This window comes from Streptomyces sp. NPDC007157, from assembly GCF_040634235.1.
Classification (GTDB): Bacteria; Actinomycetota; Actinomycetes; order Streptomycetales; family Streptomycetaceae; genus Streptomyces.
Map to the genome: position 1 here is coordinate 1 of NZ_JBEYFE010000009.1, position 114,179 is coordinate 114,179.

The 114,179-nt window shown below is 70.9% G+C and carries 100 protein-coding genes and 1 riboswitch (1 of these 101 running past the window's edge); of the genes, 68 read left to right on the forward strand and 32 right to left on the reverse strand.

Annotated elements, in window-relative coordinates:
• Together ABZ642_RS18110 and ABZ642_RS18115 are read right to left on the reverse strand one after the other, a co-directional pair.
• A partial coding sequence (locus ABZ642_RS18110; protein ID WP_360484400.1) for a maltotransferase domain-containing protein occupies window positions 1–1,199 on the reverse strand: 1,199 nt, incomplete at its 3' end.
• A gap of 265 nt (window positions 1,200–1,464) precedes the next feature.
• Window positions 1,465–2,667, reverse strand: a complete 1,203-nt coding sequence (locus ABZ642_RS18115) for a S8 family peptidase (RefSeq protein WP_360484404.1) — start codon at window positions 2,665–2,667, stop codon at window positions 1,465–1,467.
• A gap of 217 nt (window positions 2,668–2,884) precedes the next feature.
• Between ABZ642_RS18115 and ABZ642_RS18120 the strand changes: the two genes are divergently transcribed.
• The 4 genes from ABZ642_RS18120 to ABZ642_RS18135 all read left to right on the forward strand — a co-directional run bounded on the left by ABZ642_RS18120 (window position 2,885) and on the right by ABZ642_RS18135 (window position 6,705).
• Window positions 2,885–5,509, forward strand: coding sequence for a glycosyltransferase family 1 protein (locus tag ABZ642_RS18120; protein WP_360484407.1), 2,625 nt, complete (start codon window positions 2,885–2,887; stop codon window positions 5,507–5,509).
• 4 nt (window positions 5,510–5,513) lie between these two features.
• Complete coding sequence (locus tag ABZ642_RS18125; protein ID WP_360484410.1) at window positions 5,514–5,972, forward strand: hypothetical protein; 459 nt, start codon at window positions 5,514–5,516, stop codon at window positions 5,970–5,972.
• The gene (locus ABZ642_RS18130; RefSeq protein ID WP_360484412.1) at window positions 5,956–6,447 is read left to right on the forward strand and encodes a SitI3 family protein; all 492 of its coding nucleotides are present in this window, start codon (window positions 5,956–5,958) and stop codon (window positions 6,445–6,447) included. The genes ABZ642_RS18125 and ABZ642_RS18130 overlap by 17 nt, the downstream gene beginning before the upstream one ends.
• A gap of 87 nt (window positions 6,448–6,534) precedes the next feature.
• Window positions 6,535–6,705 (forward strand): DUF6086 family protein, encoded by a 171-nt coding sequence (locus ABZ642_RS18135; protein WP_360484415.1) that lies wholly within the window; start codon window positions 6,535–6,537, stop codon window positions 6,703–6,705.
• Window positions 6,706–6,708: 3 nt separating this feature from the next.
• On the opposite strand, the gene ABZ642_RS18140 is transcribed toward ABZ642_RS18135, so the two are convergent.
• From ABZ642_RS18140 to ABZ642_RS18170, 7 genes are all read right to left on the reverse strand, one after another.
• On the reverse strand, window positions 6,709–7,224 hold the full coding sequence (locus tag ABZ642_RS18140; protein ID WP_360484418.1) for a DUF1990 domain-containing protein: 516 nt from the start codon (window positions 7,222–7,224) through the stop codon (window positions 6,709–6,711).
• A 71-nt stretch (window positions 7,225–7,295) separates the two neighbouring features.
• A complete protein-coding gene (locus ABZ642_RS18145; RefSeq protein WP_360484421.1) occupies window positions 7,296–8,936 on the reverse strand; it encodes a M4 family metallopeptidase in 1,641 nt (546 codons plus the stop codon).
• A 253-nt stretch (window positions 8,937–9,189) separates the two neighbouring features.
• Window positions 9,190–11,223 (reverse strand): M4 family metallopeptidase, encoded by a 2,034-nt coding sequence (locus tag ABZ642_RS18150; protein WP_360484424.1) that lies wholly within the window; start codon window positions 11,221–11,223, stop codon window positions 9,190–9,192.
• Between the two features lie 290 nt (window positions 11,224–11,513).
• Entirely contained in the window at window positions 11,514–13,256 is a 1,743-nt protein-coding gene (locus tag ABZ642_RS18155; protein WP_360484427.1) for an ABC transporter ATP-binding protein, read from the reverse strand.
• Window positions 13,253–15,151 carry an ABC transporter ATP-binding protein gene (locus tag ABZ642_RS18160; protein ID WP_360484430.1) on the reverse strand — a complete coding sequence of 633 codons (1,899 nt, stop codon included), beginning with the start codon at window positions 15,149–15,151 and terminating at the stop codon, window positions 13,253–13,255. Before ABZ642_RS18160 ends, ABZ642_RS18155 begins: the two co-directional genes overlap by 4 nt.
• Before the next feature lie 22 nt (window positions 15,152–15,173).
• The gene (locus ABZ642_RS18165) at window positions 15,174–17,063 is read right to left on the reverse strand and encodes an ABC transporter ATP-binding protein (RefSeq protein WP_360484433.1); all 1,890 of its coding nucleotides are present in this window, start codon (window positions 17,061–17,063) and stop codon (window positions 15,174–15,176) included.
• Entirely contained in the window at window positions 17,060–19,006 is a 1,947-nt protein-coding gene (locus ABZ642_RS18170; protein ID WP_360484436.1) for an ABC transporter ATP-binding protein, read from the reverse strand. The genes ABZ642_RS18165 and ABZ642_RS18170 overlap by 4 nt, the downstream gene beginning before the upstream one ends.
• 235 nt (window positions 19,007–19,241) lie before the next feature.
• Between ABZ642_RS18170 and ABZ642_RS18175 the strand changes: the two genes are divergently transcribed.
• The 4 genes from ABZ642_RS18175 to ABZ642_RS18190 are packed head-to-tail and all read left to right on the forward strand — an operon-like array spanning window position 19,242 to window position 22,785.
• Entirely contained in the window at window positions 19,242–20,150 is a 909-nt protein-coding gene (locus ABZ642_RS18175) for an ABC transporter ATP-binding protein (protein WP_360484439.1), read from the forward strand.
• Window positions 20,147–20,881, forward strand: a complete 735-nt coding sequence (locus tag ABZ642_RS18180) for an ABC transporter permease (RefSeq protein WP_360484442.1) — start codon at window positions 20,147–20,149, stop codon at window positions 20,879–20,881. Before ABZ642_RS18175 ends, ABZ642_RS18180 begins: the two co-directional genes overlap by 4 nt.
• Window positions 20,882–20,906: 25 nt before the next feature.
• Window positions 20,907–22,151, forward strand: a complete 1,245-nt coding sequence (locus ABZ642_RS18185) for a sensor histidine kinase (protein WP_360484445.1) — start codon at window positions 20,907–20,909, stop codon at window positions 22,149–22,151.
• Complete coding sequence (locus ABZ642_RS18190; RefSeq protein ID WP_360484448.1) at window positions 22,141–22,785, forward strand: response regulator transcription factor; 645 nt, start codon at window positions 22,141–22,143, stop codon at window positions 22,783–22,785. The genes ABZ642_RS18185 and ABZ642_RS18190 overlap by 11 nt, the downstream gene beginning before the upstream one ends.
• 44 nt (window positions 22,786–22,829) lie before the next feature.
• On the opposite strand, the gene glgX is transcribed toward ABZ642_RS18190, so the two are convergent.
• Window positions 22,830–25,061 carry a glycogen debranching protein GlgX gene (glgX, locus tag ABZ642_RS18195; RefSeq protein ID WP_360484451.1) on the reverse strand — a complete coding sequence of 744 codons (2,232 nt, stop codon included), beginning with the start codon at window positions 25,059–25,061 and terminating at the stop codon, window positions 22,830–22,832.
• Between the two features lie 243 nt (window positions 25,062–25,304).
• Here glgX and ABZ642_RS18200 point away from each other — a divergent pair, with 243 nt between their 5' ends.
• The 6 genes from ABZ642_RS18200 to ABZ642_RS18225 all read left to right on the forward strand — a co-directional run bounded on the left by ABZ642_RS18200 (window position 25,305) and on the right by ABZ642_RS18225 (window position 31,607).
• Complete coding sequence (locus tag ABZ642_RS18200; protein ID WP_360484454.1) at window positions 25,305–26,540, forward strand: Ig-like domain-containing protein; 1,236 nt, start codon at window positions 25,305–25,307, stop codon at window positions 26,538–26,540.
• Window positions 26,541–26,718: 178 nt separating this feature from the next.
• Entirely contained in the window at window positions 26,719–27,948 is a 1,230-nt protein-coding gene (locus ABZ642_RS18205) for an Ig-like domain-containing protein (protein ID WP_360484456.1), read from the forward strand.
• A 46-nt stretch (window positions 27,949–27,994) separates the two neighbouring features.
• The gene (locus ABZ642_RS18210) at window positions 27,995–28,762 is read left to right on the forward strand and encodes an enoyl-CoA hydratase-related protein (RefSeq protein WP_360484459.1); all 768 of its coding nucleotides are present in this window, start codon (window positions 27,995–27,997) and stop codon (window positions 28,760–28,762) included.
• Window positions 28,763–29,052: 290 nt separating this feature from the next.
• Window positions 29,053–29,556 carry an ATP-binding protein gene (locus ABZ642_RS18215; RefSeq protein ID WP_360484462.1) on the forward strand — a complete coding sequence of 168 codons (504 nt, stop codon included), beginning with the start codon at window positions 29,053–29,055 and terminating at the stop codon, window positions 29,554–29,556.
• 63 nt (window positions 29,557–29,619) lie between these two features.
• Complete coding sequence (locus ABZ642_RS18220) at window positions 29,620–30,417, forward strand: polysaccharide deacetylase family protein (protein ID WP_360484465.1); 798 nt, start codon at window positions 29,620–29,622, stop codon at window positions 30,415–30,417.
• Window positions 30,417–31,607: a beta-propeller fold lactonase family protein gene (locus tag ABZ642_RS18225; RefSeq protein ID WP_360484467.1), complete on the forward strand. Its 1,191-nt coding sequence runs from the start codon at window positions 30,417–30,419 to the stop codon at window positions 31,605–31,607. Before ABZ642_RS18220 ends, ABZ642_RS18225 begins: the two co-directional genes overlap by 1 nt.
• A gap of 21 nt (window positions 31,608–31,628) precedes the next feature.
• Here the strand turns inward: ABZ642_RS18225 and ABZ642_RS18230 are convergent, their stop codons facing one another.
• Window positions 31,629–32,261, reverse strand: coding sequence for a GNAT family N-acetyltransferase (locus tag ABZ642_RS18230; protein ID WP_360484470.1), 633 nt, complete (start codon window positions 32,259–32,261; stop codon window positions 31,629–31,631).
• Window positions 32,262–32,314: 53 nt separating this feature from the next.
• Between ABZ642_RS18230 and ABZ642_RS18235 the strand changes: the two genes are divergently transcribed.
• The gene (locus ABZ642_RS18235) at window positions 32,315–33,226 is read left to right on the forward strand and encodes a MerR family transcriptional regulator (protein ID WP_360484473.1); all 912 of its coding nucleotides are present in this window, start codon (window positions 32,315–32,317) and stop codon (window positions 33,224–33,226) included.
• A gap of 59 nt (window positions 33,227–33,285) precedes the next feature.
• The gene (locus ABZ642_RS18240) at window positions 33,286–33,498 is read left to right on the forward strand and encodes an EF-hand domain-containing protein (protein WP_351713106.1); all 213 of its coding nucleotides are present in this window, start codon (window positions 33,286–33,288) and stop codon (window positions 33,496–33,498) included.
• A 149-nt stretch (window positions 33,499–33,647) separates the two neighbouring features.
• On the opposite strand, the gene ABZ642_RS18245 is transcribed toward ABZ642_RS18240, so the two are convergent.
• On the reverse strand, window positions 33,648–34,616 hold the full coding sequence (locus ABZ642_RS18245; RefSeq protein ID WP_360484476.1) for an AraC family transcriptional regulator: 969 nt from the start codon (window positions 34,614–34,616) through the stop codon (window positions 33,648–33,650).
• Between the two features lie 101 nt (window positions 34,617–34,717).
• Between ABZ642_RS18245 and ABZ642_RS18250 the strand changes: the two genes are divergently transcribed.
• The gene (locus ABZ642_RS18250) at window positions 34,718–35,719 is read left to right on the forward strand and encodes a zinc-dependent alcohol dehydrogenase family protein (RefSeq protein ID WP_360484479.1); all 1,002 of its coding nucleotides are present in this window, start codon (window positions 34,718–34,720) and stop codon (window positions 35,717–35,719) included.
• A gap of 118 nt (window positions 35,720–35,837) precedes the next feature.
• A complete protein-coding gene (locus ABZ642_RS18255; protein WP_360484482.1) occupies window positions 35,838–36,500 on the forward strand; it encodes an NAD(P)-binding domain-containing protein in 663 nt (220 codons plus the stop codon).
• A gap of 331 nt (window positions 36,501–36,831) precedes the next feature.
• Here the strand turns inward: ABZ642_RS18255 and ABZ642_RS18260 are convergent, their stop codons facing one another.
• Both ABZ642_RS18260 and ABZ642_RS18265 read right to left on the reverse strand, forming a co-directional pair.
• On the reverse strand, window positions 36,832–37,392 hold the full coding sequence (locus ABZ642_RS18260; RefSeq protein ID WP_360484485.1) for a glycoside hydrolase family 25 protein: 561 nt from the start codon (window positions 37,390–37,392) through the stop codon (window positions 36,832–36,834).
• 120 nt (window positions 37,393–37,512) lie between these two features.
• The gene (locus tag ABZ642_RS18265) at window positions 37,513–38,550 is read right to left on the reverse strand and encodes a phosphatidylinositol-specific phospholipase C domain-containing protein (RefSeq protein WP_360484488.1); all 1,038 of its coding nucleotides are present in this window, start codon (window positions 38,548–38,550) and stop codon (window positions 37,513–37,515) included.
• A gap of 245 nt (window positions 38,551–38,795) precedes the next feature.
• Here ABZ642_RS18265 and ABZ642_RS18270 point away from each other — a divergent pair, with 245 nt between their 5' ends.
• From ABZ642_RS18270 to ABZ642_RS18280, 3 genes are read left to right on the forward strand one after another with little or no spacing between them, the layout of a single operon-like run.
• A complete protein-coding gene (locus ABZ642_RS18270; RefSeq protein ID WP_360484491.1) occupies window positions 38,796–39,122 on the forward strand; it encodes a PadR family transcriptional regulator in 327 nt (108 codons plus the stop codon).
• Entirely contained in the window at window positions 39,119–39,475 is a 357-nt protein-coding gene (locus tag ABZ642_RS18275) for a DUF1048 domain-containing protein (RefSeq protein ID WP_360484494.1), read from the forward strand. The genes ABZ642_RS18270 and ABZ642_RS18275 overlap by 4 nt, the downstream gene beginning before the upstream one ends.
• Before the next feature lies 1 nt (window position 39,476).
• On the forward strand, window positions 39,477–39,803 hold the full coding sequence (locus ABZ642_RS18280; protein ID WP_360484497.1) for a DUF1048 domain-containing protein: 327 nt from the start codon (window positions 39,477–39,479) through the stop codon (window positions 39,801–39,803).
• Between the two features lie 102 nt (window positions 39,804–39,905).
• Here the strand turns inward: ABZ642_RS18280 and ABZ642_RS18285 are convergent, their stop codons facing one another.
• The 4 genes from ABZ642_RS18285 to gcvT form a co-directional block, all read right to left on the reverse strand.
• Window positions 39,906–41,273 carry an L-serine ammonia-lyase gene (locus ABZ642_RS18285; RefSeq protein ID WP_360484500.1) on the reverse strand — a complete coding sequence of 456 codons (1,368 nt, stop codon included), beginning with the start codon at window positions 41,271–41,273 and terminating at the stop codon, window positions 39,906–39,908.
• A gap of 56 nt (window positions 41,274–41,329) precedes the next feature.
• Window positions 41,330–42,592, reverse strand: a complete 1,263-nt coding sequence (gene glyA / locus ABZ642_RS18290; RefSeq protein WP_360484503.1) for a serine hydroxymethyltransferase — start codon at window positions 42,590–42,592, stop codon at window positions 41,330–41,332.
• A gap of 16 nt (window positions 42,593–42,608) precedes the next feature.
• Window positions 42,609–42,986 (reverse strand): glycine cleavage system protein GcvH, encoded by a 378-nt coding sequence (gene gcvH, locus ABZ642_RS18295; RefSeq protein WP_360484506.1) that lies wholly within the window; start codon window positions 42,984–42,986, stop codon window positions 42,609–42,611.
• A 131-nt stretch (window positions 42,987–43,117) separates the two neighbouring features.
• Window positions 43,118–44,245 carry a glycine cleavage system aminomethyltransferase GcvT gene (gene gcvT / locus ABZ642_RS18300; RefSeq protein WP_360484508.1) on the reverse strand — a complete coding sequence of 376 codons (1,128 nt, stop codon included), beginning with the start codon at window positions 44,243–44,245 and terminating at the stop codon, window positions 43,118–43,120.
• A 157-nt stretch (window positions 44,246–44,402) separates the two neighbouring features.
• Window positions 44,403–44,500: riboswitch (glycine riboswitch) on the reverse strand.
• Window positions 44,501–44,656: 156 nt separating this feature from the next.
• Between gcvT and ABZ642_RS18305 the strand changes: the two genes are divergently transcribed.
• From ABZ642_RS18305 to ABZ642_RS18350, 10 genes are all read left to right on the forward strand, one after another.
• Window positions 44,657–45,382 carry an AAA family ATPase gene (locus ABZ642_RS18305; RefSeq protein WP_360485174.1) on the forward strand — a complete coding sequence of 242 codons (726 nt, stop codon included), beginning with the start codon at window positions 44,657–44,659 and terminating at the stop codon, window positions 45,380–45,382.
• 102 nt (window positions 45,383–45,484) lie between these two features.
• The gene (locus ABZ642_RS18310) at window positions 45,485–46,276 is read left to right on the forward strand and encodes an enhanced serine sensitivity protein SseB (protein ID WP_360484511.1); all 792 of its coding nucleotides are present in this window, start codon (window positions 45,485–45,487) and stop codon (window positions 46,274–46,276) included.
• A gap of 191 nt (window positions 46,277–46,467) precedes the next feature.
• Entirely contained in the window at window positions 46,468–47,265 is a 798-nt protein-coding gene (locus tag ABZ642_RS18315) for an enhanced serine sensitivity protein SseB C-terminal domain-containing protein (RefSeq protein ID WP_360484514.1), read from the forward strand.
• Window positions 47,266–47,777: 512 nt separating this feature from the next.
• Window positions 47,778–48,785, forward strand: a complete 1,008-nt coding sequence (locus ABZ642_RS18320) for an ABC transporter permease (RefSeq protein ID WP_360484517.1) — start codon at window positions 47,778–47,780, stop codon at window positions 48,783–48,785.
• Window positions 48,786–48,856: 71 nt separating this feature from the next.
• Window positions 48,857–50,653, forward strand: a complete 1,797-nt coding sequence (locus ABZ642_RS18325) for an ABC transporter substrate-binding protein (protein WP_360484520.1) — start codon at window positions 48,857–48,859, stop codon at window positions 50,651–50,653.
• A 111-nt stretch (window positions 50,654–50,764) separates the two neighbouring features.
• Window positions 50,765–51,763 carry an ABC transporter permease gene (locus tag ABZ642_RS18330; RefSeq protein ID WP_360484523.1) on the forward strand — a complete coding sequence of 333 codons (999 nt, stop codon included), beginning with the start codon at window positions 50,765–50,767 and terminating at the stop codon, window positions 51,761–51,763.
• Entirely contained in the window at window positions 51,760–52,857 is a 1,098-nt protein-coding gene (locus tag ABZ642_RS18335; RefSeq protein ID WP_360484525.1) for an ABC transporter ATP-binding protein, read from the forward strand. Before ABZ642_RS18330 ends, ABZ642_RS18335 begins: the two co-directional genes overlap by 4 nt.
• A gap of 14 nt (window positions 52,858–52,871) precedes the next feature.
• Complete coding sequence (locus ABZ642_RS18340) at window positions 52,872–54,203, forward strand: dipeptide ABC transporter ATP-binding protein (RefSeq protein WP_360484528.1); 1,332 nt, start codon at window positions 52,872–52,874, stop codon at window positions 54,201–54,203.
• 183 nt (window positions 54,204–54,386) lie between these two features.
• Window positions 54,387–55,778 carry a M1 family metallopeptidase gene (locus tag ABZ642_RS18345; RefSeq protein ID WP_360484531.1) on the forward strand — a complete coding sequence of 464 codons (1,392 nt, stop codon included), beginning with the start codon at window positions 54,387–54,389 and terminating at the stop codon, window positions 55,776–55,778.
• Window positions 55,779–55,825: 47 nt separating this feature from the next.
• Window positions 55,826–56,485 carry a trimeric intracellular cation channel family protein gene (locus tag ABZ642_RS18350; RefSeq protein ID WP_360484534.1) on the forward strand — a complete coding sequence of 220 codons (660 nt, stop codon included), beginning with the start codon at window positions 55,826–55,828 and terminating at the stop codon, window positions 56,483–56,485.
• On the opposite strand, the gene ABZ642_RS18355 is transcribed toward ABZ642_RS18350, so the two are convergent.
• Entirely contained in the window at window positions 56,394–57,623 is a 1,230-nt protein-coding gene (locus ABZ642_RS18355; protein ID WP_360484537.1) for an alpha/beta hydrolase-fold protein, read from the reverse strand. The two genes, ABZ642_RS18350 and ABZ642_RS18355, sit on opposite strands and share 92 nt — an antisense overlap.
• A 165-nt stretch (window positions 57,624–57,788) precedes the next feature.
• On the opposite strand from ABZ642_RS18355, the gene ABZ642_RS18360 reads away from it, so the two are divergent.
• A complete protein-coding gene (locus ABZ642_RS18360) occupies window positions 57,789–58,640 on the forward strand; it encodes a thioesterase family protein (protein WP_360484540.1) in 852 nt (283 codons plus the stop codon).
• A 206-nt stretch (window positions 58,641–58,846) separates the two neighbouring features.
• The gene (locus tag ABZ642_RS18365) at window positions 58,847–59,230 is read left to right on the forward strand and encodes a hypothetical protein (RefSeq protein WP_360484543.1); all 384 of its coding nucleotides are present in this window, start codon (window positions 58,847–58,849) and stop codon (window positions 59,228–59,230) included.
• A gap of 75 nt (window positions 59,231–59,305) precedes the next feature.
• Here the strand turns inward: ABZ642_RS18365 and ABZ642_RS18370 are convergent, their stop codons facing one another.
• Entirely contained in the window at window positions 59,306–59,935 is a 630-nt protein-coding gene (locus tag ABZ642_RS18370) for a TetR family transcriptional regulator (protein ID WP_360484545.1), read from the reverse strand.
• A 122-nt stretch (window positions 59,936–60,057) separates the two neighbouring features.
• On the opposite strand from ABZ642_RS18370, the gene ABZ642_RS18375 reads away from it, so the two are divergent.
• The 3 genes from ABZ642_RS18375 to ABZ642_RS18385 all read left to right on the forward strand — a co-directional run bounded on the left by ABZ642_RS18375 (window position 60,058) and on the right by ABZ642_RS18385 (window position 61,848).
• Window positions 60,058–60,225, forward strand: coding sequence for a hypothetical protein (locus ABZ642_RS18375; protein ID WP_351323447.1), 168 nt, complete (start codon window positions 60,058–60,060; stop codon window positions 60,223–60,225).
• Window positions 60,226–60,258: 33 nt separating this feature from the next.
• Window positions 60,259–60,531, forward strand: coding sequence for a DUF4190 domain-containing protein (locus tag ABZ642_RS18380; protein WP_360485177.1), 273 nt, complete (start codon window positions 60,259–60,261; stop codon window positions 60,529–60,531).
• Between the two features lie 153 nt (window positions 60,532–60,684).
• Window positions 60,685–61,848 (forward strand): cysteine desulfurase family protein, encoded by a 1,164-nt coding sequence (locus tag ABZ642_RS18385; protein ID WP_360484548.1) that lies wholly within the window; start codon window positions 60,685–60,687, stop codon window positions 61,846–61,848.
• Window positions 61,849–61,929: 81 nt separating this feature from the next.
• Here the strand turns inward: ABZ642_RS18385 and ABZ642_RS18390 are convergent, their stop codons facing one another.
• Together ABZ642_RS18390 and ABZ642_RS18395 are read right to left on the reverse strand one after the other, a co-directional pair.
• Window positions 61,930–63,579: a multicopper oxidase domain-containing protein gene (locus ABZ642_RS18390; protein WP_360484551.1), complete on the reverse strand. Its 1,650-nt coding sequence runs from the start codon at window positions 63,577–63,579 to the stop codon at window positions 61,930–61,932.
• A 222-nt stretch (window positions 63,580–63,801) separates the two neighbouring features.
• On the reverse strand, window positions 63,802–64,455 hold the full coding sequence (locus ABZ642_RS18395) for an N-acetylmuramoyl-L-alanine amidase (protein WP_360484554.1): 654 nt from the start codon (window positions 64,453–64,455) through the stop codon (window positions 63,802–63,804).
• 60 nt (window positions 64,456–64,515) lie between these two features.
• Between ABZ642_RS18395 and mnmA the strand changes: the two genes are divergently transcribed.
• Window positions 64,516–65,655 carry a tRNA 2-thiouridine(34) synthase MnmA gene (gene mnmA / locus ABZ642_RS18400; RefSeq protein WP_360484557.1) on the forward strand — a complete coding sequence of 380 codons (1,140 nt, stop codon included), beginning with the start codon at window positions 64,516–64,518 and terminating at the stop codon, window positions 65,653–65,655.
• On the opposite strand, the gene ABZ642_RS18405 is transcribed toward mnmA, so the two are convergent.
• Window positions 65,645–65,971, reverse strand: a complete 327-nt coding sequence (locus tag ABZ642_RS18405) for a DUF427 domain-containing protein (RefSeq protein ID WP_360484560.1) — start codon at window positions 65,969–65,971, stop codon at window positions 65,645–65,647. The genes mnmA and ABZ642_RS18405 overlap by 11 nt on opposite strands.
• A gap of 131 nt (window positions 65,972–66,102) precedes the next feature.
• Here ABZ642_RS18405 and ABZ642_RS18410 point away from each other — a divergent pair, with 131 nt between their 5' ends.
• The 5 genes from ABZ642_RS18410 to ABZ642_RS18430 all read left to right on the forward strand — a co-directional run bounded on the left by ABZ642_RS18410 (window position 66,103) and on the right by ABZ642_RS18430 (window position 73,128).
• A complete protein-coding gene (locus tag ABZ642_RS18410) occupies window positions 66,103–66,642 on the forward strand; it encodes a TIGR00730 family Rossman fold protein (RefSeq protein ID WP_360484563.1) in 540 nt (179 codons plus the stop codon).
• A gap of 7 nt (window positions 66,643–66,649) precedes the next feature.
• Complete coding sequence (locus ABZ642_RS18415; protein WP_360484566.1) at window positions 66,650–67,348, forward strand: SDR family oxidoreductase; 699 nt, start codon at window positions 66,650–66,652, stop codon at window positions 67,346–67,348.
• A gap of 124 nt (window positions 67,349–67,472) precedes the next feature.
• Complete coding sequence (locus tag ABZ642_RS18420) at window positions 67,473–68,474, forward strand: methionine synthase (protein WP_360484569.1); 1,002 nt, start codon at window positions 67,473–67,475, stop codon at window positions 68,472–68,474.
• Window positions 68,475–68,487: 13 nt separating this feature from the next.
• Window positions 68,488–70,683 carry an NAD-dependent DNA ligase LigA gene (ligA, locus tag ABZ642_RS18425; protein ID WP_360484572.1) on the forward strand — a complete coding sequence of 732 codons (2,196 nt, stop codon included), beginning with the start codon at window positions 68,488–68,490 and terminating at the stop codon, window positions 70,681–70,683.
• A 213-nt stretch (window positions 70,684–70,896) separates the two neighbouring features.
• Window positions 70,897–73,128, forward strand: coding sequence for a bifunctional diguanylate cyclase/phosphodiesterase (locus ABZ642_RS18430; RefSeq protein ID WP_360484575.1), 2,232 nt, complete (start codon window positions 70,897–70,899; stop codon window positions 73,126–73,128).
• 81 nt (window positions 73,129–73,209) lie between these two features.
• Here the strand turns inward: ABZ642_RS18430 and ABZ642_RS18435 are convergent, their stop codons facing one another.
• Window positions 73,210–73,788, reverse strand: a complete 579-nt coding sequence (locus ABZ642_RS18435; protein WP_360484578.1) for a TetR/AcrR family transcriptional regulator — start codon at window positions 73,786–73,788, stop codon at window positions 73,210–73,212.
• Window positions 73,789–73,882: 94 nt separating this feature from the next.
• Here ABZ642_RS18435 and ABZ642_RS18440 point away from each other — a divergent pair, with 94 nt between their 5' ends.
• The 6 genes from ABZ642_RS18440 (at window position 73,883) to gatB (ending at window position 78,479) form a co-directional block, all read left to right on the forward strand.
• The gene (locus tag ABZ642_RS18440; protein WP_360484581.1) at window positions 73,883–74,254 is read left to right on the forward strand and encodes a DUF4267 domain-containing protein; all 372 of its coding nucleotides are present in this window, start codon (window positions 73,883–73,885) and stop codon (window positions 74,252–74,254) included.
• Window positions 74,255–74,310: 56 nt separating this feature from the next.
• On the forward strand, window positions 74,311–74,802 hold the full coding sequence (locus tag ABZ642_RS18445; protein WP_360484584.1) for a cupin domain-containing protein: 492 nt from the start codon (window positions 74,311–74,313) through the stop codon (window positions 74,800–74,802).
• Between the two features lie 111 nt (window positions 74,803–74,913).
• The gene (gene gatC, locus ABZ642_RS18450) at window positions 74,914–75,210 is read left to right on the forward strand and encodes an Asp-tRNA(Asn)/Glu-tRNA(Gln) amidotransferase subunit GatC (RefSeq protein ID WP_018544665.1); all 297 of its coding nucleotides are present in this window, start codon (window positions 74,914–74,916) and stop codon (window positions 75,208–75,210) included.
• Between the two features lie 6 nt (window positions 75,211–75,216).
• Window positions 75,217–76,710 carry an Asp-tRNA(Asn)/Glu-tRNA(Gln) amidotransferase subunit GatA gene (gene gatA / locus ABZ642_RS18455; protein ID WP_360484587.1) on the forward strand — a complete coding sequence of 498 codons (1,494 nt, stop codon included), beginning with the start codon at window positions 75,217–75,219 and terminating at the stop codon, window positions 76,708–76,710.
• Window positions 76,707–76,949 (forward strand): hypothetical protein, encoded by a 243-nt coding sequence (locus tag ABZ642_RS18460; protein WP_351932207.1) that lies wholly within the window; start codon window positions 76,707–76,709, stop codon window positions 76,947–76,949. Before gatA ends, ABZ642_RS18460 begins: the two co-directional genes overlap by 4 nt.
• Window positions 76,950–76,964: 15 nt before the next feature.
• On the forward strand, window positions 76,965–78,479 hold the full coding sequence (gatB, locus tag ABZ642_RS18465; protein WP_360484591.1) for an Asp-tRNA(Asn)/Glu-tRNA(Gln) amidotransferase subunit GatB: 1,515 nt from the start codon (window positions 76,965–76,967) through the stop codon (window positions 78,477–78,479).
• 50 nt (window positions 78,480–78,529) lie between these two features.
• Here gatB and ABZ642_RS18470 read toward each other — a convergent pair whose 3' ends face one another.
• Entirely contained in the window at window positions 78,530–79,327 is a 798-nt protein-coding gene (locus tag ABZ642_RS18470; protein WP_360484594.1) for a methyltransferase domain-containing protein, read from the reverse strand.
• 186 nt (window positions 79,328–79,513) lie between these two features.
• Here ABZ642_RS18470 and ABZ642_RS18475 point away from each other — a divergent pair, with 186 nt between their 5' ends.
• The 5 genes from ABZ642_RS18475 (at window position 79,514) to ABZ642_RS18495 (ending at window position 85,015) form a co-directional block, all read left to right on the forward strand.
• Window positions 79,514–79,879, forward strand: a complete 366-nt coding sequence (locus tag ABZ642_RS18475) for a hypothetical protein (RefSeq protein ID WP_360484597.1) — start codon at window positions 79,514–79,516, stop codon at window positions 79,877–79,879.
• A 144-nt stretch (window positions 79,880–80,023) separates the two neighbouring features.
• Window positions 80,024–80,599, forward strand: a complete 576-nt coding sequence (locus tag ABZ642_RS18480; RefSeq protein ID WP_360484600.1) for a GNAT family protein — start codon at window positions 80,024–80,026, stop codon at window positions 80,597–80,599.
• A 35-nt stretch (window positions 80,600–80,634) separates the two neighbouring features.
• Window positions 80,635–81,261, forward strand: coding sequence for a hypothetical protein (locus tag ABZ642_RS18485; protein ID WP_360484603.1), 627 nt, complete (start codon window positions 80,635–80,637; stop codon window positions 81,259–81,261).
• A gap of 197 nt (window positions 81,262–81,458) precedes the next feature.
• Entirely contained in the window at window positions 81,459–81,650 is a 192-nt protein-coding gene (locus tag ABZ642_RS18490) for a hypothetical protein (protein ID WP_360484606.1), read from the forward strand.
• 293 nt (window positions 81,651–81,943) lie between these two features.
• Window positions 81,944–85,015, forward strand: a complete 3,072-nt coding sequence (locus ABZ642_RS18495) for an AAA family ATPase (RefSeq protein ID WP_360485180.1) — start codon at window positions 81,944–81,946, stop codon at window positions 85,013–85,015.
• On the opposite strand, the gene ABZ642_RS18500 is transcribed toward ABZ642_RS18495, so the two are convergent.
• Together ABZ642_RS18500 and ABZ642_RS18505 are read right to left on the reverse strand one after the other, a co-directional pair.
• Window positions 85,003–86,181: a PQQ-dependent sugar dehydrogenase gene (locus ABZ642_RS18500; RefSeq protein WP_360484609.1), complete on the reverse strand. Its 1,179-nt coding sequence runs from the start codon at window positions 86,179–86,181 to the stop codon at window positions 85,003–85,005. The genes ABZ642_RS18495 and ABZ642_RS18500 overlap by 13 nt on opposite strands.
• Window positions 86,182–86,314: 133 nt before the next feature.
• Window positions 86,315–87,313: an aldo/keto reductase gene (locus ABZ642_RS18505; RefSeq protein ID WP_360484612.1), complete on the reverse strand. Its 999-nt coding sequence runs from the start codon at window positions 87,311–87,313 to the stop codon at window positions 86,315–86,317.
• Between the two features lie 72 nt (window positions 87,314–87,385).
• On the opposite strand from ABZ642_RS18505, the gene ABZ642_RS18510 reads away from it, so the two are divergent.
• The 6 genes from ABZ642_RS18510 to serA all read left to right on the forward strand — a co-directional run bounded on the left by ABZ642_RS18510 (window position 87,386) and on the right by serA (window position 97,344).
• Window positions 87,386–88,336, forward strand: a complete 951-nt coding sequence (locus ABZ642_RS18510; RefSeq protein WP_360484615.1) for a 2-hydroxyacid dehydrogenase — start codon at window positions 87,386–87,388, stop codon at window positions 88,334–88,336.
• Window positions 88,337–88,729: 393 nt separating this feature from the next.
• Window positions 88,730–91,768: an EAL domain-containing protein gene (locus ABZ642_RS18515; protein ID WP_360484618.1), complete on the forward strand. Its 3,039-nt coding sequence runs from the start codon at window positions 88,730–88,732 to the stop codon at window positions 91,766–91,768.
• 243 nt (window positions 91,769–92,011) lie between these two features.
• Window positions 92,012–93,862 (forward strand): acetolactate synthase large subunit, encoded by a 1,851-nt coding sequence (locus ABZ642_RS18520; RefSeq protein ID WP_360484621.1) that lies wholly within the window; start codon window positions 92,012–92,014, stop codon window positions 93,860–93,862.
• Window positions 93,863–93,883: 21 nt separating this feature from the next.
• Window positions 93,884–94,408: an acetolactate synthase small subunit gene (gene ilvN / locus ABZ642_RS18525; protein ID WP_360484624.1), complete on the forward strand. Its 525-nt coding sequence runs from the start codon at window positions 93,884–93,886 to the stop codon at window positions 94,406–94,408.
• Window positions 94,409–94,527: 119 nt separating this feature from the next.
• Window positions 94,528–95,526 (forward strand): ketol-acid reductoisomerase, encoded by a 999-nt coding sequence (gene ilvC, locus ABZ642_RS18530; RefSeq protein WP_360484627.1) that lies wholly within the window; start codon window positions 94,528–94,530, stop codon window positions 95,524–95,526.
• Window positions 95,527–95,754: 228 nt separating this feature from the next.
• Window positions 95,755–97,344: a phosphoglycerate dehydrogenase gene (serA, locus tag ABZ642_RS18535; RefSeq protein WP_360484630.1), complete on the forward strand. Its 1,590-nt coding sequence runs from the start codon at window positions 95,755–95,757 to the stop codon at window positions 97,342–97,344.
• A 106-nt stretch (window positions 97,345–97,450) separates the two neighbouring features.
• Here the strand turns inward: serA and ABZ642_RS18540 are convergent, their stop codons facing one another.
• Window positions 97,451–98,962 (reverse strand): MFS transporter, encoded by a 1,512-nt coding sequence (locus tag ABZ642_RS18540; RefSeq protein ID WP_360484633.1) that lies wholly within the window; start codon window positions 98,960–98,962, stop codon window positions 97,451–97,453.
• A gap of 98 nt (window positions 98,963–99,060) precedes the next feature.
• Here ABZ642_RS18540 and ABZ642_RS18545 point away from each other — a divergent pair, with 98 nt between their 5' ends.
• Window positions 99,061–99,636, forward strand: coding sequence for a TetR/AcrR family transcriptional regulator (locus tag ABZ642_RS18545; protein ID WP_360484636.1), 576 nt, complete (start codon window positions 99,061–99,063; stop codon window positions 99,634–99,636).
• Between the two features lie 40 nt (window positions 99,637–99,676).
• On the opposite strand, the gene ABZ642_RS18550 is transcribed toward ABZ642_RS18545, so the two are convergent.
• Complete coding sequence (locus ABZ642_RS18550) at window positions 99,677–100,927, reverse strand: helix-turn-helix domain-containing protein (RefSeq protein WP_360484639.1); 1,251 nt, start codon at window positions 100,925–100,927, stop codon at window positions 99,677–99,679.
• Window positions 100,928–101,108: 181 nt separating this feature from the next.
• Between ABZ642_RS18550 and ABZ642_RS18555 the strand changes: the two genes are divergently transcribed.
• Together ABZ642_RS18555 and pruA are read left to right on the forward strand one after the other, a co-directional pair.
• The gene (locus ABZ642_RS18555; RefSeq protein WP_360484642.1) at window positions 101,109–102,035 is read left to right on the forward strand and encodes a proline dehydrogenase family protein; all 927 of its coding nucleotides are present in this window, start codon (window positions 101,109–101,111) and stop codon (window positions 102,033–102,035) included.
• 62 nt (window positions 102,036–102,097) lie between these two features.
• The gene (gene pruA / locus ABZ642_RS18560; protein WP_360484645.1) at window positions 102,098–103,729 is read left to right on the forward strand and encodes an L-glutamate gamma-semialdehyde dehydrogenase; all 1,632 of its coding nucleotides are present in this window, start codon (window positions 102,098–102,100) and stop codon (window positions 103,727–103,729) included.
• Window positions 103,730–103,861: 132 nt separating this feature from the next.
• Here the strand turns inward: pruA and ABZ642_RS18565 are convergent, their stop codons facing one another.
• A complete protein-coding gene (locus ABZ642_RS18565) occupies window positions 103,862–104,854 on the reverse strand; it encodes an NADP-dependent oxidoreductase (RefSeq protein ID WP_360484648.1) in 993 nt (330 codons plus the stop codon).
• A gap of 104 nt (window positions 104,855–104,958) precedes the next feature.
• Between ABZ642_RS18565 and ABZ642_RS18570 the strand changes: the two genes are divergently transcribed.
• Together ABZ642_RS18570 and ABZ642_RS18575 are read left to right on the forward strand one after the other, a co-directional pair.
• Entirely contained in the window at window positions 104,959–105,873 is a 915-nt protein-coding gene (locus ABZ642_RS18570; RefSeq protein WP_360484651.1) for a LysR family transcriptional regulator, read from the forward strand.
• 224 nt (window positions 105,874–106,097) lie between these two features.
• A complete protein-coding gene (locus tag ABZ642_RS18575; RefSeq protein ID WP_266772865.1) occupies window positions 106,098–106,229 on the forward strand; it encodes a hypothetical protein in 132 nt (43 codons plus the stop codon).
• 126 nt (window positions 106,230–106,355) lie between these two features.
• On the opposite strand, the gene ABZ642_RS18580 is transcribed toward ABZ642_RS18575, so the two are convergent.
• Complete coding sequence (locus tag ABZ642_RS18580; protein WP_360484654.1) at window positions 106,356–107,915, reverse strand: metallophosphoesterase family protein; 1,560 nt, start codon at window positions 107,913–107,915, stop codon at window positions 106,356–106,358.
• Between the two features lie 132 nt (window positions 107,916–108,047).
• Between ABZ642_RS18580 and ABZ642_RS18585 the strand changes: the two genes are divergently transcribed.
• From ABZ642_RS18585 to ABZ642_RS18600, 4 genes are all read left to right on the forward strand, one after another.
• Window positions 108,048–109,091 (forward strand): 3-isopropylmalate dehydrogenase, encoded by a 1,044-nt coding sequence (locus tag ABZ642_RS18585; RefSeq protein ID WP_360484657.1) that lies wholly within the window; start codon window positions 108,048–108,050, stop codon window positions 109,089–109,091.
• Between the two features lie 290 nt (window positions 109,092–109,381).
• Window positions 109,382–110,470, forward strand: a complete 1,089-nt coding sequence (locus ABZ642_RS18590) for a branched-chain amino acid aminotransferase (RefSeq protein WP_360484660.1) — start codon at window positions 109,382–109,384, stop codon at window positions 110,468–110,470.
• 81 nt (window positions 110,471–110,551) lie between these two features.
• A complete protein-coding gene (locus ABZ642_RS18595) occupies window positions 110,552–111,625 on the forward strand; it encodes a hypothetical protein (protein ID WP_360484663.1) in 1,074 nt (357 codons plus the stop codon).
• A gap of 15 nt (window positions 111,626–111,640) precedes the next feature.
• Window positions 111,641–112,942 (forward strand): lysine 2,3-aminomutase, encoded by a 1,302-nt coding sequence (locus ABZ642_RS18600; protein ID WP_360484666.1) that lies wholly within the window; start codon window positions 111,641–111,643, stop codon window positions 112,940–112,942.
• On the opposite strand, the gene ABZ642_RS18605 is transcribed toward ABZ642_RS18600, so the two are convergent.
• On the reverse strand, window positions 112,890–114,179 hold the 3' portion of the coding sequence (locus ABZ642_RS18605; RefSeq protein WP_360484669.1) for a cytosine permease. It continues 153 nt past the right edge of the window; only the last 1,290 of its 1,443 coding nucleotides appear in the window; its start codon lies off the right edge, out of view; it ends in the stop codon at window positions 112,890–112,892. The two genes, ABZ642_RS18600 and ABZ642_RS18605, sit on opposite strands and share 53 nt — an antisense overlap.

The following is a 114,179-nucleotide window of genomic DNA, read 5'->3' on the forward strand; positions in this document are numbered from 1 at the left end:
ACCCCGCAGTCCATCCAGTGCCGCAGGACCCGCACGGTCTCGGCGGTCAGGCCGGGCATGTCGGTGTCGAAGGCGATGGGGTAGATGTCCTGGTACTTCTTGGGCGGGTTCTCGGCGTAGGCGATGGTCCCGTCGGGCCGGTGGTGGAACCACTCGGGGTGTTTCTCCACCCAGGGGTGGTCGGGGGAGCACTGGAGGGCGAAGTCGAGTGCGATCTCCAGGCCGTGGCGGCCGGCTTCGGCCACGAACCACCGGAAGTCCTCCAGGGTGCCCAGGTCCGGGTGGACGGCGTCGTGCCCGCCTTCGGGGGAGCCGATCGCCCAGGGCACCCCGACGTCCTCCGTTCCGGCGCTCAGGGTGTTGTTGGGGCCTTTGCGGAAGGTGGTGCCGATGGGGTGGATGGGCGGGAGGTAGACGACGTCGAAGCCCATCTCCGCGATCGCCGGCAGCCGGCGGGCCGCTGTCCGGAAGGTGCCGTGCGGCCGCTCGGGGGTGCCCTCGGAGCGTGGGAAGAACTCGTACCAGGAGCCGTACAGGGCCCGCTCGCGCTCGACCAGCAGCGGCAACGGCTCGGAACAGGTGACCAGTTCCCTGAGCGGATACCGGGTGAGGATCTTGTCGATCTCGGGGCTGAGCGCGGCGGCGAGGCGCCAGGGGGCGGGGCGGTCCTCGTCGCGCAGGGCCTGAGCGGCGGCCAGGACGACCTCCCGCTTCTTGCTCTTCGGCACCCCGGCGGCGGCCCGTTCGTAGAGCCGTGCGCCCTCCTCCAGGACCAGACCGGTGTCGATGCCCGCCGGGATCTTGATCTGGGCGTGGTGGCGCCAGGTGGTGACCGGATCTCCCCAGGCCTCGACCTGATAGGTCCAACGGCCCGGTTTCCCCTCGACGGTGACCTCGGCGCCCCAGCGGTCGGTGCCGGGGGCCAGCTCCCGCATCGGGGTCCAGGGACCCCGGCGGCCCTTGGGGTCCTTCAGTACGACATTGGCGGCGACGGCGTCATGGCCCTCGCGGAAGACGGTGGCGGTGACCTCGAACGACTCCCCGGTCACCGCCTTGGCGGGCCGGCGCCCCTGCTGGACCAGAGGGCGGACGTCGAGGACGGGTATGCGGCCGACGGCGGTGGCCTCGTCCGCGGGGGGTGCGGCACGCGATGACGTGCGCTGTGTCGGAGGTGCTGACGACTGGTGCGTGGCGGGCATGACCGCTCCTGTCCGCGGCAACGAGGGTGTGGGCGGATGGATGGTGGCGGGACGGGTCCTGCGGCTGTTTCCGAGGGCGTACTTGAGGGTCTACCTGTACGGGGTATCAGCGCTGTGTCCATGGGGTGTACCGGAGGAGCCTTCCCACCCTATTCGGGTGGGCAATCCGGCACTTTGTTAACTACTCAGCCGTATGTCTACGCACAAGACCGGCCCCGTTCCGTACGAACGGGGCCGGTGGCGTGTTCGCATCGGGGAAAACGCTTTATGTTTTCGGCACCCGGAGGAGCCGGTTCGGTGACCCCGGTCCCGCACCGGTCACCTTCCCGCTCGCGGCCCCCGCAATCAGGGCCTCGGCGACCTGGGCCGGGGAGGCCTTCGGGTGACCGGCGAGGTAGAGCGCGGCGGCGCCCGCCACATGCGGTGACGCCATCGAGGTACCCGAGTAGGTCGCCTTGCCGGTGTCGCTCGCGTACGAGTCCGAGGTGATCGCCACGCCCGGGGCGAACAGGTCGACGGCACCACCGAAGTCGGAGAAGCGCGCGCGGGCGTCGGTGCGGTCGGTGGCGCCGACGGTGAGGGCCTGCGGTACGTCGGCCGGCGAGTAGCGGGCGGCCGGGACGCCGTCGTTGCCGGCCGCGACGGTGTAGGTCACCCCGGACCTGATCGAGTTCCGTACCGCGGCGTCGAGTTGCGCGTTGTGCGCACCGCCCAGGCTGAGGTTGGCCACCGCCGGCTTGCGGGCGTGTGCGGTGACCCAGTCGATACCGGCGATGACCTGGGCGGTGGTGCCCGACCCCGCGTTGTCCATGACCCGTACGGAGACGACCCGCGCCTTCTTGGCGACGCCGTACCGGGTGCCGGCGATGGTGCCGGCGACATGTGTCCCGTGTCCGTTGCCGTCGCCGGCGGATCTGTCGTTCCCGACGAAGTCCCAGCCGTAGCCCGCCCGGCCGCCGAAGTCGCGGTTGCTGATTCGGATGCCGGTGTCGAGCACGTAGACCGTGACGCCCGCGCCTCCCGACCTCGGCCAGGTGTACGCCCTGTCGAGCGGCAGCCCCGCCTGGTCGACGCGGTCCAGGCCCCAGGACGGCGGGTTCGTCTGGGTGCGGTCGAGCCGTATCCGGCTGTCCTGGACGACGGACGCGACCCGCGGGTCCGCGGCGAGCCGCCGGGCCTGTCCAGCGCTTGCCCGGACGGCGTATCCGTTCAGCACACTGCCGTAAGTATGGCTTATTTTCGCCCCATAGCGGGTGGCGACGTCCTTCCCCGCCGCCGACGCCCCCTCGATCCCCTCTTCCAGGGTCACCAGATAGCTTCCGCCGACCGAGCCCGGTCGGCCGACGCCCAGTACGGTCCCCTCCGGTACGGCGTGCGCGGGCAGGGTGGCCGACGACAGCACCGCGGCCGTGACGGCCGCGGTCAAGCCCCCCACCACCCGCGAACGCCGGATGATCGTCCATGACATGGCTGCGAGTTCCCCCTCCTCAGCTCAGGGGGGCAGCCTCTCGTGCGGGACCGGGTCCCACAAGGAGGCGTGGCGCGTCTCGGTCCGTCCACCGGGGGACGAAGCCGGCGTCTGGTGCCGGAGCTCCGACAACGGCCCCCTCGACACCGGTACCGTCTGAGGGACGCCGAGCCGCACACCGCCGTACGGCTCTCACCACGAACGCGTGGAGTGGAATGTGAAGGCGATCCGTCGGTTCACCGTCCGTCCCGTTCTCCCCGACCCTCTCCGCCCTCTCAGCGACCTGGCGCGAAATCTGCGCTGGTCCTGGCATACCGAGACCCGTGACCTCTTCCAGGCCGTCGACCCCGAGCGCTGGGCCGCCTCGGAGGGCGATCCGGTGCGGCTGCTCGGCAGTGTGCCGACGGCCCGGCTCGCCGAGCTGGCCGGTGACCGCCGGTTCCTGCGCCGGCTGACGGCGGCCGCGGACGACCTCAACGACTACGTGACCGGCGACCGCTGGTACCAGTCCCGGCCGCAGGCCGCCGAGCTCCCGGCGGCCGTCGCCTACTTCTCGCCCGAGTTCGGTATCACCGCCGCCCTGCCGCAGTACTCCGGCGGCCTCGGCATCCTGGCCGGCGACCACCTCAAGTCGGCCAGCGACCTCGGTGTACCGCTGATCGGCGTCGGCCTCCTGTACCGGCACGGGTACTTCCGGCAGACCCTGTCCCGGGACGGCTGGCAGCAGGAGCACTATCCCGTCCTCGACCCGAACGAACTTCCGGTGGTGCCGCTGAAGGACGCCGACGGCACCCCGGCGCACGTCTCCCTCGCCCTGCCCGGCGGCCGGCTGCTGCGCGCCCGGATCTGGCTGGCCCAGGTGGGCCGGGTGCCGCTGCTGATGCTGGACTCCGACGTGGAGGAGAACGACCTCGGCGGACGCGGGGTCACCGACCGGCTCTACGGCGGCGGCAGCGAGCACCGCCTGCTCCAGGAGATGCTGCTCGGCATAGGAGGTGTGCGCGCCGTACGGACGTACTGCCGGCTGACCGGCCACCCCGAGCCCGAGGTCTTCCACACCAACGAGGGGCACGCCGGCTTCCTGGGCCTGGAGCGGATCGCCGAGCTCTGCGCCCAGGGGCTGGACTTCGACTCCGCGCTGGAGGCGGTGCGCGCCGGTACCGTCTTCACCACCCACACCCCCGTCCCGGCCGGCATCGACCGCTTCGACCGGGAGCTGGTCGCCCACCACTTCGGCCCCGACGCCGAACTGCCCGGGATCGGGGTGGAGCACATCCTGCGCCTGGGGATGGAGACCTACCCCGGCGGCGAACCCAACCTCTTCAACATGGCCGTGATGGGACTGCGGCTCGCCCAGCGCGCCAACGGGGTCTCGCTGCTCCACGGCAACGTCAGCCGGGAGATGTTCTCCGGACTGTGGCCGGGATTCGACGCCGACGAGGTGCCGATCACCTCCGTGACCAACGGGGTGCACGCCCCCACCTGGGTGGCCCCCGAGGTGGTCCGGCTGGGGGCGCGGCAGCTGGGCGACCGCCGTACCGAGGAGGCGCTGACCGTCGGCGGCACCGAGCGCTGGGACGCGGTCGCCGACGTCTCCGACCAGGAGATCTGGGACCTGCGCCGGAACCTGCGGGAGCAGTTGGTGCTGGAGGTCCGGGACCGGCTGCGCGCCTCCTGGCGGCAACGGGGGGCCGGGACCGCCGAGCTGGGCTGGATCGACCACGCCCTCGACCCGGACGTGCTGACCATCGGATTCGCCCGGCGCGTCCCCTCGTACAAGCGGCTCACGCTCATGCTGCGCGACCGTGACCGGCTGATGGACCTGCTGCTGCACGCCGAGCGGCCGATCCAGGTCGTGGTGGCCGGAAAGGCGCACCCGGCGGACGACGGCGGCAAGCGGCTGGTCCAGGAGCTGGTCCGGTTCGCCGACGACCCGCGGGTCCGGCACCGGATCGTCTTCCTGCCCGACTACGGCATGGCGATGGCGCAGAAGCTGCTGACCGGCTGCGACATCTGGCTCAACAACCCGCTGCGCCCGCTGGAGGCGTGCGGGACCAGCGGGATGAAGTCGGCGCTCAACGGCGGCCTCAACCTCTCGGTCCTGGACGGCTGGTGGGACGAGTGGTTCCAGCCGGACTTCGGCTGGGCGATCCCGACGGCGGACGGCGCCGGCACCGACCCCGAGCGCCGCGACGACATCGAGGCGGACGCCCTCTACGACCTCCTCGAACAACGCGTCACCCCGCGCTTCTACGAGCGCGGGCAGAGCGGGTTCCCGGACCGCTGGATCGAGATGGTCCGCCAGACGCTGACCCTGCTGGGCCCGAAGGTGCTGGCGGGCCGGATGGTCCGGGAGTACGTGGAGCGCCTCTACACCCCGGCGGCGCACGCCCACCGCTCGATGACCACCGACACGGCCCGTGAACTGTCCGCCTGGAAGGGCAGGGTGCGGGGCGCCTGGCACGGGGTGTCGGTCGACCATGTGGCGACCACCGCGGCCACGGCCACCGCCGAACTGGGCACCACCCTCGCGCTGCGCGTCCGGGTCCGGCTGGGCGACCTCACGCCCGACGACGTGGAGGTGCAGGCGGTCTCCGGCCGGGTCGACTCCGAGGACGGCATCACGGACGCGACGACGGTGCCGCTGAAGCCGACCGGAGGCCCGGACCTGGAGGGCCACTGGACCTACGAGGGTCCTTTGTCCCTGGACCGCACGGGCCCCTACGGCTACACGGTCCGCATCCTCCCCTCCCACCGACTCCTCGCCTCAGGCGCCGAACTGGGGCTGATGACGACGCCTTCGGAGGGGGCGGTGGAGGGGGCCGGGGTGCTGATGCGGTGACCACGTGGAACCCGACGCGCCAAGGGTGGGTTGTGCCTGTCCTTGGCGGTCGGATCGCTCCTACGACAACTTCACCAGCCGCACCGATCCGGCCGAGGACTTCTCCGCGGCGGAACTCGGGGACCGGCGCGTAGTCGGCGCCTTCGACGAGTTTCGCCGACAACTCCATGGTCTGCCGAAGGGCATGGCCGACGACGATCCCCAGCGCGTCCGGCTGAACAGGGCGCGGGACCAGGCGGCGGGCGACCTGTCGAACGCCAAGTCGGCCCTCCGGCAGGCCAAGGGCGTCCGCGACGACGCGGCGAACCAGGCCGGGGGTGTCCATGGCGGGTGCCGGACTGACCGGCATCGTCAACGACGCGACTGGGCCCGACCGGGCCGACATGACGTCCGGCGGCTGGCGGCGAGTCCACTTCTATCCGTAGGACGCGAAGGTAGCAAACAGTATGGCAATCGATTTTGACCTTGACGTTGCGACGGAGTCGTCGCCGGTCGAGGTCGCGACCTGGCTTGCTGAAATCGGCAGGGACATCGGCGTGTTCGACGCGTCGTTCACGGCCGAGCGGCTGTTGGACAAGGAGGTGTTTCTCTACACCTCTCGCGGTCTGTGGGTTCGGGTGCTGGAATCGGACCGGCTGTCCCCCTGGGATCCTGTCGTCACCGAACTCGGTTTCACGCCCACTGTCTCCGTGGCCTTCCGTATGGGGAAAGGAGCGGACGTGGGCCTCCAGCAAACCGACATGGTCGGGCTGTTGGCGCGTCTGCTGGAGCGCGTCGAGGGCGACGCGGTTCTGCACTTCCAGTACGAGGTGATCTGGTTGCTTCGCCGGAACGGCGAACTCAGCCTCAACGAACGGGACGACGTCTGGCCACCGCAGCGGCTGGCCCTGATGGCGCAGCCCTACCGGCGGGAAAACCACACCATGGACTCGGAGTGAGTCAGCACACGCGATTCCGGGTTTCACGCGACTGATATGCCGGGGCGCGACATCTGGTGCCCGAATACCGAGGTCGCCCACGCATTCGTGGGAACCGCCGAGGTCTTCTCCAGGCTTTCGGTGTCCCTCGGCTTCCTGGCGACCGCACTGGTTCTCATCGACCGCGCCGGACACCCGGCCCCCGCGATGCCCGGTCCGGATCAGGAACGGGCATGGACGGTGCTGCGGGACCAGCACGCCCGGGCCATGCCGGTCTGACCGTCAGAACTCGGGCTCCGCATCCGCGCACAGCCTCCGCAGCACCGCCCCGCAACGGCGCGCGTACGCCTGCTGCAACCCCCGGGTCGCGGCGCCGCCGGCGCGGGCGTACCACTTGGCGGCCTTGCTGAAGGCCGCGACGGTCAGCCAGACCGTGCCGTCGCCGGTGCGGGTGACCAGGAAGGCCTCCTCGCCGCATTCGGGATGGCCGGTGAGGGTGCCGTAGGCCCAGCCCGCCCGGCGGGACTCCTCCGCCGTCCAGACGACACGACAGGGGGCTTTGATGAGGCCGGCGAGCGTGACCGTGACGTCGACGCCGGGGGCCGCGCGGTCGGCGGCGGCGTCGATGCCCACGCCCAGGGCGCGGTGGAGTTCCCAGGTGAGGACCGTCTCGGCGGCCTTGTGGAAGACCTCCTGGCCCTCGCCTATGCGCGTGCGCACGTGAAGGTGGTGGAAGCCGGGCGGGCAGGCGGCGAGGTCCTCGCGGGTCGCGCCGACAGCCTCGTACGTGAAGGACATGGGAGAGAGCGTAGGGCGGGCCCCCGGGACGTCTTCTCCCCGGGGGCCCGCCCACACCGCTCGTTACGGGGTCAGCTGACGTTGACCGCCGTCCAGGCCGCCGCCACCGCGTTGTACTCGGTGGAGCCGGAGCCGTACAAGGCGGCCGCCGCCGAGAGCGTCCCGGTGCGCGCCGACTTGTAGTTGGTGGTCGACGTGAAGTACGTCGTGAGCGCCTTGTACCAGATCTGCAGTGCCTTGTCCCGGCCGATGCCGGTGACCGCGGAGCCGTTGTACGTCGGCGAGTTGTAGCTCACGCCGTTGATCGTCTTCGCGCCGCTGCCCTCGGACAGCAGGTAGAAGAAGTGGTTGGCGACGCCGGACGAGTAGTGCACGTCGAGGTTGCCGACCGAGGAGGACCAGTAGTTGGCGGAGCCGCCGTCCTTGCTGGGCTGGTCCATGTAGCGCAGCGGGGTGCCGTCGCCGTTGATGTTGATCTTCTCGCCGATGAGGTAGTCGCCGACGTCGGAGGAGTTGGCCGCGTAGAACTCGACACCGGTGCCGAAGATGTCGGAGGTCGCCTCGTTCAGGCCGCCGGACTCGCCCGAGTAGTTGAGACCCGCGGTGTTGGAGGTGACGCCGTGGCTCATCTCGTGGCCGGCCACGTCCAGCGAGGTCAGCGGGTGGGTGTTGCTGGAGCCGTCACCGTAGGTCATGCAGAAGCAGCTGTCGTCCCAGAACGCGTTCACGTACGAGCTGCCGTAGTGGACGCGGGAGTAGGCGCCGACACCGTTGTTCTTGATGCCGCTGCGGCCGAACGTGTTCTTGTAGAAGTCCCACGTCTCCTGGGCGCCGTAGGCGGCGTCCGCGGCGGCGGTCACGTCGGTGGTGGAGCTGGAGGCGGTGCCGGTGCCCCACGTGTTGGTGGTGTTGGTGAACAGGGTGCCGGTGCCGGACGTCCCGTGCTTCAGGTTGTACGTCTTGTGGCTGCCGCGCGAGGCGTCGGTCAGCGAGTACGTCGTGCCCGACAGGCTGGTGGTGAGGCTGACGGTGCCCGAGTACAGGGTCTTGCCGGTGCCGGTGGCGTTCTCGATGCCCTGGTACTCGAAGAGCTTCTTGCCGGTGGCGGCGTCGGTGATGACGTGCAGCTGGTTGGGGGTGCCGTCGTCCTGGAAGCCGCCGACGATCGTCTCGTAGGCGAGGACGGGGGTGCCGTTGCCGGCCCAGATCACCTTGCGGGCGCCGTCGGCCGCCGACTTGCTGGAGCCCAGCGACTTGGCGACGGTGAGCGCCGACTTCTCCGCCTTGGCGGTGCTGATCTGCGGCTTGAGGGAGGCCACCTTGATGGCCGTCTTCGTCGCCTTGGTGACGCCCTCGGTCTTGCCGGCCTTGGAGGTGTGCACGACCAGGTCGCCGCCGAGGACCGGGAGGCCCGCGTAGGTGCGCTCGTAGCGCGTGTGGACGGTGCCGTCGGCGTCCTTCACGACGTCCTTGACGACCAGCTTCTCCTTGGCGCCGAGGCCTATCTGCTGCGCGGTCTCGGTGACGTCCGCCTGCGCCTTCTGGATGAGGGCGGTGCGGGCGGAGTTGGAGAGCAGGGTGGGGGCGGCGGCCAGCTGCTTGTCGGCGGCCGTGGCGTTCGCGGTCATACCCGTGGTGAGCAGGGCGCCGGCGGCGACAGCGGTGGCGATGGCCAGAGTGGTGCGCTTGTGACGCGCGTAGAGGGGGCTCACTCAAGCTCCTTCAGGATGTGGGGAGTCCGGGGCCATGTGGGGTTACCGGCCCGGCTGTGGGGTTGTGAAGTTGCTGTGCTGTGCGACGGGTGAAGGAAGAGTGACATCAAGGTCGCGTACATGTCAGGACCCTGAAGTGATGTTGGCCGAAAAGCAGGTGTTGGGTGAACATTGCGAGCATGTAAAACGGGCGCCGCCCGGGGGGAGTCGAACCCCCGGACGGCGCCCGTCGTTCACGCCCGTGTCCTGCGGTTTACGGGAAGGTCAGCTTCCAGCTGTTGATCTTGCCGACGTCCTGTGCGGCCTGGTCCTGGACCTTCAGCTTCCAGGTTCCATTGGCCGATTCCGACGAGGCGTTCACCGTGTAGGTGTCCGTCACGTTGTCCGCGGAGTCGGACGAGCTGAAGGCCTTCAGGCGGTACGACGTCCCGGACGGACCGACGAGGTCGATCACCAGATCGCCGCGCCAGGTGTGGCTGATATTCGGCGTCACCTGGAGGTTGCTCGGCGCGTTCCCGGTCCGGCCGGAGACCGTGATCGACGAGGTCACCGCGGGCCCGTTGTCCGGGATCGACACCGGAGTGGTGCTCTCGTACGAGGTGCCCGTACCGCCACCGCCGCCGGAGCGAGAGCCGACCGCCACGGCCGCCCAGGCGTCCTGCACCGCCTTGTACTCGGTGCTCGTGGTGCCGTACAGCTCACCCGCCGCCGCGAGGGTGCCCGTGCGGGCGGCCGCGTAGTTGGTGGTCGAGGTGAACTTGGTGGTGAGCGCGCGGTACCAGATCTGGAGCGCCTTGTCCCGGCCGATGCCGGTGACCGGAAGGCCGTCCTTCGTGGGCGAGTTGTAGCTGACGCCGTTGATGACCTTGGCGCCGCTGCCCTCGCTCAGCAGGTAGAAGAAGTGGTTCGCGACGCCGGACGAGTAGTGCACGTCGAGGCCGCCGACCGACGAGGACCAGTAGTCGGCCGAACCGCCGTCCTTGCTCGGCTTGTCCATGTAGCGCAGCGGGGTGCCGTCGCCGTTGATGTCGATCTTCTCGCCGATGAGGTAGTCACCGACGTCGGAGGAGTTGGCCGCGTAGAACTCCACGCCGGTGCCGAAGATGTCCGAGGTCGCCTCGTTCAGGCCGCCGGACTCACCGGTGTAGTTGAGACCCGCGGTGTTGGAGGTGACGCCGTGGCTCATCTCGTGGCCGGCCACGTCGAGGGCGGTCAGCGGGTCCGCGTTGCCGGAGCCGTCACCGTACGTCATGCAGAAGCAGCCGTCGTCCCAGAACGCGTTCACGTACGAGTTGCCGTAGTGGACGCGGGAGTAGGCGCCGACACCGTTGTTCTTGATGCCGCTGCGGCCGAAGGTGTTCTTGTAGAAGTCCCAGGTCTCGGCGGCCCCGTAGTGCGCGTCGGCGCCCGCGGTGGCGGCGTTCGACGTGGTGCCGTTGCCCCAGGTGTTGCTCGACTGCGAGAACAGCGTGCCGGTGCCCGAGGTGCCGTGGTTCAGGTTGTACGTCTTGTGGCCGCCGCGGTCGCCGTCGGTCAGGTTGTACGTCGAGCCCGACTGGGTCGTCGACAGCGACACCGTCCCGCTGTACTGGGTGTTGCCGGTGCCCGTGACGTTCTCGATGCCCTGGTACTCGAAGAGCTTCTTGCCGGTGGCGGCGTCGGTGATGACGTGCAGCTGGTTGGGGGTGCCGTCGTCCTGGAAGCCGCCGACGATCGTCTCGTAGGCGAGGACGGGGGTGCCGTTGCCGGCCCAGATGACCTTGCGGGCGCCGTCGGCCGCCGACTTGGTGGAGCCGAGGGTCTTGGCGCGGGAGACGGCCTGCTTCTCGGCGCTCGCCGCGCTGACGGCCGGGGTGAGGTCGGCGACCTTGAGCGTGGCGTTGTTCGCCTTGACGACACGCTCGGTGGCACCCGACTTGGCGGTGTCGACGATCAGGTCGCCGCCGAGGACCGGGAGGCCCGCGTAGGTGCGCTCGTAGCGGGTGTGGACGGTGCCGTCGGCGTCCTTCACGACGTCCTTGACGACCAGCTTCTCCTTGGCGCCGAGGCCTATCGACCTGGCGGTGGCGGCCTTCTCGGCGGTCGCGTCACGCAGCAGCTCCGCGCGCTGCGAGGGCGAGAGCTTGACGGCGGCGTGCGCGGGGTTGATCCGGCCGGCCTGCGGTGCGGCCGGGGTGGCGCTGGCGGCGCCCGACTGGACGGCAGCGGCGATCAGGGCGGTGACACCCGCGAGGGCCACTACTGCGGTGCGGTGGGGGGTGCGTCTGCGAGAGGAACTGCTTCTCAACACTGACTCCTTCTGCGTGGCCGCGGGTCACACGGCCAGGGGAGATCCGGAGGGCGGGTGGGCCGTCCGGGCAGAACATGCGGAACAGGCGGAACGCGGAACCACGTACGCGTGCAGTGCCGGACCCGGCAGCGACTGGGTGATTCTGTGGGGTTGCTGTGAGTCGGCCGTGGGAAGAGTGGCACCAGAAAACGCGATCTGTCAGGACCGCGTCAGGAATTTGGCCGGAAATCGTTCGTTGACCGGATGTTCATGTTCGGTATGCGGATCGTTCGGTGAGGGGGCGGGTCTCAGGGCACCTTGTCGCCGTGCCAGGTCGCCCAGAGCGCCGCGTACGCCCCGCCCGCGGCCACCAGCTCCTCGTGGGTGCCGAGTTCGGTGACCAGGCCGTCCTCCATCACGGCGACCCGGTCGGCGTCGTGCGCGGTGTGCAGCCGGTGGGCGATGGCGATGACCGTACGGCCCTCCAGGACGGCGGCCAGGGCGCGTTCGGCGTGCCGGGCGGTCGCCGGGTCCAGCAGCGCCGTCGCCTCGTCCAGGATCAGCGTGTGCGGGTCCGCCAGCACCACGCGGGCGAGCGCGAGTTGCTGGGCCTGGGAGCCGTCCGTGGCACGACCGCCCGCGCCGAGCACGGTGTCGAGGCCGCCGGGGAGGCCGCGGACCCAGCCGTCGGCGCCGACGGCCGTCAGCGCCGTCCACAGGTCCGGGTCGCTCGCGGTGGGTTCGGCGATCAGCAGGTTGTCCCGGACCGTGCCGAGGAAGACATGGTGTTCCTGGGTGACCAGGACGACCTGGCGGCGCAGCAGCTCCGGTGCCAGCCCGGCGATCGGCACCCCGCCCACCGTCACGGTGCCCGACCCGGGCGCGTCGACGCCCGCCAGCAGCCGGCTCAGCGTCGTCTTCCCGGCGCCGGACGGCCCGACCACCGCCAGCCGCTCCCCGGGCCGCACCGTGAGATCCACCCCGCGCAGCACCTCGCCGCCGCGCTCGTAGGCGTACCGCACCCCGCGCACATCGATCCGGTCGTCCGCCGGCGTCGGCGACCCGCCGTCCGGCTCCGTCCGCGGAGCCTGCGCCAGCCCCTCCACCCGCGCGAACGAGGCGCCGCTGGACTGGAGTTGCTCCACCCGCATCAGGATCTGGTCGAGGGGCTCCGTGAACTGCCTCAGATACAGCGCCGCCGACACCACCACACCGACCCCGACCTGCAGCAGCCCGCCGATCAGCAGCACCCCGGCCACCGGCACGGAGTACGACACCTCGACCGCCGGGAAGAACACGGTCCGCAGATACAGCGTGTAGAAGCGGGTCTTCCGGTTGGCCTCCAGCGCCTGTCGGCTCGCCGCGATCCGCTGCTCCTGGAGCCGGAACGCCTCCACCGTGCGCGCGCCCGCCACCGTCGCCGTGACGATCTCCGCGACCCCGGAGGTCGTCGCGCCCTCCCCGAGATAGCCGTCCCGGGCCCGGCGCAGATACCAGCGCAGCGCGAGCCAGATCGGGGCCAGCCCGAGCACCCCGAACGCGCCGAGCATCGGGTCCAGTGCGAAGACCGCGGCCATCACGAACAGCGCCTGCACCGAGTTGACCAGCAGCTCGGGCCCGACATCGCGCAGCGTGGTGCCGACGGTGCTCACGTCGGAGGTGCCGCGCGCGGTCAGATCCCCGGTGCCGGCCCGCTCCACGACCGACGCGGGCAGGGCGAGCGCCCGGTCCACGAACTCCTCGCGCACCCGGGCCAGGGTCCGCTCCCCGAACCGGTGGCCCAGGTAGCGGGCGGAGCGGGCGAGCAGCAGCTGGGCGAGCGAGCAGAGCAGGATCCACAGGGCGAGGCGGTCCACGGCGCCGACACCGCGGCCGGCCCGGACCGCGTCCACGATCCGGCCGACCAGCCACGGGCCGACCAGACCGGTGCCGGCGGCGAGCGCGTTCAGCAGCAGGGCGGCCGAGAAGGCCCCGCGGTCGGCCCGCACCAGGCGGAGCACGGCCCGCCGCACGTCGGCCCGTGCGGCGACGGGCAGTTGGCTCGTCGTCACCGTACGGCCTCCTCTTCCTCCGTGTCCCGGGCCACCAGGGCGCGGTAGCCGGGCTCGTACTCCAGCAGGCCCTCGTGGGTGCCGGTCGCCGCGACCTTGCCGTCGACCAGGTAGATCACCTCGTCGGCGCGGGCCAGCATCAGGGGTGAGGTGGTGGTGAGGAGGGTGGTGCGGCCGGCGCGGGCGGTGCGCAGGCGCTCCGCTACGAGGGACTCCGTGTGGGCGTCGAGGGCGGAGGTGGGTTCCACGGCGAGGAGGACCTCGGGGTCGGTGAGGAGGGCGCGGGCCAGGCGGATGCGTTGGCGTTGGCCGCCGGAGAGGTTGCGGGCCTGGGCGGAGATCTCCGAGTCGAGGCCGTTCGGGAGGGCCTGCAGGATGTCGGTGGCTGCGGCTGCGTGGAGGGCGTGGGTGGTTTGCGCGTCAGAAGGTGCGGCCGAGGGTTCAGTGGCGGGTGCGGGCGAGTGGGGGCTTGTCGCGCAGTTCCCCGCGCCCCTGAGGGGCGCGTCGGGGCCGCCGCTTGGATACGGCTCTGCGCTCCTGAGGGGTGCGTCGGGGCCGCCGCTTGGATACGGCTCTGCGCTCCTGAGGGGCGCGTCGCGGTCGCCGCTTGGATACGGCTCTGCGCCCCTGAGGGAGTTGCGCAGGCTGTCGGCGAAGAAGTGGGCATCGTTGTCGGCTACCAGGATGCGCGTCCGTACCTCCGGCAGGGGCACGGCATCCAGGCGTACCCCTCCCCAGGTCACGTTCGACGGGATGTAGCGGCCCAAGCGGTCCACCACCGCTCCCGTTTCCGTCACGCTCGCGCCCACCAGAGCCGTCAGCCGGCCGGGGCGGACCCGTACCCCCGACTCCGGGTCGTGCAGGACCGCCGGTTCGGCCGGGGCCCGCTCCGTGCCCTCGTCCGGCTCCGGGGCCAGGTGCAGCAGGCCTACCACCCTGCGGGCGGCCACCACGCCCCGGCTGAGTTGGTAGCCCATGTCCAGGAAGAAGGCCACCGGGCCCACCAGGACCGCGACATAGCCGTACACCGACACCAGCTGGCCCACCGTGATCTCCCCGCGGGCGGCCATCCGGGCCGCGAGCCAGGTCACCACCGCCAGGTACACCGTGGGCAGGCCGACGCCCAGGGCCTGGACCCAGCTGGCGACCGCACCCACCCGGTAGCCCTGCACGCGCAGGTGCTGTGAGTCCTTGCGGAAGGCGTCCGCGAACAGGCCCTTGCCGCCGAGGCCGTTGAGGACACGGAGACCGCCCGCGAGGTCGCCGATGCGGGCCGTGAGGACGCCCTGGCGTTCCCGGTACTCGGTCTCCCGGCCCTGGAGCCGCCGGGTCAGCGGGCCCGCGAGCAGCGCCACCACCGGCACCCCGAGCAGGACCACACCGGTCAGCAGGGGCGAGATGGGCATCAGCAGGCCGGCCACCACCGCGTACACCACGACCGCGCCCACCCCGGGGCCGACGACGGTCAGCGCCTGGGCGATGGTGTGCACGTCACCGACGCCGATCGTGACGACCTCACCGGCTCCGGTCCGCCGGGGCAGTGCGGCACCGAGCCGTACCGCGTGGCCGACGACCACCTTGATCGTCCGGAAGTACGCGTCCATGCGCACCCGGGTCATCGTGCGGTGGCGCATGATGCTGATCCACGCGTTGACCGCTCCGAGGACGAAGATCGCCGCCGTCCACCCGGCCAGCACCGACATGTGCCCCGGCACCAGGCCGTCGTCCACGGCCCGGGCCATCAGGTACGGCGTTCCGGCCATCAACGTCAGCCAGGTACTGCCCAGCAGCGCCCCGGCCAGCGAGCGGCCCGGCTGGCGGCGCACCAGCCACCACAGGTAGTACCAGCCACCGCGCGTGTCGGGCGTGCCCGGATCCTCGTGCGCGTCGATCACCCCGCGACCCCCGTTCTCCTCGCTAGGCCAGACTGTCCCGCCACGCCCGGTGCAGATCCGCGAACCGGCCGGTGCCCGCGATGAGTTCGGCCGGGCGGCCGTCCTCGACGATCCGGCCGTGCTCCATCACCAGCACCCGGTCGGCGATCTCCACGGTGGACAGCCGGTGCGCGATCACCACCGCCGTACGGCCCTTCAGCACCGTCGACATGGCCCGTTGCACGGCCCGTTCACCGGGGATGTCCAGGGAACTGGTCGCTTCGTCGAGGATCAGCACCGCCGGGTCGGCGAGCAAGGCGCGTGCGAAGGCGACCAGTTGGCGCTGCCCCGCCGAAATGCGCCCGCCGCGCTTGCGGACGTCCGTGTCGTAGCCGTCGGGCAGGGCCGCGATGAACTCGTGCGCGCCGATCGCCTTGGCCGCCTGCTCGATCTCCTCGCGAGTGGCGTCCGGCCGGCCGATGGCGATGTTCTCGGCGACCGTGCCGGAGAACAGGAACGCCTCCTGGGTGACCATCACGACCCCGCGCCGCAGTTCGGGCACGGTCAGTTCGCGCAGGTCCACACCGTCCAGGAGGACCCGGCCGTCGGTCGGGTCGTAGAAGCGGGCGAGCAGCTTGGCGAGGGTCGACTTGCCGGCGCCGGTGGAGCCGACCACCGCGACCGTCTGGCCGGCCGGAAGGGCGAGGTCGAAACGGGGCAGCACCTCGCCGCCGGTGCGGTAGGCGAACCGGACGCCGTCGAAGACGACCTCGCGGCCGGGCAGTTCGCTCTCCAGCGGAGGCAGCTCCCTTGGGGCCGAGGGCTCCGGCACGGACGGGGTCTGGGCCAGCAGGCCCGCGATCTTCTCCAGCGAGGCGGCCGCCGACTGGTAGGAGTTGAGGAACATGCCGAGCCGGTCGATCGGGTCGTACAGCCGGCGCAGATACAGGACGGCCGCGGCCAGCACGCCCAGCTCCAGCGAGCCGGACGCCACCCGGTAGGCGCCCCACAGCACGATCACCGCGACCGAGGTGTTGGCGACCAGCCGGGAGCCGACCACGTACCGCGCCATTTCGAGGAGCGCGTCGCCGTTGGTGCGTTCGTGGCGGCGGTTGAGCACCGCGAACTCGGCGTCGTTGGCGGCCTCCCGGCGGAACGCGCGCACCGGGCGGATGCCGTTCATCGTCTCCACGAACTTCACGATCACCGTCGCGATCGCCGTGGACCGCGCCTTGTACACCCGTACCGCGCGCCGCTGGTACAGCCGCACGAGCAGGTACAGCGGCACGAACGAGGCCACGGCCACCGCGCCGAGGCCCAGGTCCAGCCAGAGCAGCATGGCCGAGATGTAGACGAAGGAGAGGATGACCGTGACCAGCTCCTGGAGGCCCTCGCTGAGCAGTTCGCGCAGCGACTCGACGTCCGTGGTGGAGCGGGAGATCAGCCGGCCCGACGTGTACCGCTCGTGGAAGTCGATGCTCAGGGCCTGTGCGTGGCGGAAGATACGGCCGCGCAGGTCGAGGAGGACGTCCTGGTTCACGCGCGCGGAGGCCTCGATGAAGGCGTACTGGAGGCCGCCGGAGAGCAGGGCGCTCAGGCCGTAGCCGACCGCCACCGCGATCAGCGGGCCGTGGTCGTGGTGGCGGAACGCCGGTACGGCTCGGTCGATGGCGTATGCCACCAGCAGCGGGCCCGCCTGCGCGGCCGCCTGCTGGAACAGCAGCAGGAGCGTGGTCACGGCGACCCGCGCCTTCATCGGTGCGAGCAACGAGCGCAGCAGGGTGGCCGTGGCGCCGGGCGGGACGGGCAGGACGTCCCGGTCGAAGGGGTCGCCGGAGCCGGTGGCGTCGGCGGCCTCTGCGGCGTCGGTCGGTTTCGGGCGGGGGAGTTCGTCGTCCTCGTCGGGGGCGGGCAGGGAGGTGGCGGCGGTCATCGGCGGTGATCCTCCCCGGACATCAGGCGGGCGTACTCGGCGTTGCCGCGGAGCAGTTCGTGGTGGGTGCCGACGGCGGTGACACGGCCGTCGGAGAGCAGGGCGACGCGGTCGGCGAGCAGGACGGTGGAGGGGCGGTGGGCGACGATCAGGGCGGTGGTGTCGGCGAGTACGTCGCGCAGCGCGGCCTCCACGGCGGCCTCCGTGTGCACGTCCAGGGCGGAGAGCGGGTCGTCCAGGACGAGGAAGCGGGGCCGGCCCACGACCGCCCGGGCGAGCGCGAGGCGCTGGCGCTGGCCGCCGGAGAGGCTGAGGCCCTGCTCGCCGACCTGTGTCGCGGTGCCGTGCGGGAGGGCGTGTGCGAAGTCCGCCTGGGCGACGGCCAGGGCACGCTCCAGCTCCGGTTCGCCGGCGCCGTCCTCTGCTCCCATCAGCACGTTCTCGCCGACCGAGGCGGAGAAGAGGGTGGGTTCCTCGAAGGCCACGGCGACCAGGGCGCGGAGTTCCTCGCGGGGCATGGCGGTGATGTCCCGGCCGTCGAGAGTGATCCGTCCGGAGGTCGTCTCGTGCAGGCGGGGGATGAGCGCGGTGAGGGTGGTCTTCCCACTGCCGGTGGCCCCGACGAGGGCCATGGACTCGCCGGTGCGGATGTGCAGGTCGATGTGGGCGAGGGTGGGGGGTGAGTCGGGGGAGGCGTCCGGGTAACGGAACCGCACGTTCTCGAACCGGATGCCGTCGGGTTCGGGGGCCGGTGAGAGGGAGCCGTCGTTTTCGGCGGCGGGTGCGTGGGAGCCGTCGTCGGCTGCGGGCCGGTGGGGGCTGGTCGCGCAGTTCCCCGCGCCCCTCCGGGGCGCCTCAGCTGCGGGCAGTCGTGCCGCTGGGGCGGCACGGGTGGGCGCGGCGGCACCCTGTGAACGCCGGTAAGTGGAACCCCCCTCCGGCTCCCCCTCCTCGCGCGACGCGTCGCGTACCTCGAAGTACCGTTCCGTAGCCGTGGCCGCTTCTTGACTCATCGCAAGCAGGAAGCCGATCGACTCCACCGGCCAGCGCAGCGCCAGGGCCGTCGACAGGAACGCCACCAGCGTGCCCGCGCTCAGCTCGCCCTCCGCGACCTGGACCGACCCCCACAGCAGCGCCGCCCCGATGGCCAGCTCCGGGAGGGTCACGATGACGCCCCAGATCGCCGCCAGCATCCGCGCCTTGCGCAGCTCCGTGCCCCGCAGGGTCCACACCAGGTCGCGGAAGGCCCGAGCCTGGCTGCGGTGCCGGCCGAACCCCTTGATGATGCGGATGCCGAGCACGCTCTCCTCGACCACCGTCGTCAGGTCGCCCACCTGGTCCTGGGCGAGCCGGGCCACCGCCGCGTACCGCTTCTCGAAGATCGCGCACGTCACCATCACGGGGATCGTGGGGACCAGGATGACCAGGCCCAGCGTCCAGTCCTGGAGCAGCATGATGATCACGCCGACGAGGATGGTCACCCCGTTGACCAGCAGGAAGGTCAGCGGAAAGGCGAGGAACATGCGGAGCAGCATCAGGTCGGTGGTGGCCCGGGAGAGCAGCTGACCGGAGGCCCAGCGGTCGTGGAAGGCGACCGGCAGACGCTGCAGGTGGCCGTAGAGGTCCGCCCGCATGCCCGCCTCGACGTGCGAGAGAGGTCTGGCCACCAGCCAGCGCCGCAGCCCGAAGAGCAGCGCTTCGGCGATCCCGAGCAGCAGCAGGTACAGCGAGCCGAGCCAGACCCCGCCGGGGTCCCGGTCGGCCACCGGGCCGTCCACCATCCACTTGAGGACGAGCGGGATGACGAGTCCCGTACAGGAGGCGATCACGGCCACGAACGCGGCGACGGACAGCCGCACCCGCACCGGCCGTACGTACGGCCACAGGCGCAGCAGGGTACGGACGGCGGACCGGTCCTTGGTGGTTGCACGTGTCGGAGGCATCAGGAGCGAGCCTACGGATCGGCACTGACAACGCCTACCGAGTTTTGGCCGGACCGGAATCCGCCGCTGGTCCTACGACCTGGGGGTCCCCCGGTTCGGGCGAAGCCGGGAACGGGGGAGTGCGGGAGGGTTCGAGGGTCGTACGACCGGATCCGCCGCATCAGCCGATCGGTTGATGCCTCTTCCAGCGGGGCGGGCGATGTGGCGGACCGGGCCCGGACGGGACCCTCGGAGCATGCCATCCGTCATCGAAGTGACAGACCTGCGCAAGTCGTACTGCGGCCGCGCCGTCGTGGACGGGGTGAGTCTCGCCGTCGAGGAAGGGGAGATCTTCGGGATCCTCGGTCCGAACGGCGCCGGCAAGACCACCACCGTGGAGTGTGTGGAGGGACTGCGGGTGCCCGACGGCGGGCGCGTCCGGGTCACCGGGCTCGATCCCGTCGCCGAGCACGAGAAGGTCGCCCGTGTCCTCGGCGCCCAGCTCCAGCAGAGCGAGCTGCAGCCCAAGCTCACCGTCCGCGAGGCCCTCGAGCTGTACGCCTCCTTCTATCCGGCCCCGCTCGACTGGGCACCGCTCGCCGAGCGGCTCGCGCTCACCGACAAGCTCACCACCCGGTTCGGCAAGCTCTCCGGCGGGCAGCGGCAACGCCTGTTCATCGCGCTGGCGTTGATCGGGAACCCCCGGGTCGTGGTCCTCGACGAGCTGACCACCGGGCTCGATCCGCGGGCCCGGCGGGACACCTGGGAGCTGATCGAGGACGTCCGGGACCGGGGCGTCACCGTCCTGCTCGTCACGCATTTCATGGAGGAGGCCCAGCGGCTGTGCGACCGGATCGCGGTGATCGACAAGGGGCGGGTGGCCGCCCTGGACACCCCGGCCGGGCTGATCCGCCGTTCCGCCGGGGCCACCGTCATCAGCTTCACCCCGTCCGCTCCGCTGGACGACCACGACCTCGCCGCGCTCCCGGCCCTCGCCTCGATCGCGCACAAGGACGGCCGGGTCACCCTCTCCGGCACCGACGAGACCGTGAACGCGGTCATCACCCTGCTCGCCCGGCACCGCGTCACCGCCCACCAGCTCCGGGTCGTGGACGCGACCCTCGACGATGCGTTCCTGGACCTGACGAAGGAGGAAACGGCATGAACACCGCCGTCCTGCGCACCGAGTTCCGGTTGTTCCGCCGCGAACCCGGCGCCGTCTTCTGGATCTTCCTGTTCCCGACGCTGCTCCTGGTGATCCTCGGCTCGATCCCCTCGTTCCGGGACGCCGACAAGTCCCTGGGCGGGCTGCGGCCGGTCGACGCGTACGTCCCCATCGCCGTGCTGATCGCCCTGATCATGTCCGGGGTGCAGTCGCTGCCCCAGGTCCTGACCGGCCACCGGGAGCGGGGCATCCTGCGCCGGATGCGGCTCACCCCCGTACAGCCCTCCGCGCTGCTCTCCGCGCAGATGGTCGTGCAGGGCACGGTCGCGCTGGGCTCGGCGCTGCTCGCGCTCGTCGTCGGCCGGCTCGCCTTCGACGTACGGCTGCCGAAGCAGCCGGGCGGATACCTGCTGGCCCTGCTGCTCACGACCGTGGCCGCCCTCGCCCTCGGCTCCGTCGTCTCCGCGCTGTCCCGCACCACGAAGATCGCGGGCGCGATCGGCTCGGCGGTGTTCTTCCCGATGATGTTCTGCGCGGGCGTGTGGCTCCCGGTGCGGGAGATGCCGCACGCACTGGCCCGGGTGGTCCAGCTGACCCCCTTCGGCGCGGCCGCCCGCGCCCTGGACCAGGCCGCCGCCGGACACTGGCCGGGCTGGGACCACCTGGGCGTGCTCGCCGTCTGGGCGGTGCTGCTGACGGCCGCGGCGGCGCGCTGGTTCCGCTGGGAGTAGGTGGCCGGCCGTGCAGACTGGGGACATGACCGCGGAGGACAGCCGGATCGACCGGCGCTGGGAGCAACTGCACACCTGGGGGCCGTACGGGCTGCTCGGCATCAGTGTCGTCCTCGCCGTCGCCTCCGCCGACCCGGACACCGGCGCGGCCAGGTGGTGGACCGCGTGGGCCCTGGTCGGCGCCGCGCTCGTGCTCCAACTGTGGTGGCACGGCACCCGGTTCCGCCGCCCCGACCGCGGCCGTACGCCCTCCGTGGCCGGGAGCGTGTACTACGTCGTCCGCTGGGCGCTCGCCTTCGCGCTCACCTGGCTCAACCCGTTCTTCGCGTTCTACGCCGCCACCGGCTACATGGACGCCGACGAACTGCTGCCGCGCCGGTGGCGGCGGCTCGGGCTGCTGGCGAGCGCGGGCACCGTGGCGGGTGCGCAGGCGGGCGGGATGCCGTTCGAGAGCGTGCTCCAGTGGGTCCTCTTCGCCGTGCTGCTGCCCGTCAACTCAGGTCTCCAGATGGCGATCGCCCACCTCACCGAGCAGGAGGCCGAGCGGTCCCGCGAGCGCACCGAGACCATCGCCGCCCTGCGCCAGGCCCTGGACGAGAACGCGGCCCTGCACGCCCAGCTCCTCGTCCAGGCCCGGGAGGCCGGGGTCGCCGACGAACGGCGCCGGCTCGCCGCCGAGATCCACGACACCATCGCCCAGGGCCTGACCGGGATCATCGCCCAGCTCCAGGTCGTCACCAACACCCCCGATCCGAAGACGGCCGAGGAGCACGTGAGCCGCGCGCTCGCGCTGGCCCGGCACAGCCTGGGCGAGGCCCGCCGCTCCGTGCACAACCTGGCCCCGGTGGCCCTGGAGAACGACGGGCTGCCCGAGGCACTGAAGAAGACGGTCGTCGAATGGGGCGAACGGACCTCCATACGCGCCGAGTTCACCCTCACCGGCACCGCCGAGCAGCTCCACGAGGAGGTCGCGGCCACCCTGCTGCGCATCGTCCAGGAGGCCCTGTCCAACGCCGCCCGGCACGCGCACGCCTCCCGGGTCGGCGTCACCCTCTCCTACCTGGGCGAGGAGGTCATCCTCGACATCCGCGACGACGGCACCGGCTTCGACCTGCTCGCCGTGCCCGCCCGTAGCCGGGCCGGCGGCTTCGGCCTCGACGGCATGCGCGCCCGCGCCGAACGCATCGCCGGTTCCCTGACCGTGGAGTCCGAACCGGGACTCGGCACCGCGCTGTCGGCGCGCGTACCGTTGGTCCGCCATGACAACTGAGCCCCCGATCTCGCTCCTCGTCGTCGACGACCACCCCGTCGTCCGTGACGGCCTGCGCGGCATGTTCGAGTCCGCCCCCGGCTTCACCGTGCTCGGCGAGGCCGGGAACGGAGCGGAGGCGGTCGACCGGGCCGCCGCCCTGGACCCGGACGTGATCCTGATGGACCTGCGGATGCCGGGCGGCTCCGGCGTGGACGCCATCCGCGAACTGACCCGGCGGGGTGCCCGCGCCAAGGTCCTGGTCCTCACCACCTACGACACCGACTCCGACACCCTCCCCGCGATCGAGGCGGGCGCCACCGGCTATCTGCTGAAGGACGCCCCGCGCGAGGAGCTCTTCACCGCCGTCCGCGCCGCCGCCCAGGGCCGTACCGTGCTCTCCCCGGCCGTCGCCTCCCGCCTGGTCTCCGCCGTCCGCACCCCCGGCGCCCCCGGCAACGAACCGCTCTCGGCCCGCGAACGCGAGGTCCTGGCCCTGGTCGCCAGGGGCACCTCGAACCGCGAGATAGCCCGCGAACTCTTCATCAGCGAGGCCACGGTGAAGACCCATCTCACCCACCTCTACGCCAAGCTGGGCGTCAACGACCGCGCGGCGGCGGTCGCGACGGCCTACCAGCGGGGGATCCTCGGCTAGTCCGGCCCCTGACCTGCCGCGGCCGGCCCCGTCGCCGGCCCGCGTCAGCCGACCACCCTCAGCAGCAGCACCGTCCGCGCGGGCACCGTGATGACCGTGCCGGCCTCGTGCACCACGTCCGGTGCCTCGCTCTGCTCCTCCCGTGAGGTGTCGACGAGCACCTCGTAGCGTTCCGCCCACGGCGGGCCCGGCAGCAGGAACTCCGCCGGGCGGTCGCCGGCGTGCAGGACGGTCAGGAAGCTGTCGTCCAGGACCGGCGCCCCGCGCTCGTCGCGGCCGGGGATGTCCCGCCCGGAGAGATACATGCCGAGGGTGGCGGCGGGCGCGTACCAGTCGCCCTCGGTCATCTCCTCGCCGTGCGCCGTGAACCAGGCCAGGTCGCGCAGCCCGTCCGCCGAGTGGGCGCGGCCCGAGAAGAAGGCGCGCCGGCGCAGCACCGGGTGGCGGTGGCGCAGCCGGATCAGCCGGGAGGTGAGGTCGAACAGCGGCCGCCAGGCCGGGTCGTCCAGCAACCCCCAGTCCAGCCAGCTGATTTCGTTGTCCTGGCAGTAGGCGTTGTTGTTGCCGCGCTGGGTGCGGCCCAGTTCGTCGCCGGCGACCAGCATCGGAACGCCCGTCGACAGCAGCAGCGTCGTCAGGAGGTTCCGCAACTGCCGCCCGCGCAGCGCCCGTACGCCCTCGTCGGCCGTCTCGCCCTCCGTCCCGCAGTTCCAGGAGCGGTTGTCGCCGGTGCCGTCGCGGTTGTTCTCGCCGTTGGCCTCGTTGTGCTTCGCCTGGTACGACACCAGGTCGCGCAGGGTGTAACCGTCGTGCGCGGTGATGAAGTTGACCGAGGCGTAGGGGCGCCGGCCGCCCCAGGCGTACAGGTCGCTGGAGCCGGAGAGGCGGTAGCCGAGGTCGCGGACGTCCGGGAGGGCACCGCGCCAGAAGTCCCGGACGGCGTCCCGGTAGCGGTCGTTCCACTCGGTCCACAGCGGCGGGAAGGCGCCCACCTGGTAGCCACCGGAGCCCACGTCCCACGGTTCGGCGATCAGCTTGACCCGGCGCAGCACCGGGTCCTGGGCGATCACCGCGAGAAAGGGGGAGAGCATGTCGACGTCGTGCATCGAGCGGGCCAGCGCGGCCGCGAGGTCGAAACGGAAGCCGTCCACGCCCATCTCGGTCACCCAGTAGCGCAGCGAGTCCGTGATCAGCCGCAGCACATGCGGCTGGACCACGTGCAGGGTGTTGCCGCAGCCGGTGTAGTCGGCGAAGTGCCGGGCGTCGTCCTGGAGCCGGTAGTAGCCCCGGTTGTCGATGCCCTTCAGGGACAGCGTCGGGCCCAGCTCACCGGCCTCGGCCGTGTGGTTGTAGACGACGTCGAGGATGACCTCGATCCCGGCCGCGTGCAGCGCGCGCACCATCCGCTTGAACTCGCCGACCTGCTGTCCCGTCGTACCGGAGGCGGCATAGGCGGCGTGCGGGGCGAAGTAGCCGATGGAGTTGTAGCCCCAGTAGTTCTTCAGGCCCCGCTTCAACAGGTGGTCCTCGTGCGCGAACTGGTGCACGGGGAGGAGCTCGACGGCCGTCACACCGAGGTTCACGAGGTGCTCGACGGCCGCCGGGTGGGCCAGCCCCGCGTAGGTGCCGCGGAGTTCCTCGGGTATCCCGGGGTGCAGTCTGGTGAAGCCGCGCACATGCAGCTCGTAGATGACGGAGTCCGCCCACGGGGTCTTCGGGCGGTGGTCGTCGGACCAGTCGTCGTCATCGTGGACGACCACGCCCTTCGGGACGTACGGCGCCGAGTCCCGGCCGTCCCGGACGGTGTCGGCGACCTGCTGGTCCGGCCAGTCCCGGACATGCCCGTACACCTCGGGCGGCAGACCGAACTCCCCGTCCACCGCTCGCGCGTACGGGTCGAGCAGCAGCTTCGCCGGGTTCCAGCGGGCGCCCGTCCACGGGTCCCAGCGGCCGTCGACCCGGTAGCCGTACCGCTGCCCCGGCAGCACGCCCGGCACGAACCCGTGCCAGATCTCGTGCGTCAGTTCGGTCAGCGGGATCCGGGTCTCCCGGCCCTGCTCGTCGAAGAGGCAGAGCCGGACCGCCTCGGCCCCGGCCGCCCACAGGGCGAAGTTGGTGCCGGCCACCCCGTCCGGGCCGACCCGGAACCGGGCGCCCAGCGGAGTCGGCGACCCCGGCCAGGCGGCCGGGACGGGCAGGGCCGTCCCGTTCACCACGGGGGCCTCCGCCCTCGGGGCCCGCGCCCGTGCCCCCTGCTGCTCGGCTGCGCTCGTCACCTGTCGGCCCCTTTGTCGTCCCGCGGCTCGCCGACCCCCGGGGCGCACCCCGCCCGCGTCCGGGCAGCCGACCGTGCCCGGACTCCCGGTCCCGGGCACGGTCGGCGGCTCGCTACGGACACGCCCGCGGCGGCTCTCCCGCGGGCGCGGCGGCTCCCCAGCTCGTCGTCCTTCCCTCTGTTCTGCCCAGTGCCGGCGTCGCACTCACGTTTCCCCGGGGCGGGCCCGGTCGTTGAGTCCCACGTGAGGCATCCACAACGGCGCGCACGGCGCGCGGGGGCCGCGTTGGCCGCGGTACTGACATGGGCGGGGCTGCTGGCGGGAGCCGTCGGTTGCTCCTCGGACGACACGGAGGGGCTCGGCATCGACCACGTCCTCGGCGGCGCACCCCCGGCCGCCGAGGACGTCATCCGCATCTCCCCGGACGACGGCACCAAGGCCGTACGTCCCGGCGAACGGCTTACGGTACGGGTGCCCGGCGGCCGCCTGGAATCCGTCAGCGTCGTCAAGTCCCAGGACGCCCAGGACTCCCCGGTCCCCGGGCACATCGCCGCGGACGGCACGACCTGGCGGCCCGACGACCCGAAACTCGCGCTCGCCGCCAAGTACACGGTCGACGCGGTCGCCCTGGACGGCCACGGCCGCCGCTCGGCCCGCCACACCACCTTCACCACGCTCGTCCCCGACGAACGCTTCATCGGATACGTCACCCCCGAGAACCGAGCCACCGTCGGCACCGGCATGATCGTCTCCCTCGCCTTCAGCCGCGACATCGAGAACCGGGCCGCCGTCGAGCGCGCCGTCCGGGTCAGCGCCAGACCCGCGGTCGAGATCCGCCCGCACTGGTTCGGCAAGAACCGGCTCGACTTCCGCCCCGCGCACTACTGGCAGCCCGGCACGGTCGTCACCGTCGGCCTCGAACTCCGCGACGTCGAGGGGGCCCGTGGGGTCTACGGCCTCCAGTACAAGACGTTCACCTTCACCGTCGGCCGCAGCCAGGTCTCCCTCGTCGACGCGGCGAAACACACGATGGAGGTCCGCCGCGACGGCGACCTGCTCGCCACCGTCCCGATCACCGCGGGCGCGCCCGCCCACACCACCTACAACGGGAAGATGGTGGTGATGGAGATGCACGAGGTGACCCGCATGAACAGCCGCACGGTCGGCTTCGGCGGCGAGTACGACATCCCCGACGTCCCGCACGCTCTCAAACTCACCGACTCCGGCACCTTCCTGCACGGCAACTACTGGGCGCCGGACGCCCCCGGACACGTCAACGTCAGCCACGGCTGCGTGGGCCTGCGCGATGTGAAGGGCGGCAGCTCGGACACGCCCGCGGGCTGGTTCTACGACCGCACCCTGATCGGGGACGTCGTCGAAGTCGTGCACAGCAACGACAAAATGGTCACTCCCGACAATGGCCTCGGAGGATGGAACATGGGCTGGAAGGAGTGGAAGGCGGGCGGCGCGGTCAAGTAACCGGGTGGGGGGAACGGTTCGGTGCGGGCGGAAGCCGCCGTGCGAGGCGACAGAAGTTGCGACGCAACGGTGACATTCGCCCAACACCAAGCTCAAAACCGTCCGGTTAATATGCGCCAATGCGCGGGCGGAACGCGCTGGGGCGGGCCTGACCAGGCCCTGGGAGGGGAGAACGACTTTGAACGTACGGCCGATATCGGGGGCGACGGTCCAGGCCCGGAGGAAGGGTCTGGCCGTCGCGGCCGGTGTTCTGCTCATGGCGGTCACCGCGTGCGGGGGCGGCGGCTCCGCCGACAAGGGCAGCGGGGACAGCAAGGCGAAGGACTCCACGACGCAGGCGAGCAAGCAGTCCGTCGCCACCGTCAGCATCAGCCCCAAGTCCGGGGCGACCGGCGTGGACACCAGCGGGACGCTCAAGGTCAGCGCGGCCAAGGGCAAGCTGACCGACGTGGAGGTCAAGGACTCCAAGGGCAACAAGATCGACGGCACGATCGCGGCGGGCGGCGCCAGCTGGACGCCCGCCGGCCATCTCGCCAACTCCACGAAGTACACGGTGCACGCGGTCGCGAAGGACACCGAGGGGCGTGAGTCCGCCGAGGACTCCACATTCACCACGCTCACCCCGAAGAACACGTTCACCGGCTACTTCACGCCGGAGGACGGCTCGACGGTCGGCGTCGGGATGCCGTTCTCCATACGTTTCACCCGGGGCATCACCGACCCGGCCGCCGTCGAGAAGGCGATCACCGTCAAGACCGAGCCGGCGGTCGACGTCCAGGGCCACTGGTTCGGCAACGACCGCCTCGACTTCCGTCCCGAGGACTACTGGAAGTCCGGCACGAAGGTCTCCGTCACCCTGAACCTCAACGGCGTCGAAGGCCGCGACGGGGTGTACGGGGAGCAGGCCAAGACCGTGAAGTTCACGATCGGCCGCAACCAGGTGTCCGTCGTAGACGCCAAGAAGCACACGATGAAGGTCATGCAGGACGGCAAGGTCGTGAAGACCCTCGCCGTCACGACCGGCAAGCCCGGCTACGACACGTGGAACGGCCAGATGGTCATCAGCGAGAAGCTGCGGGTGACCCGGATGAACGGCGAGACGGTCGGCTACGGCGGCGAGTACGACATCAAGGACGTGCCGGACGCGATGCGGCTGACCACGTCCGGCACGTTCATCCACGGCAACTACTGGGGCGGGGACGCCTTCGGCAACTACAACGCCAGCCACGGGTGCGTGGGGCTGCGCGACATCCGGGGCGGGGGTGACCGGGGAGTGCCGGCCGCCTGGTTCTTCGACCACTCGATCATCGGCGATGTGGTGACGGTGAAGAACTCGAACGACGAGACCGTGTCTCCCGACAACGGCCTCAACGGCTGGAACATGTCCTGGAAGCAGTGGACCGCGTAGTTCGTCGGCGGAGTAGGGACAGTGAACGCCCGCTAACCTGCGAGGCATGACTGTAACCCTCGAAGTCGCCGAAGGTGTCGGCACTCTGCGCCTGGACCGGCCCCCGATGAACGCCCTGGACGTCGCCACCCAGGACCGGCTCAAGGAACTGGCGGAGGAGGCCACCCGCCGCGAGGACGTTCGCGCCGTTGTGATCTACGGCGGTGAGAAGGTCTTCGCGGCCGGGGCCGATATCAAGGAAATGCAGAACATGGACCACGCGGCCATGATTCTGCGCTCCCGGGATCTCCAGGACTCCTTCACCGCCGTCGCCCGGATTCCCAAGCCGGTCGTCGCCGCCGTCACCGGGTACGCCCTGGGCGGCGGTTGCGAGCTCGCCCTGTGCGCCGACTACCGGATCGCCGCCGACAACGCCAAGCTCGGTCAGCCGGAGATCCTGCTCGGGCTGATCCCGGGGGCCGGCGGCACCCAGCGGCTGCCCCGTCTGGTCGGGCCCTCCAAGGCCAAGGACCTGATCTTCACGGGCCGTATGGTCAAGGCGGACGAGGCCCTCGCCATCGGCCTGGTCGACCGGGTCGTACCCGCCGCCGACGTCTACACCGAGGCGCACGCCTGGGCGGCCCGGCTCGCCCAGGGGCCCGCGATCGCGCTCCGGGCGGCCAAGGAGGCGATCGACACCGGTGTCGAGACCGACCTGGAGACCGGGCTCGCCGTCGAACGGAACTGGTTCGCAGGGCTGTTCGCGACCGAGGATCGGGAGCGCGGTATGCGCAGCTTCGTGGAGGAAGGGCCGGGCAAGGCGAAGTTCCTGTGATCTTCGTCTGGTTGTAAAAGCTCCGAACGGCTTGCAATTGACGTGATGTCTGATTCCGGGGTCCCTCGATGGGGCGGTTTATGGGAGTCTTAACCCACCCTTAAGTCTGCCTTGTCGAGGGAGTCTGTCGATTGCCCGGAGATGAGCCGTCGCCGCAGGTCGGGCAGGCTGTCAGGGCCTCCGAAATGCCGATGGCATATGCCGCTCGGCCGATGTCGGGTGGGAGCTTCGCGGGGGCGTATTCCTCCGGAACGGCCCCGGAGGGCGCGCCGTGCGGTCATGATGGGGGCATGGCGGGGCTGGAGGGCATCGAACAGCCGCGGGGACACAGCCGTGCGGCCGCGGCGCGGTGGTCGCCTGCGGTCGAGGACGAGCGGGCACTCAAGGCGATCGAACTCTTCGGCAATCCTACGGAAGCCGAGGTTCCGCTGCCGTCCCGCCCCGAGTCCGCGGCGACCGCCCGCCGGCTCGCCCAGGTCGTCGTCCTACGTCAGTGGCGGCTCAGCCCGAAGATGACGGAGGACGCGGTCTTACTCGTCTCCGAACTCGTGGGCAACGCCGTACGGCACACCGGTGCCCGCGTGTTCGGCCTGCGGATGCGCCGCCGCCCGGGATGGATCCGGATCGAGGTGCGGGATCCCTCGCGAGGGCTGCCGTGCCTGATGCCGGTTCAGGACATGGACATCAGCGGGCGGGGCCTGTTCCTGGTGGACAAGCTGTCGGACCGGTGGGGCGTCGATTTGCTGCCGCGAGGAAAGACGACGTGGTTCGAGATGCGGGTGGCCGATCGGTGAGTGGCTCGCCTGACTAGCCCCCTATCAGGTCAATCACCCATTTTCTTACCCAGTCCCCCTTAAATGGGGCGAGTGACCACCTCCAACCGACGCGACGTCCTCCGTGCGGGCGCCGGCCTCATCGCCGGAGGCACGCTCGCCACCGGTTGCGGCACCACCGGTACAGACGCACCACCCCCGCACCCTGCCGCCAACCTCGCCTCGACCACCCCCACCTCGGCCGCACCCGCCGCCGCCCCCGCCCCCCGCGCCTTTCCCGGACAGCCGCTCCAGATCACCCACGGCCCCCGCGCGAGCACCTCCGTCGCGCTCACCTTCCACGGCCAGGGCGACCCCACCCTCGCCACCCGGATCCTCACCACCGCCGAGGAACACGGCGCCCGCCTCACGGTCCTGGCCGTGGGCAGCTGGCTCGACGCACACCCCGCCATGGCCCGCCGCGTCCTCGACGGCGGCCACGACCTCGGCAACCACACCCAGCGGCACATCTCCGTCAACGCCATGGCCGAGGCCGGCGCCCGCGCGGAGATCACCGACTGCGCGGACCGCCTCAGACGGCTCACCGGGTCGATCGGCAGCTGGTTCCGCCCGTCCAGGGCACCCACTGCCTCGCCGCTCGTCGCCCGGCTCGCCACCGAGGCCGGCTATCCGCACGTGCTGTCCTACGACGTCGACTCGCTCGACTACACCCGGCCCGGCGCGGCCGCCATCACCCGCAAGGTGCTCGCGGAGGTCACGGGCGGCTCGGTGGTGAGCATGCACTTCGGGTATCCCGACACGGCCGCCGCCCTCCCCGCCGTACTCCAAGAACTCGACAGCCGCGGACTGCGCGCGGTCACCACCACGGAGCTGCTGAGCTGATGCCAACCACGAAAGCCGCCCGGCTGCCCGCCGCCCTCGCCGCCCTCGCCGCTCTCGCGCTGCTGTCCGCGTGCGGCGGCGGATCCGACCCCGGGACACCGGCCGCCCGCAGCACCGCTCCCGCGCAGCCGCAGGCGAAGAAGGCGGAGCCGGTCGTCGACGTGCTGCCGGGCATGCCCCCGGTCCTCGACCCGCACGACGTGTACGCCGCCGACCGCCCCGGCAACCTCTCGCCCGCAGTCAAGGACTTCCCGACCCGGATCTACGTCCCCAACACCAACTCCGACACGGTCTCCGTCATCGACCCGAAGACCTACAGGGTGACCGAGACCATCCGGGTGGGCCGCCAGCCCCAGCACGTCGTGCCGTCCTGGGACCTGAAGACCCTGTGGGTCAACAACGACCTGGGCAACAGCCTCACCCCCATCGACCCGAGGACCGGCCGGGCCGGGCAGCCGGTCGCCGTGCACGACCCGTACAACCTGTACTTCACGCCCAACGGCAGGTACGCGATCGTGATGGCCTCCAACGACCGCCAACTGGTCTTCCGGGACGCGCACACCATGCAGACCGTCAAGGCCGTCCCGGTCACCTGCTACGGCGTCAACCACGCCGACTTCTCCCTGGACGGCCGGTACTTCATCGTCTCCTGCGAGTTCAGCGGGGAGGTGCTCAAGGTGGACACCGAGAAGATGGAGGTGCTCCGCCAGGAGAAACTCCCGTTCCACGGCGCCATGCCGCAGGACGTCAAGGTCTCGCCCGACGGCAAGCTCTTCTACATCGCCGACATGATGGCCGACGGGCTGTGGATCCTGGACGGCGACCGTTTCACCAAGCCCACCTTCCTGGCCACCGGCAAGGGCGCCCACGGGCTCTACGTCAGCCGGGACTCCCGCGAGATGTACGTCTCCAACCGGGGCGAGGGCACCATCTCCGTCTTCGACTTCGCCCAGAACCGGCTGACGAAGAAGTGGCGGCTGCCGGGCGGCGGCAGCCCGGACATGGGCGGCGTGTCGGCGGACGGCAAGATCCTGTGGCTGTCCGGCCGTTACAACTCCGAGGTGTACGCCATCGACACCCGCACCGGCACCGAACTGGCCCGCATCCACGTCGGCAGCGGCCCGCACGGCCTCGCCGTCTATCCGCAGCCGGGCCGCTACTCCCTCGGCCACACCGGCATCTTCCGCTGACCGCCCCGGGCCGGCGGGGGTTCACGCCCTGAGCAGCAGTGCCTCGGCGCCGACCGGCAGATAGCCGGCCGCCTGGAACGCCCGTACGCTGCGGGCGTTCCCCGGGGCGATCTGCGCCCACAGGGGCTCCCCGGCCAGCTGCCGGGCGGCGGTCACCAGGGCCCGGCCCAGCCCCCTCCGCCGTACCCCCTCGTCCACCTCCACCGAGACCTCGAGGCGACCGGCGACCCCCCGGCCCAGGACGACCACCCCGCCCTCCGTCGCCCAGGCGCGCACCTCTTCGCGGCGGGCGCGGGCATAGGTGACCCGGGAGTGGTCGGGGCCGGTGAGTTCGGTCAGCGGGAGGTCCGGTCGGCCCGGGAGCGGGGCGGCGACCAGCAGCGCGTCGATGGTCTCCTGCTCGCGGCCCGTGCGGTCCATCAGGGCGATGAGGAAGCGCGCGTTCATGGTCGCGCACAGCGGGTCGCAGGGGAGCGCGCGCAGAGTGTCGTACACCCACTCCGGGTCCTCGTCGGTGAAGACCACCGAGTGCGCGGTGAAGGAGAGCACGCCCGCGTCCCGTTCGGACGGCTGCGGGACGACGGTCGTACGGCCGTCGGGCGGCGGGAAGACACCACGGGCCGCCGCGTCGAGAATGTCCCGCAAGGTCTCCATGGCCGTTCCCGCTCCTTGACTCTCCACCCGCTGGAAGGCCCACACTCGCAGACGTGATCGACAACGGCACCGGACTTCTCACCATCGGCGAGCTGGCACGCGCGACCGGGCTGACCGTGCGCACCATCCGCTACTGGTCCGACGAGGGCGTGCTCACCCCGGTGGGCCGCTCGTCGGGCGGCTACCGGCTGTACGACGCCGAGTCCTTCGCCCGGCTGGAGCTGATCCGCACCCTGCGCGAACTGGGCCTCGGCCTGGCGCACGTGCGTGCGGTCCTGTCCGGCGAGCAGACGGTGGCGGAGGTCGCGGCGGCGCACGTGGCGGCGCTGGACGCGCAGATCCGGTCGCTGAAGGTGACCCGGGCGGTGCTGTCGACGGTGGCGCGACGCGGTTCGAGTGCGGAGGAGACGACCCTGATGAACAAACTGGCGCGGCTGTCGGCGGCCGAGCGGCGGCGGATCCTGGAGGAGTTCGTCGAGGAGACGCTGCACGGGCTCGACACCGTCGATCCCGAGGTCCGCAAGCGGATGCTCGCCACCGTGGCGGAGCTGCCGGAGGACCCGACGCCCGAGCAGGTCGACGTGTGGGTGGAGCTGGCCGAGATGGTCCAGGACCCGGACTTCCGGGCCCAGATGCGCAGGGCGACCGAGTTCAACGCGGCCGATCGGGGGCCCGATGTGCCCGCCGGGACCTCCCTGTGGTTCATGAAACGGCTCATCGACCTGGTGGGTGAGGCGCGTCGGCGGGGCATCGCGCCCGAGGCGCCGGAGGCCGACGAGGTGCTGCGCGGGCTGCTGGGCGACGCCGACCCGGCCGCCGTGCTGAAACGGCTGGACGCCGCCTTCAACGACCGGCTCGCCCGCTACCGCGAACTGCTCGCCGTGCTGAAGGGCCGGCCCCTCAACGTCCACGCGGAGGAGTTCGCCTGGGCGGTCGCGGCTCTGCGGGCTCGCGTGGACCGTTAATCTGACCTGCGACAGTACGCCGACACGGCACAGGCAATACGAACAAAAGGGGCGGATCGGTGGCGGACATCGAAGAAGCGCGCATTCACTTCCAGCGGATCGATGCGGACGGTGACGGTTTCATCACCGCCGTCGAGTTCAAGAGCGCCCTCGCGCAGGGCGGCGACTGGAACGTCACCGAGACGGTCGCCCAGGCGATCATCAACAGCCGCGACCTGAACGGCGACAAGGTTCTGTCGTTCGACGAGTTCTGGGCCCACCTGAGCAAGTAGGCGTCGGGAGCGAAGAGTGCGGGGGCCCGGAACCCGGGCCCCCTTTTCTCATACCCGGGGGCCGTTCCCCGCCTTGGGACTCGACGCGGGCGGTCCGGCGGGTGCCGGGCCCTGACACTGCGGTCGGGGCCGACGGATCCGCTCGCGGGCTAGGCGGTGGGCCGGGCGGAGCCGGCGGATGCGGTGGATCCGTTCGCGGGTTGGCCGGCCGACCTGCGGTATTGGCCCGGTGCCACGCCGTACTCCCGCTTGAAGGCCTTGGCGAAGGCGAACTCCGAGGTGTAGCCGGTGCGCTCGGCCACCTGCCGGAGCGGGAGAGCGTCCTCGCGCAGCAGGCGGCCCGCCGTGGTCATCCGCCACCAGGTCAGATAGGCCGACGGCGGTTCACCCACCAGAGCGGTGAAGCGGCGCGCGAAGGCCGCGCGGGAGAGTCCGCCCCGCGCGCCCAGCTCCGCCACCGTCCAGGAGCGCGCCGGCTCGCTGTGGATGGCGCGCAGCGCCGCCGAGACCGCGGGGTCGGCCAGCGCGGCGGACCAGCCCCGGTCCTGGCCGGCGCCGCGCTCCCGCAGCCACCAGGCCCGCAGGATGTAGAGCAGCAGGGTGTCGAGCAGCGAGGTGACGATCGCGTCCGCGCCCGGCTGCCGGTCCTCCAGTTCCATACCCAGCAGTTCCACCGCGGCCCGCAGCGAGCGGTGGGTGCCCACCCGGGCGGGCAGGTGGATCACCTCCGGCAGCTCGGACAGCAGCCGGTGGGGGCGGGAGCGGTCCAGCCGGTAGGCACCGCACAGCAGGACCGTGTCCGGTTCCGATTCCCGGGCGGGGACCGGTGGTTCGGGCCAGCGGCCGTCCGGGCCGGGCCGCACGTCCTCCAGCGGTGCGTTCGGTCCGCTGGCCAGCGCGTGACCGTGGCCGTGGGCCAGGAACACCACGTCCCCCGGTCCCACCGCCACCGGCCGGCCCGTCGCCGGGACGAGCCAGGCCGACCCGCGCAGCACCACATGGAACCCGGCGCCCTCCGAGGCCGCGAACCGCATCCCCCAGGGCGCGTGCTTGTCCCGGCGGGAGGAGTGCGGCCGTCCGGTGCGCATCGCGGCGACCGCGTCGCTCAGTACGTCCATGCCCGAACGCTAGCCGAGCGGGTGCCGGGCGAGACGGACGGACAGAAAAGCGAGTCAGCAGGACATGGTTCGTCTCGTGGGTGCCGCCTAGCGTCGATCACATGACGAACACCGCACGTACCGTGCTCTTCCACGAAGTAGGCGGACCCGACGTCCTGACCGTCGAGGACGCACCCGTCCCGGACCCCGGCCCCGGCCAGGTCGCCGTACGCGTCCAGGCGTTGGGCCTCAACCGCGCGGAAGCCCTGTTCCGGGCGGGGACTTACTACTACCAGCCGTCCCTGCCCGCCTCCCGGCTCGGGTACGAGGCCGCCGGAGTCGTCGAAGCGGTCGGTGAGGGCGTCACCGAACCCGCTGTCGGCGACCCGGTGACGACCGGCCCCGGGATCGAGATGAGCGCGCAGGGCGTCTACGCGGAACGGGTGGTGCTGCCCGCGGCCTCGGTGGTACCCCGCCCCGCCACCGTGGACCCGGTCACCGGCGCCGCGGCCTGGCTGACGTACACGACGGCGTACGGCGGACTGCTGGAGACCGGGGGGCTGCGGCCCGGCGACCACGTACTGATCACCGGGGCGTCCAGCGGGGTCGGCACCGCCGCGATCCAGGTCGCCCGCCGCATCGGCGCGACCCCGATCGTCACCACCCGCACCGAGGCCAAGCGGAAGCGGCTGCTGGAGCTGGGCGCGGCGGAGGTGATCGTCACAGCGGACACGACGGCGGAGGCCGTTGCCGAGGAGGTCAGGCGGCTCACCGGGGGCAGGGGAGCGGAGGTGATGTTCGACGCGATCGGCGGGCCCGGCTTCCGTCCGCTGGCGGAGGGACTGGCGCCGGGCGGCTCCATGGTGGTCTACGGCTGGCTGGACCGGCGGCCCGCCGAGATCCCCTGGAACTGGCCCTTCACCATCCACACGTACGCCAACCAGGTCCTCACCTCCACCCCGGAGGGACGTCGCCGCTCCACCGCCTTCCTCAACGCGGGCCTGGCCGACGGCGGCTTCCGCCCGGTCGTCGGTGAGGTGCTGGACGGCCTGGACCGCATCCGGGACGCGCACCGTCTGATGGAGTCCAACGCCCACCTGGGCAAGATCGTCGTACGGCTCTGAGGGCCGGAACCGGCGCCTCACCCGGTCGGCGCAGCCGTGGAACAGGTCAGGCACACCCGAGGTTGATGTACCGCAGCAGTGTGTGTACGCATGTGCATCGACTCTCGAAGGGCGTGTCATGAAGATCGGCATCATCGGCGCGGGCAACATCGGCGGCAACCTCACCCGGCGGCTCACCGCCCTCGGTCACGACGTGTCCGTGGCGAACTCGCGCGGCCCCGAGACCCTCCGCGAACTGGCCGAGGAGACGGGAGCGACCGCCGTACCGGCCGAGGAGGCCGCGCGCGGGGCTGAGGTCGTGGTCGTCACGGTCCCGGTGAAGGCGGTCCCGAACCTGCCGGCGGGCCTGCTGGACGGCGCGGCGGCGAACGTCGCCGTGATCGACACCGGCAACTACTACCCGCGGGAGCGGGACGGCCGTATCGACGAGATCGAGGACCGGGGTCTCACGGAGAGCCGCTGGACCGAGCGGCAGATCGGGCACCCCGTGATCAAGGCCTTCAACGGCACCTTCGCCCAGGACATCCTGGACCGCCACCGCCCGGCCGGCGACCCCGGCCGGCAGGCCGTCCCGGTCTCCGGCGACGACGAGGCGGCCAAGCGGGTCGTCCGCGCCCTGATCGACGAACTCGGCTTCGACACGGTCGACAACGGTGGCATCGACGACTCCTGGCGCCAGCAGCCGGGCACCCCGGTGTACGGCCTGCGGGACGGCGTCGAGGGCGTACGGAAGGCCCTGGCGGAGGCGTCCCCGGAGCGGCCGGACGGCTTCCGGGGCTAGGACGGCGGAGTGGGCCCCGGGGCTTGCGCACACCCGGACCGGGATCGGCGCGCTGTGCGCCATATGGCGTAGACGTGGGCGCCGGCGGGTTCTATCCAGGACACGGCAGGCCGCGCCGGCGGCCGGGGCGCTGTGTCCGGTCGCCCGGCGCCACCCGGACTCCCCGTGGGCTTCGGGGGAACCGTCACGTGCGAGAGCGAGACCGGGGGACGCTCCCGGCACGGGCGGGGCCACGGGGACGGCCGGCGGCGGGACCGATCCGGGGAGCCCGGTCCCGCCGCCCGTGCCGCACCGGACGACGGCCGAGGCCGTCGCCGTCGCCGGGCCGCGCTCAATCCCCCTTCTTCGCCCAGGAGGTGAGGGCGGCCTTGCTGGCGAAGTCCGCCACGTTCTTGTCGTGCGGGTCGCTGGTGTACTGGTGGAAACGCCACTTGGCCTCGATGCGCGGGTGGCCGGCGCTGACGTAGTCGGCGATCCAGAGGCCGTCGCCGGCGAACGAGGTGCTGTCGACGTTCAGCCAGAAGTTGCGGTTGGTGTAGAGCACCACCCGGTGGCTGGGCCGCAGTTCCTGCACTGATCGGATGAAACGATCCTTCTCGGCGTTGCTCGCGTGCGTGCCGTCGCCGGTGGTCTCCCAGTCGACGGCGAGGATCTCACCGGCCTTCTCCGGGGCGTGTTCGACGAAGTACTCGGCCTGGGCGGTGAGGTTGCCCGGCCAGAGGAAGTGGTAGTAGCCGACGACCAGTCCGGCGTCGCGGCCGGTCTTGGTCTGGGCGGCGAGCTTGGGATTGACGTACGAACGCCCCTCCGTCGCCTTGATGAAGACGAAGGAGAGGCCGTCCGTGTCGTAGGCGGAGGACTGGTACGCGCTCACGTCGATTCCGTGCAGCATGTGGGGGGCTCCCTGGGTGCCGGTGGGGAGGGGAGGGCAAAGAGTGGGGGGCAGGAATTGCAACGGCAGATTCCGTATTCCCCGGATCGGCACCGGCGATCCGCGTGGGCGCGTGATTTGTCAGCTTCGGGTGGCCACCTCGCCGAGCACGGCCGCCGACTTCGTCGACCAGTCCGAGGTGATGACGGCGGCGTGGTCGGCCGCGAGCAGCGCGAGCCGCGCCGCGACCTCGGCGTCCGTCGGGCTGGTCGAGGAGATCGCCGGTGAGACGTTGTTGGCGTCCGTCATGATCAGGATGTAGTGGTTCGTGGAGTAGAACGACGTGTCGTAGCCGTTGTTGACGTAGGTCGCGGCGTCGCCGTCGAAGAACACGAACCAGGGCTGGATACTGGCGTCGTACCGGCTGGTGCGCGGGTCCCCGTTCGCCGCGCCCAGCACGGCCGGGAAGGCCTGGGCCGCGGAGATCTGCCCGGCGGCGTACAGGTCCCGGAGGTGGTCGCCGTACTCCTCGTCGGTCCAGTAGTGGTCGAACGGGTTGGCCTGCTCCACCGTGCCCGGGATCAGCTCGAAGATGAACTTGCCCTTGAGCGCGTCCCGGCTGGGCCAGGCGTCGGCCTTGGCGGCCGCGTCGAGCGTGGCGTAGGAGGAGCCGAGCAGGTCGGCGGGCTTGTACACGCTGTTGCCGAGCTTCTGCGAGACGAGCGTGTCGAACTCGTCGGGCCCGAGGCCCACGTTGTTGTTGAACCCGACCTTCAGCTCGACCTTGACGACGATGGGCGCGTGGTCCGGGTGCAGCTGCTCCCAGGCGGCCATGTTGTCGAGGCAGCTGCCCAGGTCCTGGTTCCGGCTCTGGCTGTACAACTCGCTCGGCGTGTCGGCGTGTTCGCAGTTGTTGTCGTTGCCGAACGGGTTGCTGTGGCTGACCCGCCACCGCTTGGTGATGCTGTCCGCGTACACGTCCAGCTCCAGCAGCGAGGCCCCGGAGTCCAGCGCCTGCGCCCAGTAGGTGTACTTGTCCTTCTCGTACGCGTTGTGCGTACCGATGGCGGTGGTCCCGGAGAACTTCGTCGAACCCGTGTCCGCGTGCGCGGTGCCGGGGACCACCAGGAACAGCGCCCCGGCGGCGACGACCGCCGCCAGCCGTCTGAGAACCCGCATGACCCAACTCCCTCAGTTTGATGGTGAGTTGGCGGAAGCGTAGAAGCATGCGGTTACTGCGCGGTAGCCCCAGGGGGAACTCCGGTCACCGCGGTACGAATTCGACGGCCCCGAGGGCCGGGGGCACCACGAGCGGCGCCGGCTTGATCCGGTCCTCGCACATGTCGCCCGCCGAGCTACTCGGTGTTACCGTATAGTGGTACTCGGTACTACGCAGTACCGGAGAATCGCAGAGGGGCCCCGTGATGGACGACCTGACGGAGATGCTGAAGGGCACGCTCGAGGGCTGCGTGCTGGAGATCGTCGGCAGGGAGGAGACCTACGGGTACGCCATCACGCGTCGGCTGAACGAACTCGGCTTCGCCGACGTCATCGAGGGCACGGTCTACACGATCTTGCTGCGGCTGGAGAAGAACGGGCTCGTCCAGGTGACGAAACGACCGTCCGGGATGGGTCCGCCGCGCAAGTTCTATGCGCTCAACGACGCGGGGCGCGAAGAGCTCGCGAAGTTCTGGGTGAAATGGGAGTACCTCTCCTCACGGATCGACAAGCTCAAGGAGGGCGGGCGATGAACTTCTGGGAGACCGTTACCGGCAGCGACCTCACCCGGGAATGGAAGGCGTTCGAAGCCCGGGCCGGGGCATTGCCGGCCGACTACCGGGCGGCGTGGGAACAGATCAAGGCCCAACTCTTCCCCTACGGGGACTTCACGGGTCGCAACCTGATGCCGATCCTCGACGGTGCCCTGGGGCTGCTCGAGGAGACTGCGGCGGACGGACAGAGCGTTCACGAGGTGCTGGGCGACGACGTCGCGGGCTTCTGCGCGGCGCTGGCCGGCGGAGAAGGGGCTCGGAGCTATCGGGACCGGTGGCGCGAGCAGTTGAACCGGAACGTCGCCAGGAAATTGGGCCGGCTGGGAGGCTGACGTGAGCATCCAAGACATCATCGAAGGCAAGAAGCAGTGGCGAGCGCACATGGCACGGGTCAAGGCGCTCCCGGCGGACTATCAGATCGTCTACAGGGAGATGCAGAAGTACCTCTTCAAGGTCGGACCGGTCGGCTTGTCCGACGGGACCCTGCTCCCCGGGATCGTCGATTTCTTCGAGGAGGGCGTCGCGTCCGGCCAGGGAGTCCTGGAACTCATCGGTGACGACGTCGCTGCCTTCTGCGACGACCTGATCAAGGACTCGCGCACCTACGCGGACATCTACCAGGAGTCCCTCGGCGGAAAGCCCGGCACGGCCGAGAAGTAGGACCGACCGGCAGGGAGATCGCACGGGGACCTCGCGCCAGGTGAGCGGGGAAGGCCCCGACAGCGCCGAAGGAAACGAACGCGCTGGTCAGGGCCTCTTTCCCTAGCACTCGATGATGTTCACCGCCAGCCCGCCGCGGGCCGTCTCCTTGTACTTGACGCTCATGTCGGCGCCCGTGTCCTTCATGGTCTTGATGACCTTGTCCAGGGACACCTTGTGGGAGCCGTCGCCGCGCATGGCCATGCGGGCCGCGGTGACCGCCTTGACCGCGGCCATGCCGTTGCGCTCGATGCAGGGGATCTGGACCAGGCCGCCGACCGGGTCGCAGGTGAGGCCGAGGTTGTGCTCCATGCCGATCTCGGCCGCGTTCTCGACCTGCTCGGGGGATCCGCCCAGCACCTCGGCCAGCGCGCCCGCCGCCATCGAACAGGCGGAACCGACCTCGCCCTGGCAGCCGACCTCGGCGCCGGAGATGGAGGCGTTCTCCTTGAAGAGCATGCCGATCGCGCCGGCGGCGAGGAGGAAGCGGACCACCCCGTCCTCGTCGGCGCCCGGGACGAAGTTGATGTAGTAGTGCAGGACGGCCGGGATGATGCCGGCCGCGCCGTTCGTGGGGGCGGTGACCACCCGGCCGCCCGCCGCGTTCTCCTCGTTCACGGCCATCGCGTAGAGCGTGATCCACTCCATCGCGTGCGCCAACGGATCGCCCTCGGCGCGCAGTTGGCGCGCGGTGACGGCGGCACGGCGGCGGACCCGCAGACCGCCCGGCAGGATCCCCTCCCGCGACATCCCGCGCGCGACGCACGCCTGCATCACCCGCCAGATGTCCAGCAGACCCTCGCGGATCTCCTCCTCGGTGCGCCAGGCCCGCTCGTTCTCCAGCATCAGCGCGGAGATCGACAGACCCGTCTCCTTCGCAAGGCGCAGCAGCTCGTCGCCCGTGCGGAAGGGGTACTTCAGGACCGTGTCGTCCAGCTTGATGCGGTCCTGGCCGACCGCCTCCTCGTCGACGACGAACCCGCCGCCGACCGAGTAGTACGTCTTGGACAGCAGCTCCGCCCCGGACGCGTCGTACGCCCAGAGGGTCATGCCGTTCGCGTGGTACGGGAGGGTCTTTCGGCGGTGCAGCTTCAGGTCGGCGTCGAAGGAGAACGCGATCTCGTGCTCGCCGAGGAGCGACAGGCGCTTCGTGGCCTTGATCGTCTCGACCCGGTCGTCCGCGCCCTCCACGTCGACGGTGCGCGGCGAGGCGCCCTCCAGACCGAGCAGCACCGCCTTCGGGGTGCCGTGGCCGTGGCCGGTCGCACCGAGCGACCCGTACAGCTCGGAGCGTATGGAGGTGACGGAGTCCAGCAGCCCTTCGTTGCGCAGGCGCAGTGCGAACATGCGGGCCGCGCGCATCGGGCCGACGGTGTGGGAGCTCGACGGGCCGATGCCGATCGAGAACAGGTCGAAGACCGAGATGGCCACGGGAACTCCTCCGAAAAGGGTGGGGGCACACGCCATCGGGTGCCCCCACCAGGGAACTACTTGTCGAGACCGGGGTACAGCGGGTGCTTGTCGGTCAGGGCCTGGACCCGGGCCTTCAGGGCCGCCGCGTCGTAGGACGGCTTCAGCGTCTCCGCGATCACGTCCGCGACCTCGGCGAAGTCCTCGGCCGTGAAGCCTCGGGTGGCCAGCGCCGGGGTGCCGATCCGCAGACCCGAGGTCACCATCGGCGGCCGCGGGTCGTTCGGGACGGCGTTGCGGTTGACCGTGATGCCGACCTCGTGGAGACGGTCCTCGGCCTGCTGCCCGTCCAGCTCGGACGCGCGCAGGTCGACGAGGATCAGGTGGACGTCCGTACCTCCGGACAGCACGTTCACGCCGGCCTCGCGGGCGTCCGCCGCCGTCAGCCGCTCGGCGAGGATGCGCGCACCCTCCACCGTACGACGCTGGCGCTCCTTGAAGTCCTCCGAGGCGGCGACCTTGAAGGAGACCGCCTTCGCCGCGATCACGTGCTCCAGGGGACCGCCCTGGAAGCCCGGGAAGACGGACGAGTTCAGCTTCTTCGCGAAGGCCTGGCGGGCCAGGATGATCCCGCCGCGGGGACCGCCGAGGGTCTTGTGGGTGGTGGAGGTGACCACGTCGGCGTACGGCACCGGGTTCTCGTGCAGGCCCGCCGCGACCAGGCCGGCGAAGTGGGCCATGTCGACCCACAGGTAGGCCTCGACCTCGTCGGCGATCCGCCGGAACTCGGCGAAGTCCAGCTGGCGCGGGTACGCCGACCAGCCGGCGATGATCACCTTCGGCCGGTGCTCCTTGGCGAGCCGCTCCACCTCGGCCATGTCGACGAGTCCGGCGTCGTCGACGTGGTAGGCGACGACGTCGAACTGCTTGCCGGAGAAGTTCAGCCGCATGCCGTGGGTCAGGTGGCCGCCGTGCGCCAGGTCCAGACCCAGGATGGTGTCGCCGGGCTGGGCCAGCGCGAACAGGGCCGCCTGGTTGGCGGAGGCACCGGAGTGCGGCTGCACGTTGGCGTACTCGGCGCCGAACAGCTCCTTCACCCGGTCGATGGCGATCTGCTCGGTGACGTCGACGTGCTCGCAGCCGCCGTAGTAGCGGCGGCCCGGATAGCCTTCGGCGTACTTGTTGGTGAGTACCGAGCCCTGCGCCTCCATGACCGCGACCGGAGCGAAGTTCTCCGAGGCGATCATCTCCAGGGTGGACTGCTGGCGCGCCAGTTCGGCGTCGACGGCCGCCGCGACCTCGGGGTCGAGCTCGTGCAGGGGCGTGTTCAGAACGGACATCTGTTTCTACGTCTCCTCAGCCGGCGGTGAAGGCGGTGTACTCGTCGGCGGAGAGCAGGTCGGCCGGCTCGTCCGCGAAACGCACCTTGAACAGCCAGCCGCCCTCGAAGGGGGCCGAGTTCACCAGGGACGGGTCGTCCACGACGTCCTCGTTGATCTCGGTGATCTCACCGGAGACCGGCGAGTAGAGGTCGGAGACCGACTTGGTCGACTCCAGCTCGCCGCAGGACTCGCCCGCGGTCACGGTGTCACCGACGGCCGGGAGCTGGACGAAGACGACGTCACCGAGCGCGTTGGCCGCGTGCTCCGTGATGCCGACCGTCGCCACGCCGTCCGCGGCGGCCGACAGCCACTCGTGCTCCTTGCTGTAACGCAGCTGCTGGGGGTTGCTCATGGCCTGAATTCTCCTGTACGCGGGGGAGTGGTGGTGAAAGAGGACTGCTGGAAACACGTGTGAGCAGCGGAAATGTGCGCAGGGTCACGCGCCGCCGGGCTCAGTGTCCCCTTCTGGATCTGCTTCGGGGTCTACTTCTGGCGCTTGTAGAACGGCAGGGCCACGACCTCGTACGGTTCGTGGCTGCCCCGGATGTCCACGCCGACACCCGCGGTGCCCGGCGCCGCGTGCGCCGCGTCGACGTACGCCATGGCGATCGGCCTGCCCAGCGTGGGGGAGGGGGCGCCGGAGGTGACCTCGCCGATCACCTCGCCGCCGGCCACCACCGGGAATCCGGCGCGCGGCACCCGGCGGCCCTCGGCGACCAGGCCGACCAGCACCCGCGGCGGCTCGGCCGCGGCACGGTCGGCGGCCTCCCGGAGCGCCTCGCGCCCCACGAAGTCGCCGTCCTTCTCGAACTTCACCACCCGGCCGAGGCCGGCGTCGAAGGGGGTCAGCGAGGTGGTCAGCTCGTGCCCGTAGAGCGGCATGCCCGCCTCCAGGCGCAGGGTGTCCCGGCAGGACAGCCCGCAGGCCACCAGGCCCACCGGGGAACCCGCCTCGGTCAGCGCCTGCCACAGCCGCACCGCGTGCTCGGGCTTCACGAACAGCTCGAAGCCGTCCTCGCCGGTGTAGCCGGTGCGTGCGATCAGCGCCGGGACCCCGGCGACGGTGCCGGGCAGCCCCGCGTAGTACTTCAGGCCGTCCAGGTCGGCGTCGGTCAGCGACTTCAGGATCCCCGGCGACTCCGGTCCCTGGACGGCGATCAGCGCGTACGCGTCCCGGTCGTCCCGCACCTCGGCGTCGAACCCGGCGGCACGCTCCGTCAGTGCGTCGAGGACCACCTGGGCGTTCGAGGCGTTGGCCACGACGAGGTACTCGGTCTCGGCCAGCCGGTAGACGATCAGGTCGTCGAGGATGCCGCCGTCGGCCCGGCAGATCATGGTGTAGCGGGCGCGCCCGACGCCGACGGAGGCGATGTTGCCGACCAGGGCGTGGTTCAGCAGGGCGGCCGCCTGGGGGCCGGTCACGGCGATCTCGCCCATGTGGGAGAGGTCGAAGAGCCCGGCCCTGGTCCGCACGGCGACATGCTCGTCGCGCTCGGATCCGTAGCGCAGGGGCATGTCCCAGCCTGCGAAGTCGGTCATGGTGGCGCCGAGCGAGCGATGCAGGGCATCGAGCGCGGTACGGCGGAGTCCAGCGGAATCGGAACTGCTCATCGGTCGGTCGTCTCCCAAAGATCCCAGGGCATGACAGGCGAGGTCTGTCCTCCCCATCTGTCATCGGAACCTGAGAGGTTCGCCCTGACCACACCGGTGGTCACGGCTTGCACCTTGGGTGGGGCCACCGACACGGCGGCCCGCTTTTCAGATGTGCCTCGCCCGCGCGGTAACGGGGCCTGAGAGATTCAAGGGAGGGACTTGCTCCTTCGGCGCCCCAGCGAAGGCTGCTGAGGACTCTCCCGCGCGGATTCAAACGGCCGGTATGCAGTTGGCGGGCACATCATTGCATGCCGGGCGGAGCTTTGTAACAGGCCTGTGGCCGGAAGCGGACCGAACCGCGAGACACCGTGCATTACCTTCTCTTTACGTTAAGTGGGGAGAACCTTTCCTGAACCCCCAGGGAGGACGATCACGGTGACAAGGACCACGGCATACGCGACGACGGGCATCGCCCTGCCCGAGCAGCCGACGGCCCCGGCCCGCGAGCGGTGCGGGGAGCTCTCCCGCGCTCGGCCGCGCTCGCGCGGGGGGACCCCCATGGCGCCGGTCGTCCGCGATCTGCGCGACCGCGCCGGCCGCGGCCCGCACGGCCTGCTCTTCGGCCCCCGTGACCTGGTCGTGGTCACCGGGCTGCCGGGCAGCGGCAAGTCCACCCTGATGCACCGCACCGTCCAGGGCATCAGGATCGACTCCCAGGACACCCGCGACCGCTGGGACGCCCGCCTGGCCCGCCTCCTGCCGTACGCCCTCTACCGCCCGCTGGTCCGCCTCTCCCACTACGCCGGGCTGCGCCGCGCGCTGCGCACCGGCGAGGGCGTGGTGGTGCACGACTGCGGCACCCAGGCCTGGGTGCGCGACTGGCTGGCCCGCGCGGCCCGCCGCCGCGGCGGCACCCTGCACCTGCTGCTCCTGGACGTCACGCCCGGCACGGCCCTGGACGGGCAGCGCGAGCGCGGCCGGGGCGTCTCCCGGTACGCCTTCCTGCGCCACCGTCACGCCGCCGCCCGCCTGGTGCGCGCGGCGGAGAAGGGCGGGCTGCCCGAGGGCGTGGGCTCGGCGGTGCTCCTTGACCGGGACGCGGCGGACGTGCTGTGCCGGATCGCCTTCCGGAAGGCGGAGAAGCCCGCCGGGTGAGGCTTCCAGAGAGCGGACCGGGTCATGGGGTGAGGCATTGTCACAGCCACCCGCTAGCCTTTTCAGCCTCAGCAGCAGCGGTTTCCAGCAGGCGGTAGGCAGATGGACTATCCGGCGGACATTCCCGCGGACTTCCCGGCACAGGCGCACCCCCACCCGCACGGCGGTTGGCCCGGCAACGAGCTGGAGGAGGTCCTGTCGGCCTCTCTCGGCGTCCCCGAGGCGGCGGGCCGGCTCATCGAGGTACTGGGCCGCAGTTTCCTGTGGATCCCCCTTCCGGAGGGCGGCGGCCCGCACAGCGGCCCGCTGGATCTGCCCACCACGGAGATCGAGGGCCGGGTGTACGTCCCGGTCTTCAGCTCCGAGGAGCAGTTCCGCCAGGTGGTCGGCGCCCATCTGTCGTACACGATCGCCCCGGCCGTCGAGTTCGCCCGCGGCCTGCCGACGCAGGTGGGCATCGCCGTGAACCCCGGGGGAGTGGTGGGTGTCCCGCTGCCGCCGGAGGCGGTCGCCGAGTTGTGCCGGTCCGGCCGCAGCGAACTGGACGGCCCCGCCTCGGGCGGCCGGGTCCGGCTCTTCGAACCGGACTGGCAGGACGATCCGGTGGACTTCCTGGCCCTGGCCTCCGCCGAGTTCGCCCAGACCGGCGTGGTCGCCACGGCCCGCCGCTGCCTGGCCGTGGTCGAGACGGCGGACCCCGTGATGTTCGTGGGCGTCGAACTCTCCCAGTGGGAGGGGGACATCAGGGCGCTGCCCCTGGAGGCGCTGGGCAAGGCCCTCGGCAGGGTCCCGGTCAAGTGGCCGGTGAACCTGGTCCTGCTGGACGTGGCGGACGACCCCGTGGGCCACTGGATGCGGGAGAACGTCCGCCCCTTCTATCAGCACGGCCACTAGGAACGCCCCGAGGCGGCCGACCAGGGGCGTGTGGCCGTGCCGATCCGCGGCTCCGGCGGGCGGGGGCGGCCGGCCACCGGCCGGCCGCACCCGCCGACGGACAACCGGCCTCCATCCCCTCGGCCCTTAAGCTGTCTCCAAACGCGGGGCGACCTCCAACGCGGGGCAACTCAATGAAGGGGCGGTAACACGTGAGCGCCAGCGGCACCGCGGCGACCGGACAGGTCGAGCACATGCTGCGCCAGGTAACCCCCGGGCGCTACGACGCCTACGAGGCACTCCTCCGCGCCCTCGCCACGCCCTCCTCCGGCCAGATCTGGATGCTGCTCTGGCACGGTCAGGGCGGCTCCCCCGACGCCCAGTACGGGAACATGGAGGTCGACGGCCACGGTTACGCCCCCTGCGTGACCTCGGCCCAGGAACTGTCGGCGAGCGGCTGGAACCGTTCGTACGAGGTGGTCGACGGCCTCGACGTGGCCCGCACGCTCTATCCCGACCAATTCGGCCTGTGGCTCAACCCGCACGCCCCGGGCGGCGGGGTCGGCATCCCCTGGCTGGATCTGCGCCGGATCGCGACCGGCCTGGACCGCCAGCCCGCCGGGCCGCTGCGGCTCGCCGAACCGGCCATCGAGATCCCGCAGTTCTACGCGCTGCTGTCGCAGAACGCCCACCGTACGCTCGCGATCCGCTCGCTGCGGCGCGCCTGGGTGCAGCCTGCGCTCGGGGCGCCCTATCTCGCGATCGGGCTCGACGTGTACGACACGTCGCCGCCGGCCGTGGATTCGGTGCGGGCGATGATGCAGCAGTCCATCGGGGCGGTGCCGGACGGGCTGCCGGTGTCGACGGTCGCCATGACCGACGAGTACGACCCGGTGGTGATGTGGATGCGGGCGACCGCCCGGCCGTTCTACGACCGCGAGGCCCACGCGGCCCTGCCACCGGCACCGGCCGCGGGGTACGGCTATCCGCCGGCCCCCGGCGGCTACTGAGAGCATCGGTCCGCGTCTCGCCGAAGAGAGGCGGCCCCGGTGTTGTCGTACTGCGCGGGAAGGGCTTCACCGTGACGGCGTCGAACACGTCGTGGTGTTCTTTCTCATGGAGGCAGGCGTCGTCCGTGTCGAATGCCTCTGTTGTCTCTTTTGGGGCGGGAGCGAGTCCGCGGCATGCTGTGACCTGGGTCACTCGATGCTCGGCGATTCCGGGCGTGGGAGTGTGTCCGCGGCCGGATCTCCGCGTGTAGACCAGGGACTTTGGCCCGACGATATGACGTCTTGTCAGGCTTGCCCCTGTCCGACAGGTGTTACCCGTCGTTCGGATAACGAAACTTCATGCTCGTATCACGGTTGCGCATCCATTCACCGCCAACTCTGGTAACCGGTCACCGCAGCGTTGAAGACTCGCGCTCCAAGGGGTGTTCACCCCTGCTCAGGTGAGAGTGATCATGCCGCTACCAGCGGCAAGTGCAAGCCGGCTACAGCCGGTTGAGAGGGGTCCCTGCCAGATGACGGCACCATTGCACGAGCCGACCGCGGAAGCGGCCCCGAGCGCGGCCGAGGAAGCGGCGGCGGCGACCGCCGGCGAGAAGGCCGTTCAGGGGCGTTCCCTGGGCCGGATCGCCTGGGAGCGCCTGAAGCGGGACAAGCTCGCCCTCACGGGCGGCATCGTCGTGCTCGTCCTCATCGTGGTCGCCCTCCTCGCACCAGTGATCACCCACCTGCTCGGTCAGGACCCGGACGCCTACAACGAGAGCCTGATCGACCCGCTGTTCGGTACCCCCAAGGGATCTCTGGGCGGCATCAGCGGCGACCACCTGCTGGGCGTCGAGCCGGTCAACGGCCGCGACATCCTCGCCCGCATCCTCTACGGCGCCCGTGTCTCCCTCCTGGTGGGCTTCCTCTCCGCCGTCGTCGCGGTGGTCCTCGGCACCGTCCTCGGCATCCTCGCGGGCTTCTTCGGCGGCTGGGTGGACTCGCTCATCAGCCGCGTGATGGACGGCCTGCTGGCCTTCCCGCAGCTGCTGTTCACGATCGCCCTGGTCTCCGTCATGCCGAACAACATGCTGGGCCTGTCCGGGTCCAACGTGCGCGTGTTCGTGATGATCCTGGTCATCGGCTTCTTCGGCTGGCCCTACATCGGACGCGTGGTGCGCGGTCAGACGCTGTCCATGCGTGAGCGCGAGTACGTCGAGGCCGCCCGGTCCCTGGGCGCCGGCCGGTTCTACATCCTGTTCAAGGAACTGCTGCCCAACCTCGTCGCGCCGATCATCGTCTACACGACGATGATGATCCCCACCAACATCCTCACCGAGGCGGCCCTCAGCTTCCTGGGCGTCGGCGTCAAGCCGCCCACCTCGTCCTGGGGACAGATGCTGTCGAGCGCCATCGACTACTACGAGTCCGACCCCATGTACATGGTGGTCCCGGGTGTGGCGATCTTCATCACCGTCCTCGCCTTCAACCTTTTCGGAGACGGCGTGCGGGACGCGCTGGATCCGAAGGCGTCCCGCTGAACAAGCCGTATCCCAAAGCGTCCCGTGGCACCAACACGGGGTCTCTCATCTAATCCGGAGGATCCGAGATCGTGACTACCCAACGCACCTCAGGGCGGCGTAAGCAGGCGTTTGCCGCCGCTGCTGCGGTCGCCGCACTGCTGACCACGGCGGCGTGCGGCGGCGGAGGCAGCGACGACAACAACGGTTCGAAGACCGGCGCCGCCGGCTTCGACGCTGCGAACAACAAGGTCGCCCAGGCTTCGCTGGCCAAGAAGGGTGGCACGCTGCGGTTCGGCGGTGCCCAGGACGCGGACTCGTGGGACACCACGCGTGGCTACTACGGCTTCATGTGGAACTTCGCGCGCTACTACAGCCGCCAGCTGGTCACGGGCAAGACGGAGCCGGGCAAGGCCGGCGCCGAGCTGACCCCGGACCTCGCCACCGGTCTCGCCAAGGTCACCGACGGCGGCAAGACCTACACGTACACCCTGCGTGACGGCATCACGTGGGAGGACGGCAAGCCGATAACGTCCAAGGACGTCAAGTACGGCATCGAGCGCGTCTGGGCGCAGGACGTGCTGTCCGGCGGCCCGACCTACCTCAAGGACTTCCTGGACCCCAAGGGCGAGTACAAGGGCCCCTACAAGGACACGTCCAAGGACAAGCTCGGCCTGAAGGCCATCACCACGCCGGACGACAAGACGGTCGTCTTCCACCTCCCGAAGGCCAACTCGGACTTCCAGGAGGTGCTGGGTCTGGTCTCGGCCTCCCCGGTCCGCCAGGACATGGACACCAAGTCCAAGTACGGCCTGAAGCCGTTCTCCTCCGGCCCGTACAAGTTCGAGTCCTACAGCCCCGGCAAGAGCCTGACGCTGGTGCGCAACACGAACTGGAAGCAGTCCTCGGACCCGGTCCGCAAGGCGTACCCGGACAAGATCACCGTCCAGTTCTTCTCGGACGCCAACCAGCTGGACCAGCGCCTGCTCAACGGTGACCTGGACCTGGACATCAACCAGACCGGCATGTCCCCGCAGGGCCGCACCACCGCCCTGAAGGAGCACAAGGCCAACCTGGACAACCCGGTCTCCGGCTACATCCGTTACGCGGTCTTCCCGCAGAGCGTGAAGCCGTTCGACAACATCGAGTGCCGCAAGGCCGTGATCCTCGGTGCGGACCACGTGTCGCTGCAGACCGCGCGTGGTGGCCCGATCGCCGGTGGTGACATCGGCACGAACATGCTCCCGCCGTCCGTCCCGGGCGCCGAGGGCCAGAAGTACGACCCGTACGGCATCTCCGGTGCCGACAAGAACGGCAACGTCGAGAAGGCCAAGGCGGCGCTGAAGGCGTGCGGCAAGCCGAACGGGTTCTCCACCACCATCGCGGTGCGCAACAACAAGCCGGTCGAGGTGGCCACGGCCCAGTCGCTCCAGGCGTCGCTGAAGAAGATCGGCATCAACGCGCAGATCGACCAGTACGACGGCTCGCAGACCACCGGCATCATCGGTAGCCCCTCGAACGTGAAGAAGAAGGGCTACGGCATCATCATCATGGGCTGGGGTCCGGACTTCCCGACCGTCCAGGGCTTCGGTCTGCCGCTGTGGGACAGCAAGTACATCGCGCAGAGCGGTAACAACAACTTCGCCCTGATCAACGACAAGACCATCGACGGTCTGTTCAACCAGTACGTCACCACGCTGGACGACGCGGGCAAGACCAAGATCTCGACCGAGATCAACCACAAGGTCATGGAGGGCGCGTACTACCTGCCCTTCACCTTCGAGAAGTTCATCAACTGGCGCGGCGACAACCTCGCGAACGTCTACACGACGGACAACTACAGCGGTACGTACGACTTCGTGAACCTCGGTCTGAAGTCCGCAAAGTAATCCCGGCACACCCGCCGTACGGCACGAAAGGCAGGTGAAGGCCGGCGCGGCGTGGCCGTGGGCCATCGGACGACCTCCGGTGGCCCGCGGCCCCGCAGCGGGCCGTAAGCTGTGCTCGCTTACCTCATCAGGCGGCTGTTCGCCGCCGCAGTGATGCTCGTGGTCATCGTCATGGTGGTCTTCGGCATCTTCTTCCTCGTCCCCAAGTGGGCGGGCGTCGACATCGCCACGAGTTTCGTGGGCAAGCAGGCCGACCCGGCAGCCGTCGAGGCCGTACGGCAGAAGCTGGGCCTGAGCGACCCGATCTACGCCCAGGTCTGGCACTTCTTCAAGGGCATCTTCGTCGGACGCACCTACTCCGGCGGCGGCGACGTCACGCACTGCGCCGCGCCCTGCTTCGGCTACTCCTTCCGCAGCGAGCAGGCCGTCTGGCCGGTGCTCACCGACCGCTTCCCGGTGACCCTGGGACTGGCGCTCGGTGCCGCCGTGCTGTGGCTGATCTTCGGTGTCGCGGCCGGTGTGCTCTCCGCGCTCAAGCGGGGCAGCATCTGGGACCGCGGTGCGATGGTCGTCGCGTTGGCGGGTGTCTCCCTCCCCATCTACTTCACCGGTCTGCTCAGCCTGGCGATCTTCGCCTTCGGACTGAAATGGATCGACGCCCAGTACGTGCCATTCGACCAGAGCGTCAGCGGCTGGTTCGGCGGCATGATCCTGCCCTGGATCACCCTCGCCTTCCTGTACGCGGCGATGTACGCCCGGATCACCCGCGCCACCATGCTGGAGATCCTCGGCGAGGACTACATCCGCACGGCGCGCGCGAAGGGCCTCAAGGAGCAGACCGTCATCGGCAAGCACGCGATGCGCTCCACGATGACCCCCATCCTGACCATGCTCGGCATGGACCTCGGCGCTCTCATCGGCGGCGCCATCCTTACGGAGTCGACGTTCAACCTGCCCGGTCTCGGCCGTGCGGTGCTCGACGCCATCCGTAACCAGGACCTGCCCATCATCCTGGGCGTGACCCTGATCACTTCTCTCGCGGTGCTGATCGCCAACCTCGTGGTGGACATCCTGTACGCCGTGATCGACCCCCGAGTGAGGCTCACATGACCGAACTGAGCAAGAGCGGGGCCGCCGTGGGCGAGCCCACCTCCGCTTCGCCCGCCCCGACGTCCTTCCTGGAAGTGCGCGACCTGAAGGTGCACTTCCCGACCGACGACGGTCTGGTCAAGTCCGTCGACGGGCTCAGCTTCACGCTGGAGAAGGGCAAGACCCTCGGCATCGTGGGCGAGTCCGGCTCCGGCAAGTCGGTGACCTCGCTCGGCATCATGGGCCTGCACACCGCCGGCCAGTACGGCAAGCGCAAGGCGCAGATCTCCGGCGAGATCTGGCTGGACGGCACCGAGCTGCTCTCCGCCGACCCCGACCACGTGCGCAAGCTGCGCGGCCGGGACATGGCGATGATCTTCCAGGACCCGCTGTCCGCGCTGCATCCGTACTACACGATCGGCCAGCAGATCGTGGAGGCCTACCGGATCCACCACGACGTCACCAAGAAGGCCGCGAAGAAGCGCGCGGTCGAGATGCTCGACCGGGTGGGCATCCCGCAGCCGGACAAGCGCGTCGACAGCTATCCGCACGAGTTCTCCGGCGGTATGCGCCAGCGCGCGATGATCGCGATGTCGCTGGTGAACAACCCCGAGCTGCTCATCGCGGACGAGCCGACGACCGCCCTGGACGTGACCGTCCAGGCGCAGATCCTCGACCTGATCCGGGACCTGCAGACGGAGTTCGGCTCGGCTGTCATCGTCATCACCCACGACCTGGGCGTCGTCGCCGAGCTCGCCGACGACATCCTGGTGATGTACGGCGGCCGCTGCGTCGAACGGGGCCCGGCCGAGAAGGTGTTCTACGAGCCCCGCCACCCCTACACCTGGGGCCTGCTCGGCTCGATGCCGCGGCTCGACCGCGAGCAGCAGGAGCGCCTGATCCCGGTCAAGGGCTCCCCGCCCTCCCTGATCAACGTCCCGTCCGGCTGCGCCTTCAACCCGCGCTGCCCGTACGCCGACGTCCCGAAGGACAACGTCACCCGCACGGTCCGCCCCGAGCTGACCGAGGTCGGCAGCCAGCACTGGGCCGCCTGCCACATGACGCACGAGCAGCGGGAGCGGATCTGGACCGAAGAGATTGCGCCGAAGCTGTGAGCGAGGACAAAGCGGTGACCATCCCTGCGCAGAGCGAAGGTGCCACCCTCACCAAGGACGCCACCCCTGGCGAGACCCTGCTGAAGGTGACCGGGCTCCAGAAGCACTTCCCGATCAAGAAGGGCCTGCTCCAGCGGCAGGTCGGCGCCGTGCACGCGGTCGACGGTCTCGACTTCGAGGTCAAGGCCGGTGAGACGCTCGGCGTCGTGGGCGAGTCGGGCTGCGGCAAGTCGACGATGGGCCGGCTGATCACCCGGCTGCTGGAGCCGACCGGCGGCAAGGTCGAGTTCGAGGGCAAGGACATCACGCACCTCGGGGTGGGCGGCATGCGTCCGCTGCGCCGCGACGTTCAGATGATCTTCCAGGACCCGTACTCCTCGCTGAACCCGCGCCACACCATCGGCACGATCATCGGCGCCCCCTTCAAGCTGCAGGGCGTCACGCCCCCGGGCGGCATCAAGGCGGAGGTCCAGCGACTGCTGTCGGTCGTGGGCCTCAACCCCGAGCACTACAACCGCTACCCGCACGAGTTCTCCGGCGGTCAGCGCCAGCGCATCGGCATCGCCCGCGCGCTCGCCCTGAAGCCGAAGCTGGTCGTGGCGGACGAGCCGGTCTCGGCGCTGGACGTGTCGATCCAGGCGCAGGTCGTCAACCTGCTGGACGACCTCCAGCAGGAGCTCGGTCTGACGTACGTGATCATCGCGCACGACCTCTCGGTCGTCCGGCACGTCTCGGACCGGATCGCGGTGATGTACCTCGGCAAGATCGTGGAGCTGGCCGACCGCGAGTCGCTGTACAAGGCGCCGATGCACCCGTACACCAAGGCGCTCATGTCGGCGGTGCCGATCCCGGACCCGCGGCGCAAGAACGCCAAGAGCGACCGCATCCTGCTCCAGGGTGACGTGCCCTCGCCGATCTCGCCGCCGAGCGGCTGCCGGTTCCACACCCGGTGCTGGAAGGCGACGGAGATCTGCAAGACCACCGAGCCGAAGCTCGTCGAGCTGAAGCCCGGTCAGCAGGTCGCCTGCCACCACCCGGAGAACTTCGCCGACCAGGCCCCGCAGGACACGGTTCTGCTGACGGTCGCCAAGGAGGCGGCCGAGCTGGTCGCGGCCGAGGTGCTCGCGGAGTCCGCGGAGACGTCGGCGGCGGTGGCGGCGGAGGTCGCCGAAGCCGCGACTCCGGCGCAGGCCGACGGCCAGGAGTCGGCCGAGGCCGAGAGCCAGGAGCCTGCGGAGGCCGAGAGCGAGGAGTCGGCGGAGGCCGAGGGCCAGGATTCGGCGGAGGCCGAGAGCCAGGAGTCGGCCGAGGCCGAGAACGAGGGGCCGATCGACAAGCAGAACTGATCGCTTGTCGAAGTGCGACGCGGAAGTACCGGCAGGGGCCACCCCTGTCGGTACTTTCATGAGGGCCAGGAGTCAACCGGCGGGTGACGCATGACAAGTTGGTAAAGTCATGCACATGACCGTGCGGGAGCCTGCAGAGTCGTCCGTGTCCGGACATCGGCACACGCTCGAGAGGGACGACTCATGAAACTCTCCCGTTCGGCACGTTTAGGGGCCCTCGCGACAGCGGCGGCCTCTTTCCTTGTCATAGCCGCCTCTCCCGCCCCCTCACCCGGTGCCCCCGGCATCGGTGACCCCTACTTCCCCGACCTGGGCAACGGCGGCTTCGACGCCCGTCACTACGACCTCGACGTGGCGTACAACCCGGACACCGACCGTCTCGACGGCCGTACGACACTCACCGCGCACGCCACCCAGAACCTCTCCTCCTTCGATCTCGACCTCCAGAAGCTGGAGGTCACACGCGTCGAAGTGAACGGCAGACGCGCCCAGTTCGCGCGCACCGGCGACGAGATCACCATCACGCCGAGGAACCCGCTGTCCAAGGGCCGCGACTTCACCGTCACCGTCACCTACGGCGGCGTCCCCGAGCCCCTCAGCGGCCCCATCGTCTTCGGCTCCGACTACGGCTGGATGAAGACCGCCGACGGCGTCTTCGTCGCCTGCGAGCCCAACGCCGCCTCCACCTGGTTCCCGTCCAGCGACCACCCCTCCGACAAGGCCACCTACGACATCCGGATCAAGGCCCCGAAGGGCCTGACCGGCGTCTCCAACGGCCGGCTGGTCTCGACGTACGACAAGGGCGCCTCGACGTACACGCACTGGCGCGAGAGCCGGCCCATGGCGACCTATCTCGCCACCGCCACCATCGGGAAGTTCGACGTGCGGACGGGGAAGACGCCCTCCGGCATCCCCATCTACGTCGCCATCGACCCGGTCCTCGCCAACAGCAACAGCGTCGACGTGTACGCCGTGACGGCCGCCGCCACCGACTACTGGTCGCAGATCTTCGGGCCGTACCCCTTCGAGGAGACCGGCGCGATCGTCGACGACATGCCGGAGGCCGGGTTCTCGCTCGAGGTGCAGAGCAAGCCGGCCTACTCGGCGGTGCGCAACGAGACGACGATCGTGCACGAGCTGGCCCACCAGTGGTTCGGCGACTCGGTGAGCGTGGCGCAGTGGAAGGACATCTGGCTCAACGAGGGCTTCGCCACCTACGCCCAGTGGCTGTGGGCGGAGCACCAGGGCACCCGCTCGGCCCACGACTCCTTCCTGGCCGGCTACAACTCCCGCGCCGCGGACAACGCCTTCTGGCAGACCGTCGTCGCCGACCCGCAGCGCGACACCATGTTCGCCTCCGCCGTCTACCAGCGCGGCGCGATGACCCTCCAGATGCTGCGCGAGCGGATCGGGGACACCGCGTTCTTCAAGCTGCTGCCCGCCTGGACGAAGCTGCACCGGTACGGCAACGCCGACACCGCCGACTTCATCCGGCTCGCGGAGAAGGTCTCCGGGCAGCAACTCGACGACCTGTTCCAGACCTGGCTGTTCACCCCAGGGAAACCCGCCCTGTGAGCCTGGCTTTGTAAGGTTCATGCACCCTGACAGGTCACAATGTCAGGGTGCAGCTCCAGCAACTCTTCTCTCCCTCCGTCCAGCACACGCTCGATGTCATCGGCATCTTCGTCTTCGCGATCTCCGGCGCGCTGCTGGCCGTCCGCAAGAACTTCGACGTCTTCGGCATCGCCGTGCTCGCCGAGGTCACCGCGCTGGGCGGAGGGATCTTCCGGGACGTGATCATCGGGGCCGTGCCCCCGGCCGCCTTCACGGACCTGGGGTACTTCATCACCCCCCTGCTCACGGCGCTCGTGGTGTTCTTCCTGCATCCGCACGTCGAGCGCATCCAGTCGTCGGTGCTGGTCTTCGACGCGGCCGGCCTCGGCCTGTTCTGCGTGACCGGCACCACGAAGGCGTACTCCTACGGCCTCAACCTGACCGCCTCGGTCGCCCTGGGGCTCGCCACCGCGGTCGGCGGCGGTGTGCTCAGGGACGTGCTCGCCAACGAGGTTCCCTCGCTGCTGCGCTGGGACCGCGACCTGTACGCGGTCCCGGCGATCGTCGGGGCGACGATGGTGGCACTGTGCATCCACTACGACGCGCTGACCCCGTTCACCAGCGCGCTCGCGGTCGTCACCGCTTTCGTGCTGCGCCTGCTCGCGATGCGGTTCCACTGGCGAGCGCCGCGTGCGTGGAACCGGCGGACAACGGTTCGCGAGGAGTAGTACCGGCCCTGACGTGGCTCTGCCCCATGTTGACCGTCAGCCACTCGAAGACGGCCGGGACCTGGGGCCGCCACAGCGCCATGTTGTGACCGCCCGCGCTGCGCGGCAGGAACACCACATGCACGGTGGTCGGTGCCTTGGCGATCTGTTCGAGCGCCACTCCGGCCTGGTAGCCGTCGCCGGACTCGCCGGAGACGTAGAGGGCGATCCGGGGCGGGGCGGCCGCCTTCCGGAGCAGCAGGTAGGGGTTGTTCCGCTCGCGCAGGGTCACGCTCTGCGCGGCGAGCGAATTGCGTTCGCCGATCGGGTCGTTGTAGCCCGACAGGCTGATCGCGGCCCGGTAGCGGTCCGGGTGGGCGACGGCCAGCTTGACCGCGCAGTGCGCGCCCGCCGAGTACCCGGCGACCGCCCAGTCGGCCGGAGCCGCGGCGGCGCGGAAGTTGTCGGTCACCATCTTCGGCACGTCGACGCTGAGCCAGCTGTCGGCGTTCACGGTGCCCGGGATGTTGGCGCAGCCGGTGTCCACGCCGGCCAGCAGGTTGGTGCGCGGGGCGACCAGGATGAAGGGCGCGACCCTGCCGCTGCGCATCAGCGGCAGCAACTGCTCGTGCACCTTCAGCGAACCGAACCAGGCCTTGGCCGAGCCGGGATAGCCCGGCAGCAGCTCCACCACCGGGAACCGGTGGTAGCGGTACTTCGGTTCGTTGTACTGGGGCGGCAGCCAGACGTAGACCTCGGCGTTCACACCCGAGACCCGGCCCTTGAGCTGGGTCACCCGAACCCCGCCGGCCGCGCGCATGGCCGGCCCGTCGGCCGCCGTGAAGCTCTGCCTCACCTTGGGCAACCGTTTCAGCGCTATGCCGCCGGTACCGTCCTGGCCGAGGTCGGCGGCCTGCTGGACGTGGTCGCCGGTACCGAGCAGGTCGGCCCAGTTGTCGTACAGGTCGTTCTGGTTGTTGACCAGCACGAAGATCAACGTCACCGCGGTGGCCTGCGCGAACAGCAGCATCAGGACGCGGGCCGCGGTGCGCACGGCCTTGGGCCCGCGCATCCTCGACCACAGCACGAGCGGGAGTATGAGGGCGACCACGGACAGGACGATGGTCGTGTAGAGGAACGGAGTCCCGGTGAGGCTCATGACCCCATAGAGGGGAATTCCGGGCTCCGGGTTACGGACGTGTCCGGACACTTACCTAGAAATTGCCGGAACCTCACCCGGCAGGTGGATCCCTTACTCGCCGGTCCGATGGTACGTACATCACAAAAGCTACCGCTTAGTAATCAACCCTTGTACTGTTCAGCCATGCCAGAAGCAGCTTCCACGCGGGCCGTGATCGGCGACAGCGAGTTCGACCGGGACACCGCGGTCACCCGGCGCGCGCCCGGGGTCTACGACATCGACCTCTCGGCCGGCTGGACCATCATCAGCGCCGTCAACGGCGGCTATCTGCTGGCCGTCCTCGGCCGGGCCCTCGCGGACACGCTGCCGCATCCGGACCCGTTCACCATCTCCGCGCACTACCTGACCGCGTCCCAGCCGGGCCCGGCCGTGATCCGTACGGACACCGTCCGCACCGGCCGCACCCTCTCCACCGGCCAGGCCTCGCTCTTCCAGTACGACGGCGACGGCAACGAGGTCGAACGCATCCGCGTCCTCGCCTCCTACGGCGACCTCGCCGCCCTCCCCGACGACGTCCGCACCACGGCGACCCCGCCGGCCATCCCGCCCATGGACCAGTGCTTCGGGCCCGAGGACGGTCCTGCGCCGGTCGACGGCAGCTCCGCCATCACCGAACGCCTGATGCTGAAGCTGGACCCGTCGACCCTGGGCTGGGCCCTCGGTGCCCCCTCCGGCAAGGGCGAGATGCGCTCCTGGTTCGGCCTCGCCGACGGCCGTGACGCCGACCCCCTCGCCCTGCTCCTGGCGGTCGACGCGCTGCCGCCCACCGCCTTCGAGATCGGCCTCAAGGGCTGGGTCCCCACGGTCGAACTCACCGTCCACGTCCGCCACCGCCCCGCCCCCGGCCCGTTGCGTGTCTCCATCACCACCCGCAACCTGGCCGGCGGCTTCCTGGAGGAGGACGCCGAGGTCTGGGACAGCGCCGACCGACTGGTCGCCCAGTCACGGCAGTTGGCCCGGGTCCGCCTCGGCTGACGTATCCGCGGGGACGCCGTTCTGTCACGGACGTGTACCGGCGAGTAGACCGTGGCCGTCCGGAAAGGAGCAGGTCAGCACGTTTTCTTGAGCCGCTCTTTACCCGAGTCACAGGCCGGGGACAGCGCGGGCCCAAGTACGCCCTAAGCACCGTTGGTTGAGTGCCACGCCTCAGGACTCCCTCATCCTTTATGGAGCTGTCCCTCATGAAGCGTGTACGTCTCGTCCCCGCGGTCGCCCTGCTCGCCGTGTCTCCGCTGCTGCTGACCGCGTGCGGCTCGGGCGACTCGTCGTCGTCCTCCGGCAGCGGCAACTCCGGCCAGTCTCAGTCCTGTCAGGCGCCGTCCGGCATGCCGACCGGCAACGCCTCCGGGAGGCCGGGTGGTGCTCCCTCCGGTGCGCCCACGGGCAACTCCACGGTCAAGCCGACCGGCACCCCCACCGGCATGCCGAGCGGTGGTCCGGGTGCCGGCGGTCAGGGTGGCCCCGGCGGCGGTCAGGGCGGTGGCTGCGGCGGCGGTCAGGGCGGCCCCGGCGCGGGCGGTGCGGCGCCCAGCGGGGCACCGACCCAGCAGGCCACGAAGAGCTGACACCAGGCGTCGTACGACAGGGGCGGTGCGTCCGGTGAACGGGCGCACCGCCCCTTCGCGTCGCCAGGACGGGCCCTAGTCCAGCCAGTGCTGCCTGCCGAGACTGATCAGACGCATCTGGCGGGCGGCGACCTGGGTGACGCGCTGCCGCTCGGCCTCCGAGGGCTCCGGGGACTCCAGGGTCTCCAGGAACAGGGACGCGGTGATGAGCATCTGGTCCACGTAGAGGTGGGCGAGCATCAGCAGGTCGTCGTCGTTCCACCCGGTGGCCTCGGGGTCCTTGGCCAGCTCGGTCTTGACCTCCTCGGCGAACCGGGCCAGTTGGTCCCGGATGGCCTCGCGTACCGGCTGCACCCCGCCGTGCCGCTCCCGGGCGATGAACCGGACGTGCGCCGGGTGCGCGGCCACATGGTCGGCGATCAGCCGCACGGCACGGGTGATGCGCTCCGGGCCGGGCGTGGAGACGGTCGTGCGGACCATGGGGTGCAGGCTGCCGAGCGCCTCGTCGACGAGGGCGACGCCCAGATCGGCGGTGGAGCGGAAGTGCCGGTAGAAGGCGGTCGGGGCGACGCCGACGGCCCGGGTGACCTCCCGCAGCCCCAGGCTGCTCAGACTCTGCTCCTCCAGCAGCCCCAGCGCCGCGTCCAGGAAGGCCTGGCGGGTCTTCTGCTTCTGGGCCTGTCGGATGCCGAGGGTGTGACTCATGTCATCCAGTTAACAACTGTTCTCCGGAATTGAAAAGCCGTCGGAGTTGCTAGACTCAAAGTCAGTGAACAAGTGTTACTACAACCGTTCACCCAAACTTAACGGAGGGGGAATCGAATCCCATGCTGTTCCTCGTCGCCGCCCTCATGCTGCTCGGCGTGGTGCTGGGCACCGTGGCCCACGCGCCGCTCGACGTCACCGCGGGACTCGCCGCCGTGATCGCCGTCTGGCTGGCCGTCTTCGCACTCCGCGAGCGCATCGCCCGCCGGCGCCGCACCTCGGCCAACTGACCGTCCACCACGACTTCCAGGAGCTGAGTCATGCTGCACCTCACCGCCCCGGCCACCACCCGCCCCGAACCCCGCACCCGCGACGCCGACGGCATGGCCGTGGCGTCCTTCATCCTCGGCCTCCTCGGCCTCCTCGTGCTGAACCTGTTCCTGGGCCCGATCGCGATCGTCCTGGCCCTGGTCTCCCTGTGGCGCGGCACGCAGCGCAAGGGTCGCGCCTACCTGGGCCTGGCCCTGGGCGTCGCGGACCTGGCGGTCCTCGCCATCGCTATGGAGATCTCGAACACGGTGTCCTGGAGCTTGTGAGCGGGACCCTGTGAGCCCCGTTCAGGGAAGCGCCCCAAAGGGGCGCGGGGAACTGCGCGACGAGCCCCGCACGGCCCGCAGTGACCCACTGGCCGAGTTGACCACGGCACCCCTCGGTTCCACGGCTGAGCCCCCCGTAGAATCGACGTCATCATGGCCTACCTCGACCACGCCGCCACGACCCCGATGCTCCCGGAGGCGGTAGAAGCCCTCACCGCCACCCTCGGCGTCACCGGCAACGCGTCCTCCCTGCACGCCTCCGGCCGCAAGGCCCGCCGCACGGTCGAGGAATCAAGGGAGACCCTCGCGGCGGCACTCGGCGCCCGCCCCAGCGAGGTCGTCTTCACCTCCGGCGGCACCGAGGCCGACAACCTCGCGGTCAAGGGCCTCTACTGGGCCCGCCGTGACGCCGACCCCGCCCGCACCCGCGTCCTGTCCAGCCCCGTCGAACACCACGCGGTCCTCGACGCGGTCGACTGGCTCGGCGAACACGAGGGCGCGACGGTGGAGTACCTCCCCGTCGACACCTACGGCCGGGTCCACCCCGAGGCGCTGCGCGAGGCGATCGCCCGCAACCCCGACGACGTGGCCCTCGCCACCGTTATGTGGGCCAACAACGAGATCGGCACCGTCCTGCCGGTCCGCGAACTCGCCGACGTGGCAAGTGAGTTCGGCATTCCCCTGCACGCCGACGCGGTCCAGGCCGTCGGCCAGACCCCGGTGGACTTCGCCGCCTCCGGCCTCGCCGCGATGACCGTCTCCGGCCACAAGGTCGGCGGCCCCTACGGCATCGGCGCCCTGCTCCTCGGCCGTGAGTACACCCCCGTACCGGTCCTGCACGGCGGCGGCCAGGAGCGGCACGTCCGCTCCGGCACCCTCGACGTGCCGGCGATCGCCTCCTTCGCGGTCGCGACGAACCTCGCCGTCGAGCGCCGCGAGTGGTTCGCCCGCGAGATCGGCGCCCTGCGCGACCAGTTGGTCGACGCCGTGCGTACGGCCGTACCGGACGCGATCCTCGGCGGCGACCCGGTGGACCGCCTGCCTGCCAACGCGCACTTCACCTTCCCCGGCTGCGAGGGCGACTCGCTGCTCCTGCTGCTCGACGCGCAGGGCATCGAATGCTCGACGGGCTCCGCGTGCACGGCCGGGGTGGCCCAGCCGAGCCATGTCCTGCTGGCCACCGGGACCGACCCGGACCTGGCCCGCGGCACCCTGCGCTTCTCGCTCGGCCACACCTCCACCCAGGCCGACGTGGAGGCGGTCGCCAAGGCGATCGGCCCGGCGGTGGAGCGGGCCCGGGCCGCCGGACTGAGCTGAGCCCGGCGACGAAGGCGGGCCGAGCGGCTGCCGCCGGCGCTTCCACCGCCGGCGGCAGCCGTCCCGAGAGCCAGGCCCGGGCTAGCTCTCGGTGACCATGAGGGACGCCATCATGCCCTCGTCCTCGTGCTGCAGGAGATGGCAGTGGAGCATGTACATGTACGTGTCGTCGGTGAAGTCGGTGAACTCCATGGCGATCTCGATGGAGCCGCCGCCGACCACCTCGTAGGTGTCGTACCAGCCGAGCTCGACCCCGGTGGGATCCTCGCCGTTGATGGAGATCAACTGGTACGGGACGTCGTGCAGATGGAACGAGTGCTCCAGCTGGGTGCCGTTCTTGACCGTCCAGATCTCCTTCGACCCGAGCGTCGTGCTGATCATGGCCATCGAGCTCATGCTGGTACCGGCCGAGCCGTTGATGGTCATGGTGGTGCCGCTCTGGCCGAGGGTGATGGTCCGGGCGGTGAAGTCGCTGGTGTCGTACCGGTCGATGGTCCGCAGCGAGGTGGGCAGGTCGTCCGGGGTGTCGGTGCCGCCGGCGGCGACGGTCAGGAAGTCGTACGTGCCGCTGCCGCCGCGGACCCAGCCGGTGGTGACGACCGCCTGGAGGGTGACGTCGTCCGACAGGTCCATGACCATCTCGGCGCGTGCGCCGGCCACCAGCCGGATCTCGGTCACGTCCGCCGCCGCGGAGAGATAACCCTGGTCGGTGGCGATCTGCGACATCGTGCCGCCGTCGCTGCGCTGGATGGTGATGATGTCCGACGGTGAGGCGTTGAGCAGCCGGAACCGGGTCCGGGTCTTGGTCGCGGAGAAGGTGAGCGTGGTGTCGTCGACGTTGGTGCCGTTGACCAGCAGCGGGTAGTTCAGGTCGCCGCTGAGGTAACCGGTCAGGTCGTACTTGATGTCGCCGTCGTCGTCCACGGCCAGGCACTGGAAGATCAGCGGGATGTCGTCGGTGCCGTAGGTGCTGGGCAGCGCGGCGCTGGTGGTGTTGTCGTCGTCCTCGACGATGATCATGCCGGCCAGACCGTGCACCGCCTGCTTCGCCGTGGTGCCCAGCGCGTGCGGGTGGTACCAGAGCGTCATGGGCTCGTCGAGCACCTCGAAGGTCGGCGACCAGGTCTCCCCGTCGGAGAAGGCGACCTGGGGACCGCCGTCCATCTTGGCCGGGACGTGCGCGCCGTGGAAGTGGACCGTGGTGTCCTCGCCCAGGCTGTTGGTGATGTTGAGGAGGACCGTGTTGCCCTTGGTCCACTTCATGGTCGGGCCGAGGAAGGACTGGTTGTAGCCCGCGGTGGTGCTGGTGACACCGCTGATCACCTCGGCGCTGCCGGTCTGCGCCTCGATCGTGTAGGTGGTGGTGCTGTCGGAGGTGGTGCCCTCCAGGAGGTCCGGGACGGGGAGGGTGGCGGTGCTGGTCGCGGCGCCGGCCTTGTTGCCGCTCGCGTCGGTCAGCAGGGCGAAGGTCGCGCCGCCCGCGGCGACCGCGCCCAGACCGACGCCGGCCATGCCGCCGAGGAACTTCCGCCGGTGAACGCCCTTGCCGCGCTTGGCCGTCGCGTCCTTGGAGTTCTCGGCCCCGGTGCCGTGCCCGGATTTGGAGTGCTCGGCCCCGGTGACGCGCTCGGCCTTGGAGTGCTCCGCACCCTTGGCGCGCCGGCGCCTGCCGCGGGTGTCCTGCTCTTCGCTGCCGCCCGTCTCGAAGGAGGGCTCTGAGGTGTGGGTCATGGCGGGGATGTTTGACCTGAGGGCTGTGCGAAATCTGAGGCGAAGTTAGGAAGAGGGCGGGGGGACTGTGCGGCGGCCATGGATGCCGTTGATGCTCAATTCCGTTGTGAAGAGCCGGAGTTGACCAGACGCAGCTAGTGACCGGGGTGGGGGACGCAACGGACACAGACGGCACGCAGAGCGAGCACAGGATAACGATTCAGTCACATGCGGAACCGGGTGTCAGGCCTGTCCGACCCGCCGTACAAGACCCATGTAGCGCTTCCAGTCCCAGTGCTCGCCCGGGTCGGTGTGGTCGGTCCCCGGCACCTCCACATGACCGATCACGTGCTCCCGGTCCATGGGCATGCCGTACCGCCGGCATATCGCGGCCGTCAGCCGCGCCGACGCCGCGTACATCGCGTCGGTGAAGTCCGCCGGGCGGTCCACGAACCCCTCGTGCTCGATGCCGACACTGCGCTCGTTGTACGACCGATCGCCCGCGTGGAACGCCACGTCCAGCTCACGGACCAGCTGGGTGATCCGCCCGTCCTTGCGCACGATGTAGTGCGCCGCCGCCTCGTGCGCCGGGTCCTGGAAGACCTTCACCGCGCTCGCGTAGCCGCCCTGGGTGACATGGATGACCACCCGGTCGATCGGATAGTCGTCCGGCCGGTTCGCCGTCCGGTAGTTCGCGGGCGACGCGGCCACCCAGCGCGCACCCCCGAAGTCCACCGCCCCCGCCACCCGCGCCTTGCGCACCCCCGGCAGCCGCCAGTACAGCCGGGTCAGCTCGTCCCTGGTCAGCGCCACCGTGCCCACGGCCGCCGCCGCCCCGCCGACCAGCAGCGCCCGCCGCCCGATCCGCCGGTCCCGATCACCACTCGTCGCCCCCATGTGCTCCCCAACGGATACTCGCGGGCCCCGGTTCCCGCGCCCCCTTACCCTGGAGGGGCTATGACTGACATCCCGCAGCGCACCCGCCCCCTCCGCGTCCTCGCCGCCATGTCGGGCGGCGTGGACTCCGCCGTCGCCGCCGCACGCGCGGCCGAGGCGGGCCACGACGTCACCGGCGTCCATCTCGCACTCTCCGCGAACCCCCAATCCTTCCGCACCGGCGCGCGGGGCTGTTGCACCATCGAGGACTCCCGTGACGCCCGCCGCGCCGCCGACGTCATCGGCATCCCGTTCTACGTCTGGGACCTCGCCGACCGCTTCCGCGAGGACGTCGTCGAGGACTTCGTCGCCGAGTACGAGGCGGGGCGCACCCCCAACCCGTGCCTGCGCTGCAACGAGAAGATCAAGTTCGCGGCCCTGCTGGACAAGGCCCTCGCGCTGGGCTTCGACGCGGTCTGCACCGGCCACTACGCGAAGATCGTGACGCTCCCCGACGGCTCCCGCGAGCTGCACCGCGCCTCCGACATGGCGAAGGACCAGTCCTACGTCCTCGGAGTCCTGGACGAGCAGCAGCTCGCGCACGCGCTCTTCCCGCTCGGCGACACCCTGACGACCAAGGACGAGATCCGCGCCGAGGCCGAGCGCCGGGGCCTCGCGGTGGCGAAGAAGCCCGACTCGCACGACATCTGCTTCATCGCCGACGGCGACACCCAGGGCTTCCTGGCCCGGCGGCTCGGCAAGGCCGAGGGCGACATCGTCGACGAGTCCGGCGCCAAGGTCGGCACCCACGAGGGCGCGTTCGGCTTCACCATCGGCCAGCGCAAGGGGCTGCGGATCGGCACCCCGGCGGCCGACGGCAAGCCGCGCTACGTCCTCGACATCTCGCCGGTGAACAACACGGTGACGGTCGGCCCGGCCGCCGCCCTGGACGTCAGCGCACTGACGGCGATCAGGCCCCGCTGGTGCGGCACCGCCCCCACCGGCCCGGCCCTCTACACCGCCCAGCTCCGCGCCCACGGCGGCGAGACCGAGGTCAGCGCCGAACTCGTCGACGGCGAGCTGCGCGTCACGTTCACCGAGCCGGTCCGGGGCGTCGCACCCGGCCAGGCGATCGTCCTGTACGACGACACGCGGGTCGTCGGCTCGGCGACCATCGCGTCGACCGTCCGGACGGCGGACACGGCAGGCGTCAGCCAGTGACCTCGACGTCGTAGAAGCAGAGGTGGTCCTTGATCGCGGCGACGTCGGACTTGGGGTCGGGGTAGGCCCACACCAGGTCCGGCGCGTCCGGCAGGGACCAGTAGGAGGCGGTGCCCTTGAAGGGGCACACGCTGTGCGACTCGGAGGGCGTGAGGAGGTCCAGGCGGACGTCCTCGGCGGGGAGGTAGTAGCGCGGCGGGCAGCCGGTCTCGTGGAGGACCAGGGCCCGGTCGCTCTCGGCGAGAATCAGATCGCCGTGTGCGACGCGCACGTGCTGCGGGGACTGCTCGATGGTGATCGTGTGTCCTGAGGCCATATGTGGTGGACGTCGACGGGCGCCCGCTTGTTCCCGGAGGCGGACATCTTCACCCGGCGGGGCGCGGGAAGCCCGCGCGGGCGGCCACCCGCGGCCCCTGTCCGCCGCCCGGCAGTGCCTACCCTGACTCCATGCGTATCTGTGTCTTCCTCTCCGCCGCTGATCTCGACGCCCGCTACACCGGCCCGGCCCGTGACTTCGGGGAACTGATCGGCAAAGGCGGCCACACCCTTGTCTGGGGCGGCTCCGACACCGGTCTCATGAAGGTCGTCGCGGACGGCGTCCACGACGCCGGCGGCAGGCTGCTGGGCGTCTCCGTCGAGTTCCTCGCGAACAGGGCCCGCCCCGGCGCCGACGAGATGCTGATCGCGTCCGACCTCGCGGAGCGCAAGCGGCTCCTGCTGGAGAAGGCCGACGCCGTAGTGATCATGGTCGGCGGCACCGGCACCCTGGACGAGGCCACCGAGATCCTGGAGCTGAAGAAGCACGGCCGCACGGACAAGCCGGTCGTCCTGCTCAACACCGCCGGTTTCTACGACGGCCTCGAGCAGCAGTTCCGCCGCATGGAGGCGGAGGGGTTCCTGCCCCGCCCCCTGACGGAACTGATGCACTTCGCCGCCGAACCCGCTGACGCGCTCACCTACCTGGAGGCGAACCGGCCCGTCGACTGATGCGAGCATGGCCCCCATGGCAACTCATGTGATCACCGGTGCCGGTTCCGGCATCGGCGCCGCCGTGGCCCGCCGACTGCACGCGCGCGGGGACGAACTCGTCCTGCACGCGCGCGACGCGGGCCGCGCGAAGGAACTGGCCGCCGGGTTCCCCGGTGCCCGCACCCTGGTGGGCGACCTGGCGGACCCGGACAAGCTCTCCTGGGCCTTCTCCCACCAGTCGCTCCCGGACCGGGTCGACTCGCTGCTGCACGTCGCGGGCGTGGTCGACCTCGGCGAGATCGGCGAGCTGACCCCGAAGTCCTGGCGCCACCAGCTGAACGTCAACCTGGTCGCGCCGGCCGAGCTGACCCGCCACTTCCTGCCCCAACTGCGCGCCGCCCGAGGCCATGTGCTGTTCGTCAACTCGGGCGCCGGTCTCAACGCCCACGCGGGCTGGTCGGCGTACGCGGCCTCCAAGCACGGCCTGAAGGCCCTCGCCGACGCCCTCCGCCACGAGGAACACGGCAACGGCGTCCGGGTCACCTCGGTCTACCCCGGCCGTACGGCGAGCCCGATGCAGGCCAAGGTCCACCAGCAGGAGGGCAAGGACTACGACCCGGCGAAGTGGATCGACCCGGAATCGGTGGCGACCACGATCCTGACCGCCCTGGACCTCCCGAGGGACGCGGAGATCAACGACGTGACCGTACGTCCCGGCGCCTGATGTGAACGCCCTGAGGTTGAGCGCCCCGCAAAGGGCGCGGGGAACTGCGCGACCAGCCCCCACAACCGGCAGGTGACCACCCACCGTCGCACCCCTCGCCGGCCACCGACCCTAGGCTTCCCACGTGAACGCAACCCCCTCCTTCGGCCCCGCGACAGCCATCGGCTCGCTCCCGGGCACCGACGCCCGCGAGGCCGCCAAGACCGCGACCGGCAGCTTCGAGGACTTCCCCTTCCTCCCCGAACTGCCCGCCCGCGGCCCCGGCGCCGACATGATCGGCCGTACCGCCGGCCTGCTCGTCGAGCTGTACGCGCGCGTGGAACCCAGCGGCTGGCGGCTCGGCGACCGGCCGGGCCGGGACACCCGAAGGGCCGTCTCCTGGCTGGGGGAGGACCTGGACGCGCTGGAGGAGTTCACCCAGGACTACGAGGGTCCGCTCAAGGTCCAGGCGGTCGGCCCCTGGACCCTCGCCGCCGCCCTGGAGTTGCGGAGCGGCGAGGCGGTCCTCTCGGACCCCGGCGCCTGCCGTGACCTGGCCGCCTCGCTCGCCGAGGGCCTGCGTCTGCACCTCGACGAGGTCCGCCGCCGGATCCCCGGCGCCCGGCTCGTCCTGCAACTCGACGAGCCGTCCCTCACCGCCGTGCTGCGCGGTCAGGTGCGGTCGGCCAGTGGCTACCGCACCTACCGGGCCGTGGACCGCCAGCTCGTCGAGTCGACGCTGCGGGACGTCATGGGCGTCCAGGCCGGCGGCCCGGTGGCCGTCCACTCCTGCGCCCCCGACGTCCCCTTCGCACTGCTGCGCCGCGCCGGTGCCGCCGCCGTCTCCTTCGACTTCTCGCTCCTCACCGAACGTGACGAGGACGCGATCGGCGAGGCCGTGGAGAGCGGTACCCGGCTGTTCGTCGGTGTCGTGCCGGGCACGGACACGGCATTGTCAGACCCTGCCGGTAGCGTCATGGGTGTCAGGACGCTGTGGCGCAGGCTGGGGCTGCAACCAGGGCTTCTCGCGGAGGCCGTGACGGTCACCCCGACGTGCGGGCTCGCGGGCGCTTCCCCCGCGTACGCCCGGCAGGCGCTCGCCCACTGCGTCCAGGCGGCGAGATCACTCGCGGACAACCCAGAGTAACGGGAGGAACACGGTGGCCGGCGACAAGCAGCAGGCGGAGACGGCGGTACCCGCCGAGGCACGGGAACAGCACGCGCGGATCGCCGAGCAGATCGAGGAGCACCGCTTCCGGTACTACGTGAAGGACGCTCCGGTCATCAGTGACGCGGAGTTCGACAAGCTCCTGAAGTCCCTCGAGGCGCTGGAGGACCAGTACCCCGAGCTGCGCACCCCGGACTCGCCGACCCAGAAGGTCGCGGGGGCGTACGAGACGGAGTTCACCGCGGTCGAGCACCGCGAGCGGATGCTGTCGCTGGACAACACGTTCAACGACGAGGACCTCGCCGCCTGGGCCGAGCGCATCCACAAGGAACTGGGCGACCAGGAGTACCACTTCCTGTGCGAACTGAAGGTCGACGGCCTCGCCGTCAACCTCACCTACGAGCACGGCCGCCTCACCCGCGCGGCGACCCGCGGCGACGGCCGTACCGGCGAGGACATCACGCCCAACGTCCGTACGATCGCCGAGATCCCGGACCGGCTGCACGGCGACACGGTGCCGGACCTGGTCGAGATCCGCGGCGAGGTCTACTTCCCGATGGAGAAGTTCGCCGCGCTCAACGAGCGGCTGGTGGCGGCCGGTGACAAGCCGTTCGCCAACCCGCGCAACGCGGCGGCCGGTTCGCTGCGCCAGAAGGACCCGCGGGTCACCGCCTCCCGCCCGCTGCACATGGTCGTCCACGGCATCGGAGCTCTGGCGGGCTTCGAGGGCATGACCCGGCTCTCCCACGCCTACGACCTGCTCAAGACCTGGGGCCTGCCCACCTCCCCGCACAACCGGGTGGTCGACGACCTGGACGGCGTGCGGGAGTTCATCGCCCACTACGGCGAGAACCGGCACTCCGTGGAGCACGAGATCGACGGCGTGGTCGTCAAGCTCGACGAGATCCGCCTCCAGGGCCGGCTCGGCTCCACCGCGCGGGCGCCGCGCTGGGCGATCGCCTACAAGTACGCGCCGGAAGAGGTCAACACCAAGCTGATCGACATCAAGGTCGGCGTCGGCCGCACCGGCCGGGTCACGCCGTACGCGCAGGTCGAGCCGGTCACGGTGGCGGGCAGCGAGGTGGAGTTCGCGACCCTGCACAACCAGGAGGTCGTCAAGGCCAAGGGCGTGCTGATCGGCGACACCGTGGTGCTGCGCAAGGCGGGGGACGTGATCCCGGAGATCCTCGGCCCGGTCGTCGACCTGCGGGACGGCAGCGAGCGGGAGTTCGTGATGCCGGCCGAGTGCCCCGAGTGCGGGACACCGCTGCGGGCCATGAAGGAGGGCGACATCGACCTCCGCTGCCCCAACGCCCGCGCCTGCCCCGCCCAGTTGCGAGAACGCGTCTCCTATCTCGCGGGCCGCGAGTGCCTGGACATCGAGCACTTCGGCTCGGTGGCCGCGGCCGCCCTCACCCGGCCGCTGGAGCCGGCCGACCCGCCGCTGACCGACGAGGGCGACCTCTTCGACCTCACCGTCGAGAAGCTGCTGCCCATCAAGGCGTACGTCCTGGACCAGGACAGCGGGCTGCCCAAGCGTGACCCCAAGACCGGCGAGGAGAAGGTCGTCACGGTCTTCGCCAACCAGAAGGGCGAGCCCAAGAAGAACACCCTCGCCCTGCTCCAGAAGATCGAGGAGGCGAAGACCCGCCCGCTCGCCCGCTTCCTCAACGGCCTGTCCATCCGGCACGTCGGACCCGTCGCCGCGCAGGCGCTGGCCCGCGAGTTCCGCTCCATCGAGCGCATCGAGCAGGCCAGTGAGGAGGAGCTGTCGAACATCGACGGCGTCGGCGGCATCATCGCGACGGCGCTCAAGGAGTGGTTCGCCGAGGAGTGGCACCGCGAGATCATCCGAAAGTGGAAGAACGCTGGAGTCCCGCTGGAGGACGAGTCGACCGGCGAGGACAAGGGACCGCGCCCGCTGGAAGGGCTCACCGTCGTCGTGACCGGAACCCTGGAGCACTTCACCCGGGACGGCGCCAAGGACGCCCTGCAGAGCCGCGGAGCCAAGGTGACCGGCTCGGTATCGAAGAAGACGTCGTTCGTGGTCGTGGGTGACAACCCCGGATCGAAGTACGACAAGGCGATGCAGGTGAAGGTTCCGGTTCTGAACGAGGCCGGATTTGTCGTCCTTTTGGAGCAGGGACCGGACGCGGCGGCCGAAGTCGCCCTTCCGACCGAGGAGTAGCGGTTGAAGGCCACCCGTTCGGCGCATACCAGATGCATACGGGTGGCCAGGGCGCAATCGGGCAACCGTAGACGACCGCTGCCCGTGGAAGCCTTCTGCGGCCTACTGTTGAGGCGTGCGCCTGCCGTGCCCAGCTGCGGTTGGGGCATTCCCGTGCTCCGGCAGGGCACGGACCGCATGGCGTGGGCACCGCCGGCTGTGAGAGGGACGGGAATGGAACCGACCGAGAGCGCCGCCCCGAAAGCGCGGCCGACGCTGCGCCGCCGGGCGGGCGTGTGGCGGGGGACTCGGTGGACCGTACGGGGCGACCGGCGCGTCGGCATGCCGGGGTTGAGCGCCTCCGTGGACGCGCGCGACCCGCTGCCGCTGGCCGCCGTCGAGCCGCATCCCGACCTGCCCGGCCACGAGCACGAACGCCACCTGTCCTGGCCCGCGCTGCCCGCCGGAGTCGTCGCGGCCGCCGCGTTCGCCCTCGGCGCCGGCTTCTACCGCGCCTTCACCGACCACCACGCCCTCTTCCCGTCCGGCACGGTCGGCTGGTCGCTGGCCGTGCTGACCGGCATCATCGTCGGTCACCTGGTGCTGCTCGGCCGCGCCCGCTGGTGGGGCGGCACCGGCTCCGGCGCCGCCCTCACCCTCGCCGTACTCCTGCTCTACGGCTGGGTGCCGGCCGGCATGGTCAGCCTGACCGTCGTCGTCCTGGTCGGGATAGCCAGGCGCCACCGCTGGCGGCAGGGCGTCCTGCACGGCGCGGTGGACATCCTCGGCATCGGCGCCGGCGCACTGGTGCTCGGCGTGTTCGGGCGGGTGCCGACCGTCGAGTCGCCCTGGAACCCGGAGAGCTGGAGCGTCGCCACCGCCCCCGAGGTCGTCCTCGTCGCGGTGGCCTATCTCGCGGTCACCCGCGCCCTGCTCTGGTACCTGCACGCACCGCGCGGCGGCGGACTGCCCACCGTCGCCCGCACCGCCCTGATGCGCCAGGGCCTGGTGGCCGTCGCGCTGCTCGGCATCGCCCCGCTGATCTGCGTGGTCGCCGTCGCCCAGCCGCTGCTGCTCCCGCTGTTCTCCATCCCGCTGGTCGCCCTCGACTCCACCCTGTGGATAGCCCGGGCCCGCGCGGAGGAGCAGCTGCGCGACCCGCTGACCGGACTGCCCAACCGGCAGTGGCTGCTGGAGCGGATCTGGACCGCCCTCGACGACGCCGAACGCATCGGCGCCCGCTCCGCCCTGATGCTGATCGACCTCGACCGGTTCCGTTCGGTCAATGACACGCTCGGTCATCTCGCCGGTGACCGGCTGCTGCTGCAGATAGCCGACCGGCTGCGGGCCGCGCTGCCGCGCGGTGCGGAGGCGGCCCGGCTCGGCGGCGACGAGTTCGCGGTGTTACTGCCGGTCGCCGACTCCACGACGTCCGCGACCCGCGTCGCCCGCGGCCTGGTCTCGGCCCTCTCCTCCCCGCTCGACCTCGACGGACTCACCCTGGTCCTGGAGGCCAGCGCGGGCGTCGCCGTCTTCCCGGACCACGCGCTGGACGCGGAGGGGATGCTGCGCCGGGCGGACGTGGCGATGTACCAGGCGAAGCGGGACCGTACGGGCGTCGAGGTGTACGAGTCCAAGCGGGACTCCAACACCCCGGACCGGCTCGGGCTGCTGGGCGATCTGCGCCGCGCCCTGGACGCCCACGAGGTGCAGTTGCACTACCAGCCGAAGGTGCGCTTCGACGGGCAGGTGGCCGGTCTTGAGGCGCTGGTGCGGTGGGTGCACCCCGAGCGCGGCAAGGTACCGCCGGACGAGTTCATAGCGATCGCCGAGTCGTCGGGCCTGATGCCCCATCTGACGGAGTACGTCCTGGAGACCGCGCTCGGCCAGGTCGCCCGGTGGCGGGCGCAGGGGCTGCGGGTGCCGGTGGCGGTGAACGTCTCGCCGCGTGACGTCCATACCCCGGGCTTCGCGGGCTCGGTGGCGGCGCGGCTGGCCCGGCACGGGGTCCCGGCGGGGGCGCTCCAGCTGGAGATAACCGAGCATGTGCTCCTGGAGGACCCGCAGCGGGCCGCCGACACCCTCGCCGGGCTGACCGGGCACGGCGTGAAGATGTCGCTGGACGACTTCGGCACGGGCTACTCGTCGTTGGTGCACCTGCGGCGGCTGCCGGTGAGCGAGCTGAAGATCGACCGGTCCTTCGTGGCCCGGCTGGCCGTGGACAACGAGGACGCGGAGATCGTGCGCTGCACGGTCGACCTCGCGCATTCGCTGGGGCTGCTGGTCGTCGCGGAGGGCGTGGAGGACGACGAGACGTGGGAGCGGCTGCGGGACCTCGGGTGTGACGCCGTGCAGGGCTGGCTGGTCGCCGCGGCGATGCCGCCGGAGGAGGCGACGGCGTGGCTGTTGGCGCGGGGGTCGCGGGGGTGGCAGCGGCCGCGGGCCGCGCTGCCGGCCGCCGAATGACGGGGGCGGGGGGTCGTCGGCGGCCGCGGGTCGGTGGGGGCCGAGCGCGCAGTTCCCCGCGCCCCTGGGTCCGTTCGACCCCTACCGCGTTGTGAAGTGGCCGATCAGCAGGGCCAGTCTTTCTTCGTGGGCGCCCTCCGGGAGTCTGCCGCTGCGCATCAGGGTCACCAGGCCGTGCAGGGCCGCCCAGAACGTCTCCGTCAGGAGGGCGGGGTCGTCGCCGGCCATGGCGATCGGCTCCACCGCCAGCAGCAGCTCCGCGAACGCGGCCTGCAGGGCCTCCGGGGCCTCCGGTGTCGCGAACGGAAGGTCCACCGTGTGCGTGAACATCACGTCGTACAGCGCGGGGCGTCGGCAGCCGAACGACGTGTACGTCTCCGCCACCGCCGCCAGTGACCGCCTCGTGTCCTTCGCCGCCGTGCGTGCCGCCCGTAGTTCCGTCGCCAGGTCCGCGCAGCCCTGGACGGCCACCGCCGCCATGATCGCGACCTTGCCCTTGAAGTGGCTGTAGAGGACCGGCTGGCTGTACTCGATCTCGGCGGCCAGCCGCCGGGTCGTCACCGCGTCCCAGCCCTCCGCCTCCGCGAGTTCCCGTGCGGCCGTGACGATCAGCTGCTCCCGCTCTGCCCGCTCGCGCTCCCGGCGCGTCTGAATCGACATGCCAGTGATTCTAGCACCGCTAGTCAATCTGCCAATGCTCTGCTAGCTTCGCTGTCAGACCTAGCGATGCTAGAAAAACACTCAGGGGGCCGTCATGACCGTCACCGCCTACACGCTCGCCGTCGTACTCGACCTGTTCATCCTCTTCATCGGGGCCAGGTTCCTGCTCCAGCCCAAGGCGTCCGCCGTCGGCTACGGCGTGCCCGCCGACCCGAACGGCGACGCCTCCGCCTACCTCGCGATCAAGGGCCTCAGGGACGGCGCCTTCGGCGTCATCGGCCTCGCCCTTCTCGCGTTCGCCGGCGCCCGTGCCGAGGCCTGGTTCATGCTCTGTGTGGCACTCGTGCCGCTCTTCGACACGGTGATAGTGCTGCGCCACGGCGGGACGAGGGCGGTCGCGTACGGGATCCACTTCGCCACCGCCGTCGTTGTGCTGATCAGCGCGGCGCTGCTGTTCCTCGTGTGAACGGCACGCCCGAACGACTCGCGTGAACGACACGTCTATCAACAGGGGGTTGGGAAATGTCGTTGTTCGTACCGAAGTTCGATGAGTCCGTGATCGTGCGGGAGGCCGACGCCGAGGTGGTCGGCGGTGATCCGACCCGGGTCCGGCTGCTCGCCGACAGCAGCGCCACCGGCGGCGCGCTCTCCACCGTGCGCGTCACGCTGGGGGAGGGCGCCGACGGCGCCGTGCCGCATCTGCACCGCGACTCCGCCGAGATGTTCTACCTGCTCGACGGCGCCGCCGAGCTGCTCTCCGGCGACGACGTCGTCACCGCCGAACGCGGCGACCTGGTCGTCATCCCGCCCGGGGCGCCGCACGCCTTCGCCGCCGTCCCCGGCAGCACCGCGGACATCCTGATCGTCATCACACCGGGCGTGGAGCGCTTCGAGTACTTCCGCCACCTCCAGCGCCTGCGGCTGGGCGAGGCCACCCTGGAGAGCCTCCTCGAGGCACAGGAGCTGTACGACAACCACTACCTGAAGAGCGTGGCCTGGGAGCAGCGCCACTGAGCCGGTGAGCCGCCGAGGTTTCGGGGCCCGGGGAAACCGTTTCACGGTCACCGGGCCCCGCCCCATAGGATTGGCTCCAAACCACACACACTCACCCCAGAGGAACGCTGCATGCCTGGCATCACGCGCGAGGAGGTCGCCCACCTCGCCCGGCTGGCGCGTCTGGAGCTGAAGCCCGAAGAACTCGACCACTTCGCGGGACAGCTCGACGACATCATCGGCGCGGTCGCCCGCGTCAGCGAGGTCGCCGACCAAGACGTACCGCCGACCTCCCACCCGCTGCCGCTGACGAACGTCATGCGCGCGGACGAGGTCCGTCCCTCGCTCACCCCCGCGCAGGCGCTCTCCGGCGCCCCGGCCCAGGAGCAGCAGCGTTTCAAGGTGCCGCAGATCCTGGGGGAGGACTAGACCGTCATGACGGACATCATCAAGCTCACCGCCGCCGAGACCGCCGCGAAGATCGCCTCCGGCGAGCTCACGGCCGTCCAGGTCACCGAGGCCCATCTCGCCCGGATCGAGGCCGTCGACGAGAAGGTGCACGCCTTCCTGCACGTCGACCGCGAGGGCGCCCTCGCCCAGGCGCGTGCCGTCGACGAGAAGAAGGCCCGGGGCGAGAAGCTCGGGCCGCTCGCCGGCGTCCCGCTCGCGCTCAAGGACATCTTCACCACCGAGGGCGTTCCGACGACCGTCGGCTCGAAGATCCTGGAGGGCTGGATCCCGCCGTACGACGCCACCCTCACCAAGCGGCTGAAGGCCGCCGACGTGGTCATTCTCGGCAAGACCAACATGGACGAGTTCGCCATGGGGTCCTCCACCGAGAACAGCGCCTACGGACCGACCGGCAACCCCTGGGACCTCACCAAGATCCCCGGCGGCTCCGGCGGCGGCTCCTCCGCCGCCCTCGCCTCCTTCCAGGCGCCGCTCGCCATCGGCACCGACACCGGCGGCTCCATCCGCCAGCCGGCCTCCGTCACCGGCACGGTCGGTGTGAAGCCGACGTACGGGGCGGTCTCGCGGTACGGCATGGTCGCGTTCTCCAGCTCGCTGGACCAGGGCGGCCCGTGCGCCCGTACGGTCCTGGACGCCGCCCTGCTCCACGAGGTCATCGCCGGGCACGACCCGATGGACTCCACCTCCATCGACGCGCCCGTCCCGCCGGTCGTCGAGGCCGCCCGCAACGGCAGCGTCGAGGGCATGCGCGTCGGTGTCGTCAAGCAGTTCCGCGGCGAGGGCTACCAGCCCGGCGTCATCCAGCGCTTCGACGAGTCCGTCGAGCTGCTGAGGGAACTGGGCGCCGAGATCGTCGAACTGGACTGCCCGTCCTTCGACCTGGCGCTCTCCGCGTACTACCTGATCGCGCCCTCCGAGTGCTCCTCCAACCTCGCCCGCTTCGACGGCCTGCGCTACGGCCTGCGGACCGGCGACGACGGCACGCACTCCGCCGAGGAGGTCACCTCCCTCACCCGTGAGGCGGGCTTCGGCCCGGAGGTCAAGCGCCGCATCATGCTCGGCACCTACGCGCTGAGCAGCGGGTACTACGACGCGTACTACGGCTCCGCGCAGAAGGTCCGCACGCTCATCACGCGTGACTTCGAGAAGGCCTTCGAGCAGGTCGACGTGATCGTGTCGCCCACGACCCCGACCACCGCCTTCGCGATCGGCGAGCGCGCCGACGACCCGATGGCGATGTACCTGGCCGACCTGTGCACCATCCCGACGAACCTGGCGGGCAACGCGGCCATGTCGCTGCCCTGCGGTCTCGCCCCGGAGGACAACCTCCCGGTGGGCCTGCAGATCATCGCGCCGGCGCTGAAGGACGACCGCCTTTACAAGGTCGGAGCCGCTGTCGAGGCCGCCTTCGTGGAAAGGTGGGGGCACCCGCTCCTTGAGGAGGCACCGTCGCTGTGAGCAACGCACTGTCCAAGGCCAAGGGCTTCAAGAAGTCGAAGTCCGGTACGTACCTGTCGATGGCCACCACCGTGTTCGGCGCGGTCGGTGTCGCCAAGCAGATCAAGAAGGCCCGCGCCGAGCACGACACGCTCCGGCTGGTCGATGCCACCGTGTCCGCCGTCGCGATCGTCACCGGTCTCGCCCTGCTGTACCGCGAGCTGAAGCGGCTGGGCGACGACGACGTCCTGCTGGGCTGAGAGGGAAGTTTCACCGTGACCACCACGACCGACCTGGTGTCGTACGAGGACGCGCTGGCGTCGTACGACCCCGTCATGGGCCTTGAGGTCCATGTCGAACTCGGCACCAAGACCAAGATGTTCTGCGGCTGTTCGACCGAGCTGGGCGCCGAGCCCAACTCGCAGACCTGCCCGACCTGCCTCGGCATGCCCGGCGCGCTCCCGGTCGTCAACGCGATCGGCATCGAGTCGGCCATCAAGATCGGTCTCGCGCTCAACTGCGAGATCGCCGAGTGGTGCCGCTTCGCCCGGAAGAACTACTTCTATCCGGACATGCCGAAGAACTTCCAGACCTCCCAGTACGACGAGCCGATCGCCTTCAACGGCTACCTCGACGTGCAGCTGGAGGACGGCGAGACCTTCCGCGTGCAGATCGAGCGCGCCCACATGGAGGAGGACACCGGCAAGTCCACCCACGTGGGCGGCGCGACCGGCCGTATCCACGGGGCCTCGCACTCGCTCCTCGACTACAACCGCGCGGGCATCCCGCTCATCGAGATCGTCACCAAGCCGATCGAGGGCGCCGGCGAGCGTGCTCCCGAGGTCGCGCGGGCGTACGTCCGTGAGCTGCGCGAGGTCATCAAGGCGCTCGGCGTCTCGGAAGCCCGTATGGAGATGGGCCAGATGCGCTGCGACGTGAACCTGTCGCTGCGCCCGAACGGCACCGAGAAGTTCGGCACCCGCTCCGAGACGAAGAACGTGAACTCGCTGCGGTCCGTGGAGCGTGCGGCCCGCTTCGAGATCATGCGGCACGCGGCCGTGCTGAACGGCGGCGGGACGATCATCCAGGAGACCCGGCACTTCCACGAGGACACCGGGTCGACGACCTCGGGCCGCGTGAAGGAAGAGGCCGAGGACTACCGGTACTTCCCGGAGCCCGACCTGGTCCCGGTCGCCCCGTCCCGCGCGTGGGTCGAGGAGATCCGCGCCGCGCTCCCGGAGATGCCGCTGGCCCGCCGCAACCGGCTGCTCACCGAGTGGGGCATCTCCGCGGTGGAGATGCAGGCGATCATCAACGCCGCCGCGCTGGACCTGATCGTCGCCACCATCGACGCCGGATCCGACGCGGCCTCCGCCCGCAAGTGGTGGATGGGCGAACTGGCGCGCAGCGCCAACGAGTCGGGCAAGGCGCTGGACGAGCTGGCGATCACCCCGGAGCAGGTCGCCCGGGTCACCGCGCTGGTCAACTCCGGTGACCTCAACGACAAGCTGGCCCGCCAGGTCATCGAGGGCGTCCTCGCGGGCGAGGGCACCCCGGACGAGGTCGTCGACAAGCGCGGTCTGAAGGTCGTCTCCGACGACTCGGCGCTCGGTACGGCGGTCGACGAGGCCATCGCCGGCAACCCGGGCGTCGCCGACAAGATCCGCGGCGGCAAGGTGGCCGCGGCCGGCGCCCTGGTCGGCGCGGTCATGAAGGCGACCCGCGGTCAGGCCGACGCGGCCCGCGTCAAGGAGCTGATCCTGGAGCGCCTGGGCGTCAGCGAGGGCTGAGTAGCAGCACGCGGTACGGCCCCGGAGGCGATGCCTTCGGGGCCGTACGGCTACTTGCGGCGCGCGACCACGCGGACGAATCCCAGGGCACGGCCCTCGTCGGCGCGGACCATCTCGGCGACCTTGCGGGCCATCGTGCGGTGGAACTCCTCCGGGCTCTCCTCGGCGACCACCTCGCACCACAGCAGCCAGTCCCGCCAGCCGTCCGGCTGCCAGTCGGCGGTCTCGACCTCGACCGCCCCGCTGCGGGTCCAGTGCCGGCGCCACCAGTCGGCCGAGTGGAAGCACCAGTAGTCGGGCTCCCACCAGGGCCTGAGGTGCTCCGGCGGCTCGACCCCCGCGGGTTCCTCCCGCAGCGCCGGTACGACCACACCGATCCGGCCACCGGGCCGCAACAGGCGGGCGACGGTCGGGAGGTAGAGGTCGTCAGTGCCGAAGTACTGGTAGGCGTCGATGCTCACGATCGCGTCGAAGCCGCCCTCGGCGAACGGCAGGTCGTGCGCCTCGGCGTGCACGGGCTGCACCCGGTCGGCGAACCCGGCCTCCGCGATGCGCCGGGCGTTGTCGTCGGCCTTGATCCAGAGGTCGGCGGCGGTGACCTGGGCATGGAACTCCCGGGCCAGGAAGACCGACGTCATCGCCCGGCCGCAGCCGAGGTCGAGCACGCGCGCGCAGGGGCGCAGGGCGTCCAGCCCGAGGGCGGGGGCCAGCCATTCCAGCAGCCACAGGGCGTGCGGGCCCATCTGGTTGTCGACCACCCAGCGGGGGTCGTAGGTGTTGCTGAGCGGGTAACGGGGGTGGGTCAGGCGGTCAGTGAGGCGGTCGCCCCCGGTCCTGGTGTCGGACATGGGTGAACGGGCTCCTTGTGATCTTCGTAGTGGAAGGCGATGCGTAGGAGCTCATTCGGACCTTCAAACAATGCACCCGCTTCGGTCGTCGGCGAGGGGCCGATCGAGGCTGACCAGCGGAAGCTAGCAGTTGTCGACATCGTTCGCAGCAGGTTTCCTCAGGTGCGGGCACTACGCTCGCCCGCCATGACCGGACACCCGGAATCCGACACCGAACCCGAGACGACCGAGGTGGAGGCCGCGGACGACGAGGAGGAGGCCGCAGACGACGAGGTGGAGGCCGCGGACGACGAGGAGGATCCCTACGAGGACGCCCGTCGGGCCCGCTGGACCGCCACCGTGACCGGTGCCCTGCTGACCGTGATGGGCCTGACCGCCTCCCTGATGAGGCTGGGCGGCGGCGTGCCCGCGCTGGTGCCGGCCGCCTATGCGGCGGGCTCCACCGTGTGTGTGGCCGCCGGGGTGCTCGGGGCCCGGGGCCGCACCCGCAGAGCCCTGTGGCTGATGATCCTGGGAGTCATGGTCATGGCTCTCGGCGACCAGTTCGACTGACGTACCGGCCGGGGCCGGACCGGTGGCTGCCGCGCACACCGGACCGCCGGCCGCCCCGGACCGGCATCGGGCCGTCCGAGTGCCGCGCCGCGCATGAGAGGCTCGACGTGCCGGTCGAAGACGTGGTGGAACTGGAGAAGCACGATGTACGCGATATCCCTGGGTGACGACGGCGCCGAACTGCGTCCGCTGGAGCCCTGGCATGCCGAGGAGTTCCTGGCCCACCTGGAACGCGGGCGGGAGTTCATCGGACAGTTCATCTCCTTCGGTTCCAGGGAGACGGACGTGCCCTCCGCGCGGGCGATGCTCCAGCGGTACGCCGACCTGCGCGCCGCCGACACCGGCTCGCTGCACGGCCTGTGGCTCGGGGGCACGCTCGTCGGCGGGGTGCTCTTCCTGAACTTCGACGCGGAGCAGGGGAACTGCGAGGTCGGCTGCTGGCTGGAGCCGGCCGGCACCGGGCGCGGACTCGTCACGCGCGCGATGCGGGTACTGGTCGACTTCGCGGTCGAGCGGCGCGGTATCCACCGGATCGAGTGGGTCGCCGCCTCGGGCAACGAGCCCAGCCTGAACGTGGCCCGGCGGCTGGGGATGACCCGCGATGGCGTACGCCGCCAGGCGCACCCCTATGGTGGCCTACGGCACGACCTGGAGGTGTGGTCGATCCTCGCCCCGGAATGGCGTGAAGCACGCGCGCGTGCCGTACAGAACGATCATTAAGACGCCTCTCAGACAGGATCCGTACGGTGCCGGACATGGGAACCAAGACAGCTGACGAGACCGGTGCCGAGACGGGCGCCGAGGCCACGACCGACGAGGAGAAGGTGAGCGTCACCAAGAGCGCCGACGACGTGACGGAGTCCGGGACCGGGGCCGAGCCGGAGGCGGCGGCCGCCGGGACCGAGGCCGCCGACGGCACGGACGCCGACCTCGACGCGGAGGACCTGGAGGACGACGCCGACCTTGCCGGGGACCTGGCCGAGGGCCCGTCCGGGGTCGGCCAGGGCGCCGCCGCCGTCGTCTCCGTCGTGCTCGGCCTGGTCTCCCTCACGGGTGGCTGGATCGGTACGGTGGCCGCCGCCCGCGAGACCCTCATCGGCCAGCTCCAGACCTCGTCGTCCGCGAGCGTCGCCACGCAGGTCAAGGAGGTCTACGGCGATGCCTGGCAGACCACCGCGCTGTGGGCCGGCGCGTTCGCGCTGGTGGCGCTGATCACCGGCGTCGTGGTGCTCGCCCGGCCCGCCTTCGGTGTCCCCGGCAGGCCGCAGGCGCCGTGGATCAAGTCGGTCGCCTGGGCGGGTGTCGCGCTCGGCGTCATCGGCCTGCTGCTGGCCGTCCTCAAGTACTCCGACGCGCTCCTCGGACTGCCCTCGACCAGCTGAGACGGCCCAGTTCGGAAGGGGCCTTAGGACGTCCGTAAGCACCTTATGGACGACCTGAGGCCCCTTATGCGTGTCCGGGGTCCGGCGGCCGTCCGAAGATGCGGAACTCTCCCGATGTGGCGCACCCCCGGGGGAGACGACAGTGGAGGCATCGCGAGAAGCGAAGCCCAACCACCGTCTCTCACAGGGGAAACACCATGTTCGAGTTCGAACTCCACCAGGTCCGTGCCGCCGAACTGCGCCGCCAGGCCGCCGACGCCCGTCTGGTCCGCGAGGCCGTCCGCTCCCGCCGGGCCGCGCGCCGCGAGCAGGCGGCCCGCCAGGCCGCCGTGCCGGAGGAGGTCCATACCGTCCGCCGCGGCCGACGCGGGCTCCCGGGCACGGTGTGAACAGGGGGCCGGGCGGCACCGACCGCCGCCCGGCGGCCGAGGAAACGGCGGCCGGGAACACGGTCGCCAAGGACACGGCGGCCGAGGACACGGCGGCCGAGGAAAAGACAGCCGAGGAAACGGTCGCCAAGGACACGGCGGCCGGTAACACGGAGACCGGTGGCCGTACGGGGGTCGGCCACCGGTCTGCGGGACTGCTGTCGGATCGCACGCTGCCGGCCACACCGGCGGGTCGTATGACAAGCGGACCGGAGTTGTGGAAAACCGGTGCCGTCCGCTCCGAGGCGCATGCGATGCTCTGGCCTGTGGAAACCAGGTCCGTGAGTCCCGTGTTCGTAGGCCGCAGCGACGAGCTGGGGACGCTGACCGAGGCGCTGGCCCGTGCCGAGGCCGCCGAGCCGCAGGCGCTGCTGCTCGGCGGTGAGGCCGGGGTCGGCAAGACCCGGCTGGTCGAGGAGTTCGCCGCGGCCGCCTGCCGCCGGGGCGCGGTCGTCGCGCTCGGCGGCTGCGTGGAGATCGGCGCCGACGGGCTTCCGTTCGCCCCCTTCTCCACCGCGCTGCGCGCGCTGCGGGCCGCGCTGCCCGACGAACTGGCCGCGGCCGCCGCCGGGCAGGAGGACGAACTGGCCCGGCTGCTGCCCGAGTTCGGCGAGGCCTCGGCCGGCCGCCACGACGAGCAGGGCATGGCCCGCCTCTTCGAACTCACCGCACGGCTGCTGGAACGGGTGGCCGCCGAGCGCACGGTGGTCGTCGCCCTGGAGGACCTGCACTGGGCCGACGCCTCCACCCGCCACCTCCTCTCCTATCTGCTGCGCACCCTGCGCACCGGGCGGCTCGTCGTCCTCGCCACGTACCGCTCCGACGACATCCACCGCCGCCACCCGATGCGCCCGCTCCTCGCCGAACTCGACCGGCTGCGCACCGTCCGCCGTATCGAACTGGCCCGGTTCAACCGGGAGGAGGTCGGCCGTCAGATGGCCGGCATCCTCGCCACCGAACCCGACCCCGCCCAGGTCGACGAGATCTTCGAGCGTTCCGACGGCAACGCCTTCTTCGTCGAGGAACTCGCCGTCGCCTGGGCCGAGGGCTGCTGCACCGGGCTCACCGACTCCCTGCGCGACCTGCTGCTCGTGCGGGTCGAGGCGCTGTCCGAGAGCGCCCAGCGGGTCGCCCGGATCGTCGCCGAGGGCGGCTCCACCGTCGAGTACCGGCTCCTCGACGCCGTCGCCCAGCTCGCCGAGGACGACCTCATCGAGGCGCTGCGGGCGGCCGTCGGCGCCAACATCCTCACCGCCACGCCCGGCGGCGACGGCTACCGCTTCCGGCACTCCCTGGTCCGCGAGGCCGTCGCCGACGACCTGCTCCCCGGCGAACGCTCCCGGATCAACCGGCGCTACGCCGAGGCCCTGGAGTCGGACCCCGGGCTGGTGCCGGCCGAAGCGCGCGTGACCCGCCTGGCCAGCTACTGGTACCAGGCCCACGACCCGGCCAAGGCGCTGCCCGCCGTCCTGCACGCCTCCGTCGTGGCCCGCCGCCGGCACGCCTACAGCGAGCAACTGCGGCTCCTGGAGCGGGCGATGGAGCTGTGGGACCCCGCTCCCGAGGAGATCCGAGCCGCCCTGCGCCCCGTCGACTACACCGACGTCTACCCTCCCTGCGGCTGCGATCCGGCCACCACACCGCTGCGCTATCTCGACCTGATGGCGGAGGCCGCGGTCGCGGGCCGCTTCTGCGGGGAACGCGAACGCGCCCTGAAGATCACCAAGAGGGCGCTGCGGATGGTCGAGGACGAGGGGGACCCCCTGCGCGCGGCCTGGTTCTGGGTGCAGCGCTCCCGGCTGGTCCAGGACCTGGCCCGGGGCGACGGCTGGCAGGAACTCGGCACCGCCCAGGACCTGGTGCGCGGCCTGCCGCCCTCGGAGGTGCACGCCGATGTGCTGGCCAACGTCGCCAACTGGAGCATGCTCCACGAACCCGGCCCCGAGGCCTTCGCCGCCGCCGAACGGGCCGTGGAGTACGCGCGGATGGTGGGCGCCCGGGAGATCGAGCTCAACGCCCGCATCACCCTGGGCTGCCTCATGGTCGACGCGGGTGACCTCGAGAACGGGATGGCGGAACTGCGCCAGGTCAAGGAGACCGCCCTGCGCGAGGGCGCGGCCAATGTCGCGGGCCGCGCCTATGTGAACCTGCCCTCCGAACTGGACTCGGTCGGCCGCAGCGGGGAGGCGGTGCCCATCCTGCGGGAGGGCCTTGTCTTCGCCCGCAGGTACGGCCTGCTGGACTCCGAGGTGTGGATCTGGGGCAACCTCTCCGACTCGCTGTACGCGCTCGGCCAGTGGGACGAGGCCGCCGAGGCCGCGGCGGGCGCCCTCGGCTCCGCGGCCAGCGCCAAGCCCCGGGGCGCCGGCGCCCTGCGCCTCGCCAAGATCGCCCTCGCCCGTGGAGATGCCGCCGAGGCCGCCCGCCAACTCGCCGTCGCCCACGAGCACTACGGCACCCACGACCCGATGCCACAGGCGCTGCTGCCCGTCGCCCGGATCGCCGTCGGCGTCGCCGCCGAGGAGGGCCGGCTCCTCGACGCCCGCGCCGAGCTGGACCGCGCCCTGGACCGCGGCTTCCCGCCGGGCACCCAGCGCTACGGCTGGCCCCTGCTGCTGGCCGCCGCCGCCGCGGAGGCCGACGCCCGCGCCCTGCCCGCGGTGGCCGACGGCCGCGCCGAGTTCCTCGACCGGCTCACCGAGGCCGTCCGCAAGCTCACCACCGGTGCGCCCCTGTGGCTGGCGTACGAACGCTGGACCCGGGCCGAACTGCACCGCGCCCGGGGCACCGACACCGCCGCGCTCTGGTCCGACGTGGTCACCGACTTCGAGCGCCTGGACCGGCCCTACGACCTCGCCCGGGTCCGTCGCCGCCTCGCCCAGGTGCTGCTCGAAGAGGCGTCCGGCGACGACGGACGCGACCGGGCGACGGAACTGCTCCGGCTGGCCGGGGCGGTCGCCGGCCACCTGGGCGCCCGCCCGCTCGCCGAGGCCGTCGCCCTGCTCGCCCAGCGCGCCCGTCTCAGCCTCACCTCCGGCACCCCGCGCCGGGCCCTGGACCCCGCCGAGAGCCTCGGCCTCACCAACCGGGAACGGGACGTCCTGCGGCTGGTCTCGGCGGGCCGTACCAACCGGCAGATAGCCGAGGAGCTCTTCATCTCCCCGAAGACCGCCAGCGTCCACGTCTCCAACATCCTGGGCAAGCTCGGCGTCTCCGGGAGGGGAGAGGCCGCCGCGGTGGCCCACCGCCTGGAACTGTTCCCGCCGGAACGCGCCGACCGCACCGGCCACACGGACCGCACGGCCACCGCCGGTCAGCGCACCTGAAGCTCCAGGATCCGGTCGTCACCCGACTTCGGGCGGCCACGCCCGTCGGTGTTGCTGGTCACCAGCCACACCTTGTCGCCGCCCGCCGCGACGACCGTGCGCAGCCGGCCGTACTCACCCTTGAGGAAGGCCTGCGGTTCGGCGCCCGCGACGGTGCCCTTCAGCGGGATGCGCCACAACCGGCCGCCCTTGAGGCCGGCCATCCAGATCACCCCGTCGACGTAGGCGATGCCGCTGGGGGAGGCGTCGTCGGTGTGCCACTGGGCGATCGGGTTCACGTACTTGGCGTCGGAGGACCGGCCCTCCGCGTCCGGCCAGCCGTAGTCGCCGCCGGGCTTGATGGCGTTCAGTTCGTCCCAGGTGTCCTGGCCGAACTCCGAGGCGAACAGCCGCTGGTGGTCGTCCCAGGCCAGGCCCTGCACATTGCGGTGGCCGTAGGTGTAGACCGGGGAGCCGGGGAACGGGTTGCCGGGGGCCGGGTCGCCCTCCGGGGTGAGCCGCAGGATCTTGCCGCCGAGGGAGTCCTTGTCCTGGGCGAGACCCCGCTGCCCGCTCTCCCCGGTGCCGGCGTAGAGCATGCCGTCCGGGCCGAAGGCGATCCGGCCGCCGTTGTGGATGAACCCCTTGGGGATGCCCTTGAAGATCGTGTCGGGGGCGCCCAGCTGCTCCCCGGCCGGTTTGCTCCGGTCCCAGAGCATGCGCACGACGCGGTTGTCGGAGGCCGAGGTGAAGTACGCGTAGATCATGTGGTCCGAGGCGAAGTCGGGGGAGAGCGCGATGCCCAGCAGACCGCCCTCCCCGGCCGCGGACACCCCGGAGACGGCGCCCAGTTCCGTCTTCCTCCCGGTCTTCTGGTCGACCTTGCTGATCGTCCCGTCGTCACGGTCGGAGACGAGCAGTCCGGACCCGTCCGGCAGCGGCGCGAGCCCCCACGGCGACTTCAGTCCCTCGGCGACCGTGCGCACCACCTTCACCGACCCCGTCGCGGGCGCGGCCGACTCGCTCGCCCCGGCGGACGCGGAGGAACCGTCGGAACCCGTCGACGACCCCCCGGCCCAGGACGGCGCGGGCAGATCCTCACCGCCGCCCCCTGAGGAACACCCCGCCACCAGCAGGAGTCCGGCCACGGCCAACACGGCCGGCACAGCACGACGTCGCACGATCATGGTCCCTTCGAGACGGCCCCCCCGGCTCCTCCTACCGACGCTAGTACAGCGCCCCGTCAGGGGCGCGGGGAACTGCGCGACCAGCCACAACGGCGCGGCAGTGAACCACCGGCCGATCACGGCCATGGCATCGCTAGTCCCAAGAGCCCTGCGCGGCAGGCAGCCCGCCCAGCTCCCCCAGATCCCCCGCGGTCAGCCGCACATCCACCGCCCCCGCGTTCTCCGCCGCCCACCGCCCCCGCTTGGTCCCCGGCACCGGAACCACATGCCGCCCCCGCGACAGCACCCACGCCAGCGCCACCTGAGCCGCGGTGACCTCCTCCCCGTGCCGCCGGGCGACCCGCCGCAGCCCTGCCACGATCGGCTGGTTGGCCGCCATCATCTCCGCCGTGAAGCGAGGGTGCCGCGCCCGCACGTCGTCCGGTTCGAAGCCCTCGCCCGGCGTGAGCGTGCCGGTGAGGAAGCCGTTGCCCAGCGGCATCGCCGCCAGGAAACCCACACCCCGCGCCTCGCACCACGGCAGCAGCGCCTCCAGCGCCTCCGGCGACCACACCGACAGCTCCGCCTGTACCGCGCTCACCGGAAACACCTGCTGCACCCGCTGCAACTGACGCAGGGTCGCGTCGTGCAACCGCGCGCCGGACCTGCGCCCCCCGCGCGCCCCCAGGGCGCACAGCCCCAGCGCGCGCACCTTCCCCGCCTGCACCAGCTCTGCCATCGCGCCCCAGGTCTCCTCGACGGGGACCTCGGGATCGGCGCGGTGCAGTTGGTAGAGGTCGATGACGTCGGTCTGCAGCCGCCGCAGGGACGCGTCGCAGGCGCGCTTCACATAGCCGGGCCGGCCATTCGCCACGATGTGCTGGTCGCCGACCAGCAGACCCACCTTGGTCGACACGAAGGCCTCGGCCCGCCGCTCCTTGAGCACCCGCCCCAGCAGCAGCTCATTGGTGAACGGGCCGTACATGTCAGCGGTGTCCAGCAGGGTCACACCCACGTCCAGCGCCCGGTGCACCGCCCTCACCGACTCGTCACCACGCTGCCGCGACCCGCTGTAGGCCCAGCTCATCGGCATGCACCCGAGTCCGACGGCCCCCACCGCGAGCGCCCCCGCGCCGATCGTCCTGCGCTCCACCAGCTCGTGAACCTCCTTCTAGAGCCCCCAACCTAACCTCTGCGCGCGCACTCCCTGACATAGCCTCCTGGCATGACCCAAGACGCATGGCTCCCCATCCCGCTGAAGGAGTTCCAGGAGCTCCCCGACGGGCTCAACTACCTCTTCTGGGACGGGGACCAGGACTTTCCCGGTGATCCCGCCGACTGCGCCGTGTATGTCGTTCCCTACACGAGGCCGCAGCAGGTGCGAGCGCGGCCGCTGCCGGAGATGCGCAACCTGCGCCTCATCCAGACCCTCACAGCCGGTGTCGACGACATGATCGCGGCCCGCGCCCTCATCGTCCCCGGCGTGCCGCTGTGCAACGCGCGCGGGGTGCACGAGGCGAGCACCGCCGAGCTCGCGCTCACCCTGACCCTGGCGTCCCTGCGCGGTGTCCCGGGGTTCGTGCGGGCCCAGCAGCAGGGGCACTGGGAGGGCGGCTTCCACCCCGCCCTCGCCGACAAGAGCGTCCTCATCGTCGGTTACGGCGCCATCGGTTCGGCCATCGAGGACCGGCTCGTGCCGTTCGAGGTTGCGCGGGTGGCGCGCGTCGCGCGCTCCGGGCGCGCCTCGGCGCGCGGTCCCGTGCATCCGCTCACCGAACTGCCGCAACTGCTTCCGGAAGCCGATGTCGTCATCCTCGCCACACCGCTCACGGACACCACGCGTGGCCTGGTCAACGCGGAGTTCCTCGCGCGGATGAAGGACGGCGCACTGCTCGTGAACATCGCGCGCGGGCCCATCGTGGACACCAAGGCGCTCCTCGCCGAGTTGGAGAGCGGCCGCCTCACCGCCGCCCTGGACGTCACCGATCCCGAGCCGCTGCCGGCCGGACATCCCTTGTGGCAGGCGCCCGGCGTGCTGATCAGCCCTCACGTCGGCGGCCCCACCTCGGCCTTCCTGCCGCGCGCCAAGCGGCTCGTCACCGACCAGTTGAACCGCTTCGTGAACCGGGAGCCGTTGCGAAACGTGATCCTTACGACGGGATCCACCGACAACTGACAATCGAAGCAACACGCGTGTAATCCGCTTCCGGTACGGTCCGCGACCTTCCGGGCGCGGTGGGTACGCGTATAGCCGCTGGTCGTCACGGAGCGTAGAGAAGCTATGTCCCTGAGTGACGAGACTGGTGTATCGTCCCGACAGGGGCTGCGCCGCGCACCGTTCGGCGCCGGGGATGGACATTTCAGATTTGTGAGGGGGGCGACGGGCGATGCACGGCCTATGGACGAACGATCCGACGCGGCGGAGCCGCCGGCGGCGACCCTGGCGCACAGCTGCGCGCAGACGCGGCCACCACACCAGCCATCACCACCACCGCAGCCACGGCGGACGCAAGAGGCACGCTCACCCAGCGCACCGGGACCCGGGCGCGACGCGGACCGGGAGCATCCGGTGACAGCGCCGACGCCTGTGCCGACCGCCCTCCCCGGAGCGCTGCGGGCCCAGCCTCCGGCGGGAATGCCGAACTCCCGGCCGCCGGCCACCGGCTGCGGGACCGGCGTGGTCCGCCAACTCGTCCTGGCCCTGATCTGCGCGGGATACGCCGTCGGTTCCGCGTTCGACTGGGGCTCGAACCAAATCGCCCTGTTCATGGGCGACTTCGGCCTGACCGCGGCCGCCGGCACCGCCGCCGTGTCGTGCTTCTGGTACGCGCGCTCCCCGCGGGTCCGCTTTCGACCCGCGTGGCTGCTGTTCGCCCTCTCCTCGGCGATGGCGGCCCTGGGCAACGCGGTCTGGGGGTGGTACGAGGTCGTGCTCCAGCGGCCCGTGCCCAGCCCCAGCTACGCCGACCTGTTCTTCCTGTGCTTCGCGCCGCCCGCCATCGTCGGTCTGCTGGTCCTGGCCAAGCGGCCGATGACCAGGGCCGGCTGGATCTGCCTGGGGCTGGACGCCTGGCTGATCGGCGGCTCGCTGCTCACCCTGTCGTGGAGCCTCGCGCTCGCCCAGGCCGCCCGGCTCGACGGGCCCAGCGTCGCGCACACCGCGCTCTCGCTGGCCTACCCGCTGCTGGACATCGCCTTGGTCAGCATGGTGCTCGCGCTGCACTTCCGGCGCTCGCCGGGCAACCGCACCGCGGTGAACACCGCGATCGGCGCGCTCGCCCTGACCGTGATGTGCGACGCCCTGTTCACCTCGCCGCTGCTGCACAGCAGTTACCGCTCCGGCCAGCTGCTGGACGCGGGCTGGTTCGCCGGCTCGCTGCTGCTGGCGTACGCCCCCTGGGCCGCGCCACGGCAGACGGGGGAGCCCGAGGGGCACACCCGCGTGGTCCACGAGCACGTGCCCGGCGGACGGGCCACGGTGCCCAGGCAGGCGTCCGCCCCGGGGGGCGAGCACACCCGGTACCCGGCGGGGCGCCCCCTGGCCGGCTCGCTGGCCGCGCTCACCCCGTACCTGGCCGCCGCCGTGTGCACGCTGGGCATCCTCTACAACGTGCTCAACGGCCGCAGCCCGGACCATGTCGTCCTGATCACCGCCGGCTGTGTGGTCCTCGCGCTCGTGGTCCGCCAGGGCATCATGCTGCTCGACAACATCACCCTCACCCAGGAACTGGCGCATCAGGAGAACCACTTCCGCTCCCTGGTGCAGGGCTCCAGCGACGTCATCATGATCGCCGCACCCAACGGCATCCTCCGGTACGTCTCACCGGCCGCCGCCGGGGTCTACGGACGGCCCGCCGAGGAGCTGGTCGGCTCCGAACTGGGCAACCTCATCCACCCGGAGGACCTGGGCTGCGTGGTGCACGAGGTGCGCCGCTTCCTCGCCACCGGCCCCCTGGAGGAGGCCACCACCCGTATCGAGTGCCGTTTCCGGTCCGGCGACGGCGGCTGGCTCAACGTCGAGTCCACCGTCAACCGGCACCACGGCGGCCTCATCTTCAACAGCCGGGACGTGACCGAGAGAGTGCGGCTGCAGGCGCAGCTCCAGCACAACGCCGAGCACGACCCGCTCACCGACCTGCCCAACCGCGCCCTGTTCACCCGGCGGGTGCAGCAGGCCCTGTCCGGCCGCCGTTCCTCCGACCGGGGCCCCGCCCTGCGGAACACGGCCGTGCTCTTCATCGACCTGGACGGGTTCAAGGCCGTCAACGACACCATCGGGCACCAGGCCGGCGACGAACTCCTCGTCCAGGCCGCGCGCCGGCTCCAGGACGCGGTCCGTCACGGCGACACCGCCTCCCGGCTGGGCGGCGACGAGTTCGCGGCGCTGATCGTCGGAGACGGCACCCGTGACCGCAGTGCCCGGGAGCGGCACATCCTGGAGCTCGCCGACCGCCTCAGGACGACCCTCTCGCAGCCCTACGCCATTGACGGCAACGATGTCCGTGTCAACGCGTCCATCGGGGTCGCCTTCGCCGAACCGGGTCTCGGCGCCGGGGAGTTGCTGCGCAACGCCGACCTGGCGATGTACCGCGCCAAGTCGGCCGGCAAGGGCCGCGTCGAGCTGTACAAGCCGCAGATGCAGCAGGACGTCGTACGCAAGGCGGAACTGGCCACCCGGCTGCGGGCGGCGCTGCACGACGGCGAGTTCGCGCTGCTGCACCAGCCCGTGGTGTGCCTGGAGAGCGGCCGGATCGACTCGGTCTCCGCGCAGGCGCGCTGGCGCTCCTCCCAGGGGGTGCTGTTCACGCCCGCCGAGTTCCTGCGGGTGGCCGAGGACAGCGACAAGACCTCCGAGCTGGACCGCTGGATCCTCCAGGAGGCGGTCGAACAGGCCGCCGAGCGGGCCGCCAACGGGCTCGTGGTGCCGGTCGCCGTCCGGACGTGTGCCCGGCGGCTGCTCGACCGGTCCTCGCCGCTCGGCTCCGTGGAGGCCCTGCTGACCCGGCACGGGCTGCCCTCGGGGGCGCTGGTCCTGGAGCTGTCCGACACCGACCCCAGGATTCCGCTGGACGAACTGGAGCGGCGCCTGACCGCGCTCAGCCGGCACGGGGTGCGGATCGCGCTGGACGGCTTCGGCAGCGGCTACGCGGCGATCACCGCCCTGCGGAAGCTCCCCGTCGACATGCTCAAGCTCGACCGGAGTCTGGTCGAGGGGGTCGTCGAGTCGCCCCGGCTGCACAAGATCACCAGCGGGCTGCTGCGGATCGCCGGCGATCTCGGGCTCCAGTCGGTGGCCGAGGGCGTGGACCTGCCCGAGCAGGTCACGGCGCTGCGCACGATGGGGTGCACGCACGGGATGGGTATGGCCTTCTCCGGCCCGGTGGACGAGTACCGGCTGCGCCGGGCCCTCGGATCCGGCCACTATCCGCTGCCGCACGCACCGGCCGAGCCGGCGTTCGCGGGCGCCGCCGCAGGAGAACGGGCCATGGAGAGGGGCGCGGGGGTGTACACCGGTGGTGTGCCCGCGGTCGCCGGTGGGGTGACCGCAGGGTTCGGAGGCGGCAGTGCCCTTCGCTCACATAATGAGACTCCCGTCCCACCCACTTGACACGTGGTGCGCGTCAGAGGGAGGGTCAGTTCCATGCGCACCCGAATTCTCGTACTTGGACAGCGCGTCGGCTGAGCTGGGACCCACCGGAGAACGATCCGGAAACCCCAGCGACCACACCGGCGCGCTCCCCTCGCTTGCCTTTTGGCACGAGGGGTTTTTTGTTGCACCAGCACCAGACGTACGGCGGCAGAAATCCGTACGAACCTCGCAAAAACCCTCAGCATCGAGAAGAGAATGCCGATGACCGAGCAGGCCCCGGGGGCCCACCATCCGCAGCCGCGGCCCCGTTCCGGAGGACAGCAGTCCGCGCCCGTCGAGCACGTCACGGGTGCGAAGTCCCTCATCCGCTCCCTCGAGGAGGTCGGCGCTGACACGGTATTCGGTATCCCCGGCGGCGCGATCCTGCCGGCCTACGACCCGCTGATGGACTCCACCCGGGTGCGTCACGTCCTGTGCCGGCACGAGCAGGGCGCCGGTCACGCGGCCACCGGCTACGCGCAGGCCACCGGGAAGGTCGGCGTCTGCATGGCCACCTCGGGGCCGGGTGCCACCAACCTGGTGACGCCGATCGCGGACGCGCACATGGACTCGGTGCCGCTCGTGGCGATCACCGGGCAGGTCGCGTCCTCCTCGATCGGCACGGACGCCTTCCAGGAGGCGGACATCGTCGGCATCACCATGCCGATCACCAAGCACAACTTCCTGGTCACGAAGGCCGAGGACATCCCCCGGATCATCGCCCAGGCGTTCCACATCGCCTCCACCGGCCGTCCCGGCCCGGTGCTGGTCGACATCGCCAAGGACGCCCTCCAGGCGAAGACCACCTTCTCCTGGCCGCCGGTCATGGACCTGCCCGGCTACCGCCCGGTGACCAAGCCGCACGCCAAGCAGATCCGCGAGGGCGCCAAGCTGATCACCTCCGCGAAGCGGCCCGTCCTGTACGTCGGCGGCGGTGTCCTCAAGGCCGGCGCCACCGCCGAGCTGAAGGTCCTCGCCGAACTCACCGGAGCGCCCGTCACCACCACCCTGATGGCGCTCGGCGCATTCCCCGACAGCCACCCGCTGCACGTGGGAATGCCGGGCATGCACGGTGCGGTCACCGCCGTCACCGCGCTGCAGAAGGCCGACCTGATCGTCGCCCTCGGTACCCGATTCGACGACCGCGTCACCGGCAAGCTGGACAGCTTCGCCCCGCACGCCAAGATCGTCCACGCCGACATCGACCCCGCGGAGATCGGCAAGAACCGCGCCGCCGACGTGCCGATCGTCGGGGACGCCCGCGAGGTCATCGCCGACCTGATCCAGGCGGTGCAGAAGGAGCACAGCGAGGGCCACCAGGGCGACTACACCGCCTGGTGGAAGGACCTCAACCGCTGGCGCGAGACGTACCCGCTGGGCTATGACCTGCCCGACAACGGCTCGCTCTCCCCGCAGCAGGTCATCGAGCGCGTCGGGCAGCTCGCTCCGGAGGGCACGATCTTCGCGGCGGGCGTCGGCCAGCACCAGATGTGGGCCGCGCACTACGTGCAGTACGAGAAGCCCGCCACCTGGCTGAACTCCGGCGGCGCCGGAACCATGGGCTACGCCGTCCCGGCCGCCATGGGCGCCAAGGCCGGACAGCCCGGACGGACCGTCTGGGCGATCGACGGCGACGGCTGCTTCCAGATGACCAATCAGGAACTGACCACCTGCGCCCTGAACAACATCCCGATCAAGGTCGCCATCATCAACAACGGCGCCCTCGGGATGGTCCGCCAGTGGCAGACCCTCTTCTACAACCAGCGGTACTCCAACACCGTGCTGCACTCGGGTCCTGACGACGTCAACCCGGACGCCCGCGGCACCCGGGTCCCCGACTTCGTGAAGCTGTCGGAGGCCATGGGCTGCTACGCGATCCGCTGCGAGTCCCCGGACGACCTCGACAAGGTCATCGAAGAGGCCAACTCCATCAACGACCGCCCGGTCGTCGTCGACTTCATCGTCCACGAGGACGCGATGGTGTGGCCGATGGTCGCCGCCGGCACCTCCAACGACGAGATCATGGCCGCCCGGGACGTCCGCCCCGACTTCGGCGACAACGAAGACGACTGAGCGAGAGAGACGTAGAAGACCATGTCCAAGCACACGCTCTCCGTCCTGGTGGAGAACAAGCCGGGCATCCTGGCCCGGATCGCCGCGCTGTTCTCCCGGCGGGGCTTCAACATCGACTCGCTGGCCGTCGGCGTCACCGAGCATCCCGACATCTCCCGCATCACGATCGTGGTGAGTGTCGAAGCCCTGCCGCTGGAGCAGGTCACCAAGCAGCTCAACAAGCTCGTCGAGGTGCTCAAGATCGTCGAACTGGAGCCGGGTTCGGCCGTTCAGCGGGAACTCGTTCTGGTGAAGGTGCGCGCCGACAACGAGACGCGCTCCCAGATCGTCGAGATCGTCCAGCTGTTCCGCGCCAAGACCGTCGACGTCTCCCCGGAGGCCGTCACCGTCGAGGCCACCGGCAGCAGCGAGAAGCTGACCGCCATGCTCAAGATGCTGGAGCCGTTCGGCATCAAGGAGCTGGTGCAGTCCGGCACGATCGCGATCGGCCGCGGGTCCCGTTCGATCACCGACCGGTCGCTGCGCGCACTCGACCGATCTGCGTAAGGCTGGAAACGGACGGCCGACGGCTGTCGGCCGCCCGTATGCCGAGACCCCGAAACTTCCCTTCAACCCGCCGTCATACGGTGGGACGCACCATCCGCACACCAAGGAGAGAACCCAAAGTGGCCGAGCTGTTCTACGACGCCGACGCCGACCTGTCCATCATCCAGGGCCGCAAGGTCGCGGTCATCGGCTACGGCAGCCAGGGCCACGCCCACGCGCTGTCGCTGCGCGACTCCGGTGTCGACGTCCGTGTCGGTCTGCACGAGGGCTCCAAGTCCAAGGCGAAGGCCGAGGAGCAGGGCCTGCGTGTGGTGACCCCGGCCGAGGCCGCCGCCGAGGCCGACGTCATCATGATCCTGGTCCCGGACCCGATCCAGGCCCAGGTCTACGAGGAGTCCATCGCCCCGAACCTGAACGACGGCGACGCGCTGTTCTTCGGCCACGGCCTGAACATCCGCTACGGCTTCATCAAGCCCCCGGCCGGCGTCGACGTCTGCATGGTCGCCCCGAAGGGCCCGGGCCACCTGGTGCGCCGTCAGTACGAGGAGGGTCGCGGCGTCCCCTGCATCGTGGCCGTCGAGCAGGACGCCACCGGCAACGGCTTCGCGCTGGCCCTGTCGTACGCGAAGGGCATCGGCGGCACCCGCGCCGGCGTCATCAAGACGACCTTCACCGAGGAGACCGAGACCGACCTGTTCGGCGAGCAGGCCGTTCTCTGTGGTGGTACCTCCGCCCTGGTCAAGGCCGGTTTCGAGACCCTGGTCGAGGCCGGTTACCAGCCGGAGATCGCCTACTTCGAGTGCCTGCACGAGCTGAAGCTGATCGTGGACCTCATGTACGAGGGCGGCCTGGAGAAGATGCGCTGGTCGGTCTCCGAGACCGCCGAGTGGGGCGACTACGTCACCGGCCCGCGGATCATCACCGACGCCACCAAGGCCGAGATGAAGCAGGTCCTCGCGGAGATCCAGGACGGCACCTTCGCCCGTAACTGGATGGACGAGTACCACGGGGGTCTGAAGAAGTACAACGAGTACAAGAAGCAGGACTCCGAGCACCTGCTGGAGACCACCGGCAAGCAGCTGCGCAAGCTGATGTCGTGGGTGAACGAAGAGGCGTGAGCCCCAGGTGACGGGGCCGGAGCGGCATGCTCCGGCCCCGTTGTCCACCCCGTCGAATCTCGGACGGGTGATCCTTCCGCAGAGGCGCAGGACGACCACCACCACGCCACTACACTGCCGTACTACATACGCGTCAGGCCCACAGCGTCGTGCGTCTCCACGCGGCAAGCCCCTCCACCGCCAGCGGCCGTCGGGACGGCCGTCCGCATTGGACATGTGAGGACTCACGTGAGCTCGAAACCTGTCGTACTCATCGCTGAAGAGCTGTCGCCCGCCACCGTCGACGCGCTGGGCCCGGACTTCGAGATCCGGCACACGAACGGAGCAGACCGAGCCGAGCTGCTCCCGGCCATCGCCGACGTGGACGCGATCCTGATCCGCTCCGCCACCAAGGTCGACGCCGAGGCCATCGCCGCGGCGAAGAAGCTGAAGGTCGTCGCACGAGCCGGCGTCGGCCTGGACAACGTCGACGTCTCCGCCGCCACCAAGGCCGGCGTGATGGTCGTCAACGCGCCGACCTCCAACATCGTGACCGCCGCCGAGCTGGCCTGCGGTCTGCTGGTCGCGACCGCCCGCAACATCCCGCAGGCCAACTCGGCGCTGAAGAACGGCGAGTGGAAGCGCAGCAAGTACACCGGTGTCGAGCTCGCCGAGAAGACCCTCGGTGTCGTCGGCCTCGGCCGCATCGGCGCCCTGGTCGCCCAGCGGATGTCCGCCTTCGGCATGAAGGTCGTGGCGTACGACCCCTACGTCCAGCCTGCCCGGGCCGCGCAGATGGGCGTCAAGGTGCTGTCGCTGGACGAGCTGCTCGAAGTCTCCGACTTCATCACCGTGCACCTGCCGAAGACCCCCGAGACGGTCGGTCTGATCGGCGACGAGGCGCTGCGCAAGGTCAAGCCGTCGGTGCGGATCGTCAACGCGGCGCGCGGTGGCATCGTCGACGAGGTGGCGCTGTACGCGGCGCTCAAGGAGGGCCGGGTCGCCGGCGCCGGCCTCGACGTGTACACGAAGGAGCCGTGCACCGACTCCCCGCTCTTCGAGCTGGACCAGGTCGTCTGCACCCCGCACCTCGGTGCCTCCACCGACGAGGCCCAGGAGAAGGCGGGCATCGCGGTCGCCAGGTCGGTCCGCCTCGCCCTCGCCGGCGAGCTGGTCCCGGACGCGGTGAACGTCCAGGGCGGGGTCATCGCCGAGGACGTCAAGCCGGGCCTGCCGTTGGCCGAGCGTCTCGGCCGGATCTTCACCGCGCTCGCCGGTGAGGTCGCGGTCCGCCTCGACGTCGAGGTCTACGGCGAGATCACCCAGCACGACGTGAAGGTGCTGGAGCTCTCGGCGCTCAAGGGTGTCTTCGAGGACGTCGTCGCCGAGACCGTCTCCTACGTGAACGCCCCGCTGTTCGCGCAGGAGCGCGGTGTCGAGGTCCGCCTCACCACCAGCTCGGAGTCGGCCGACCACCGCAACGTCGTCACCGTGCGCGGCACTCTGGGCAGCGGCGAGGAGGTCTCGGTCTCCGGCACGCTGGCCGGCCCGAAGAACCTTCAGAAGATCGTCGCGGTCGGCGACTTCGACGTCGACCTCGCGATCGCCGACCACCTGCTGGTGCTGCGCTACGAGGACCGGCCGGGCGTCGTCGGCACCGTCGGCCGCATCCTCGGCGAGGCGGGCATCAACATCGCCGGCATGCAGGTCGCCCGGTCGATCGCGGGCGGCGAGGCGCTGGCCGTGCTGACCGTCGACGACACGGTGACCTCCGGTGTGCTGGCCGAGGTGGAAGCGGAGATCGGGGCGACCTCGGCTCGTTCGGTGAACCTGGTCTGATTTTCTTCCCACCCGTTCACCCGACTCGGTCGGTTGGAGGGTCGGAGTCGTTCGTCGTCAAACGCCGGACGGGCTGGGAAACCAGCCCGTCCGGCGTTTTGCGTGGTCACTTCCTCGGCAGTGTCACCGCCGCCCCCGCCGCCGCCCCCACCAGCAGCACCGCGCCCGCGATCGCCGCCCCCTGCATCCCGTTGGTGAACGCCTCCCGTGCGGTGTGCAGCAGGGCCGCTCCCGTGTCGCCCGGCAGACGGCCCGCCGTGGCCAGCGCGCCGCCCAGCGTCTCGCGGGCCTGCGCCGGGGCCGTGGTCGGCATCCCGTGGCGGTAGACCGCCGTACCGATCGACCCCAGCACCGCCATGCCGAGCGCCCCGCCGAACTCGGTGCTGGTTTCCAGCAACGAGGAGGCCGTGCCCGCCCGTTCCACCGGCGCGCCGGTCATCGCGAGGTCGGTCAGCTGGGACATGATCGCGACCATCCCGCAGGCCAGCACCCCGGCCCCGGTCAGCACCAGCCACAGCGAGTCGGTGCCGACGAGGGCGAGCAGGACGAACCCGCCCGCCATGGCCGTGAAGCCGCCGGCGACGACGTGGCCCCGGTCGACGCCCCGCTGGACCAGCCACGCCGTGACCGGACCGGCGACGCCGATGAAGACCGAGGGCAGCAGACTCCACAGCGCCGCCGCCAGGGGGCTCTTGCCGAGCACCGCCTGCAGGTACTGCGTGGTGAAGATCGCCGAGCCCATCATGGCGAGCGACGCGACGAGGGTCAGGACCAGCGCCGGGGTGAAGCCACGGCCCTTCAGCAGGGCCGGGGGGACCAGCGGGGAGGCGCCGGTGCGCTGGCGGTGGACGAAGAGCGCGGCGAAGAGCAGGCCGACGGTGATCGAGACGACGTACAGCGGGTGCCAGCCCTCGGAGGGGATCTCCTTCAAGCCGTAGATCACCGGGAGCACGGCGGCCATCGACAGCGGCACGCTCGGCCAGTCGAAGCGGCCGGGGGAGGGGTTCCTGGACTCGGGGAGCAGGATCGGGCCGAGCACCAGCAGCATCACCATCGCGGGCAGGTTGACCAGGAAGACCGAGCCCCACCAGAAGTGCTCCACGAGGACCCCGCTCAGCACCGAGCCCAGTGCGATCCCGCCGGTCATCACGCCGGACCACAGGCCGATCGCCTTCGCGCGCTGGCCGGGGTCGGTGAACATCGTGCGCAGCAGGGCCATCGTGGACGGCATCAGGGTCGCGCCGCCGATGCCGAGGATCGCACGGGCCGCGATCAGGGTCCCGGCGCTGTCGGCGTACGCGGCGAGCAGCGAGGCGCCGCCGAAGGCCGCGGCGCCGATCAGCAGCAGCCGCCGGCGGCCGATGCGGTCGCCCAGCGCGCCCATCGTCATCAGCAGACCGGCCAGGACGAAGCCGTAGATGTCCAGGATCCACAGCTGCTGGGTGCCGCTCGGGCGGAGGTCGGCGCCGATCGCGGGGAGCGCGAAGTACAGGACCGAGACGTCCATGGAGACCAGGAGCAGCGGCAGCATCAGCACGCCGAGTGCCGTCCATTCGCGGCGCCCCGCACGGGAGTTGGTCTCGGGTGTGCTCGTGGTCGTGCTCGTCGGGTTCGTCATGCCAAGGAATGTACGGGCGTATAAAACGCTTGTCTAGAACGAATGTATAAGTCATCCGTCTAGGACGGTTGTATGGATCCCGGGGTAGGCTGCTCCGCATGGGACACCGTGAGGATCTGCTGGACGGCGCAAAGCGCTGCCTGCTGGAGAAGGGGTTCGCGCGGACGACGGCGCGCGACATCGTCAAGGAGTCGGGGACCAACCTCGCCTCGATCGGCTACCACTACGGCTCCAAGGACGCGCTGCTCGCACAGGCCTACATCGCGCTGGTGGAGGAGATGTCCTTCGACGGCGGCGACGGCGGGCTCACCGGCGCGCCCGGCTCGCTGGAGCGGTTCCGCGAGGTGTGGTCGAACATCGTCGACAGCATGCGCGGGCCCGGCTCGATGTGGCGGCTCAGCGTGGAGATCGTGACGATGGGCGACCAGCTGCCGGAAGTGCGCGACCGGCTGGCCCGCGCCCAGCGCGAGGGCGGGCGGGGGCTGACCTCGCTGATGATGGGCGTGCCGGAGGAGGAGGTCTCCGACGAGACCGCCGACACCCTCGGCCGCTTCTACATGACCCTGATGTCGGGCCTCATCTCGCAGTGGACCTTCGACCCGAAGACCGCGCCCGACGGTGACGCGCTCACCGAGGGCCTGCGCCAGATCGTCGAGGCCGCCTCCCGGAGCTGACCCGCGGCAGGGAAGGCCAACGGCCGCAGACGGGCGGTGACTACAGCCGCGCCCTCTTGAGCGCCATGTGCAGCAGCAGCCGGTCCTCCCCGTCGTCCAGGTCGAGGCCGGTGAGCTGCTCCACCCGGGACAGGCGGTAGTACAGGGTCTGCCGGTGGATGCCGAGGGCCGCGGCCGTGCGGCCCGCCTGGCCCGCGCAGTCCAGGTACGCCTCGGCGGTGCGGGCCAGTTCCCGGTGGGCCGGGGTCAGCAGGACGGCCACCGCCGGGTCGTGCGAGGCCTCCGGCGGCAGCGCGGTCAGCAGCCGGTACGGGCCGATCTGCGCCCACTGGGCGACCGGCCCGAACCGGGGCTCGGCCAGCGCGGCGCGGGTGGCCGCGGCGGCCTCCTGCCAGACCGCGCCCAGCTCGGCCAGGCCGGCGCGGGCCTCGCCCACCCCCGCGGCGCAGCCCTGGGCCGCCACGCCCGTGAAACCGGCGGCCACGGCGGCGGCCGTGCGCGCCCCGGTCCCGCGCGCCGAGGCCGGCCGGGCCTCCTCCGCCTCCTTGAGCAGGCGCGCGGCGGCCGTCAGCGCGGGGGTGACGGCGTCCGTGCTGCGCAGCCGGACCAGGACGGCCAGGCTGTGGCCCGTCGCCCCCCACGGCAGCGTGCACAGCGCGGTGGCGTGCGGGACCGTGCGCGGGGACGGGGCGTCGTCCGGGTCGGCGGACTGCCAGGGGGCGACGCAGACCATCGTGTGCGGACCGTCCGCACGGGCACCGAGGGCGGTACGGAACTCGGCCACCGCCATGTCCCGCTGCCAGCCGTGCTCCGCGACCAGTACCGCCCGCAGCTCCCGGCCCAGCCCCGCCCCCGCCTGCGCCTCGTCCGCGAGCAACGCGCCGATCCGCCCCGCCACCCCCATGGCGGCGGCCAGCTGGGCGTCCGTCGGACCCGGATCGTCGTCCAGCAGCCAGACATAGCCGAGGACGACACCCCGATGGCGTACCGGCAGACAGATCCTTCCCCGGTACACCCCCGCCTCCGGCGTCGGCGGGATACGGACCGGTCCGGTCGCCCGGGTGATGCCGAAGCCCTCGAACCAGGTGCGGACCGCCGCGGTGGAGCGCCGGGTCAGGATCGAGCGGGTCCGGACCGGGTCCAGCTCCGACGGATCGAGGTCGCCCTCACTGTCGTACGCCCCGAAGGCGATCAGCTCGAAGTCGCGGTTCTCCAGGGTCGCCGGGACGCCCAGCAGCTCGGAGATCTCGTCGACCAGCTCCTGGTAGTCACCCTTGAATTCCGACGTCACCCGGGCATTCTCCCGCAATTCCCGGACACCTTCATACATCTGTCTGAGATCTGTGGCACGGATGCGTGACAGCTGTCGATGGCTCACGATCGGAGAGATCCCTAACTTTCACGGTGGTTCTCCGTGCCGTATCCACACCGTCGGATCGCGGCCGTTCTGGCATGTGTTGTGGAGGTGCCCCGTGCTGGGTCCCGTGATTCTCGCCGCGTCGCGCAGCGACCGGATGCGTCGTCTCATCTCGGCCGCCCCGGTGACGAAGCAGGTCGTCGACCGCTTCATCCCCGGTGAGTCGGTCGACGACATCGTCCCGATCATCGAGGAGCTCACCGGCCGCGGCCTGGAGCTGACCATGGATGTCGTCGGCGAGGACATCACCACCCCGGAGCAGGCCACCGCCGCCCGGGACGCCTACCTGGCGCTCGTCGACCGCCTGCGCGGGCTCGGCCTCGGCGAGCGCGTCGAGATGTCGGTGAAGCTGTCGATGTTCGGCCAGGCGCTGGACGGCGGCCATGAACTGGCCCTCGCCAACGTCCGCCCCGTCGTCGAGGCCGCCGCCGCCATCGGCACGACCGTCACCCTCGACGCCGAGGACCACACCACCCTCGACTCGATGTTCGCCATCCACGAGGAGCTGCGGAAGGACTTCCCGCAGACCGGCTGCGTCATCCAGGCCTACCTCTTCCGCACCGAGGCCGACGCCCGCCGCCTGGCCGCGGCCGGCAGCCGGGTCCGCCTGGTCAAGGGCGCCTACAAGGAGCCCGCCGAGGTCGCCTACCAGCAGAAGCACGAGATCGACAAGGCGTACGTGCGGATCCTCGGGACTCTGATGGAGGGCGAGGGGTACCCGATGGTCGGCTCCCACGACCCCCGCCTCATCTCCATAGCCCAGGAACTCGCCCGGCGCGCCGGGCGCAAGCCCGACGAGTACGAGTTCCAGATGCTGTACGGCATCCGCGGCGACGAGCACCTGCGGCTGGCCGCCGAGGGCCACCGGATGCGCGTCTACACCGCCTACGGCACCGACTGGTACGGCTACTTCATGCGCCGTCTTGCGGAGAAGCCGGCCAACCTGCGCTTCTTCCTCCGCTCCATGCTCAGCAAGGGCTGAGGCGTACCCCTCCCGCCCGCCGCCCGGCAACACCCGCTCACGTACAAGGAGTTACGGATCTCATGGACGCTGTGACCCAGGTCCCCACCCCCGTCAACGAGCCGGTGCACGGCTACGCCCCCGGCTCTCCCGAGCGCGCCCGCCTGGAGACCAAGCTCAAGGAGCTGGCCGAGAACCCGATCGAGCTGCCGATGACCATCGGCGGCGAGAAGCGGCTCGGCGGCGGCGAGCAGTTCCAGGTTGTGCAGCCGCACAACCACAAGGCCGTCATCGGCACCGGCCGGCACGCCACCCAGCAGGACGCCAAGGACGCCGTCGACGCGGCCCTCGCCGCCGCGCCCGCCTGGCGCGCGATGTCCTTCGACGACCGCGCGGCCATCATCCTGCGCGCCGCCGAGCTGCTGTCCGGCCCCTGGCGCGAGACCATCGCCGCCTCCACCATGCTCGGCCAGTCCAAGACCGCCCAGCAGGCCGAGATCGACAGCCCCTGCGAACTGGTCGACTTCTGGCGGTTCAACGTCCACTACGCCCGGCAGATCCTCGCCGAGCAGCCCCCGGCCAACTCCCCGGGCGTGTGGAACCGGATGGACCACCGCCCGCTCGAGGGCTTCGTCTACGCGATCACGCCGTTCAACTTCAGCGCGATCGCGGCCAACCTGCCCACCGCCCCCGCCCTCATGGGCAACGTGGTGGTCTGGAAGCCGTCCCCGACCCAGACCCACGCGGCCGTCCTGCTGATGCGCCTGCTGGAGGAGGCCGGGCTGCCCAAGGGCGTCATCAACCTGGTGACCGGTGACGGCATCGAGGTCTCCAAGGTCGCCCTCGAGCACCGCGACCTGGCCGGCATCCACTTCACCGGCTCCACCAAGACCTTCCAGCACCTGTGGAAGACGGTCGGCAACAACATCGAGAAGTACCGCACCTACCCGCGCCTGGTCGGCGAGACCGGCGGCAAGGACTTCGTGGTCGCCCACCCGTCGGCCGACCGCGCGGTGCTCAAGACCGCCCTGACCCGCGGTGCCTTCGAGTACCAGGGCCAGAAGTGCTCGGCGACCTCCCGCGCCTACATCCCGGCGTCCATCTGGAACTCCGGCTTCAAGGAGGAGTTCGCCGCCGAGGTCGAGTACCTCACCATGGGTGACGTCACCGACCTGTCGAACTTCGTCGGCGCCGTGATCGACGACCGCGCGTTCGCCAAGAACAAGGCCGCGATCGACCGCGCCAAGGAGGACCCGACCTGCACGATCGTCGCGGGCGGCTCCTACGACGACTCGGTCGGCTACTTCGTCCGCCCGACCGTCGTCGAGTGCTCCGACCCGGACAACGAGGTCTTCCGCACCGAGTACTTCGGCCCGTTCCTCGCCGTGCACGTCTACGAGGACGACCGGTACGACGAGATGCTGACCCAGATGGAGTCGGTCTCCGAGTACGCGCTCACCGGCTCGGTCATCGCCGGCGACCGCGCGGCGGCGGCGTACACGATGGAGAAGCTGCGCTACGCGGCCGGCAACTTCTACATCAACGACAAGTCGACCGGCGCCGTCGTCGGCCAGCAGCCCTTCGGCGGCGGCCGTGCCTCCGGCACCAACGACAAGGCCGGCGCCCCGCAGAACCTGCTGCGCTGGACGCTGACCCGCGCGATCAAGGAGACCCTGGTCGCCCCGACCGACTACTCCTACCCGCACATGGGCTGACCCACAGTCCACCCGAGCCCGGGCCGGGAAGCCTGACCCACGAGCAGGCTCCCCGGCCCGTTCCCATCTATCGCCCGACCCACATCGGGCGGCGCATCAGACGGCACGTCCGACCTCACATCAGTCGGCGCATCAGACGGCGCGGACCAGGATCTTGCCGGTGTTGCCGCCGTGCAGCATCAGCAGGAACGCCTCCACGATCCGCTCGAAACCGTCGACCACCGTCTCGTCCGCCACCAGCGCACCGCTGCGCAGATGCGGCACGGCGAAGTCGTACAGCTCCTCCTGCGCGTCCTGGTGGTCGCGCACCAGGAAGCCCTCGATGCGCAGGCTCCTCTCCACCACGCCGGCGTGGTCGAACACCACCGCGGGCGCGTCCGGGGTGTTGTACTGGCTGATCGTGCCGACCCGTACCACCCGGCCCCGCTCGCGCAGCGCGCCGATCGCCGCACCCAGGTGGTCGCCGCCGACGTTGTCGACGAAGAGGTCGATGCCGTCGGGGGCGGCCCCGGCGAGGAGATCGGCGACCGGGGCGGTGCGGTAGTCGAAGGCCGCGTCGTAACCGACCTGTCCGGTCAGGTACCCGACCTTCTCCGGGCTTCCGGTGCTGCCGGTCAGGCGGCCCGCGCCGAGCAGCCGGGCGAAGCGGCCGGTCGCGGTGCCGACCCCGCCGGCCGCGCCGGAGACGAACAGGTCCTCGCCCTCGCGCAGCCGGGCGATCCGGGTGAGCGCGACGTAGGCCGTGAGCCCCGTCCCGCCCAGCACGCTCAGATACGCCGACAGCGGGACGCCCGGGTGGTGGGGGATGCGCCGGACCTCCTCGGGACGGACCACCGCGTGGGTGCGCCAGCCCCGCCGGTGCACGACGAGCTGCCCCTCCGGCAGGGACGGGGCGCGGGAGGCGACGACCCGGCCGAGCGTGCGGCCCTCCAGCGGGGCGTCCAGTGCGAAGTCGCCGTCCATCATCTCGCGGTGGTACGGATCCACCGACCAGTAGAGACCGGCCACCAGGGCCGTACCGGGGGCCGGTTCGGGGACCGGGGACTCGACGAGACGGAAGTGGGCGGCCGTCGGGAAGCCGGTGGGGCGGGCGGTCTGGTGCACGGTGAGCGCGTTCTCGGTCATGGCAGGGGACCGTAGGCAGGAATGCCGGGCCCGGGCAGCGGGTTGGGCTCATGGAACACGCCGATCCATGAGACGGCTTCATACCTGCAGGCGGGAGACCCGGAGTGACCGCAGTCGATCTGGCCCCGCAGGAGCTGCGCATCCTCGTCGCCGTGGCCGACGAGGGCGGGTTCTCCAGCGCCGCCGTCCGGCTCGGCGCCACCCAGTCCGCGGTCTCCCACGCCGTCCGCTCCATCGAACGGAAACTGGGCGTCGTGCTGTTCGAGCGCGGCCGGTTCGGTGCCCGGCCGACCCCTCCCGGAGAGCGGGCGGCGGCCCATGCGCGCCGGGTGCTGCGGATGCTGGAGGTGATGGCGGCCGACGTGCGGGGCGCGGCCGGCGGCGAGGCCGCGGGCCCCCTGCGGGTCGCCGCGTTCCGCGGCGCGGCCCTGCATCTGCTGCCGCCCGCCCTGGAGCGGCTGGCCGCCCTGCACCCGGCCGTCGAGGTGACCGTGGCCGTCGTACGGGAGTTGGGGCCCGGCACCGCGGGCGAGGTGGCCGCGGGCCGGGCCGACCTCGGGATCGCGACCTTCGGCGACACCTCGGAGCTGCCCGCCGGGCTGGTCGGCGGGGTGCTGCTGGAGGAGCCGTACGCCCTGGTGCACCCGGCCGGGCATCCGGCGCCGCGCTCCCTCCCGCTCGTCGACTGGAAGGAGAACTGCGGCTCCTACACCCGCGACTGGTGGGCCGCCCAGGACTGGATCCCGGCGGCGACCGTCACCGCCGAGGACGACGGGGCGGTGCTCTCGATGGTGGCCGGCGGTCTCGGCATGGCGATCATGCCCGCGCTCTCCCTCACCGCCGCCCCGCCCGCGGTGGCGGTCACCGACCTCGGTCCGCGGCGGCCGTACCGCCGTGTCGGTTACGCGACGACTCCGGAACTGGCCGCCACGCCCGCCGTACGGGCCCTGATCCGGATTCTGCGCTCGCTCGGCCGGGGGACCCCCGAACGCACGAAGGGGCAGCTCAGGGCGGTGTGACCCGGTGGGCCGTCTCAGATAGTAGGAAGTCCGAGTAATTGTGCAGACAGAAGCGGGTCGTTCCCTTACGTTTGTAGGAGCCGAACGTCTCGCTCGATCAAGCGAATGGCGGTCGTGAGCCGGGCCCCGTGCAGGCAACCCCTGCGGCACCGCTCCCCGCCCCTTCCGGCGTCTCGCAACCCCCCCCTTGCCGTACTCCATGTATGTCGAAGGAGTCGATTCCCATGGCCGAGACGACCGTCCGCCGCCGCGTCCGCCACGTGCCCCGCACCAGCGAGTCCGAGCGCAAGAACGCCGCCGCCGCCCTCCAGCGCGCCCTCGACCGCCGTGACAACGGCGGCGAGACCGGCCACTGATCCCACCCGGGAAGCGCCGGTAACACGTGTAACACCCCTTGACCGGGAGCCGCACCCGCACGGAGTACGGCGCGGCCGGGACAGCCGCGCCGTGCTCCGCGGCGTGCTTCGGCACGTACTCCGGTGTCAGCCGCCCCGCCTGATCTCGAAGTGGTCGATCCGCGCCCCGCTCTGCGCCAGCGCCGACACCCTCAGCCTCGGAGCGGTACCCGCCTCCGCCTCGACCTTGAGGAAGGAGAAGCCGGTGTACCGCACCCGCGACCACTCCACCGTCTCCGCCACGTTGTGCTGCCCCTCGGTCCAGTGGAAGCTGCGCACCGCGTCGTGCCGGGTGACGTGCCCCTCGTAGCTGTCCTTGACCCCGGACGGGAACGAGTACAGGTCCCGCCCGCCGCCGCCCGCCGTGACGTACACGATCCCGTCCCGCGTCGGGTCGGTCGAGCCGCCGACCGGGACCGCGCGGCCGACCCTGCCGCCCCGCACCGCGTCTGTGCGCTCGTAGACGTGGTTGTGCCCGTTGACGACCAGGTCCACCTGGTACTTGGCGAACAGCGGCAGCCAGGCCGCCCGGATCCCGCCGTCGGAGGCGTGCGCGGACGTCGAGTACGCGCAGTGGTGGAAGAAGACGACCACGAAGTCCACGCCCGGCGCGGCCCGCAACTCCTCCAGCTTCTTCTCCAGCCACTTCGTCTGACGGCCGCCGCTGTAGCCGAGGTTGGCGGGGATCTCGTACGACACGTCGTTGGCGTCCAGCGCCACGAAGCCGACGTTGCCGTAGGTGAAGGAGTACACGCCCGGCGCCCGGTGCGGGTCGAAGCCGTTGTCGGGGAGGGCGAAGCGGGCGTACTGGCCGCCGTAGCCGTCGGGGGAGTACCAGGCCTCCATGTCGTGGTTGCCGGTCGTCACCATCCAGGGGACCGACCGCGCCACCGGGTCGTTCTGCCGCAGGAACCGGTCCCACTCGCGGGCGTCGTAGCCGTCCGAGGTGCGGCCGGAGCCGTTGCCGTCCGCGTAGCAGATGTCGCCCGCGTGCAGGTGGAAGGCCGGGTTCTGCTTCAGCAGGGCGTTGTCGGCCGCCTTTCCGGCCTGGCTGACCCCCTGGTCGCCGAAGGCCGTGAACACGAACCTCTCCGGACTCGCGGGCGCGGTTCGGAAGGGGGTGATGGTGGCGCGGTGGTCCGGGGCGGCCGGGTCCCAGCCGTCGTGGCCGACGCCGTAGTAGTACGTCGTCCCAGGGGTGAGGCCGTCCAGGGCCGCATGGACGTAGTACTGCTCGACCACCGGGCGCACCCCCTGGACCCCGGGCGTGTGCAGATGCCGGATCTCCGCGGCGACCCGCGTGCCCAGTTCGTCCGGCCGCGTCCCGATCCGCACGAACGGCCTCTTCACCGCGGACGGCACCTGCCAGGAGATCCGCATCCGCGTCCTCGGGTCGGCGCCGAAGGCGAGATGGCGGCCGAACGGCACCACCGCCGCGCCGTGGACCGCCGAGGTGGCCGGCGCCGGCCTCGCCGTCTTCTTCGCGCAGCCGGCCAGCAGGCCGCTGCCCGCCGTCGTGCCCGCCACCGCGCCCGCCGTCACCAGCGTGCGGCGGCTCACCAGCCGGCTGCGCAGGTACTCGTACTGCTCGGCCATGCTCATCCGGGCGGCGAGCCGTGGCGGAATGCCGAAGTCGGGGATGTCCATGGAAGGAAACGTGCCCAGCGCAGGCCAACACCGGCCACACGTACGGGTGAACGCAGGGCGACGGAACGACGCGCGGCGTCCGTATGGCGGACAGATCGTGTCATCCCATGGGACGAGGAGTAGGGTGCCGACATGTCTCGCAGCATCAATCTCGCAGTGATCCCCGGTGACGGCATCGGGCAGGAAGTCGTGGCCGAAGGCCTCAAGGTCCTCTCCGCCGTCCTCCCGGAGGACGTGAAGCTGGAGACCAAGGAGTACGACTTCGGCGCCCAGCGTTACCACACCACCGGTGAGACCCTCACCGACGCCGAACTCGGCGCGCTGAAGCAGCACGACGTCATCCTGCTGGGCGCGATCGGCGACCCCAGCGTCCCCTCCGGTGTCCTGGAGCGCGGCTTCCTGCTGAAGCTCCGCTTCGCCTTCGACCACCACGTCAACCTGCGTCCGTCGAAGCTGCTCCCGGGTGTCGCCACCCCGCTGGCAGGCGAGCCGCAGATCGACTTCATCGTGGTCCGCGAGGGCACCGAGGGCCCGTACACCGGCAACGGCGGCACCGTCCGCAAGGGCACCGAGCACGAGGTCGCCACCGAGGTGTCGGTCAACACGGCGTTCGGTGTCGAGCGGGTCGTCCGGGACGCCTTCGCCCGCGCCCAGGCCCGCCCGCGCAAGAAGCTCACGCTGGTCCACAAGAACAACGTGCTGACCTTCGCCGGGCACCTGTGGACGAACATCTTCAACAAGGTGGCCGCGGAGTTCCCCGAGGTCGCCACGGACTACCTCCACGTGGACGCGGCCACCATCTTCCTGGTGACCGACCCGGGCCGGTTCGATGTCATCGTCACCGACAACCTCTTCGGTGACATCATCACCGACCTCGCCGCGGCCGTCTCCGGCGGCATCGGCGTCGCCGCGAGCGGGAACATCAACCCGTCCGGCGAGTTCCCCTCGATGTTCGAGCCGGTCCACGGCTCCGCGCCCGACATCGCCGGCCAGGGCAAGGCCGACCCCACCGCCACGGTTCTGTCCGTCGCCCTGCTGCTGCGCCACCTCGGCTACGAGGCGGAGGCCGCCCGCATCGAGGAGGCCGTCACCGCCGACCTCACCGAGCGCCAGGGCAAGCCCGCCCGCTCCACCTCGGAGATCGGCGACGCGCTCGCCGTACGAGTAGCAGGCTGACCCGCCGCGCTGCCGATCGACTTCGAAGCCGCCGGGTCGCCCACGCGCCCGGCGGCTTCCCCATGCCTGCCGCCGGGTGTCACCATCGACCCCGGGTCCGCATTCACCCCGATTCCGTTCATCCCGGCCCCCGCGCGATAATCGAACGCGGAGCCGCGCCATGAGGGAATGCTCGGACGTCCTACGACGGGACAGCCGTCCTACGGCAGGACAGCTCGTCCCACGACCGGACACCGGCCGTACGGGTGTGAGCGCGGCCCATCACTACAACCGGTGAAGGACTACCACTGATGACGACGCCCACGATCGAGCTCAAGCCCTCCGCGCACCCGCTCGCCGCCGCCGAGCGCGAGGCGATCCTGGCCAGCCCCGGATTCGGCCGCCACTTCACCGACCACATGGTGACGATCAAGTGGACCGAAGGCCGTGGCTGGCACGACGGCCAGCTCGTTCCGTACGCGCCGATCCCCCTCGACCCGGCGACCAACGTCCTGCACTACGCCCAGGAGATCTTCGAGGGCCTGAAGGCCTACCGCCAACCGGACGGCTCGGTCGCCACCTTCCGCCCCGACCAGAACGCCAAGCGCTTCCAGCGCTCCGCCCGCCGGCTCGCCATGCCCGAGCTGCCGGTGGAGACCTTCGTCGAGGCCTGTGACCTGCTCGTCCAGCAGGACAAGGACTGGGTCCCGGCCCACGGCGGAGAGGAATCCCTCTACCTGCGCCCCTTCATGATCGCCACCGAGGTCGGCCTGGGCGTCAAGCCGGCCAACGAGTACCTCTTCCTGGTCATCGCCTCCCCGGCCGGCGCCTACTTCCCCGGCGGGGTCAAGCCGGTCTCCATCTGGGCCTCCGAGGACCGGGTCCGCGCCGTCCCCGGCGGCATGGGAGACGCCAAGACCGGCGGCAACTACGCGGCCTCCCTGCTCGCCCAGGCCGAGGCCGCCGCGCAGGGCTGCGACCAGGTCTGCTACCTCGACGCGGTCGAGCACAAGTGGGTCGAGGAACTCGGCGGCATGAACCTGTACTTCGTGTACGGAGACAAGATCGTCACGCCGACCCTCAGCGGCTCGATCCTCGAAGGCGTCACGCGTGACTCCCTCCTCACCGTCGCCCGTGACCTCGGCTACGAGTCCGAGGAGGCCCGGGTCTCCATCGAGCAGTGGCAGCGCGACTCGGAGAACGGCACCCTCACCGAGGTCTTCGCCTGCGGCACGGCGGCCGTGATCACCCCGGTCGGCACGGTCAAGCGCAGCGGCGCCGAGTGGCGGCAGTCGGACGGCGAGCCGGGCGAGGTGACCATGAAGCTCCGCGAGGCGCTTCTCGACATCCAGCGCGGCAAGGCGGTCGACAAGCACGGCTGGATGCACCAGCTCGGCTGATCGATCCCCGCTCGTCCGTGCGACGCGTACCGCCTCCCCCGTACGGGTATCTCCTCAGTCCATACGGGGGAGGGAGCACGCGTGAGCGGACGGTCGCCGATGCCACGGCTGCGCTGGCTGATGCGGACCTTACGGACACCGCGCCGACCGCAGAGCCTCACCGTGCTCGGACTGCTCACCGCCGTCGCGGCCGTGCTGCTGTGGCGGGCCTCGACGATGGACAACTACGGGCAGAACCTCGCCCTCAACCTCGGCACCGACATCGTCGGCGTGGTCGTCACCGTCTTCGTCATCGGCCCGCTGATATCCCGGGCCCAGGAGGGCCGCGTCCGCGAGCACACCCGGCTCGACTACGAGTGGTTCGCCGCCCAGGTGTACGGCTCGACGTCCAACGTGAAGGTGCTCGACACCTTCTCCAACCTGTTCGGTCCGCAGTTCTCCGAGCGTCTCTTCCGCGGCGTCAGATCCGCCACCGCGACCGGCGCCCGCGTGCAGATCCTGCTCCTTGACCCCGACTCCCTCGCCGTCATCCTGCGCGGCCGCGAACTGGGCGAGCAGAGCGCCGACATCCGCCGCGACATCATGCGCAACCTGCGCACCCTGGAAGCCTTCGCACGGCGCCTGGACGACACCTCCCGGCAGCTGCTGGAGGTACGGCTGTGCTCGACCTCCCCCGGTGTCACCCTCTACCGCTGGGACGAGCGCTGTCTGGTCTCCTTCCTCACCGTCGGCCGGCTCTCCGGCGAGGGCGTCCAGCTGGAGGTGGCGGTCCGCTCCCCGCTCGGCACCTTCGTGGAGCAGCGCTTCGACGAACTGTGGCAGCAGGGCAAACCGATGGAACGGTTCACCCGGCTCCCCGTCACCCTCGTCGACGCCACCGACGGGCGACGGGAGTTCGACTGCCGCTTCGTCTTCCTCGACGACCGCCTGTACGTCGCCGCGCCCGACCTCGTGACCTATCTGGCCCGCCGCCGGCTGGACCAACTCAGCGCGTACAGCGAGGCGCTGACCGGGGCCGGGGCGCACGAGGTGATCGTCGTGGACGACGAGAGCGAGCTGCACCGGCGGCTCATCCACCACTTCGGGGAGAAGTACGATGCGCACGCGGCCGCCTTCGTGGAGTTGCGGCCGTCCACGGTCCTGGTCACGGAATAGAGGGCCCCGCCACACATGTGTTCAGCGCACCACCCCCGTTTCCGCGCCTTCACGCCCCGCGACCTGGACGGTCTGCTGCGGCGGGTCTCCCTGACGGACGATCAGCGGCTGGCGCTGCGGGCGGTCTCCTCGGTCCTGCCGTTCCGCACCAACGCCTATGTCGTCGACGAGCTGATCGACTGGTCGGCGGTGCCCGAGGACCCGGTCTTCCGGCTGACCTTCCCGCAGTCCGGGATGCTGCCCGGACCCGACGTCCGCCGGATGGCCGGCCTGCTGGCCCGTCAGGCGCCCCGGGCCGAGGTCCAGCGTGCCGCCCACGAGATCCGGATGCGGCTCAACCCGCACCCCTCGGGCCAGCTCGACGCCAACGTCCCCGTGCACGAGGGCCGCCGCCTCACCGGCCTCCAGCACAAGTACCCGGAGACCGTGCTGGTCTTCCCGCGTCAGGGCCAGACCTGCCACGCCTACTGCACCTACTGCTTCCGCTGGCCGCAGTTCGTCGGCGAGGCCGACCTGCGCATCGCCACCGACGACATCGCGGCCACGACCGGCTATCTGCGCGCCCACCCCGAGGTGAGCGGCGCCCTGATCACGGGCGGCGACCCGCTGGTCATGAGCACGGAGGTACTGCGCCGCTACGTGGAACCCCTTCTGGAGACCGACACGATCCGTTCGGTGCGCATCGGCACCAAGTCGCTCGCCTTCTGGCCGTACCGCTTCACCACCGACCGCGACGCCGACGACCTGCTCCGCCTCTTCGAGCGGGTGGTGGCGAGCGGCCGGCACCTCGCGCTGATGGCCCACTTCACGCATCCGCAGGAGCTGCGTCCGCCCGTCGTGCGGGAGGCCATGCGCCGGGTCCGTGACACCGGTGCCGTGATCCGCTGCCAGGGGCCGCTGGTGGCCGGGATCAACGACAGCGCACAGGCCTGGGCCGAGCTGTGGGAGGAGACGACCACGCTGGGCGCGGTGCCGTACTACCAGTTCGTGGAGCGCGACACCGGCCCCCAGGGCTACTTCGGCGTCCCCCTGGCCCGCGGCCACGCGGTCTTCCGGGACGCCTACGCCCGCGTCTCCGGCCTCGCCCGCACGGTCCGCGGCCCGGTGATGTCGGCGATGCCCGGCAAGGTCTGCGTGGACGGGGTCGCCGAGGTGGCCGGCGAGAAGGTCTTCGTCCTGCACCTGATCCAGGCCCGCGACCCCGCCCTGGTGGACCGGCCGTTCTTCGCCGCCTACGACGAGGGCGCCACCTGGTTCACCGACCTCAAACCGGCGTTCGGGGCGAGCGAGTTCCTGCCGGGGCTGGCGCCGGGGTGACCGGCACGACCGGCCGGCGGGGCGAGAGCGCCAGATAGACCGCGCCGCCCACCAGGCCGGACAGCAGGAAGCTGCAGTCCACCCCGCCCGTCAGGGACAGCAGCGGTCCCTCGTACGACGGGAGTGAGACCGCCAGCAGGCCGACTCCGGCGCCCAGGGTCCAGGAGACCGTGGCCCGGAGGTTCCAGCCGGCCCGGTACCAGTAGATCCCGCCGTGCGAGCGGCGGTTGAAGACCTGGAGGGCGTCCGCGTCGTAGACCCCGCGGCAGCGGCGGAAGCCGATGAGGGTGATGACCGCCCAGGGGGTGCCGATCGCCGTCAGCAGGAGCACGAAGGACGTCATCGCGGACTGCGCGTTCCAGGCGTAGTGGCCGACGAAGACGCAGGCCGTGGCGACGATAGCGACCGTGTAGGTGGCGCGGGCGCGGGAGGCGCGGGGCAGGATCGCGTCCAGGTCCAGACCCATCGAGTACAGCATCAGGCCCGCGTTGCCGACCGAGCCCGCGGAGGCGGAGAGCAGGAGCGGGACCAGGTACCAGGCGGGCGAGGCCGACACCAGCGGGCCCGCGTAGTCCGCCGCCGACCGCGCCGCGTACGCGGTGAAGGTGCCGAACAGCTGCGGCACCAGCAGGCCCAGGATCAGGCCCAGCCAGGTCGCGTGCAGGACCCGGCGGGAGGAGTGGCGGGCGGGGGAGATGTAGCGCGTGTAGTCACCGAGGAGGGTGATGAAGGCGACCGGTCCGGACAGTCCCGCCGCGACCGCCGCCAGACACCAGGTCGGCCAGAAGCCGCCCAGCAGATAGCCGCCCGCGTCCGGCAGGGGAGAGGTCGTGAAGTGCGGGGCGTACGCGAGGATCCCGAGGAGCAGCAGGGCGGTCATGCCGACGGCGAGCACCCGGGACATGGCGAGCAGGACGCGGTAGCCGTAGACCGCGCCCGCCACCGTCGCCGCCGCGAGCACCCCGTAGACCACGGCGTACGACACCCCGTCCGCCGGCAGCCCGAACAGCCGGTTCAGCACGCCCACCATCACGTCGCCGCCGATCCACACGGTCAGCGCCGTGTAGCCGAGGGCCAGCAGCAGGCCCACCACCGAGCCGACCAGCCGCCCGCGCACCCCGAACTGCGCGCCGGAGGAGGTGGAGAGGTTGGTGCCGGTGCGCAGCGAGACCAGGGCCAGCGGGGCCGTGAACACCGTGCCGACCACCGTGCCCGCCACGATCGCGCTCACCGACGC

Bases quoted from the DNA above. Each gene is read 5' to 3' on its own strand.
- ABZ642_RS18115 (WP_360484404.1), bottom strand. From the start codon at position 2,667: ATGTCATGGACGATCATCCGGCGTTCGCGGGTGGTGGGGGGCTTGACC.
- ABZ642_RS18130 (WP_360484412.1), top strand. From the start codon at position 5,956: ATGGCAATCGATTTTGACCTTGACGTTGCGACGGAGTCGTCGCCGGTC.
- ABZ642_RS18140 (WP_360484418.1), bottom strand. From the start codon at position 7,224: ATGTCCTTCACGTACGAGGCTGTCGGCGCGACCCGCGAGGACCTCGCC.
- ABZ642_RS18165 (WP_360484433.1), bottom strand. From the start codon at position 17,063: ATGACCGCCGCCACCTCCCTGCCCGCCCCCGACGAGGACGACGAACTC.
- ABZ642_RS18170 (WP_360484436.1), bottom strand. From the start codon at position 19,006: ATGCCTCCGACACGTGCAACCACCAAGGACCGGTCCGCCGTCCGTACC.
- ABZ642_RS18175 (WP_360484439.1), top strand. From the start codon at position 19,242: ATGCCATCCGTCATCGAAGTGACAGACCTGCGCAAGTCGTACTGCGGC.
- ABZ642_RS18180 (WP_360484442.1), top strand. From the start codon at position 20,147: ATGAACACCGCCGTCCTGCGCACCGAGTTCCGGTTGTTCCGCCGCGAA.
- ABZ642_RS18185 (WP_360484445.1), top strand. From the start codon at position 20,907: ATGACCGCGGAGGACAGCCGGATCGACCGGCGCTGGGAGCAACTGCAC.
- ABZ642_RS18190 (WP_360484448.1), top strand. From the start codon at position 22,141: ATGACAACTGAGCCCCCGATCTCGCTCCTCGTCGTCGACGACCACCCC.
- ABZ642_RS18210 (WP_360484459.1), top strand. From the start codon at position 27,995: ATGACTGTAACCCTCGAAGTCGCCGAAGGTGTCGGCACTCTGCGCCTG.
- ABZ642_RS18215 (WP_360484462.1), top strand. From the start codon at position 29,053: ATGGCGGGGCTGGAGGGCATCGAACAGCCGCGGGGACACAGCCGTGCG.
- ABZ642_RS18220 (WP_360484465.1), top strand. From the start codon at position 29,620: ATGGGGCGAGTGACCACCTCCAACCGACGCGACGTCCTCCGTGCGGGC.
- ABZ642_RS18225 (WP_360484467.1), top strand. From the start codon at position 30,417: ATGCCAACCACGAAAGCCGCCCGGCTGCCCGCCGCCCTCGCCGCCCTC.
- ABZ642_RS18230 (WP_360484470.1), bottom strand. From the start codon at position 32,261: ATGGAGACCTTGCGGGACATTCTCGACGCGGCGGCCCGTGGTGTCTTC.
- ABZ642_RS18245 (WP_360484476.1), bottom strand. From the start codon at position 34,616: ATGGACGTACTGAGCGACGCGGTCGCCGCGATGCGCACCGGACGGCCG.
- ABZ642_RS18250 (WP_360484479.1), top strand. From the start codon at position 34,718: ATGACGAACACCGCACGTACCGTGCTCTTCCACGAAGTAGGCGGACCC.
- ABZ642_RS18255 (WP_360484482.1), top strand. From the start codon at position 35,838: ATGAAGATCGGCATCATCGGCGCGGGCAACATCGGCGGCAACCTCACC.
- ABZ642_RS18260 (WP_360484485.1), bottom strand. From the start codon at position 37,392: ATGCTGCACGGAATCGACGTGAGCGCGTACCAGTCCTCCGCCTACGAC.
- ABZ642_RS18265 (WP_360484488.1), bottom strand. From the start codon at position 38,550: ATGCGGGTTCTCAGACGGCTGGCGGCGGTCGTCGCCGCCGGGGCGCTG.
- ABZ642_RS18270 (WP_360484491.1), top strand. From the start codon at position 38,796: ATGGACGACCTGACGGAGATGCTGAAGGGCACGCTCGAGGGCTGCGTG.
- ABZ642_RS18275 (WP_360484494.1), top strand. From the start codon at position 39,119: ATGAACTTCTGGGAGACCGTTACCGGCAGCGACCTCACCCGGGAATGG.
- glyA (WP_360484503.1), bottom strand. From the start codon at position 42,592: ATGTCCGTTCTGAACACGCCCCTGCACGAGCTCGACCCCGAGGTCGCG.
- gcvH (WP_360484506.1), bottom strand. From the start codon at position 42,986: ATGAGCAACCCCCAGCAGCTGCGTTACAGCAAGGAGCACGAGTGGCTG.
- gcvT (WP_360484508.1), bottom strand. From the start codon at position 44,245: ATGAGCAGTTCCGATTCCGCTGGACTCCGCCGTACCGCGCTCGATGCC.
- ABZ642_RS18310 (WP_360484511.1), top strand. From the start codon at position 45,485: ATGGACTATCCGGCGGACATTCCCGCGGACTTCCCGGCACAGGCGCAC.
- ABZ642_RS18320 (WP_360484517.1), top strand. From the start codon at position 47,778: ATGACGGCACCATTGCACGAGCCGACCGCGGAAGCGGCCCCGAGCGCG.
- ABZ642_RS18335 (WP_360484525.1), top strand. From the start codon at position 51,760: ATGACCGAACTGAGCAAGAGCGGGGCCGCCGTGGGCGAGCCCACCTCC.
- ABZ642_RS18345 (WP_360484531.1), top strand. From the start codon at position 54,387: ATGAAACTCTCCCGTTCGGCACGTTTAGGGGCCCTCGCGACAGCGGCG.
- ABZ642_RS18355 (WP_360484537.1), bottom strand. From the start codon at position 57,623: ATGAGCCTCACCGGGACTCCGTTCCTCTACACGACCATCGTCCTGTCC.
- ABZ642_RS18360 (WP_360484540.1), top strand. From the start codon at position 57,789: ATGCCAGAAGCAGCTTCCACGCGGGCCGTGATCGGCGACAGCGAGTTC.
- ABZ642_RS18365 (WP_360484543.1), top strand. From the start codon at position 58,847: ATGAAGCGTGTACGTCTCGTCCCCGCGGTCGCCCTGCTCGCCGTGTCT.
- ABZ642_RS18370 (WP_360484545.1), bottom strand. From the start codon at position 59,935: ATGAGTCACACCCTCGGCATCCGACAGGCCCAGAAGCAGAAGACCCGC.
- ABZ642_RS18375 (WP_351323447.1), top strand. From the start codon at position 60,058: ATGCTGTTCCTCGTCGCCGCCCTCATGCTGCTCGGCGTGGTGCTGGGC.
- ABZ642_RS18385 (WP_360484548.1), top strand. From the start codon at position 60,685: ATGGCCTACCTCGACCACGCCGCCACGACCCCGATGCTCCCGGAGGCG.
- ABZ642_RS18390 (WP_360484551.1), bottom strand. From the start codon at position 63,579: ATGACCCACACCTCAGAGCCCTCCTTCGAGACGGGCGGCAGCGAAGAG.
- ABZ642_RS18395 (WP_360484554.1), bottom strand. From the start codon at position 64,455: ATGGGGGCGACGAGTGGTGATCGGGACCGGCGGATCGGGCGGCGGGCG.
- mnmA (WP_360484557.1), top strand. From the start codon at position 64,516: ATGACTGACATCCCGCAGCGCACCCGCCCCCTCCGCGTCCTCGCCGCC.
- ABZ642_RS18405 (WP_360484560.1), bottom strand. From the start codon at position 65,971: ATGGCCTCAGGACACACGATCACCATCGAGCAGTCCCCGCAGCACGTG.
- ABZ642_RS18410 (WP_360484563.1), top strand. From the start codon at position 66,103: ATGCGTATCTGTGTCTTCCTCTCCGCCGCTGATCTCGACGCCCGCTAC.
- ABZ642_RS18415 (WP_360484566.1), top strand. From the start codon at position 66,650: ATGGCCCCCATGGCAACTCATGTGATCACCGGTGCCGGTTCCGGCATC.
- ABZ642_RS18430 (WP_360484575.1), top strand. From the start codon at position 70,897: ATGGAACCGACCGAGAGCGCCGCCCCGAAAGCGCGGCCGACGCTGCGC.
- ABZ642_RS18435 (WP_360484578.1), bottom strand. From the start codon at position 73,788: ATGTCGATTCAGACGCGCCGGGAGCGCGAGCGGGCAGAGCGGGAGCAG.
- ABZ642_RS18440 (WP_360484581.1), top strand. From the start codon at position 73,883: ATGACCGTCACCGCCTACACGCTCGCCGTCGTACTCGACCTGTTCATC.
- ABZ642_RS18445 (WP_360484584.1), top strand. From the start codon at position 74,311: ATGTCGTTGTTCGTACCGAAGTTCGATGAGTCCGTGATCGTGCGGGAG.
- gatC (WP_018544665.1), top strand. From the start codon at position 74,914: ATGCCTGGCATCACGCGCGAGGAGGTCGCCCACCTCGCCCGGCTGGCG.
- gatA (WP_360484587.1), top strand. From the start codon at position 75,217: ATGACGGACATCATCAAGCTCACCGCCGCCGAGACCGCCGCGAAGATC.
- ABZ642_RS18470 (WP_360484594.1), bottom strand. From the start codon at position 79,327: ATGTCCGACACCAGGACCGGGGGCGACCGCCTCACTGACCGCCTGACC.
- ABZ642_RS18475 (WP_360484597.1), top strand. From the start codon at position 79,514: ATGACCGGACACCCGGAATCCGACACCGAACCCGAGACGACCGAGGTG.
- ABZ642_RS18480 (WP_360484600.1), top strand. From the start codon at position 80,024: ATGTACGCGATATCCCTGGGTGACGACGGCGCCGAACTGCGTCCGCTG.
- ABZ642_RS18485 (WP_360484603.1), top strand. From the start codon at position 80,635: ATGGGAACCAAGACAGCTGACGAGACCGGTGCCGAGACGGGCGCCGAG.
- ABZ642_RS18490 (WP_360484606.1), top strand. From the start codon at position 81,459: ATGTTCGAGTTCGAACTCCACCAGGTCCGTGCCGCCGAACTGCGCCGC.
- ABZ642_RS18495 (WP_360485180.1), top strand. From the start codon at position 81,944: ATGCTCTGGCCTGTGGAAACCAGGTCCGTGAGTCCCGTGTTCGTAGGC.
- ABZ642_RS18500 (WP_360484609.1), bottom strand. From the start codon at position 86,181: ATGATCGTGCGACGTCGTGCTGTGCCGGCCGTGTTGGCCGTGGCCGGA.
- ABZ642_RS18510 (WP_360484615.1), top strand. From the start codon at position 87,386: ATGACCCAAGACGCATGGCTCCCCATCCCGCTGAAGGAGTTCCAGGAG.
- ABZ642_RS18520 (WP_360484621.1), top strand. From the start codon at position 92,012: ATGACCGAGCAGGCCCCGGGGGCCCACCATCCGCAGCCGCGGCCCCGT.
- ilvN (WP_360484624.1), top strand. From the start codon at position 93,884: ATGTCCAAGCACACGCTCTCCGTCCTGGTGGAGAACAAGCCGGGCATC.
- ABZ642_RS18540 (WP_360484633.1), bottom strand. From the start codon at position 98,962: ATGACGAACCCGACGAGCACGACCACGAGCACACCCGAGACCAACTCC.
- ABZ642_RS18545 (WP_360484636.1), top strand. From the start codon at position 99,061: ATGGGACACCGTGAGGATCTGCTGGACGGCGCAAAGCGCTGCCTGCTG.
- pruA (WP_360484645.1), top strand. From the start codon at position 102,098: ATGGACGCTGTGACCCAGGTCCCCACCCCCGTCAACGAGCCGGTGCAC.
- ABZ642_RS18565 (WP_360484648.1), bottom strand. From the start codon at position 104,854: ATGACCGAGAACGCGCTCACCGTGCACCAGACCGCCCGCCCCACCGGC.
- ABZ642_RS18575 (WP_266772865.1), top strand. From the start codon at position 106,098: ATGGCCGAGACGACCGTCCGCCGCCGCGTCCGCCACGTGCCCCGCACC.
- ABZ642_RS18580 (WP_360484654.1), bottom strand. From the start codon at position 107,915: ATGGACATCCCCGACTTCGGCATTCCGCCACGGCTCGCCGCCCGGATG.
- ABZ642_RS18585 (WP_360484657.1), top strand. From the start codon at position 108,048: ATGTCTCGCAGCATCAATCTCGCAGTGATCCCCGGTGACGGCATCGGG.
- ABZ642_RS18590 (WP_360484660.1), top strand. From the start codon at position 109,382: ATGACGACGCCCACGATCGAGCTCAAGCCCTCCGCGCACCCGCTCGCC.
- ABZ642_RS18600 (WP_360484666.1), top strand. From the start codon at position 111,641: ATGTGTTCAGCGCACCACCCCCGTTTCCGCGCCTTCACGCCCCGCGAC.